Here is a 115343-nt window from a genome sequence, read left to right as displayed (position 1 = left end):
CGACATCTTGACGAAGCTGGCACTCCTCGTGCTTGCGGTGTACGGGGTGGCCTGGGGACTGAACGCCGCCAAACGCAACGGGTTCCGGCTGGGCAATCTCACGCCCACGTCGCAGAACACCCGCCTGCGAGAGTGCGAATGCCTGCGGCTGGGGTCAACAGGATTCCTCTACCTGGTGGAAGTGGACCGGCGCAGCATACTCCTTGCCGGCAATCCGGCGGGCGATCTCAGCCTGGTACTCGACCTGTCTGCTGCAAACAGGCCAAACGAACCGGCGCGGGAGACACGCGAACAGTCACCCGACGAGACGCCGATGGGTCTCGACTCTGACCTTCAGGCCGACCTCGACTGGGCAGAGCGCCGAGACGCACTGATCCGGGCCCTGGCCCAGCAGGGATGAGAACGGTGCGCAACGCTTCGCCGATCCTGAACAGGACAGGGCACGCGCCGGCACCGCGCAGATTACGACTGAGGGCTGTTCTGCCGGCCGTCGTGATACTGCTGTGTTCGTTGGCCGCTGCGCAGATGCCCACGCCGCCGAGGGCCCCGGACCCGCCTTCGGAGTGGTTCAAGCAAGAGCCCGGCAAGGAACTCGCCCTCACTCTGCGCCTGGTCTTCAGCCTGGCGGCTCTCAGCCTTCTTCCGGCCGCGCTGGTGACGATGACCTCCTTCCTGCGCATCATCATCGTCCTGAGCTTCCTGCGCAGCGCTCTGGGCACTCAGCAGACGCCTCCCAATCTCGTGCTGGTAGGCCTGGCCCTGTTTCTCACCCTGTTCATCATGCAACCGGTCTGGCAAGAGGTGGACCGGCGTGCGGTCCAACCCTATCTCAAAGGCGCGCTCACGTACTCCCAGGCGGTGACGAAGGCCGCTGATCCCGTGCGCGGGTTTATGCTCAAGCAGGCCCGGGAGCGCGACATTCTCCTGTTCATCCAGATGGGACGCCTGCCGCGTCCATCCGGTCCGGAGGAAGTGCCGATGCGCGTCTTGCTGCCGGCCTTCGCCATCAGCGAACTCAAGTCCGCCTTCCAGCTTGGATTCGTGATCTACGTCCCCTTCATCGTCATCGACCTCGTGGTCGCCGGTGCACTCATGTCCATGGGTATGATGATGCTGCCCCCGGTGACCATCTCGCTGCCACTGAAAATCCTGCTCTTTGTCATGATCGACGGCTGGCACATTCTCGCCCGTTCCCTGGTGCTGAGCTTCAGCTGACAGGCCCCCGAAAGGATCGCGCCTGATGACCGACACCCTAGTGCTGCACCTCGTGAACCAGATGCTCCTGATGGCGCTGAAGCTGTCCGCGCCGGTGCTGCTTGCCACTCTCGTGGTGGGAGTCGCGGTGAGTATTCTCCAGGCGGCGACTCAGGTGCAGGAGATGACTCTGACATTCGTCCCGAAGATGGTGGTCCTGGCCCTGGTCATGGCCCTTCTCGGCCCGTGGATGCTGCACTCCACTGCAAGCTGGGCTGCCTCTCTTATCGGCCACTTGGAACTGTACGCCCGGTGACGGCCCGGCACGAAAGCGCCGGAACTCTCATGGACAGCACATTGCTGCCGGGACTGCTTGACAACCTGCCGGCCATGCTCATCCCCGCCGCGCGCGCGGTGGGTGTACTGGCATTCATGCCCGGCATGAACGCTCAATCCATCCCCCCTCACCTGCGTCTTCTGCTGGCGGGGGGCATTGCGCTGCTGGTGGGGTCGTCAGTGAATGCCTCGGCGAACCTGCCGTCAGACGCCTCCGCGTACATGCTGGTGCTGCTGTCCGAACTGGGGCTGGGGCTTCTGGTCGGCTGGGCGGTGAGCGTTTTCCTCGAGAGCGTCCGCTGGTCTGGCGAGGTGCTGGACATGCAGATCGGCCTGCGCATGGGTAGTTTCCTGGACCCCACCACCCACCAGGGCAGTTCCACCCTGGGCCAGGCGTATTACCTGGCCGCCTTCACCATCTTCCTGGCGGTGGACGGCCATCACTGGGTCCTGGCCGCGCTGGCACGCAGTTACGAACGGATTCCGCCGGGGTCGGTTGCGTTCTCGGGGAGCACTGTCGATCTCACACTCGGCGCAGCCGGCAGCGCCCTTGACCTCGGCGTGCGCGTCGCCGCCGCGGGTCTGGTCTCCCTGCTCCTTGCCGATGTTGCTCTGGCGCTCATGGCCCGCACCGTGCCCAACATGAACGTGTTTCTCGTGGGGATGCCTGCCAAACTCGGGGTGGGCCTCGCGGTGCTCGCTGTGAGCGCTCCCCTCGCGGCGGGGGCCCTCGGCTCTCTGGTCGAACAGGTGCGCCAGGTCGTCAACCTGCTCCTGGGAGGTGGGTGATGGCCGCTGATTCCCGGACCGAAGCCCCAACCCAGCGCAGGCGCGAGGAGGCCCGTGAAGAGGGTCGCGCGGCCATCAGTCGCGACCTCGCGGCGGGCATCGGCCTCCTGGCCGGCGCGCTCGTTGCACGGGTGTGGTGGCATCAGGCCGTGCGGATTCTCGCGGAAGCCACCCGCTGGACCCTGGGCGCTGCGCCCCACCTGGAGTTGAGTGCGGGCGAGCTCACGGCACTTCAGCGGGCCTGGTGGCTCGTGTGCATGCGCGTCCTTGGGCCGGTGGTTGTTGCGACCATGTGCGCAGGCCTTGCGGCATCACTGGCCCAGACTCGGTTGATGTTCTCGCTCAAACCGCTGCAACCCACCGCGGACAAGCTGAGCCCGGTGAACGGCCTCAAGCGCATGTTCTCCACCCGCGGAATGGTGGAAGCCGGCAAGGGGGTCCTGAAAGTCACGGTCATCCTCGGCGTGGCGGCGTGGTCTCTCTGGTCGCGCCGCGAGGACCTTTACCGTATCGCGGACTGCTCTGCCCTCGCCGCGGTGGATGTGGGCCTGGACCTGGTCTTCCAGATGGTCTTGCGGTGCGGTGGCGTGCTGCTTCTCATCGGCGGCGCGGACTACGGCTACCAGCACTGGGAGTTCGAGCGCTCCCTGCGTATGTCCCGGCAGGAGCTGATTGATGAGATGCGCCGCAGCGAGGGTGATCCGCACATGCGCGCGCGAAGGCGGGCACTGCGCCTTGCCATCATGCGCCAGGGCATTTCGCGGGAGACCCGGCATGCCACCGTTGTGGTGACCAACCCCACACACATCGCGGTGGCGCTCCTTTACAAGCCCGGAATGCTCGCCCCGCGCGTTGTGGCAAAGGGCCGGTTCCTGGTGGCGAAGCGGATTGTGCAGATCGCCGGGCGCCACGGTATCCCGGTGGTCCGCAACATCCAGCTTGCCCGGGCGCTGTTCAAGCATACTTCGCTGGGCGACTTTGTACCCGGCGCTCTGTACGAGGCCGTCGCGCAGGTCATCGCAGCCATCTACCGCCGCAGGATGCACCTGGCCTGAACCGGGGAAAGTGGGAAGCATGCAATTCTTGAGCAAGCTGGCGAAACAGGCTGACGTCCTCATGGCCGTCGGGGTCATCGGGCTGGTGGCGATGATGGTGATCCCATTGCCTCCCGTGCTTCTCGACGTCCTGCTCACCCTCAACATCGGCTCGGCCCTGTGCATCCTGCTGATTTCGATGTACGTCCAAAAACCCCTGGATTTTTCAGTTTTCCCATCTCTTCTACTGGTCGCAACGCTGTTCCGTCTCGCCCTCAACGTCTCCTCTACCCGACTTATCCTGCTCTACGGTTCGGCGGGCAAGGTCATCGAAGCCTTCGGCCAATTCGTGGTCGGCGGCGATGTGGTCGTCGGCCTGATCCTCTTCCTCATTCTCGTCATCATCCAGTTCGTGGTCATCACCAACGGCTCCCAGCGCGTGGCGGAGGTCGCGGCCCGGTTCACTCTGGACGAGATGCCCGGCAAGCAGATGAGCATCGATTCCGATCTGAACGCCGGGATCATCGACCAGCAGGAGGCCAAGGCGCGGCGGCGAGATATCGAGCGCGAGGCCGACTTCTACGGCGCCATGGACGGGGCCAGCAAGTTCGTGCGCGGAGATGCCATCGCGGGCATTGTTATCGTCGCCATCAATGTCGTAGGGGGCTTCATCATCGGCTGCCTGCGGCTGCAGATGCCAGTGGCCGAGGCTCTCCAGCGTTACGCCCTGCTCACCGTCGGCGACGGTCTTGTCAGCCAGATCCCCGCGCTGCTCATTTCCACAGCCACCGGTATGGTGGTCACTCGGGCGGCTTCCGAGGAGAACCTGGGGGCCGAAGTCGGGGGCCAGGTCATCGCCCAACCCAGGGCTCTCATGATCGTCGGCCTCATGCTCCTGGCGTTCAGCGTCGTCCCCGGCCTGCCCACCGGTGTGTTCATCATCGTGGGTTGCGTCACCGCGTTCATCGCCTGGAAACTCCTGCGCAAGCCATCCGCAGCACAGCCATCGGGCGAGAGCAAGCCTCCTGCCGGCACCGAACTGCCGCCTGTCGAAGACATCATGCAGGTCGACCGCGTCAGCGTCCATCTCGGCTACGGCCTACTCTTGCTTACCGACCCGGAACACGGCGACCTCTTGGACCGGATCACCGGTGTACGCCGCCAGATTGCCAGGGAACTGGGTCTCGTCATCCCGCCCGTGCGGGTGCGTGATGACGTCGCCTTGGGGCCCCAGGAGTACCGCATCATCATCAAGGAAGCCGAGGTGGGCCGGGGCAAGCTGAAACCCTCCATGCTCATGGTGCTCAACCCCGCGCCCGAGGCCCCGAAGGTCCCTGGTGAGGACACGGTCGATCCGGCCTTTGGCCTGCCCGCGAAATGGATCGCCCCGGAGAACGCTCCACTCGCCGAGGCGAGGGGTTACACGGTCGTGGATCCGCCAACCGTCCTTGCAACTCACTTGAGCGAAGTCTGCAAGCGCCGGGCGCCCGAGGTGCTCAGCCGCCAGGATGTGCAGGATATGATTGAGGCCCTGCGCGAGCGCGAACCGGCGGCGGTGAACGACGTCATCCCCGACCTTGCGTCTGTGGGCCAGGTACAGCAGGCACTCAAGGAACTTCTCGCCGAAGGAGTACCGATCCGCGATTTCGCTACCATCCTCGAAGCCCTCGCGGACGGCCTGCGTGCCACCCAGAACCTGTCGGACGCGGTGGAAGTCTGCCGACTTGCGCTATCGCGGGTCATCGTCGGGCGCTACGCGGGGCAGGACGGGCAACTTGCGGTGGTCACCGTACATCCGGACCTGGAGCGTCGCTGTCTCGAAGCCACCGTGCAGACCACCCAGGGCATCGTCTGCGGCCTGGACACAGGCACCGCGATGCGTTTTCTCACTCGCCTCAAGGAACTCGCGGAGCAGGCGATGGGTGAGGGGCTGCAGCCCGTCCTTCTGGTCTCCCCGCACGTGCGCCGCGTGATACGGCATTTCACGGAGCGCGATTTCCCCACCATCCCCGTCATCTCCCACGCCGAAGTGCCCTCGGAGTTCGGCATCCGTATCCTCGGCCAGATCGCCCCCGTGCAGACTGCCTCAGCGGCATAGCTCCAGGCGCACCCTATCTGTGGCACGCACATTGCAGATACTTCAGTACTGAGCCGGTACAACGTCATCAGACTGTCACAGGAGACCTTCTCGTGTTGCGCGGACTGTACTACGCGGCAGCATCCATGGCCAACCAGATCACTCACCAGGACATTCACGCGGCAAATCTTGCGAATGTGGACACAACCGGTTTCAAGCGGTCTCTGGCCGACGTCACCGGGAGCCCGGGCGAGACCATAGACACATCCCAGGGCTCCATCCGTCAAACGGGTGCTCCCCTGGACGTGGCGCTGAGCGGCCCGGGGTACTTCGTACTCCAGACCCCCACCGGTCGCGCATACACGCGCAACGGGCACTTCACCCTGGACGCATCAGGCAGGCTGGTGGATGGCCAGGGTCGTGGAGTACTCGGCGAAGGCGGCCAGATTCGCCTGGGCACAGGCACGGTTGAGATCCAGACCAACGGGACGATCATCCAGGACGGTCGCCGGGTTGACCGTCTGCTGATCGTGGACTTCAGCCCGAACGTTGCCCTCACGCGCTCGGAGAATGGCACGATCAATGCTGGGGCTGCGCCAGTCCCCCTCCCATCGCCCAATGTGACCCAGGGTTCCCTGGAAACATCCAATGTGAACGCGGTCACTGAACTCGGAGCCATGCTGCGAGGCTTCCGGGCCTACGAGGCCAACACCAACGCCATCCGCGCAGCCGACCAGACTTTGGGCCGCCTGATCGACTCCACAACCGCCTAGCCTGCGCAAGACAATATCCGCCCCGGACCGCCGGGGTGCGAATCGGAGTGATGAGCCATGATGCGTTCCCTGTGGTCAGCCGCAACCGGCATGATCGCCCAGCAGCTCAATGTGGACACCATCGCCCACAATCTCGCCAACGTGAACACCACCGGCTTCAAGCGCCAGCGCGTGGACTTCCAGGACCTCATGTACCAGACCCTGCGCATGCCCGGAACGCCGTCCACCGAGAGCATTCAGCTGCCCACCGGAATCCAGGTGGGCCTTGGAACCCGGGCGGCGGCCACGGTGAAGAACTTCGAGCAGGGAACCTTCGAGCAGACCGGCAACAAGCTGGACATGGTCATCGAGGGGAACGGGTTCTTCCAGGTGACCTTGCCCTCGGGCGAAACCGCCTACACCCGCGCCGGTGCCTTCAAGATGGACAGCGCCGGCAACGTGGTCACTTCGGATGGCTACCCGTTGGTCCCGCCTCTGACCATCCCCGCCGACGCCACCGACATCTCTATCATGACCGACGGGACCGTCGCCGTTACTCAACCCGGGCAGGCCGCTCCCACCACTGTCGGCCAGATCCAGCTGGCCATGTTCCCCAATCCCATGGGGCTCGCCAACGCCGGCCACAACCTGCTGCTGGCCACCGACGCTTCCGGGACGCCCACCGTCGCGAGTCCGGGCACCGATGGCCTGGGCACCATCAGCCAGGGAGTGCTGGAGTTGTCAAACGTGCAGGTGGTGGAGGAGATGGTGAACATGATTGTGGCCCAGCGGGCTTACGAGGCCAGCTCCCAGGCCATCAAAGTCGCCGACGACATGCTCAAGACCGCCAACAACGTCCAGCGCTGACCGGAACTCTGGCCGAGGTGACCGACCGTGCCGATCCTGATCATTGCCCTGCTCATGGCCGTCGCCGGCGCCTCCGCGGATGAACCTGCGCGCCTGCAACTCAAGCCGCAAGTCACCGTGGAAGCGGATACCGTCTGCCTTCGGGATGTCGTGGAGCCTGTGCAAGCCGCCCCCGATTCGCTCCAGCGCATGCTGTCCACGCCCCTCGCAACCCTCCCGCCAGGCACCACCCGCACCCTTTCCCAGGGACACATCCGCCTGCTTATCCGCCGCGCGGGTCTCGACCCGTCAGGCGTGGCGCTTGCCGGGGCCGACCGGGCCTGCATCACGCGCACAGGTCCTGCGAGATCTCCGAGCACCGCATCCGCTCCTGCAGCCACCCGTCCAGTGTCCAGCTCCCAATCAGGGCCGAGTGTTCCCCGGGGCAGCCGTGTGCGGGTCAGAGTACGCATCGGGTCGCTGTCCGTGGAAGCTGACGGCGAACTGGTCGAGCCCGGACGCATCGGCGAAATCGCCAAGCTCCGCATCCAGGATACCCGCGCCGTGGTCAGGGGACTTCTCGTGGCCTCCAGCGTGGCGGAGGTGGTCCTGTGAACCACAAGATCGCCCTCATCTGCATCCTGTCTGCTGCCGTTGTCACCCACGGCATTGCCGCCGATGGCCTCTTCGTGGGCATGTTCGGCGACAGCCGGGCGCGGCAGGTCGGCGACACGCTTCACCTGCTCATCGTTGAGTCAAGCAGCGCAAGAATGAACAACAGCCAGGACCACAAGCAGAGCACGAGCACCACCGTGGGGCCGGGCCTGGGTGATCTGGCCTCCTTCCCCATGTACGGCATCTCGGGCGGGACCTCCACCTCGGCGAATGGGAGCACAACCCGTTCCGGCGCAGTTACCGCGCGCATGACCATTCAAGTCGTGGAAATCACCCCGACGGGCAACCTGGTGGTCGAGGGCAAGCGCACCGTCCTCGTCAATCGCGACCGTGAGGAGATCACAGTGCGCGGCGAAGTACGGCCCCAGTCCGTACGCCCGGACAACACGGTCTACTCATACGACCTTGCCAATGCTCAGGTGCTCTTTTGCGGTAGTGACCCCCGGCGTCCGCGGCACAAAGTCGGGATCATTACGCGAATCCTCAACTACTTCTTCTGAGGCGGACCCACTCGCATCGTGGAGGGCGCAACGTGTTCACCCTATTCCCGGCTCGCACCGGTCCAAACCGTCTGTCAGGCTCAACCGCGCTGGTCGCCATCGCTCTCTGCGCCGTGGCCTGCGCTGTCCCCAGCACCCCGGTGCGGATCAAGGACATCGCAAGCGTCTCGGGAGCGGTCGGCCAGCCGCTCATGGGCTATGGCCTGGTGGTCGGACTCGAAGGGACCGGCGACTCATCCAAGTCGACGCTCACCGCCCAGGCCCTGGCGAACATGCTCGAACACTTCGACCTGAAGGTCTCGCCTGGGGATCTATGCACCGAAAACGTCGCGGCGGTGATGGTCACCGCGACCCTTCCACACACCGCGGTGCCCGGCGACAGGATCGATGTCACCGTGGCCTCTGTCGGCGACGCCACCAGCCTCTACGGGGCGATCTTGCTGCCCACCGCCCTCAAGGCCAACGACTCCGATGTGTACGCCATAGCCCGCGGTCCGGTATCCATCGGCGGCCTCAGCGCATCCGGAGGCGGTCAGAAAGTGCAGAAAGCCCACCCGGTTGCCGCGCGCATCGTGGACGGTGCAACTGTCCTCAAAGCCGTTCCGCCGCAGTCCAGCCCGGAGAGCGTCTGCTTCTCCCTGCGCCAGGCTGATTTCACCACTGCCATGCGCATCTGCAGTGCCATCAATGAGCACTTCGCGATGCCCATCGCCTCGCCCCTTGCGGCCGAAAGCGTACAGATCAGCATTCCCGCGGACCGCCGCAAGGATGTGGTCGGCTTCATCGCGGAAGTCGAGAGTATCAACGTCGTCGGGGACGCGCCTGCCCGCGTAGTGGTGAATGAACGCACAGGCACCGTCATCATCGGTGGCGATGTCCGCATCCTGCCCGTCGCTATCGCCCACGGCAGCCTGACCATCAGCATATCCAGGCGGTTTGACGTCAGCCAGCCCCCACCTTTCTCGGGCGGAACCACGGTCCTGGGGGGAGATCATCTCGATAAGCCCGGGGCCGGCGAAGATCCTCTGCCGCCAAACACCGAGATACCTTCGAGCCCGGGCGGTCTCCCGGGTGGGCGCACGGTGGTTACGCGGGCGACCGATCTCGACGTGGAAGAGGCCGAGGGCAGCCTGGTGGAGTTTCGGCCCCAGACGCGCCTGAGCGACCTCGTCGAAGCCCTCAACTCCCTTGGCGTGAAGCCGAGAGACCTCATGGCGATCCTGCAGGCCCTCAAGGCCGCCAACGCCCTGCAGGCCGAACTCGTATTCATATAGCCGGGAAGAGGAGGAGATGTGATGAAGGTCCAGACCAAAGTGGTACCGGATTTGCCTCCTGCTCTGCAGGACAGGCTTCGGTCGGGGGAACGCGCTCTCGCCAAAGCGTGCTCGAGTTTCGAATCCACCGTGATCAAGCAACTCATCGACACGGGCGACGCAGGCGAGTTCTACGGCACCGGGTCAGGGTCCAGTTTCGTCCGGCATCTGCACACCACGCACCTGGCCGACGCCGTGGCATCCGGTGGCGGGATCGGCATCGCGACGGCACTCTTCCGTCCTCTCCGGGAAGCCCTCCGGCGGCAGATCGCTTCAGAATCAGCCTGGGAGCAGCAATCATGACCATGCAGAGCACCGAGACTGGCGTCGAAATCGAGATAATCCAGAGCGCATACCGGGACTTCGCCACATGCCTGAGGAACGTCCGAGCCCTTGCGCGCGGCGACGACCTCCTGGGGCTCAGTGAGGAATGCGAGCGTCTGGGCCGGCTCGGCGCAGTGCTCGGGGAGATGCCCGCGGAACCCGAAATCAGCAACGAGGATCGGCGGGTCCTGGAGTGTCTGCGGACGGAAGTCAGGCGCGAGCTTCTCGTGACCCTTGAGTTCCTCGGCGCCCTGAGCAACCATACCCGTAATCTCCTGGGCGCGTTCCCGGTGGCTGAAGCCGGCGTCTACGATGCCCGGGGCCTGCGTCGAGGCCGGGCCGAAACGGTGGTCGCGCGGTGAGCATCAAGGCCCTCCAGATCGCGTCCAGTGCGCTCTCGGCACAGCGCGCCACAATCGAGGTCGTCAGCCACAATATCGCCAACGTCAACACGCCCGGTTTCATTCGCCGCAGCCTTCTCCTGTCACCCGTCCCCGGCGAGCAGAACCTGCTTGGTGTGAGTGCAGGTCGCGGGGTAACGGCATCGGGCATCCGACGCATGTCCGATGCCCTGCTCGAAGCCCAGATCGAGTACGAGACCGGCCGGTGGGGGCGCTCTTCCGTGCTTTGCGAAGACCTCGAACAGGTCGAGCTGCTCGTCGCCGGACCCGATGGGACCGGCCTGCGCGACCAGCTCAACGCGTTCTTTGATGCCTTCGGCGAGATAGCATCAGACCCGGGCGCGGCTGCGCCGCGGCAACTCGCGGTTTCCACTGCCCAGGACCTGTGCGACAGTCTGAGCGAGCGCGTCGCCAGTCTGCACAACGCGATCCAAAGCGGCGACGATGTGCTGGTGTCACAGACAGCGCGCATCAACGAACTGCTGGAACAGATCGCCCAGTTCAACACCCAGATCACTGCAGGCGGCGGCCCGGGGACAGCCGCCGACCTCGAAGACCGGCGCTCGCTGTCGATGCAGGAGCTTGCCCAGTTGTGCGGAGCCACGGGAGCCGTCCGGGACAACGGCACCATGGACGTGTTCATCGGGGGGCACCACGTGGTCAGCTACGGCCGGTCCGAGGACCTTGAGCTCGTGCCCGACCCGACCTGGGGAACACTGCATACCGTGTCCCTCAAAGGTGAAGTGCCGCCGTCCGGTATGGACGGCGCAGTCCTCGGTGCCCTGGAGTCCCGCCACACCATTCTGCGGGCGCTCGCCGATCTGGATGCCTTCGCTGTTCAGCTTGCGGATGCGGTGAACGCGGTCCACCGGACCGGTTACGGCCTGGACAACAGCACGGGACGGGACTTCTTTTCCTGCGATCCGGCCCAACCGGGCGCCACGCTTGCGGTGCACGCCGATATCATGGCCGATCCGTCTCGCATCGCTTCGGCAAGCGCGGCAGACCAGCCCGGGGATGGGTCCGCAGCATCCGCCCTGGAGGCACTTCGCACCAACCCGCCGTCGGGGGGGACATCGAGCCTCACCGAGGTGCATACCCAGTTTCTCTCAAGGCTCGGGCAAGACGTGCAGATCGCGCGCACCCGCATGGAGGCACGCGCGGATCTGGTCGCGGCCCTGCAGACCCGGTACTCGTCCACAGCTGGAGTCTCCCTGGATGAGGAGGCACTGCACCTTGCAATTGCCCAGGACGCCTACCTCGCTGCGCAGAAAGCGGCGCAACTGGCGCTGGAGATCATTGACATGACATTGACCATCGGCGAATAGCCGGGGAAGCCTGCCCGCGGAGGCGTAACATGCGCATTGGGACTCGGGCATTCTACGACAGCGTCGCGCGGGTTCTCGACCAGGGGCAGAAGGATCTGGGGAGCATGACCGTGGCCATGAGCAGCGGTAAGCGCGTCTCCGTGCCGTCCGACGACCCGGCATCCTCCCTGCTTATCAGTCGGGCCCGCACCGAACTCGCCCTGTGTGATTCGAGGCGACGTTCCACCATTTACGGGCAGCAACTCGCGGGCACTACCGAGCAAGGTCTCCAGAAGATCAGCGGCGACCTGGAGGACGCCATCGACGCGGCACGGCGCGCGATCGGTTCCGGGATTACCGATCAGGCGCGGGCGGCATCGGTGGCCGAGGTCCGCTCAGCCATCGAAGCCCTGGTCGCCGCGGGGAACACGAAGTCCGGTGACCGCTTCGTCTTCGGAGGCTTCAAGGACCGCGCCCAGCCCTTCGAGCTGTCGGGCGGCACTGTTACATACTCCGGCGACCGAGGGCAGCTCGCGGTCAATACCGGATATGGAACGCCATGTCCCGTGACCTTCGCAGGCAGCGACGTTTTCAACTTCGACCTCGGCACAGGCAGGTCAGTCCCAGCGGTGGATGCGGACGTGTTCGAGGTCCTGGACCGGCTTGCAACGGCCCTGGATGCGGGCGACAGCCAGACCGCCGCCGAACTCGTGGACGATCTTCAGCTCCTGCGCGACCACGTGGTCAACCTGCGCGGCAGCATCGGGTCATCCGTGCTTCGTCTCGAAGCCGGCCTGGACGCCCTGGAGCGGTCTGAGTTGCGTTGCGAAACACTGCTCGAAGAGCACGAGACGCTGGACATCGCCGACGCTCTCACGCGCTACAGCGCCGCCGAGACCTCATACCAGGCCCTGTTGAGCACCATCACCAGCATTATGCAGCTGCCGAGCCTGTTCGACCGCTTGCAGTAGGCCGCACGGAAGGCGGGGATCGACCCAATGACATGCGACACTGTACGGTTTGGCCCTGTGCAATACGCGCCGGATGACGTCATCCATTTCCCTGAAGGCATCCTGCCTTTCGCCGCGGCCCACCGGTTCCTGCTCATTTCACGCGCGGACGAGGCCCCATTCTCCTGGCTGCAGAGCCTGGATGACCCGGGCCTCGCGCTGGTGGCCGCGCCTATTGAGAAGCTGTTCCCCAACGAGGCGTCGCGGGTAAGCCAACTCATCGCAGACCGGGCGCGCAGTTCCATTCCGGGACCTTTCGTGGTCCTGGTGCTGGTAACTCTCGATGCGGATCCCGAGAGGATCACCGCCAATCTCCTCGCACCCATCGTGCTCGACCCGTACACCATGAAGGCGGAGCAGGTGATCCTCGATGCCCCCCTGGCGACGGCCAGGCAACCCATCACTTGCAGGAGCGAAACAGCGCTGTGAAATCCGCGCCGGCCCACGGAGGGGCCGCAAAATCACCATGGAGGGTGGACCATGCTGGTACTCACAAGAAACGTGGAACAGGACATCCAGATCGGCCGCGACATCCGGATACGCATCCTCTCCGTCAATGGCCGCCAGGTTCAGATCGGCATTGATGCTCCGCGCGAGATCACGATCTATCGAGGGGAGCTTCTCGACGCTGTGCGGGAGCAGAACGCGGCAGCGGCCAGCGCGGCCAGCGCAGATAGTTCCCTGCGCAACGCGGCCGTTCGGGTACGTGGCACGACTTTGCGGACTCTTTACACGGCCGGCGACACGGTCCCGTCAAGCAAGATGCCGCCGGACCCGATAGCAAGTGAGTAGAAGTCGCGGCGCCCGGAGGTGAGTTCGCGGCCGCGACAGACAGGCGAGCCCTAATCCGACGCGGGGGCGCGCAAGGAAAAAGCGACGGCAAGGAAGCCGTCCTTCGCAGGAGCGGCCGGCACAGGCCGAGCCGCCAATTCAAGGAGGACCTTGCAGAATGTCTCTGACGCGCATCAACCAGAACACGATGGCGATGAACGCCCAGCGCAACCTGGACATCAACACTCAGCGGGTTGCGCAGTCCATGGAGCGACTCAGTTCCGGTCTGCGCATCAACCGCGCATCCGACGACCCCGCGGGCCTGGTGCTGTCCGAGTCGTTGCGGGCGGACGTGTCCGGTCTGGACGTAGTCCAGCAGAATGTGACCGAGGGCGTGAATCTCATCAAGACCGCGGAAGCCGCCCTTTCCGAGGTCAACTACCTGCTCCGCCAGATGAAAGACCTTGCCCTGGACGCCGCGTCGGACAGCAACAACACCGCCGACACCCGCTCCGCTTTGCAGTCTCAGGTGGAGTCGGCCATCACCACCATCAACGCTATCGCCGCCAATACCAAGTACGGTGGCATTACCCTTCTCGACGGCAGCGCGGGCACCAGCGCCAACTTGCTCGATACCACGAACATTGCTTCGATGCAACTCACCAGAAGCGCCGGCGCCGGATACGCCGATGTGCAGGTGACCCAGGTGGCGAATAAGGCTCAGGCCGACCTCAGTGAGACCGAGGACTACTCTGCAGCCACTGACACCCTCGTCACCAGCGGCACCATCACCATCAACGGCGTCACCATCGGCACATACGCATCCGGCGTAGACACGGTGCAGGACGTCATCGACGACATCAACGCAGCATCATCGCGGACGGGTGTCACCGCCCGATTCGACACCGATCACATCGAGCTCAACCAGACCAGCTACGGCTCCGACAAAGGCATCGTCTACGTCGAGACTGCCGCAATCTTCAACGACGGCGGCACCGCCGTGGACTGGGGGCAGGACGCCGTCGCCACGGTGACCTGGGGCGACGGAACCACCAGCACCATGAACGCCGGCAAGGGGCTGTCCCTCACAGACAGCGCCGGCAACGTCATCAACCTGACCGAGGCCGGCAACAGCGTCACGACCCACAACGACGTCGGCTACGTGACCCAGGGACAGGTCTCCTTCCAGATCGGCCTCACCGCCAGCGAGACCGCCACCATGTCTATCGGCAGCGTCGCCGCCTCCGCACTGGGAACCACCGGCTCCGTCGCCGCGGTGGACATCTCCACCGTCGCCGGCGCCCAGTCCGCCCTGACCGTCATCGAGGAGGCCATCGATCAGGTCTCGGTCATGCGAGCTGAACTCGGCGCATTCCAGACCTACCAACTGGAGTCCCAGGGCCGGTCACTCGCCGTTGCCCGCGAGAATCTTGCCGCATCCGAGAGCGCAATCCGCGACACAGACTTCGGCGCCGAAATGGCCGAATTCTCCACCGCGCAGATTCTCGTGCAGTCAGCCACGTCCTTCCTCGCGCAGGCGAACAGCCTGCCCCAGAACATCCTGTCGCTGATCCGCGGCTAGACCCGCGTGTGATCGCACGTCCCGCACTGCACGGGCGGGAGCCGGCCTTCGGTTCCCGCCCGCCGACACACCATCCCGGATATCGTGAGTGATCGGCATGGCGCTGGGAACCAGTTACATTCAGGGCCTCGTCTCCGGCCTGGACACCGGCAACATTATCGAGCAACTCGCGGCGATCAAGCGCAAGCCCATCGAGCGCATGCAGACTCACCGCGGCGTTCTCGAGGACAAGCTCGCGATCTACCAGTCCATCAGCGCGTCCATGGCAGCCCTCCAGGTATCCGCACGCGACCTCGCTGACGCATCCGCTTTCATACCTCGCTCGGCGTCCGTCTCTGACGCTGCCCGGCTCGCTGCGTCAGCCCAGGACACCGCCGCTGCGGGGAGCTACGAGGTTGTCATCCATGACCTGGCCCAGGCGCACAAGATTGCTTCGGGCACGGTCGCTGGGGCGTCACAAGCCCTCGGCCACCAGGGCTCGTTTCTCATCAACGGCACTGAGATCACCCTCTCAGCTGACCACACACTCACCCACTTGTGCGACGCAATCAACCAGTCCGGTGCGGGCGTCACCGCAACCGTCCTGCAGGTGGGCGCGAACGACGCCCGCCTAATGCTCACGGCAAACGTCAGCGGGATCGAGAACCAAATCCAGCTGGTGGACACCAACGCAACCGGCATCTTGCGGCAGCTGGGTTTCCTGTCCTCGTCCACCAGTCTGAAACACACTGTCCCCGACGGCTTCCAGTCCGGCGCCTTCACCAACCCGTCCATTAGCTTCGCCGAGGAAACCGGCATCAGCACCGCACCGGCCGGGACCATCCAGGTCAACGGGACCCCTGTAACCATTGATCTCGCAACGGACAGTCTGGAAGATGTCGCCGGACGCATCAACGCCCAGGTCTCAGGAGTCACCGCGGAAGTGATCTCCGAAGCACGAGACGGCAAGACTGTCTTCCGCCTGCAAGTCACGGGGAGCGAGGGCACCCCCACGCTGGTGGATGCCAACAACGTCCTACAGTCTCTGGGCGTCTTGAGCGCGAGCTTCGGCGATGAGCGCCAGGCGGCCCTGGACGCACGGGTAACCATCGACGGCATCGAGATCACACGGCCCACAAACTCTCTGGACGACGTTATCACCGGCGTCAGCATGGAACTCATCCAGGCTGACCCCGACGAGGCCGTGACCCTCACGGTGGGCCTCAACCTGGACTCCGTCGTCACTCGGGTACAGAGCTTCGTCAATTCGTACAACCGGGTCGCGAGCATGATCTCCCAAGCCCAGAGATTCGACTCCGAGGCCGGAACCGGCGGCCTACTCTTCGGCGAAGCCAACATCCTGCGCCTCGAAGAGGGCCTCCACAACGCCATCAACTCCGCCGTCACCTTCGCCGGAGGGTCGCCGGGCCTGCTGTCCAGCGCAGGCATCACAAGCACTGCATCAGGCGGGCTGTCCTTGAACGCATCGAAGCTGCGATCGGCCCTGGAGTCGACCCCCGACGTTGTATCCAAGCTCTTCGGCCTCAGCACAAGTGCGAGCCACTCCGCGGTGAGCGTGGCCGCGACGTCCGGCAGGACCGCCGACAGCGGCTCAGCCGGTTACGCCGTGGCCATCACCCAGGCCGCAACCCGCGCCACCGCTGCTTCCGCAAGCCTCCCTTCAGGCATCTGCTTCGACGAGACACTCACCTTTGATGGCACCCGAAACATCACTCTCACGGCCGGGATGTCTCTGACCGAAGCATGCGAGCATCTCAATGTCTGGTTCGGGACCTACGGCCTGGCTTACGAGGCCACGGTTGACGGCGACCAGTTGCGCATCACCCACGAGGCCTACGGTTCGAGCCACACCATCAATATCAAGTCATCTCTGGACCGGGGGGTGGGCGGCACGGATCTTGCCGGCGAGCATGCGGGGGAATCCGCGACATATGCCGGCCTGGACGTCGCCGGAACCATCAACGGAGAGGAATGCATCGGTCGCGGCCAATACCTGCGGGCGCTGCAGAGCAATCCGACCACGTCCGGCTTGGAACTCAAGATAACCGCAAGCGCCCCGGGTAATCTCGGAACTGTTGTAATCGCCCGCGGGGCTGCCAGCCGCCTCGCCGAGTACATCGGCATGATTACCGACGCCACCGACGGGATGCTCACACGCGGTGTCCAGGGGGTGGAGGCAGACATCGCCGGAGTCGATGCGGAGATCGAGAAGATCGAGGACAGCATCGAGCGCTACACCTCCAGCATGTGGGAGAAGTTCATCACCATGGAGAGCAAGCTCAGCTCCGCCTCGATTCTCGAGCAGTACATCAGCGGACAGATCAAGGCCTTGCAGAACGCCCAGTCCAGAAAGTAGCGCCTTGTCCGGCGCCTGTCTGAACGCGGCAAAGGGAGGAAGATACCCACCGTGCTCGCCCAGAGTGTCCAGGCACAGACCGCCTATCTGCAGGTGAAAACCCAGGCGACCAGTCCCGAAGAGACGCTCGTGCTCCTGTTCGACGGGATGGTGCGCATCCTGCGCCTGGCCCGTGCCGCCATGGATGCCCGGCGATTCGAAGAGCAGTCGGCGCACATTGGCCGCGTCCAGCGCATCCTGACAGAACTGATCTGCGCCCTGCACGAACCTGCCGATCCCGCCTTGGTCGCGGCTCTCCGGGCGACCTACAACCATATGTACAACCGCCTCGTCGAAGCCAATGTGCGCGATGACCTTGCTGCCCTGGATGAGGTCACCGAGCTGGCGGAAAACCTCGGCCGGGCATGGCGCACGGCGCTGAGGAATTTACCCGGAGCTGGTCGTGAGGCCGAGGTGGCGGCCGGATAGGAGCCTGCCAAGCCCTATGAGAGCCCGGTCTATCAGTCCGCCAGTTCTCCTGCCTCTCCTGGCGACCGCAATCCTGGTCGTCACGGTGCTACGTCCGTCCGATATGGAGGCGCGACGCGCGCTGCCTCCCCTTCGCGGCCTCTCGGCGCACCTGCGCACCGGCCATCCGTGCGCTCTCAGCCCGGTCAGGTGCCTGCTCCGGGAGCTCCCGGAGTCTCCCCTGGCCCGGCGGAATCTTGCCATCGCTATGGACCGCCTGAACGGCCTGACCATAGGCCCCGGCGACACGGTCTGTCTCGCCGCCGCAATCGGACCGTGGTGCTCCGGCGAGTACGTCCTCGCTCCCGGCACCGGCCAGCCGGGCTGCATCGCCGCCTTCGGCGCGGGAGCCGAACACGTGGGAGCTCTCGCGTGCCGGGCAGCCGAAGTCGCCGGACTCGAGGTTCACCACCCCGCGACATGTTCGCCCTTTGACGTCGAGCCCATCTCTTCCGAGATCAGAGTGAGAAACCCCACCCGGTCTCCCGCTTCTTTTCGCACCCACTGGGAAGGCAGTCTGCCCTGCGTCGAGTTGCGCCAGGGCACATCCGGCACCTTCGCGCGGCACGGGTTTGCACCACTGAGACCTTCCGGCATTCTCGCGGCCGTGGGTGACATCGCTCTTGACCCGGCTGCTGCACCCTGGCTTGACGGTGGCGGATCGACGATCTCCGAGTCCGATCTCGTCCCGCTCCTCACCGGGGCGGACGTGGCGATCTGCAATCTCGAAACACCGATCACGAACTCGACTGACCGCACCCCACTCAAGTCCCGCCGCGACCTTGCCCGCAGGCGCGAGTTTCTATTCAAGGCCGACCCGGACACCGCATTGCCGGCCCTTCGCGGGCTGGGGATCGATGTAGCCTCCCTGGCCAACAATCATGTCTTCGACTACTCGGATACCGGCATCTCGGAGACACTGCGCACCCTCTCGACAGCCGGCATCGGCGCCTGCGGGCCTGCCGGCAACAGTGATGCCCCAGGTATCGCACTGCGCGAAGTCGCCGGCACTCATCTCTGCTTCCTGTCCTTCGCGACCACGGAGACCCTCCCCAGAGACGCTGCAGCGTCTCTTCCTGCAACCTGGATCATTGACACCACGGACAGCGGCCTCAAGACATCCTGTGACGTGGTTTCCTCCTGCGTCAGCAAGAGCGTCCGCCGCGGCGAGATGCCCGTGGTCAGCTTCCATTGGGGAATCGAGCGCAGCAACGTGCCCACCCGAGCCCAACGGGAACTGGCACGGGCGGCCGCGGAAGCGGGAGCCGGCATCATCATCGGCCATCACCCCCACCGCTTGCAGCCCATAGATGTCATCGGCGGCTGCGTTGTGTCTTACAGCCTGGGAAACTTCGTCTTCGCACCGCATGGTGAGGGCCAGGACGACTCGGCCGTGCTCCTGGTCCGCATTGCCCACGGCCGCCCTATCGCCGCAGGCCTCGTCCCCGTTGGCATCTCCCTGCTTGGCATGCCCAGTCTGGTTGGAGGAGATGACAGCCAGCGTCTCTCCTCGCTCCTCGTCGACCTCGGACTCGAGCCTCCCTCCTCCTGAACTGTTCGCATTCTCCCGTGGAGGCCAACTCCGGCACCACGGCGAAAGCAGGTATATCTACTGCCATCGACGGAGGTTGACTGACATGCAGAACCTGCTGGTTCTCGTGTTACTCGCGCTGAGTTGCTCCACCGTGCTTGCCCAGGAGCCCGGACAGGCTCTCCCCCAGCCCGATCCTCTCCGCCTCGTACTGCCGCCCGACCTGTACGCAGTTCAGGGGCAGGAGTTGTCCCTCTATTTCGACAATGTCATTCTCACGCCCAACTGGCGCAACTTCCTGTATGATGTCGACTGTCGCATCGGCCGGCAGGATGAAGACCGCTGGCGTGTCATCCCACAGGAGACCGAAGTCGGCGATCACCCCCTCACCCTCAAAGTCCTCGACGGCGCGAACCAGATCGTCACCCAGGGCAATACCACCGTCCACGTGGTCCCTGCCGGCGCCGGGGCGGGGAAGGAGTTCACGCTGATGTGCGTGGGCGACAGTCTGACCCATGCCTCGTATTACCCCCTGGAGCTCTTCAACCTCTTCGGCACGGAGGGCAATGCGAAGCTGCGCCTGGTGGGCACGCACTACGTCCGCGACAGTCTGCCCAAAGAGGTCGTGCACGAGGGGTACGGCGGCTGGACCTGGGCTGCGTTCTGCTCCCGCTGGACCGACGGCACTGACGTCCGCGCGAGAAGCCCTTTCATGCGCCTGGTGGACGGCACGCCGACCCTGGACTTCCAGGACTACTGTAATCGCGTGAACAACGGTGTCCCGCCGGACTTCATCACCATACTCCTGGGCTGCAATGACACTTTCAACTCCTCCGATGAAACCATCGACCAGACCATCGACACCATGTTCGGTTGGGCGGACAAGCTCCTGGCAGAGTTCCAGCGTGTGGGGCCGGACACCCAGATTGGAATCCTGCTCCTGGTGCCTCCCGCGGCCAGCCAGGACGCCTTTGGTTCAAACTACAAGTGCGGCCAAACCCGCTGGCAGTACCGCCGCAACCAGCACCGTGTCGTGGAACGCATGATGGAGCGCCTGTCCGGTCGCGAGGAACAGAACATCTGGCTGCTCCCGGCTCATGTGAACCTGGACTGCGCCCGCAACTACCCTGTGTCACGCGAGGCAGCTAATGCCCGCAACCCGCTGGAAGTTCTGCGCCAGAACAACGGCGTGCATCCTTCGGCCGAGGGCTACTACCAGATCGCCGACACCATCTATGCCTGGCTGAAATCCCGGTTGGCCGCGGCGGACTGATCACGGGACCGGTTGCAGTTGAGACAGGAAGGTGCCAACAATGCCCCGACATCTGCTGCTCGCCGCTTTGATGCTGGCATTCGGAAGCGTGGGGCTCCAGGCCCAGCAGCTGGTCTGCGGCCGAACGCCCCTGCCACCTGCAATCGACGGCTCGCATGATGATCCCTGCTGGCGAAGCGCAATGACCGCCGGCGGGTTCTCGGTCCTTGGCAGCGCCGGGACAGAACGTGCTGTGCGCCAGACAACTGCCCGCGCCGCGTGGGACGGCGATGCGCTCTACATCCTCGTCGTCTGCCAGGAGACCGACCCGTCGAGCGTCACCGCCAACGTCACCCAGCGCGACGGACAGGTCTGGCTGGAGGATTGCGTCGAATTGTTCCTCCAGCCCGACCCAACCACCGACCGGACCTTTCATTTCATCGTAAACCCCCTTGGCGTCCTGTTCGACGAGGACGAAGAGGGCGCCGGTTTCAACGCGGATGTCAGGATAGCGGTGGACCGTGCCCAACTGGGCTGGACGGTGGAGATGGCCCTGCCGTGGGATCAGTTGCGCACGACGGTCCCTCAGAATGGCTCAGAGTGGGGCTTCAACGTCGCCCGGGTTCATCGCCCGCAGGAGCCCACGGAATGGACCACCTGGGCCCCTCTGGAACTGGGCCGCAAGCAGTTCGGAGTGCCCTCGCTTTTCGGAAGGCTCCTCTTCTCAACCAATCCGCAGAGCGGTTGGGTCTCCGGGCTGCGCATGCCCGACGGCCTCATCCGCAATCCGGACTTCACAGCTGGAGAAGGTAAGCCCGAAGGCTGGAGCCTCTCCGCCGGCTCCCGGGTCTTCGAGGTCCCCGACGGCAGCGGCATGCGAGCCATCGGTAACGACGTCGACTACGGCATCGCCTCCCAGGCGCTGAACATTCCCGTAAGTGCAGGCGACATCTTTACCATCGAGGCCGTGGTGCGCGCGTCCGAGGATGCCCGGATCGGCATCGCGGCGGTCCAGGAGATGGAAGACGGCCGCCCCGACGACTTGTATCCATTCTGGAAGATCGAGGCCGCCGGCGAGTACCGCAGGTACATCGGCCGCATCGTAGTGGACAAGGGAGCCCGGCGCATCTTCTCCTTCCGTCTATACCGCGCAAACCGCGAGGGCACGGTGGAGTATGCCTACGCCCAGATGTTCCCCGGTCTGCGCGGTGTTCTCGGAATCACTGAAGCCGCCCGATGCGTTCCCCCCGATTGGCGTGCAACCGAAACCTCTCCCTGGCAGAGCCCCTGCGCCCGATTGTTCACGCCGCTGCCTGGAGAGAAAATCCGCGCATTGGTCTTCATTGGTGAGTTCCAGCGCGACGCCGCCGAGCTTGCCCAGCGCCTGGACCTGGACTATGACCTGGTCTACTGCCCCACTTTCCGCGGCTCAGGGAAAGTCGACGAGGTGGTCGCCTTCGACGCCGAGAGGATTCTCAGGCGCCTGTCGCGGGGTGAGTACTCCCTCATCATCCTGGCAGGGCGCCCGTCGGAGCAGTCCATCATCGACAGCATCATCGCATCAGTAGAAGGCGGAACCGGACTCCTTGCCATCGAACCCCTGGCCGGCGGCGGGGCTGCGAAACCGGAGGTCCTCAAGACCCTCCTCGACATCCTCCCCGCTCCCGGCAAGCCCGATCTGTCCGACGCCGCCCACATCCTGGGCGCGGTGACGCCCCAGGCCCTCTCCGCAAGCTCGCCCACGAAGCCCGCACCTTCCTGGCTCTCGTCGAAGGAGCATGGTGCTGGCCGGATCGCTCGAATCTGCTGGCCCGAGAGCGTGACCGGGCTGACGCCTTTCACACCCGGCCTTTGCCTTTACTGGGAGTACCGCTGGGCCGCGCTGTGCAAGGCCGTCCTCTGGGCTGCGAAGCGCGAGCCCCCCTGTCGGATCGAGAGCGTCGCCTGCGACGACCATCTGCGCCTTCGAATGCAGGGCCGGATGGCCGCGCAGCTAAGCGTCATCTGGAGCAGTCCCTTCCAGACTGTCGCTTCCGACACCCGCTCCATCGGCCCAGACGAGACTGCAGTGGCTGTCCCGCTGCCGGATTCCGTGCGCAATGCTCCCGGCCCGGTGATCGCCCTTGTGATGATACGCGATGGCGATGGGAATGCTCTGGACGTGGCCGCTTGCCTCGTCCCGACACACGAACCCCTGGCGCGTCTGTCCAACCTGGTTGCGCCAACCGAAGCAGCGCCGGGCGAGGAATTCCCCGTCTCAGTGGATTGCGAGTTCACCGGCCCCGGCACCGTCTGCATCACAGCGCGCATCACCGATGCCTGGGGCCGGATCGTTGCCGCGGATGAGAGAACAATCGAGGAACCCACCTCCTGTGAGTTCAGCCTGCAGATCGCCGAACCTCTCTCGGTCTACCACCGCATCAGCGTTGAAGCAACATTGCCCCGCGACCCCAGCACTATCGTGGGACGCCTCGACCGTGACCTTTTCCTGCCCGCCGTCGCCGAAACTCACTTGGACGATTTCGCCCTCGCCGCTGGATACGCGGCCATGCCGGTGCGCTGTCCGTCGCACCTTGAGGACGCCATGGTCGCCTTCCTGCGTGCCAACGGTATCCGCTCGTGCACCGTGAACGAGTACATGATTCGCCGCGGCATGAGCGCGTTTGGTGGGGTCAGCGGCGCGGGAATGCGTAACAGGGGAACCGGCAACCGGCGCGCGCCGTGTTTCAGCGACCCGGCGGAAGTCGAGGCCATGGCAAGGCGCGTCTCCGAGCGGATTGCCGCACGCCGTTCCTGGGGCTTCTACGGCTACAACATGGACGACGAGACCCATCTGCACCAGGACGGGTCTGTCGAGCTCTGCACCTGCGATTTCTGTCGCACCGGGTTCGCCGCCTGGGCCCGCGAGCAGTTCGGCACCATCGCTGCCGCCAACGCCGAGTGGGGCACCGACTATGCGTCTTTCGAAGACATTCAGGTCCCACTGCTGGCTGGCATGCAAGGCGCCGATAACCCCGCGCGCTGGGTGGATTTCCGTCTCTACCAGGAGCGCACCTGGGCCAACGCCTACGCTCACACCCACGATGCCGTGCGCGCCCGGATTCCCGACGCCCGCATGAGTTTCACCAATCCGTACCGCTACAACTCCCTTTCCGGCACCGACTTCGCCCTTTGGACACCCCACGAGGAGCTCCTGCTGCGCTACTTCCACCGTCACGTCGCGGACCGCAATCGCTCCTGGACCGATGCGCCCATGGTCTCATGGTTCGGCTATCACTCCAACGCCGCCGAATGTGGTCATTTCGTATGGTGGTTCGCCCTCAACGGCGGACTCATCCCCATCTGGTGGGACCCGGTGGAACCGTGGGCTTACAGTGGCAAGGAAGGTTTCACGCCCTGGTACATGCTGGATCCGCTTTGGCGACCCACGGGCCGGAGCCAGGCTGTGAGCGCCGCTGCCCAACATCTGCAGACCGGTCTGGGCAAAGCTCTTCGCATTGCGAAACGTCCTGAACCCGAGGCCGTCATCATTCACTCGCAGCCATCCATGCACGTCTCGTACGCGGTGCCTGCGCTCAAGCTTGGGCGTCCCACCGATGACGGCTACAACGCGTACCGCGCTTCCGACGACGCCATGGCCGCCGCCCTCAAGCGCCACGGCTTCGCATATGAATACGCTCTCCCCGAACAGCTCGATGCGGCCCGACTCGCAGGCGTTCAGCTCGTCGCCCTGCCTTCCTGCGTCGCACTGCCCGATGCTGCATGCGACGCACTCCGGGCCTTCGTCAACTCCGGCGGGAAACTGATCGCAGACGTGATGCCCGCCACCTTCGACGAGCACGGCAAGCCCCGGGCCGTGTCTCCCATCGCCGATCTGTTCGACGGTGCGCGCGCCGTCCTCCTGCAGGCCGGCGACAGCGATGCAACCACGCGCCTGACTCGGTGCATCGCAGGCCTGAACTGTGCTCCTGCCGTTACCTGGCAGACGTCCACCGGGGAGCTTCCCCGGCAGACCGAGCTTTACCGATTCGCACTGGGGCGCAATCAACTCATCGGGCTCGTCCGGTTACCGGAGAAAGGGGCGGCCGGCGAGGGCCCTGTCACCGTCCACCTGCCCGAGCCCGGCTACGTCTACGACTGCCGGACCGCCGCATACCTTGGACACCTGGAGCGGATCACTCTCGACATTGCCGCGGGCGATGCCGTCTTCCTGGCCGTACTGTCATACCAGCCGTCTGGCCTGGACGTGCAGGCGGAAGTTGCCTCGGGCCGGTTCGTCGTCCGCGCCTCCATCGTCGGTGCCCCTGAAGCAGCTAACCACGTCTTCCGCATCTCTGTCACCCCGCCCGGCGCCGGCGCGCCGGTGGAATGGTACTCGCGCAACGTCGCTGCTCCCGACGGCAAAGCCTCTCTAGAGCTCCCGCTCGCCCGGAACGATCCGGCCGGGGAATGGGTTATCGAGGTTCGTGATGTCCTGACCGGCATCACGAAGACACTGCGCGTCGCGGTTACACACGACGTCCTCAAAGCCAGATCAGGAGACCAGCCATGAAAGCCCTCGCCTGCCTGATTTTCGTGTCACTCACGTTCGTCTGCGCCATCGCCCAGGAGCCCGAGAACCTGCTGAAGAACCCTGGTTTCGAGGAGCTTGCCCCCACCGGCCTGCCTCTCTACTGGACCGGCGGCGAGTTCGGCAAGCCCGGCGAGAATCTTATCGTGGACTCTGCTATTGCCCACTACGGGAGCAACAGCATCCGCCTGGGCATCCGGCCCCAATCTTTCGTCACATGTCAGGCTGCGGCGATTCCAGTGAAGCCTTCCACCACCTACTACGTCGCCTGGTGGTGCAGGACCGAGGGCCTCGACCGCGCCCGAGCCTATCTGTGGCTCCAGAGCAACAAGGCGCAGCGCGTTCTGGCCGACCCCAACCAGTACGGCACCCAGGACTGGACTCTCCACCTTGCCCAGTACACTACCACTGAGGACGAAACTACGCTTGCGCCCGTGGCAACTACCCAAGACACCGACAATGGTCCATGCCACGCCTGGTTCGACGACATCGCCGTTTACGAGGGCAAATTCCCCACGGACCTGCAGGAACGATACGAGGCCATCCAGCGCAGGCGCCTCGGGGTCTGCGAGATGTCCGTCGTCCTGTCTCGCACCCCCGAACTGACCCTCTGGGCGGACAACCTCGCGGCGCGCATTTACCCGAAAGACGGCCTCCCGTCGTGGGCGAAACCCGCGCAGGCCATCAGCCTCTCCGCCGCCCGAAACGAGCAGGTCTACTTCCAGGCGAGCATCCTCCCCACGAAGGAGCTGCAGTCGGTCACGGTGGTCCCAGGCGATCTTTCAGGGCCCTCGACCATCCCCGCTGCCCGCATCGACTGGTGGCCCATAGGCATGGCCAATATCAAGTCCGCCCGGCAGCCGCAGACCCGTCTGGGGCCCACTCCCGACCCACTCCTCGATCCCGCGCCCGTCACGGCCCCGGCTGACACAAACACCGCCTTCTGCATCGGTGTGCGTGTCCCTGACGATGCCCCGGCGGGCGAGTACGCCGGCGACGTCAGCATCCAATCTGCCGACACCCAGATCGCCCGAGTGCCTCTACGCCTCAGGGTCTACGACTTCGCGCTCCCCTCAGATCCGTCATTCCGGACCCTCATCACCTTCAGCGCGTCATCCTTCCGGCCGTGGGACAAGCGCCCCATCACCGAAATCGAGCGTGACATCTGCGAGGTTCTCCACGCCCACGGCGTTCGCGGCTGGGGCTCGACGGTCGAGGTCCCTGCGAAGCTGGAAGAGGGCAAGGTCGTCTGTGACTTCGAAGCCTTCGACGCCCGCATCCAGTGGGCAATCGACGAGCTGGGTTTCAATGCATTCTTCCTCGGCCCAATGTTTGGCGGCGGCACAAGCGAAGGGTGGGAGAAGCACCGCAAGTGGCTTGGGATGGACCCGCTGGAGGGGGACTTCAACCGGCTCTTCGCCGACTACATGCGACAAGTCGGTGCACACCTGCGTGAAAAGGGCTGGCTGGACATGGCCTATCTTTACCTTTGGGACGAACCGGAACACGACTACTTCGACAAAGTGGTTGCACTGCACAAGGTGGCGCTCGAGGGTGACCCGGGCCTCAAGATCTGGGAGACCACAAGCCCGGCATTCCAGGAGTTCTGGGGCACCGTGAAGGCCTGGTCCGTGCCCTTCGGCCGCCCGTACTTCGAGGTCAAGTCCGTGGAGGAACGCAGGAAACAGGGCGAAGAGATCTGGGTGTACAACATTCCGGCGTCATTGGAAGGGCCTCCGCTCCTGCACCGTGTCTGGTTCTGGGGCGCCGCACACTTCGATGCCGTCGGAGCACAACTGTGGCAGACCACTTTCTACCACGGCATCGACCCGTGGGAGACCATCACTCCCGAACCGTACAAGACGGGACGCGGCGGCACCAGCCTGTACCATTACGAAGCCGGCCAGGCGATCCTCCTGTACCCCAACCCCTCACTGCGCGAGGACCCACCGGTGCCGGGCAAGCCTATCCCCTGCCTGCGTCTGAAGCTCCTGCAGAAGGGCATTGACGACTTCGAATACCTGCACATTCTGCGCGGTCTGTATGAGAAACAGGCCCGGAACCAGGGTGCCGACAACCCGCATTCCCTGGCCCTCGAGAGAATACGCGCTTTCAGTTCGCAGCTCGTGCTCGATGTGGCATCGTATGAGACAGACGCCGCGAAACTCGACGCCGCCCGCAATGCAGTGGCAGAGGAGATCGAGAGACTGTCCCGCTGATTGCCCTTACCGTCCCCCTTTGCATTCCGCAGCGGCCACATCAGCAAAGGGCTCCGGAACGGAGCGCCGGACCTATCCGGCCCGGCCGTCGCCTGTCGCCTCTAAGCCCCGCAGGGGCGTCAGCCTCTTGCCGCCAGCGTGAGTGGTGGTCCGCGCCTACCGCCTTCGCCCTTCCCCCTCGTCGGGAGCGAAGCGCCTGCCTGCGGTCGCGGCGAGGGACAAGTGGGTAGGGGGGAGAGGCAGGCCTCTCCCCTATTCATCATCCCACCCCAGCAATCGGACCAATCCCTGGGTCCCATTGTCTCCGTACTCGTCGACAGCATCCGAGAACAGTTTCTCCGTCAGCGCCGTCCCTTCCGGCGCCATGCCAAGCTCTCGCATGGTCTCCAGCGCAATCCGCAGGTCCTTGGCCTGCAACCGGATCGTGAACCCGGGTGCCCAGTCCCCCGCGATTATCTTCGGCCCGAGATTGGTGAGCATCCAGCTTGCCGCCGCGCCACTGGATACCACATCAAATGCGGTCTGGAGATCGAGACCAGCCCGTTTCGCCAGAAGCAAGCCTTCGCTCACCGCGAGGATATTCAGGGCGCAGATCACCTGGTTCACCGCCTTGACCCGTTGACCGTTTCCAGTGGGCCCGCAGTGAACGATGTTTCTGCCCATCGCTTGGAAGTACGGCTTCACTGTCTCAAACACCGCCTCATCGCCGCCGCACATGATGGTCAGCGTGCCGTCGACCGCGCCTTTCTCGCCGCCGGACACTGGGGCGTCCAGCATCGCCACCTCACTGTCAGCCAGCCGTGTGGCGAAATCCACAGTGGCGGCAGGCGAGATCGTGCTCATATCCACCACGATCTGCCCGCAGCGCAGGTCGTTTGCCAGGCCATCAGGGCCAAACAGCACCGCGCCAACATCGGGCGTATCACTCACGCAAATGAAAATGATATCCACGGTCCGCGCAAGCTCTCCCAGGTCCGCCGCAACTGTGGCCCCTGCATCCCTCAGGGGCTCACATCTGACAGCAGTGCGGTTCCAGACGGTTACATCGAATCCGGCCTTGAGCAGGTTGCGGGCCATCGGGGCTCCCATGATTCCCATCCCGATGAATCCAAGTTTCATGTCAAACACCCTCCGAAATCGGCGTGCTCAGCGGCATCTTATCGCGGGTGTCATTCGCCGCCGCACACTCCCGCGCCTTCCAATCGCTCGGGCATCCTGAGGCAGCACCAAGGGGGGACTACCCTCTTCTGTCTCCTACTCGCGGGTTGGGCGACGGTTCCCACCGGTCCATCAGCTTGTTTTCCAGCCGGAAGAATTGCTCGCTACGCGGGCGGTTCGGCCGCTCGAAATCCCGCCAGCTTCCCAGTCCGATCACATTCCGCGCCGTCACCGAAATGTCCAGCAGGCCCAGCCGCGTCAGTGTCCCCTCCACGCACAGCACGGGGCTCGAATACAACGCCGCGCCGCAGCGCTGGTAGCAGTCTTCGAACACCGCCACATCCACCAGTCCAAACTCATCCTCCAGGCTGATAAAAATCGCGGTCTTGCCACTGCGTGTGGGCGGTCTCGCTCGGGCGATCACGATCCCCGCTACTCGCACACGATCTCCGTGCTTATACTCGTAGAGCTTCACACTCGGGGTCACGCCGAGAGCATCCATACGCTCCCGCCAGAAACTGAAGGGATTGCGCGTGGTACTCACCCAGGCGATGTTCAGGTCCAGCGCCACCCGTCCCACTTCACTGATCTTGTCCAACTCAGGCAGCGACGCGAGTATTGTTTCCGGAGTCTCGAACTCGAGCTGCAGCGGGACCGCCACCCCATCTTCTTCCGATTCATCCTGCGCATCATCCGTAATCGCGCCGTCCATCACCTCAGCCTGGGCCTGTTTCCCCTGCCGTTTCGGCGGCGCGATGTGCGCCGGGAGGCTCGCCAGCAGCCAGAGTAATTCCTGCTCCGAATATCCGGTGAACTCGAAGGCGCGCACCAGAATCAGGTTCTCCAGTACAGGCCGCGGCACTCGGGTTCGCTCGCAGAAATCCCGCAACGACTTGAAAGGCCCATCCCGGCGCCGCGCCTCAAGAATCGACTGCATCGCCGCCGCGCTCATCCCTCGCAACAATCGCAGCCCCACACGGATATTGCCGTCCTCCACGGTGAAAATATCTTCGCTGCGGTTTACGCAAGGCGGCAGAATCTTGCACCCCAACCGCGTCGCTTCGGCGGCCACAGTGCGCGGCGCATAGAATCCCATCGGTTGGGCCGAAAGAATCCCCGCCAGAAATTCCGCCGGGTAATGCGTCTTGAGCCATGCCGTCTGGTACGAGATTTTCGCGAAACACGCAGCGTGGGCCTTACAGAATCCGTAAGCCGCAAATCCCGACACGATGCGGAACACTTCCTCTGCCACCTGCCGCGTTACCCCGCGTTCCACAGCGCTGCGGATGAAACTCTCCCCCAGTTCCAGCATCTCATCCATAGACCGGTCCGAGGTCATCAGCCGCCGCAGCTTGTCCGCCTCACCCAGACTGAATCCCGCGATCGCCGCCGCGATCTCCAGCACTTGTTCCTGGTAAATCAGCACCCCGTAAGTGCGCTTCATAATCGGTTCCAGCGCGGGATGCAGATACTTCACCGGCTCCAGCCCGTGCTTGCGCCGCAGGTACGGGCTGATCATATCCGACTGCACAGGCCCGGGGCGGAACAGCGAAATGTTGGCGATCACATCTTCGAATTCTCGCGGCTGCGCGCGCCCCAGAAGGTTCCTCTGCCCGGGGCTCTCCAGCTGGAACAGCCCCACCGTTCGGGTGGACCTCAGCAGTTCGAACGTCGCCTCATCATCAAGCGGGATCCTGTCCAGATCAATCCTGTTCCCGGTGCGTCTCTCGATCAGGTCCAGGCAGTCGCTGATCGCCGTGTGAGTGCGCAGGCCGAGAATGTCCATCTTCACCAGCCCCAGCGCCTCCACGTCATCCTTGTCGAATTCGCAGATCACGATCCCTTTATTCGCCGGCGCCAGCGAAACCACGTCTGTCAGTGGCTGCGCGCCGATGAGCAGTCCTCCCACGTGCACGCTCAGATGTCTGGGGAACCCGCTGATTTGTCGGCACAGCTCCAACAGGAGCGTCTTGTCGCTCAGGTCGATATCCGAGTCTCGCACCTCCGGCAGTGTCTCCGCAGCCGCCTCGATGTCCGTGGCCCGGATGTGCGGCAGCGCCTCGGCGATGCGTCCCAGTTCTTGGTCATTCATCCCCAGCGCCTTGCCCACTTCGCGCACTGCCGACCGCGCCCGAAAAGTATTGACCGTGCACACCGCCGCTACGTAGTCGTTGCCGTAACGCCGGTACACATACGCCGTCACCTCATCCCGCCGCCGCGAATCGAAATCCACGTCAATATCCGGCATCTGTCGCCGGCAGGGATTGAGAAACCGTTCGAACAAGAGCTCATGCTCTAGCGGATCCACTGCGGTGATATGCAACAAATAACTCACAATAGAATCGCCTGCCGAACCCCGGCCGGTGGTTATAATTCCCCGCCGCCGCGCGAACCGGCAAATATCCCACACCACCAGAAAATAGTCGCAGAAGCCCAGGTCGGTGATGATCTTCAACTCGTGCTCGATGCGGTCGCGCACCCGGTTATCGATCTGCCCGTATAACTCCTTCGCCCGGTGGTAACACAGCCGCCGCAAATACTCCCGGGAATCTTCGCCCCTTTTCGGCGCTGGCCAGTGCGGGCTGCCTTTGCCGTTAGGCAGGAACTTCCCCCGGCGGCGCGGCTTGCCGTCTTCATACTCGTCAGCCTCCGGCCCCTCTCCATCCACATGCCCTAAACTCTCCAGATCGAACTTCGGAAAGTGGAAATGCTCCAGATCCAGTTCCCACGAGCAGCGCCGCGCAATCTCCGCCGTATTTTCCAGCGCCTCCGGCAGATCAGCGAACAGGTACGCCATCTCCTCCGGAGATTTCAGGTCATATTCCGCATTGATCTTCCGATCCGGATGGTATTCGTGCACCGTCTGGATCGCCTTCATGCACACGAGAATGTCCTGTGCCCGGGCCATGCGCCGGTCCACGTAATGCACATTATTGGTGGCCACCACCGGGATATCCAGGCGTCCCGCGAAATTGGCCAACCCATATCGCAATCCCGAACGTGGCGGCGGCAACAGGTGATTGTGCAGTTCAACGAAGAAGTTCTCCTCGCCAAACAAACTCCGGTAGTATGCCGCAACTTCCTGCGCCTGCCGCCATTCACCCGCTTCCACCAGCCTCGGGACCTCCCCCTTCTCGCACCCCGACAGGCACACCAGATGCCCTGCATATTCCTCCAGGTGCTCCCGCGACAGCACCGGATTGCGCCGCTCCAGGTGTGCGAATTCCGCGGAGAACGGCCCGGAATGTCTTGCCTTGCCCAGCCGCGCGCAGGTCACCAGACGGCACAGGTTGGAGTAACCCTCATTGTCCAGCGCCAGCAGAAGCAGGTGCGTGTACCGCGAATAATCCGTGGTGGTATCGGCCCGGGCTGAGGGGAAATACGCTGAATCACCGGGCCCCGAACGCGGCAAAGGCGGCAGCGGAGACTGGCTCACCGGCTCCACCGTGAACTCCACACCCACCAGCGGCCGCACGCCCGCATTCCGCGCCGCCTGGAAAAAACGCACCGCTCCCGCCAGGCTGTTGTGATCCGTGACCGCAAGTGCGTCCATTCCCATCTGCGCCGCTCGTTCGCACAGTTCAACCGGCGGCGCGGCGCCGTCCAGCAGTGAGAAATTCGAATGAACGTGAAGGTGAACGAAGTCGGTCATGCGGTTTCGCCCCGGTGAAACCGTGCAATTGCATCGCCTTCAGTCCTGCAGAGCGTGCAGGAACCAAACGCCCGTGCCCGTGTCGTGACAAAGATCCATGGCAAGCCCCTGCGGCGTGATCGCCCGCACATACCGGCGCTCACCCTCCCCCTGCCACCACCTGCCCAGTACCCTCCACTCCCCGCCAATCTGATTCACCCGGTAGTCCTTCCCGCGCCAGGTGAAACGATCCGGAACCATCCGGTGATTGAACAGCGAGAGCTTGCGACTGATCTGAATCGGCTCATTGATGACTTTTCCCATGATATTCGCCTATGGTCTAACGAATATATGTTCTATAATGCGAGAGAAAATAATGCCGGCCTGTGAGCCAGCATTTGAAGTATATCAAATAAATGTTCGATAGTCAATACAATCTATTTCGCCGACCGAGACGGTCGGCCTACGCAAGGACGCCTATTCCCGCCGCGTGGGGCAAATGTCTCGGCACCGTCCGCCTCTGCCGGATGCAGGGCACGCTGTCCGCCCGACAGTGGGGAACCGGCACCCGAACTCGAGCCGTATCCGAATTCGGTGCGTATACCGACTGGCCACCTGGCGTCAGTCGGTCGCCCTTCCCCTACCTCACAAACCACGCCCTGAGCCCAAGCGCCAGAGCCATCCCCCCGCTCGCGCAAGCCGCTGCAATGCACGTCTGTGGAATGCCCAGCACCGGGATCAGCACGGCGCCCAGCGTTGCCGCACCCAGCGCCGCGCCCACAAGATCCGCCGCATACAGAGTAGCTGCTGACCGCGCCTGCCCGTTTTCGGCATCCTCAACCGCGCCACGCGCATCCCGCGCCGTCCGGGTGGCCAGGGGGAACTGGACACCCACCACGAAACCCACGAGACCGGTCAGCCCCGCGAAAACCCCCACTGCGAGAGTGGGCAAGTGGACCGCGAGCGTCTCATTCTCGCCGATGTGCGCCATCACTCCCGGCAGCCCAAGCGCAACTAGGCCCAATGCCAGCTGGCTCCCCGCCAGCCACCACGCCACGGAACGCGCCTCCGGTCGCGCCGCCATCAGACGAGCCGCCAGCACCGCGCCCGATGCGAGGCCCACCATGAACGCCCCGATCACAAGGCCCGCCAGCCGGTACACATAGCCGTGGTACGCCTGGAAAGCGAACAGAATGCACAACTCCAGCGCCATCCCCAGGGCGCCCGTGACAAGTACCGCCGCCGGCACATAAAGCGCTCTGCCTGACCGCCAAACTCCCGCAGCGAGGAGCGCCGCCAGAAGCACCAGACCGGGAGCCAGCAGGTTCGACAGCCGCAGCCCCCCGATTCGCACATACACGTCCTCGGCTCCCGGGAAGTAGAACCCCAGCCACACCGCCTGGTCGTAGAAGTACCCCACCGGCACCTGGTCGCGGTTGGTGCGCACCATGGGCCCCTTGGCCAGTTCTGCCACCACGAAATCCCTGTTCTGGCGCAGCAGGTGATCCGGGGCCATAATGCGGAAATAATCAGCCTGCACCCCGCGCTCTTCCATGCGCTGCGCCATCACCGCGAAGGTCTCGGTCAGCTTGGCCGAATCGTCCCCCTGCACCACTGTCAGCGCGTCCTCGCCCGGCATCATCGCGATCGAGGGGAAACTCGCGGTCGCCGCCTGCATGATGCTGCGGTTCAGCCGGCGCAGCGACTCCCGGAAATGGTGGCGACTCGACGACATTCGCCAGCCCAGCACACCACCCTTGTTCAGCGCTAATGATGCCTCGCGAAACCATTCCTGGGTGTAGAAACGATTGAGCAGAGCAGTCGAGGGGTCAGGCAGGAGATTGATGATCGCGTCGTATTTTTCCCGTACTCCGTGGGCCGCCTGCTTGACCAGAAGCCGGCCATCCACGATCAGCTTCTCTACCCGCGGGTCTCGGAGGGCCGCCGCATCCGGCCCTGTGAGCCACCTCCCGGCCAGTTCGAGCAGCGCCGGATCGATCTCCGCATAGGTCACCCGCTCTGGCTTGTGCTTCAGGACCTCTGCCAGTCCCCCGGTGGCCCCGCCACCGATCAGCAGCACGCGCTGCGGGTCGGGGTGCTGCAGCAGCGTGAAATGCACCACTTCCTCCACCGAGGGCATTGCAGGTGAGGTCCCTGTCGGAGCACCGTTCTGGAAAAACACCAGCCCGCTCGTGCCTTGCCGGGCAACCGCCATATGCCCGTAGATCGAACTGACCTGCCCGAGCAACTCTTGCCCCTGCCACCGAATGCGTGTGGTCACTGCCTGCAGCGGAACGCAGGCGGCCGCCAGGATCAGCACTGCGACGAGGCCACCGATTGCGAGGCGCTTGCTTCCCACTCCCGCTGCCCCCGCGAGCATTCCGCTGGCCGCCCAAAGGACTGACGTCGCCGCAACGCACACCGCGAACGGGTTCAGAACCGTCACAACAGCCGCGCCCAGTAGCACGCCGCCCACGAGATGTCCCACCGCGTCCAGCGCGTATGCCCGCCCGGCTGAATCGCCGGCCCCACAGCGGGTCTGTTCGTAGATCCGCAGGCCCACCGCAAACAGCGCGCCGCAGAGCATCGCCGGTGCCAGCGCGGTTCCGAAGCTGATCAGCCCCAGGTGCACCGGGCCCAGCATCTCCCCGGGCTGTGCGGCCAGATGCACCCGGATGATGCGCGCCAGGAGGGGGATTGACTCCGCAACAAGCGCAATCCAGGTGGGGACGGCGTTCGCCAGCGTCTGGTAGGTCCTCGCGTACACCAGCGATAGCAGTAACCCCGGCGCAAGTGAGGCCGCCAGTTTTGCTGCCCGCAGTACGCTCGCGCTGAGGGCCGGCGGTCCCGATCGCCACCTGCAGGCCAGGGCCACTCCGGCTGCGCCGCATACCAGCCATGCCGACAGCATCAGCCCCAGCGATATCTCATTGCCGAAACAGGACAGGAGCAGTTCGCGGATCAGCAGTACCTGAGCGACGCCCGCCACAAATCCGCTGGTGATCACGAAACACGTGGCCGTTCTTTGCAGTCCAGCGTTCATGCTCCCCGAACCTCAGCGTGGCCGGCCCACGGCGGTGAGGTACACGACGGTCTCCTGCACACCGTCCAGCCCGAACAGGCGGTTCACTGCGTCATCGTAGAACGCCCCGATGTTCACGCTGCCCAAACCCAGTGCTACCGCTGCCAGCTGCAACTGTCCGCCGATATGTCCCGCATCCAGGTAGATGTACCGATAGCAACGGTCGCCATATTTCTGGGCGCTTCTGCTCACAACGGCGCCCCAGGCAAATACAACCTGGGCACTGGCGCAGAAACGCTGCCCGAGGCACGCATCCGCGCACGCCTGTCCTGCTTTCCCCTGGTAGAGCAGGGCCAGCGAGTGTTCCTGAACATCGTAATGCGCGATGCCGGGCTCGAGACCCTCCACGCGGTTGAGCACCAGGTAAGTCTCATTGGGGTACAGTGCCCCTGCCGATCCTGTCGCGCGCAGCTTGAAGCCCGGCACTTCACCGGTGATTCCCTGCGTCGCCCACAGCAACTGGGACAGGTCCCGAAGGCTCATCTCATCCGCAGAGAAACGCCTTTCCGAGCGCCGACTCATGATCGTCTCCCATAGCCCCGGCCCGCCGCTCTTCACTGGCTCCGGCAAACCAATCCGCGCGATGGGGTTTTCATACCGCTTGAACGCCGCTGTGGGCCGAGCCCATTCGCACGCAGGCGGCGGACGGTCGGGAGAGTACTTCGTATCGTACTGGTACCCCGGTCCAATCCCGCGCGGGCGTTCCGATTGTGCGCTCATCCGGTTCACTCCCCTTTTCGCATAAGTGCAAGGCACCCCGGGCAGCCGATGTCGCGCTCGTACACCGACCTGCCTGTGGTCCAGCCTTCCTGAACCCGCAGAATGGCGCTAGGGTCTGCGAAATGCAGTTTTGCGCGCGCCCTCCAAGAGCCGGTGCTCCCCGCGGCAAGTCCAGGGGCGGCTTGCTTGGCGCCGGCGAACACATACAATGTCGCATCTCGATCTTCCGTGACATCCCATTGGCGAAAGCCAGTTCGCCGCGCATACAGACGGGTCCTGCCAGGACAACTGCACCCCAATATCAGGACCGGAAAAGGGAGAAGCCACCGGGCGCGAACCGGTGGCTTCTCGGGATGGTACCAGACCCCTGGATTGATTACCTGCTGAGGTTGGCCAAGTTGTCTTACGGCATTCTACGTCGGCACCTTGAGTCCTCAACTCATGTTTCGTTCAAGAAGCGCGTAATCTTTGCGTCAACCCGCCGCCGGTGCCTCTCGAACACCTCGGACCGTTCCCTGCAGCGGCGCCCTGAGTGCCTCCAACTGCGCCCAGTAACCTGACAGGGCTTCGCTGCCCTTCGGCGTGATACGGTATGTGGTGTGCGGGGTGCTTCCCAGGAATTGCTTGTTGATCGTCACATAACCGGCTTCGGAAAGCTTGGTCATGTGCGAGGACAGGTTTCCACGGCTCAGGCCCAATGCCATGCGCAGATAGTTGAAATCCACTTCCTCCACCTGGCTGAGCGCGGACAGGATCGCCAGACGCGCGGGCTCGTGTATGAGCCGATCCAGGGCTGGGACGCCCGCTTCACTCGTCTTCATCCTTCGTCTCACCCCCAGCTTCGCGGCTGAGTTCGGACAGAAGCCATTTGCTGTATGCGTGCAATGCCAGTGCCGAAACCACCCATCCCACCGTCAACCACATCGTTATACTTAGCGCTGCATAGTCTGCCTCGAGTACCCCGACTAACCAATCCGGCCCATCCACCGCTCCCGGCTTCAGCGCAAGGGACGGCACCGCTGCGACCAGCCCACCACACAGTACCGTGATAGCCCCGATCATCTCTGTCGCCGGCTCGCGAAGTTCGTAGTGTCCCGTGGTATACATATACAGGCCGAAAGCGGTCAAACCGACCACCGTTGCCTGCCACGCATCCAGGACCCCGATCCCCGACGCGCCGAGGGGGGCCATAATGCACAGGGGAGCCACGAACCGGGCCCAGTCCGGCGTCTCACGGGGGCTGGCCGAGGCCGTGCCCACTCGGGCGTAGTAGAACTCCTCGAGCCGTTGCGGCAAGCACTGCAGCGCTGCCCACACCGTGAACAGGAAGAAACTACTGCTGAGAAGGTACAGGACGACCGACCCCACCGGCGGCAGCTTCGGCGAGTAGAGCACTGTGCACAGGAGCGGCCAAGTCCCGGCTGTGAACAGGATGCCCTGACCTAGGAGCGTAAGCCCCTTCGATCGCGCGTAAAGCCTTGTGTTGTCTGCGAGCCGTTTGAGACGCTCAAGCTCACTCAGGTTCGCCATTTCCCCGCCCGCAAATCAGTTTGCGCTACAAACTGATTTGTGAGCATTATACCCCCTCGCATCTCTGTGTCAAGGGTTTTCCTCAGAATCTCGTCCTTTTTTTCGGCACGCTATTCACGGCCCGTCTCATCGCTCAGGCGGGCATATGAAAACCGGTAAACGAAACGGCCAGGAAGCATACAGCCCCCTGGCCGCGTAAGACACTGCCTTCAATTGGCGGCGTCGCTACCCGGACGGAGGCGGAGGAGCTTCCAGCCCGGACACCGCGAAGTCCAGCCAGTCCGAGGTCGTCTGATGATCCCGGTACCACTGCGCCAGTTCGGCCGGGGTCAAAGTTCCCGGCGCAGGCTCGTCAGCGTCCAGCGCTCGAACGCGCATGCTGTACATCTGCGGCGCCTGCACGCCCTGGGCATTGGGCTGGTTGCTGTTGGCAGGGGCCGGATACACGATGCGCCAGGTACCGTCATCCGAAGCGCCGGCTATGAGCGTCCCGGCGATCGGGGCCTCCGGCGCCGCATGCTGCGGGAACACGTCCAGGTAAACATGGCGCACGCCGTCCCCGTCGCTGACCGCCGCAGTTACGGTCACATTTCCACCCGTAGCCGCCACAGGCCGGTCAACGCTGTGCGAAGCGAACACCGAACTGATGTCCGGCGGCCTGGATCCGACGACCGTCAAGGTGGTCTCCGCAACCAGATCCCCCACAGTGCCCCGAATTCGCCCCACGCCGGCTTGGGTAGTCACGAACCTGCCTGGCCGCCCGTTGTATTGGAACGCCCCCACCGGATCGTTCAGCAGCGTCCAGGATGGCTGCACCTGCACGACCTGTGCGCCAAAAGCGACGGTGGCCGTGTACTGCACCGACGCGCCGGCCTCCACGGTCACATTCTCGGGCCCGATCGCCAGCGCGGTCGGTTTGCCCAGGGCAACCGGCAGAACCGAGATTTCAACCTGAGTGACCTGGTTGCGCGTCGTCTGCACATACAGGTGCGCCGAGTCGTATTCACCCGACCGCGGCACCGAGGCGTTGATCAGCAGATTGTTGCTGGCCGGCAGCCCGGTAAGGACGAAGGCACCCGTTGAATCGGTTTCAACGCTGCGCCCTGTCGAGGGCTCTGTGACCACGGCCCGGCTCAGACCCTCAGCGGGCTGAGTCGGATTGGGGTTGTCCGCCTTCACTACGCGTCCTGCGACTGTAGCGTTGTCCGGGTGCGGCGCGTTGCCGTCGTCCTGAGGCACAACGGCGTCGTCACCACCACAACCAGCGAAAACGATGAGCACCAGCAGCACCAGCGGTAGCATCCAGGCTGTTCGTGACATGCCACGAACCCTCCCGAGGTATGTTGGACCTCGTAGACTTCAGACACCTCGGCATACGACTGCCAGCCCGCATCCGGCAGGCGGACGCAGCTGCCGACCTATTTTAGTTGCCAATGCGCATACTGCGCAAGGCTGAAGTGCTCGTTCCGTCGTCAGACTGAGCGGTTATTCGCACAAGATACTGTCCGGCAGGCACCCGCGAGCCCCCATCATTGCGCCCGTTCCACACCACCACGTTAGCTCCGGCGCCCCGCACCTTACCCGTCTCAACTGTTCCAACCCGCCGTCCCGCGATGTTCAGTATTGCCACATCGCATGTCGCTGCGGTGGATAGGGTGAACGCAACCTGGGCGCCGACCGCCGTTGTCTGTGCGGACATCGCCGTGATCTGCACCCCGCCCGAAGTCTGCTGGCTAGCCTTCACCACGAACCGCCGCGTGCCCTCCGCAGACGTTGCATCCACAGAATACGACGTCTGATGTCTCATGCTCAGCGTGCGGCCGGTATCCAGGTCCTCCAGTACCAGCGAGTACTCTCGCGGCACCCGGCTCAAGTCGGGCCATTCCAGCCTCACTGTGCCTTGCGGCTTCTGCCAGCTTACCGTGAACGGCCATTCCATTGCCGGCCGTGCGGCAGTCTCGAAGGCTGTCGCACACTGTGCACTGCTTGAGCCCTTGGCCTGGAAGTTCAGTGTCACCCCGCCGCCGGCGGCGGGAGGAGAGATAATCCCGCTGGGCGCGCTGGACACCCCGCAGTAGTTCGCAGAATCCACGTTGCCCTTGCCGTGCGCGACAATCTGCAGCGGCCACTCGCCGGCAGGGACGGCCTGCTTACTCGCCGCCGCGACACCCGCCGTGCCTGACGGCCGCATCAGCGTCAAGCTGCACTCCTTCTCCGCGAGCACCCAGAACCCGCACCAGGCTTCCACTGCCGTGCTTTGTCCAAGAACAGGATGCAGCAGGACATAGTCGTTCGTGACACGGTCGTATTTCCAGCCATAACTGGCCAAAATCCCAAGGCTGTCTGCACTGTCAAGGTCCATCGTGTTGTTGTTGTAGGTAACCGTGGACGCGCTGAAGTCCAGCCGCCCGAAGTATGGGTTGCCCACCTGCTGCCAGCCCGGTTCGAGAGGGATGGTCAGATTCCCTGCTGGAGCGATCGCGCCGTCTGGAACAAAGGTGGTGCGGCTCGGGAGCTGCAGCCAGAACCCCCGGCCCAGCTCGAGTCTCAGGAACTCGCTGAGGGGCTCGCCCGAGTACACGCTGTAATTGTCCAGTGCGTTGTTGTACCGCGCATAGCGCAGCTGCGCCGTCGGGATCCCCAAAAGAGTGGCCGGATGGCCGTCGTCGGGGATTATCGGCGCACTCATGAAATGCAGGCCCGCCTCGAAGGTCACCGGGCCGTTAGCAAAGCTCTGCACTGGCCCGATGGCGACAACATCGGGCCGGGAGTTGCCCAGCGTGTCATAGCCAACCACCGCGTAGAAGTAGTCAATCCCGTCTGTGGTGGTGGTGTCGGTGAAGGACCGAGCATTGGGGTTGTTGATGCTGAATGCGGGCAGCATGTTCAGCACCGTCGTGAACCCGGTCGAGCTGCGATAGATGCGGAACCCGGCGAGGTCATCCGGCCCAGCATATCCGGCCCAATCCAGCTCAATGGCGCCGCCGCCGTCCACTGGACGGTCGTACGCTCGCAGAGAGTCTACACGCGGGGGCGCAGAATCGTCGAAGGAGTAGATCGGTCCCACGGGGGTTGACTCGCTGCGACTATTCGCGCCCACAGCGGCCACGCGGTAGAAGTACCCCACGCCGTCGATCGTGCTCGCGTCCAGGTACTGGCCCGTCCCCGCGGGCACCTGCGCGATCTCCAACCAGCCCCCGTTCGTGGTGGGCAGGGCATCGCGCGCCCGGCTGATCACATAATGCGTCACGGCATTGCTCCCCCCGCCATCGTCGATCGAGCGGGTCCACAGAAGGGTGATGCTGCCGCCCTGGTCTGCGGGGGTATCATACGCCTGCAGGTTGGTCGGCGCAGCGACGGGCAGGTCTGCACCGACTGCGCGCGCGCAGTTGATCCGCCCCATACCAAGCTTCCCGGCAAATCCGGGGTTCAGGGCGTCGATGTTGTCGCATGAAGAACGTATCAGCGACACAATTTCCGCGTTGGTGCGCGCCGGGTTCTGAGCTTTCAGCAGAGCAGCCAGCCCCGACACAAGCGGGGCAGCGAACGAAGTCCCGCTGTTCGTGGTGAAATACGAGCTAAATTGCGGAATCGACGGGTAGTACACCGCCGGGCCGAAGATGTTCAGCCCAGGGGCGAACACATCCACGAAAGTCTTCGCGCTGCTCCCGTCGTAGTTGCTCCACGAAGCCTTCCTGTCTTGCTGTGTCAGACCACCGACGCCGATCACCATGTTGTCCGTGAGGGGGCTCGGGCCGTTGTTGCAGGTCGGCGAGGTCCAACTGCTGCGGCTGTCTGTGATCTCCCGGCCCTCGTTGCCGCCGGCGCAAACAGTCAGGCCACCCCTGTTCCACATCTCCTGGATGGGCGGCGTAAAGCTGTCCTCATACGGCGCCCCGATACTCAGGTTCATGACGAACGCGCCGTTGCGCGCCGCATAGTACATGGCGTCCACAACGGTTGAGACGAAGGTCGTGCCGTCGTCATCAAAGACCTTGACCGGCATGATTGTGGCCGCCCAGGAAACGCCGACGCAACCGAAATTGTTGTTCCCGGTCGCTGCCGCAAGCCCCGCTGTGAGCGTTCCGTGGTTCACCTGCTCATCGGGCGTGCCGTCGCCATTCTGGTCGATCCCGTCCGGGATTGCCTCAACATTATTGTTCCCCGCCTCGAAATTCCACCCATTCACATCATCGATGTACCCATTCCGGTCGTCATCCCTGCCATTCCCGGGGATTTCACCAGTGTTCACCCAGAGACGCCCTGCCAGGTCCGGGTGGTCCGAGTCGATCCCTGAGTCGATGACGGCGATGATAATCTGTGGACTGCTGGTGATGATGTCCCATGCGGCCGGAGCGGAAATCTTGGGCAGATGCCATTGGCTGGGGTATTCAGCGTCATTGGGGACAAGTTGGGGATACACGACCCGGTCCGGCTCGGCGAACTCAATCCCTGCCTGCTTGGCCAGTCTGGCGGCTGTCGCGAGAATGTCGGCATCATCCGGAATGTCCACCACCAGTATCCTGCCGCCACCCATGGCGTGCACGACTTTACCATCCACCGCACCAACAGACTGCGAGACTGCGGAAGCGGTGGCTACGCCTGGCCTGACGCCCACCAGCAGTCGGCCCCGCGCGGCAAGGTCCGGAGCGGTATGGCCGGCGACACGCATGGTTCCCAGGCTTCCTGGCCCACGCAATTCCACCACGCCGCGTGGACTCGGAAGCGCCAGCGCCGGCATCCAGGATGCGAAAAGGAGGACGGCCAGAGCAACGCCGGCCATCCCCCTGAAATATGTGCATGTACTCGGGCAGCGCAAACGGAACACCGTCTTCCTGATTGCCTGGGAATACGTCAGCGGTTTTCCCGGGGCAGTCTTGGATCATTACAACGGGCATTTATGAGACCGCCGACAGGCCCGCTTTGTTCCCCACACTCGCCTCCCAGCGCTCTAGCGCGCGAGGTTCAGAGTTGTCACCGCAGACGCCGTCTGGCCGTCCCGCGTCGTGGCGGTCACGCGCACCAGATACCGCCCCGCCGGAACAGGAGCGTAGTCGCCGCGGCCATCCCAGCTCAACGTGGTAAGCTCGCCGCCGTTGGCCTCAACCGTGGCCAGTGTCCTGACCCGCCGCCCCGCAATGTTCAGCACCTCCGCCGTCACCGATGCATCCTGGCTCAGCGTGAACACGACCTGCGCACCCGCGCCGGACGGAGCCGCCGCCATGCTGCGAACCACGAGCGCTGCACCGCTGACCGGTGCCAATTCCAGTTCGAAGGACCGCACGCCGCCGGCTTCCGCCTCGAATGCATAGCTGGTAACGGTGCGCAGGTAGGTCCTCTTCCCGCTCCGGGTGTCCACCAGCACGGGCCGGTAGTCTGCCGGCATTCCGCTCAGGTCCGGCCAACGCAGCACCACAGTGCCCGCGCTCTCAGTGCGCACGTTCACCGTGCAGTTGATTGCCCCGCCAGGCTCGGCGAACTTCGCAGCAGGGCGCACCGCGCCGTCACCGTCGAAATACAGGTCTACCCCCTGCGGAGGCGGGCTGGACAGAGTATTGAGGCTTGTTGCCGCACTGCTCACGCCCACGAAATTGTCCACATCCGCGCCGCTCGCGGTTTCGGCGACCAGCCGGATCTTCCAGTCGGCCCCCGCCAGCTTCTCCGCGACAGCACCCGCGGGCGTCGCTGCACCCTGGCGCGGGAGATTGAGGGTTCCCGTTACGAAGGACCGGAAGAATACACCGCGGCCCTTGCTGATAATCGTCGAGGCCCAGTCGATACTGGGGCTCAGAAGCGTGTAACTTCGCAGGAAGGCGTCGTAGGCCCACATGTAGTCCCGAACCCAGCCGCGTTGCGCGGCTTCTCGCAGACTCACGGTGTCACCGTTCGCCGTCACCGTGGCGAATTCGATGTCCGCCGCGGTGGTGAAGGGGTTACCGATCATCTGCCAGCCCGGAACGATCGGGATCGGGAACGGATCGTCGGTGGTCTCTTCCCCCGCAATGCTGCGCAGGAGCGCGGACGGCGCCGACACCCAGAATGCCCGGCCCAGGGCCTGTCGCAGGAACGGGTCTGCGGGATTGTCCGCATACTTGCGGTAAGCGCCCTGCGCCGGGTCGTACCGAGCGGCCTTCAGATCCGCGGCATCAATGCCCAGCAGCTTCGCCAGATCCTTCTCCGGGGTCTCCGCGCCGATGGCCACCATCGAAAGGCCCGCCGGGTAGTTGAAGGTGAAATTCGGGCTCGGCACGACCGGACCGGCTACCTGGACCTGCGCGTTCTCATTGTCCAAGTCGTCCACGACGCCCACTGCATACCAGTACTGCGTCCCATCGATCACGCTCTGGTCCACGTACACCTGCTCCGTGGCCTCGTCGATAGTCGCAATTTCAGTGACGCCATCCTCGCCCAGCGCGGTGAAAGCCTTCTCCGACCGGTATACCCGGTATTCTACGAAGTCGGCGGGACTCTTGTAGCCCGACCAATTGACGGTCACCGAGCCGCCGTCATCACCCAGCGTATCGGCCGCGAACAGGTTGTCGATCGGGGCCGGCGCCAAGTCATCGCGTGGGATCGCGGGCCCGGCAGTCGCTGACTCCGTGACGTTCGCCGCATCGCGCACGCGCACTTTGTACCAGTAACTGGTCAAATCGACCACGTTTGTGTCGATGTAACTCGTGGTGCCCTTGGGCAGGTTTGTCTTGATGGTGGCGAAGCTCCCGTCCTGCCCGGTGGTGGAGCGCATCACGTCGTAACCCACCACGTCATTGAAGCCCTTGCCGTCGTCCGCGGACTTGCTCCAGATCACTGTAACGCTGCCGCCCTCATCGCCCGGGCTGTCGAATGCCGACACTGTCTTGGGGGCGGCTGGTGGCACGTCAATGACCGATTTGTGCAGGTTGACGCGCCCCGTGCCGATTTTGCCCAGGTAGAACGGGTTCTCAGCGTCGATGTTGTCCGCAGACAGCCGAATCTGTTTGATGACATCCGCCGGCGTGGCCTGAGGGAACCGCGCTTTGACCATCGCGGCCACACCCGCAACAACCGGGCACGCCATGGAGGTGCCACTCATCGGACCGTAGAGTTGGCCGAGACCGGCGACAGGATCATTCAGGTATGTACTAATGATATCTACGCCCGGAGCGGAGACATCCACGAAGTTGCGGCTCGAACCGTCATAGTTGGAGAAGTCCGCCTTGATATCGTCTTCATCGGTTGCGGCAACGCCGAGGACGTAGTTGTCGGTGAAGAAGGGCCCATCGTTGCAGACTGGGCTCATCCAGGTTGCCTGGCTGTCGGTGAACTCCCAGTAGTCGTTCCCGGCAGCGGCCACCACAACCACGCCTTTGGCGATGGCTTGCGAAATGGGGTTATTCCACAGCTCCGTATACCCGCCTCTCAGGCTCAGGTTGATCACGTCCGCACCGTTGTCCACAGCGTACGTGAAGCCTTCGAGTATCGCGCTCGTCGACAGGTTGCCACTTTCATCCCCGACTTTGACCGCCATGAGCCGACAGGTCCAGTCAACGCCGGCTACTCCTGCGGCATTGTTGGTGGCAGCGCCGACTATGCCGGCTACATGGGTCCCATGGGTCACCACATTGTACGCGGCGGAGTCGGCCGGGTTGGGCTTCGGATCATTGTCGTTGTTGCCGGTGTCCCAGCCTACGTGGTCATCGACATAGCCATTGCCATCGTCGTCTATGCCGTTGATCGGGTCTGCCGTATTGCGCCAGATGCGCGTCGCCAGGTCTTCGTGATCTATGTCCACTCCGCTGTCTACGACGGCCACGATCACCTGCGCGCTCCCTTGCGTCACGTCCCAGGCATTGGGTGCACTGATGAGTGGGAGATGATACTGCTGCGAATACAGCGGGTCACCGGGCACCGCAGTGAAATGGCAGACCAGGTCAGGGCCCGCAAGCGCAACAATGCTCTCTCCCCCCCACGCCGCCACACCCTGCATCACGCTCATACCGTCCGGCAGGCTCACCAGGTACGTGTTGATGCTGGGGATCGCCTTGAGGACAGTCCCCTGGCGCCGGGCGAGGGCCGCCTGCAACTGGGCATCGGTCGTTCCTGCATGCAACTGGATCAGGACCTGCCCCGAAACAGCCTCTGGCGGAACGACCTTGGTACCGTCGGGAGTCCAGGTGTTTACAGTCTTGCCTGGCACCGGCTCCGTCTTGACCGCCGCGCCCGCGGGGATGCAGATGACCAGCGCCAGCAGGGCCAATGCCACCCATCCGGCAGTGCAGGCTGCGGTCCTCGAGTGCCTCGGTGCGCACACAGATGATGGCAGAACGCGACGCATGAAAATCGGCCTCCTGGTTACCCAGCGCACGCCAGGAATTCGCGGAATGAGCCGCCTAGCATGATACACGACGCCTTGGTGCAAGTCAACGCGACCGCGGGCCCGAGGGCCTGACCATCGGTTTGGTGGAGTACATGCCGGCTGGGGCCGAATTCGTACTCACCGTGCCCTCGCCCTGAGCCCTTGCCCCAAAGCTCGCGGAGCGGATCCGATCATCGGCGCGAGTGTTCTTGCGTATACCCCGGTTCTCACCGGGTCCGGCCGCCCTTCCAGGGCTTCTGGCCCATTCCTGGGACCTCGCTTCCCGCAAGGGATGGACCACAGTCATCTTGGTTTGCCTGGAGTATGCTCAGTCGAGCGATATGAACACCAATAATCCTCAAGTGCCTCCGGGGCTCCCGACCCGCCGACCACCTTATCAATCCGGCACGTGGATCGGGTAGTGCCCATACTTCTCCCGACATTCCTTCATCCGCTCGAGATTCTCCGGCTTCGTCCCAACCGCCAGCGAATGGGTCGCCCCGTAGATGAACCCTCCGCCCGGCGCGCCGTACTTGATAGCGTGCTTCGCATCGTTTTCAATATCCTCGGGGGTGCCCAGGATCAAGTGCTCGTTCCAGATTCCTCCCCAGAGCGTCCAGGCGTCCCCGTACTTCTCCTTGAGTGGTTTCATGTCCATGGTCCCGCTGGCCTGAATGCCCTCGTATCCGTCGTATCCTGCCTCGATCAGCATCGGCAGGGCCTCCCAGACATTCCCGCAGCAGTGCTTGATCATCTTCAGGCCCAGATCATGCCCGGTCTTCACGAACTCTTTCCACCATGGGAGCACCGTATCCCGCAGAATCTTGGGGCTAGCCAGCAGTGCCGTCGAACTGCCCAGGTCTCCCGCGGGCATCACCGAATCGACGCCCTCCTCCGCATACCACTTGAGCTGGTGAATCATTCGCTTCGCGTTGAGTTCGGTGATCGGTTCGTGCAGTTCGGGGTGCAGGATCAGGTTCATATACTGCTCTTCCTCGGTGGGCCCCACCATGGGCCAGCCGAAATCCCCGATGCAGATATTGATCCAGTGGGTATCTTTCCTCTCCTTCACAACGTGCCGCGTCAGTTCCCAGCATGAGTCATCGGGCTTCGCAGGCGGGTTCGCTTCAAATTGCTCGATCTGCTCGCGAATCTGTTCCGGTGTAGGCACCGTGTATTCGGAAGTGGGCGCAACCCGCTTGTAAGGCATCAGCTGTCCAGTCGATGCCGAGACGCGATAAAGGTTGCCCGCCCCGTCTTGATACGTCTCGTCGTCCACCTTCTCATACGGGCTGCCTACGGTTCCAGCAGCGGGGTTCAGATATACGGTGATGATGTCCATCCCCAGCGCGTCGGTGATGTCCAGCGTGTCTCGCTTGTATGACTCCACCACCTCGTCGCGCCGGCCTTCCCACAGGGCGGTGAGCTCCCTGATCTTCGCATGGACCCAGGTCGGCCTGCCCAGCACCATCTCGTGAATGTTCCAGTCGATAAAATGCTCACCCCAGGGAACAAGGTCAGGTTCGCGGTGCTCCAGAGTAAGCGCGACGCGCTCGCGAGGCAGCATTTGAGGGGCTCCTGAGGAATGAGTCGGCCGTAGTAACTGGAGGCAGTTCGCCGTCCGCGCTCTTCTTTCCTGCAGGCCCGAGATGCTCCCCTGTCCTGCCCCAGAAAATGTCATACATTTCTTGTCGGGAACTTATGCACACCAGATATGCTTTTGTGATACCATCTGCCTGGTACCCACGACCCCGGGCAATATTGGAGCCCATTCCGGGAGGAGCGCGCATGAAAAGCACGAAGACGGTGCTGGTTGTCATCTTGTCTGCGGTTCTGGTCGCATCCGCCCTGTTGTCCGTAAGCGAGACGCTCAACCGCAAGGAAGCGGCTGCTGCCGCTGAAAGCGCCGGTGCCTGCGTGCTCAGTACAGGGGGCGGTTGCGGTGGGGGCGGTTGCGGTGGTGGCCCCGAGAACCAGGGCGTCTGCCCGGCCCAGAGCCTGATCGCCGCGAAGGAAGAGGCAGAGAAGGGCTCCTGCTCGGAGGCTTGCGACAAAGAGACCTGTGAGAGTTGCCCCTATGACGACGAGGCTTGTGCGGACAATTGCGATGCCGAAAAATGCGCGGACTGCCCGCACGCAGCCAAATCCGAGCCCTGCGATGGCAACTGCGCCGACTGTGACGAGGGCTGCCGCAAAGAGACCGCCAGTGACACGAAAGATGCCCCGAAGGCCAACGAGAAAACCGCCGAAAAGCCGAAGGATTAGGCTGTCCGCACGATAAGAGGTCTTTCGTCTGTCGCCGCAGCACCGTCCGGCGGCATCACCAGCGACGCCCGGAGCCACATTGGCCCGGGCGTCGGTTGTTCGCGCTCCCCATTTGAGACTTCGAGGAAGGGCCGAGTTCGGGTTCCGGCGAATGTCCACTTGGTCGGTAGGTGTCCGGGCCCAGATCAATCTTTCGCAGGTGGTGTTCCTTGGAACAGTCTGTGCACGACGCCTTGCGCTCCACCAGCCTTTTCAGTGATCTCAGTGAGCGACAGTTGTCCCGGCTTGCAAGCGCATCCACCGTTCGCAGCTACCCGAAGGAGTCCGAGATCTTCACTGGCGGACAGGAGGCGCGGGCCTTCTACCTGATCCTGTCCGGCGCAGTGAAGGTCTACCTGCTGTCGTCGGAAGGCCGTGAGCAGATCCTGCACATTCTCGGCCCGGGCGATCTCGTTGCCGAGGCCGCAGTGTTCGGCGGCGGAATCTACCCCGCATCAGCAATGGCCACCGAAGACTCGCGGCTGCTGGGCATCCAGCGAGACCGGCTCCTGGATCTCATCCGTGAGGACCCCGAGCTTGCCCTGTCCATGATCGGAGGCCTGGTCCAGCGATTGCGGGAGTTTGTAGTGACCATCGAAGACCTGTCCCTGCGCGATGTTGCCGCGCGCCTCGCCCGGTATCTGCTGGAGAACTCCCGCGACGGCGTCTGCGTGCTGCCCGGCACGAAGACGCAACTCGCTGCCCGCCTGGGTACCGTGCTGGAGCCTCTCTCCCGCGCCTTCCGCAGACTGCGCCAGGAGAACTTCATCGAAGACCGTAGCGGGACCGTCCGAATCCTGGACGAGGACGGGCTGCGGGGTCTCGTGGAGGGAATCTGAGCCGCGAACGCCGAAAAAGTTCAGGGGGTTGACTCAAGTCAAAGTGTTGGCGCGGCCGATGGGGTACGGTCAAGGCACGCTGGACGGCCGATACGATACGAAGGAGGGCTGCACATGTCGATGTTCTGTTTTCAGTGCGAGCAAACCGCTGGAGGAACCGGCTGCACCAAGATGGGGGTCTGCGGCAAGGATCCGCGGACCGCAACAATGCAGGACCTTCTGATCCACTCCCTCAAGGGCACTGCCCGGATCATGAAAGCCGCATGGGACTTGGGTGCCCGCAGTGATGAGATCGACGCGTTCGTGGAAGAAGCCATATTCTCCACTCTGACCAACGTGAACTTCGACGAAAAACGCTTCGTGGAATATGTCAAGGAAGCCGAACAGATCAAGCAGAAGGCCAAGGACCTCCTGGCCTCAGCGGGTGGCACTGCTCCCGACTGCCTCAAGCCCTGCATCCCCGCTGACGCCGGGCTGGAGGACCTGCTCGGCATCGGCGCCCAGGTAGGCATTCTCAGCGACCCGAGCCTCGACGAGAACGTCCGCGCCCTGCGCGAGCTCATCGTCTACGGCATCAAGGGCATCGCCGCGTACGCCTTCCATGCCCGAGAACTGGGCAAGACCGATGATTTCGTCGACGGGTTCATCTACGAGGGCCTGGCCGCCACAACCGATGACTCTCTGGGCGTAAACGACCTGGTAGGCCTTGCGCTCAAGGCGGGCGAAGCCAACGTCAAGGCCATGGAGATCCTGGACGCGGGCCACGTCGAACTTCTCGGCACCCCCGAACCGCACCCGGTCTTCCTTGGCACGAAGAAGGGCCCGGCCATTCTCGTCAGCGGTCACGACATGCCCGACTTGCTGGAGCTCCTCAAGCAGACCGAAGGCACTGGGGTCAATGTCTACACCCATGGAGAGATGCTGCCGGCCTTCATGTACCCGGAACTCAACAAGTACCCGCACCTGGTGGGGAACTACGGTGGCGCGTGGCAGAATCAGCGGGAAGAGTTTGACGCCTTCCCCGGCCCCATCGTCATGACCACCAACTGCATCCAGAAGCCGAAGGAGAGCTACCAGGACCGGATCTTCACCCTCGGCCCGGTGGGCTGGCCCGGCGTGAAGCACCTGGGCACCAGCCGCGACTTCTCCGAAGTCATCGAGATGGCCAAGGCCATGCCCGGCTTCGAAGACACCGAGGGCAAGACCATCCTCACCGGCTTCCACCACATTCCAGTGCTGGGCATCGCCGATAAGGTGATTGAGGCCGTCAAGTCCGGCGCAGTAAAGCATTTCTTCCTCATCGGCGGTTGCGACGGCGCAAAGCCCGGCCGGAACTACTTCACCGAGTTCGCGCAGAAGGTGCCGGATGACTGCGTCATTCTCACCCTGGCCTGCGGCAAGTACAGGTTCAACAAGCTGGACTTCGGCGAGATCGGCGGCATTCCGCGGTTGCTGGACGTGGGCCAGTGCAACAACGCCTACTCCGCCGTGCAGATTGCATCTGCCCTCGCGAACGCCTTCGGCGTGGGCGTGAACGAACTGCCGCTGTCCTTGATCGTCAGCTGGTATGAGCAGAAGGCGGTCGCGATCCTGCTCAGCCTCCTGCACCTGGGCATCAAGAACATCCGCCTGGGACCGTCCCTGCCCGCTTTCGTCACCCCGGCTATCCTGGACGTCCTGGTGGAGAACTTCAACATCATGCCCATCGGCGACCCCGACGAGGACCTCGCCGCCTGCCTTGCCTGATCCCGGAGAACCGCGAACGGCCCCGCGCGATAACCCGCGGGGCCGTTCGTTCAACTCTCCCAAGCTTTCCCCACTCCCGCAGATACCCAGGAGGGCCCATCATGCCTGAGATCAGCCTTGTCGACTTGCACCTGACCGACGCCGGCGATCGGATGTGCGCCTACGAGACCGAGGATGTCCAGATCATGCGAGTTCGTCTTGCAGCCGGGGAAGCCCTGCCTCACCACAACAGCAACTCGAACGTGCTCCTCATGCCCCTGACCGGTTCCGTCACCCTGGCTACGGGCGGCGAATCCTGGACGGCCGAACCCGGCAGTGCGATCTCCGTCCCCTTCGACACACCCATGGACGTTTCCGCGGGCGATGCTCCGGTGACTTTCCTGGTTATCAAGACTCCGCACCCGAAGAACATGCAGTGACGCGCGCCCCGGCGTCTATCGTGCGCTCTCTGTCGGTTGCAGGGCGCGTACCCGTGGCGCGCCGGCCGTCGTTTCCTGCCATCTCCCTTTGATCCGAAGAAGCCTCACCGCGACGGACAGTTGGGAGCAGGTCGGTCACGACGCTGGGGGTGAGGCCGGCTTCACACCTCACCCCGTCACTTCCCCTGTCGCCGCCCATTCCGAGCCTCGGATCGTGCTCTGTACGAACCCCGGGTTTTCCAGCGCGATGTAACTCGCGCCCTTGTACTCCCCCTCTGGGTCGCCCTGCCAGATGTGCCCGAGCACCTGGTGAAAGACCCGGCCTTCGCCGTACTGCGTCACCACCATCACCGGCTCATCTCTACCGGTTCCACCGCGTTCCTCCGACGAAAACCCCGTCGCAAGCACGTGGTAAGGCACCCCGTGCATGTGCACCAGCCGATGGTAAAGTTCATCCATGATCCTGAAATCGGCCACGCCCGCGGTGATGGGATGCTCACGGTCCACAATCGTCACCGGGAACTCGTGGAACTCCCCGTGGCCTGTGCCGTCGCGCCACAGGAGCCCCACCATCTTCTCGTACTCCACCCAGCCCCGGAAGGCATTGTCGGCGGCGTGCAAGATCACAAGCCCCGTTCCGCCGCGCACCGCCGCCTCGAAGTTCGCCTTCGCAGTATCGCTCCATTCCGGGCCGTTGTAGTCCGAGAAGAGAAGTGGGTACTCCTCCAGGGCGGCGGCATCCTCGAGAACCGACGACGGGTCCTCGGTCACCGTGACCTCAAACTTCCCCGATTCCTCGAGTATCTTCTTGATGTACGGCGTCGAGCGCTGCCAGTCATGATTATTCGCACCCGAAAGAAGAAGGGTCTTGATCTTGGGCATTCGTGCCTCCGGGGATCTCTTCGGCCAGTGAGTGTGTATTCGCTCAGGCGACCAGCACTTCCGTCAGAGGGCGACGCATCGAATACGGCAGCGGCGACGCATAGCCCAGCCGAATCAGAAGCAACGGCTGGACGGCGTCCAGACTGAGATGTTCGGCCAGCTTGCGGCGCACGGGAAGCACCTCGCAGGGCATGTTCACGTGGGCGTGACTGATCCCCAGACGTGTGGCCGTCAGTGCCAGGCGCTCGAAAGACCGGCCCACATTCACCCACGCGGCACGGTCGTTGCCCTCGGCGGCGATCAGCACGAGCGCCGACGAACTGCGCACCAGTTTTTCGCAGCGCGCGGCCTCACTGTTAGGCGTGGTGAGTACTCGCATGAACAGACTGCCGAGCCACCTTGGCACCGCGGGGACACCCATGCACCGGCTCCAGAGGCCGTCCTGCGTGGCCCTTGCTTCGGCGTCGGTGAACCTCACCCAGGAGATAAGCTCGTCGACAAACCCGCGGTCTGCGAACTGGGAGCGGTTCCCCTCCGCGATGAACGGCAGAAGCTCTCTGAACTCATCCTGCCCGACGAACGGCAGAACACGGACGCCCTCGCGCACCGCGGCCTCCAGTAGCATCTTCAGATGATCTTCGGGGATCGGCCTGCCATCATACGGGCCACGGTTCGACTGCCTCTCCGAGATAGCCTCGTACAGATCATCCCTCTGCCCATCAGTGGATTCCATGAGCCGGACGAAGATGCTGCCGTCCGCCTCAATACTCACCGCCGCGTCCATGCCAACGTGTCTTGCGGCGATGAACATGTTTTCAACACAACAGCCAAGGCTGATGAACAGCGCATGGTCATCAGGGTCCACCACCGGCAGGCGCCGCGTCAGGTCCGGCAGCACGCGGATAGTGTCGCCATCGACATCGAATCTCCACGGCTGGGTATTGTGCCCCGAAGGTGCCCGGATGCCGCTTTCCAGGATGAGCCGGATGTCAGGTGTCAGTCGATGTTGGGCTGGGTCCGTCTCGCCGCGCCTATCCTCCATATCAATCCACCTCGAACTCAATCTTCGCATCCCTGGGCAATGCCAGCCCGGCCGCGGTCTGCGCGGTCTTCGACACGGAAGCCGGCACAATGCAGTTGGTGCAGCCCCCGTACATGCACCGGGACATGGCGCGGTATACGGCGGTGTCCAGATCGCGCCCCAGTTCCCCAAACACATCGATCTCTTCCACCATCGGCGCGAACTTCCCAACCTTCTCGCAACGGCTCTCGATGCTCACCCTGGCGTTTCGCCCGTCCTCGCACGTCGCAGTGATGACCGCGATCATCTGGCAGATGCCGGGGTCAACGGTGGTCTTGACGGTTGCCATCTGCTTACCAATGTCCTCCGGTTCAGTACATGAAGCTCTTCTCTTGATCTGTGGCCTGGCCGGTTCGAATGTGCAGTGTGTTCGTCTCCGGGACCCACTGCGTTCCATGCCCAAGCATCCCCAGCACCGGGATAGCGGGAATGTAGAGCCTGTCCGCGCCGTGGTCGGGCAGGATCATCGGCGCGATTGGCATGCGCCGCTCAACCCACCCGCCGCCTCCGGGGGTCGCAATCTCGCGGATCACCAGGTTGCTGCCCACCTTGAATGCGTAGTCGTTGAGCTTGAACACACCCCACCGTTGGAGCAGATAGGTCTCCGTGTCTGGCCGCAGTGTTCCCATCAGGAACCGCATGGCCACCATCGGCTTGCCATCCACCACGACCCCCGCCGTGATGTCGGAGTCCACCACGGACGAATGATACTCCACGGCCTTCCCGTCCAGTGTCACCGTGATCGGCTTGTGCGCCGGCCTGTCAGCCCAGGCAGCCATCGAGATTGCAGTCGCACACAAGAGCAGAGCGAAACGTACCACCGAGACCACTCCTCACCGGTTTCGTTTAGTCCTTCTGGTAGAACCAGTCAGTCTTGATCCTCGCCACGTGCAGGCCATCGCGCGCATGGTAGCTGATGATCGCCATGTCGTCCACGAAGGTCACGCTCTGGTAGCCGTAGTCATCCTCGGGGTCCGCGCCGATGTGTCGCGGGTTCTCCCAGGTCTGGCCCTCATCCCTCGAGATCATCGCAGTCAGCGGCGCCCGGCGCTTGCCGTCGCAGCTTCCAGTGATCCGGATCAGCAGCAGGTCGCCCGTGGACGGAATTCTGTCCACCGACACCGCGCCCGAACGCGGCAGGCTCAGGTCTTCGCGGGCTTCCGGCTGGGACCAGGAGACGCCGCCGTCGGGCGAGAACGCCTGCCCCATCCAGCCGCTATAGGTGCGAAACATCATCATGACCGTGCCGTTTTTCAGTTCCACCACGTGGGCTTCCTGGGCCTCGTGGGGGTTGAAATCCACGTCATTATTCCCTCGGAACCACGAGTACCCATTGTCGTCCGAGTAGAACACCTCGGCCACGTACCCACCGTGGTCATTGCTGTCCGGCCAGCGCTTCTTGTACTCGGTCGGCGCCAGAATCCTGCCCGACGACAGCACCCGCATCTTGTCATTGTGCATGATCACATAGCCGGGCATGGGCGTGCAGATGAACTGGTCGCCCCAGGTCTTGCCCTCATCCCGGGAACGCCTGTAGTAGTTATGCCCGTAATACGGAAGCGACTCTGAGCCGTAGATATAGGACAGGAGGATGTCGCCATTGGCAAGTCGCGCGAAACTGGGGTGGCAGTAGTACCCGCGCTCCATGGACGGTCCGGGATTGGGTACCAGCGGGAACTGCTCGCTCCAGGTCCTCCCCTTGTCCGTGGAGCTTCGCCCCACGATGCCTCCGGCGGTGTAGCACATGAGCAGCGAGCCATCCTTCAGCTCGATGATGTCTCCGGGCATCCCTCGGGGGCCGTACTGCCCCTTCTCCATCTTGACCACGTGCACGTCTTCGAAGAGAGCGTCCTGTCCCATCGCAGCGGTCACCAGCAGAGCAACGCCAAGCATAAGGCACATTGTGAGCATCATCAGATTCTCCCCCAATTCCTCCAGCCGGGTTTGTTCGGCATAGCGCCTGTTCGGGACTCCTTCTACGGAACCGCTTCCCCCGCCTCCTGTCCTTCCGGTTCGCACTCGTCGTCGTCGCACTCGCACTCATCATCCTCGAAGATGGTTTCATAGCCTTCTCGAAACAGAAAGCCGGCGACGATCAGTCCCGCCGCCGGGTCGGCCCACCAGAGTCCGAATAGCGTGTTCAGCCCCAATCCCACCAGCAGGGCCGCGGACAACCAGGCGCAGGCAAAGGTCTCCTTGGCGTCTGCCATCAAGCTGCGGCTGCCTATGGCCTCGCCGACCCGGCGTTTAGTCACGGCCAGCCAGGGCATGACAATGAGCGAGACGACGGCGATGATGATACCGATCGGGCTCGGATCTGGGGCCTGGCGTTGCAGCAAGCTCTCCGCGGATTCATACAGCACGTACAGGCCCAGGATGAAGAACGTGATCCCAACCAGCCGCGCCGCCTTCCGCTCAACCTGCTCCTCGCGCTCGGCTGAGACGCGCCCGTGCAGTCGGAAGCGCCAGATCATGACGCCGCCCGACAGTGATTCAACCGCGCTGTCCAGTCCAAACCCGATGAGCGCAATGCTCCCGGCCATCACGCCGGCCAGGATCGAGACCATACCCTCTACCACGTTGTAGGTGACGGTGACGTATGAGAGCAGCAACGCCCGACCGTGGAGTTGAGAGCCTCCATGGTCGGGCGCGCGGTCATCTTTCGATTCAGTTCTCTGCGCCGTCAGTCCTGCGCCAGAGCTTCGTGGGTTTCCTTCAGCTGTTGGATGATCGGGATGTTCTGCGGACATTTCTCTTCGCACTTCCCGCATTCAACGCACGCGTCCGCCTGAAGCAGCCCTTCGCGGTGATTGGGCCCGAGCCTGCGGTACATGTGCTTCGCGTGGTCGGTGAGACCCCACACCCTGTGCATATTCATCGCCGCGAAAGCCTGCGGGATGCCCACCTTCTGCGGACACGGCATGCAATAATTGCAGCCGGTGCAGTACAACTCCGCCAGCCGCTGGTTCTCCCGCAGCGCCTGCTCGATGGACTCAAGCTCCTCCGCACTCAACGCATCCTCGCGCGAAGCGGTGGCGCAGTTCTCTTCCACCTGATCCATATTGCTCATACCACTGAAGGCGATGGACACGTTCGGATTTGCCAGCACGAACCTGAGCGCAAGTTCCGGCGTGCTCTTGACGCCGGGCGCGAGGCTCTCCAACTTCTCCGAACTCATCCCCAACCTGCCACCACCCACTGGTCCCATGACTTCCACACCCATGCCCATTTCTGCGGCATGGGCGATGACATCCTCGTTCCGGCGGTCCAGCAGGTTGTACTGCACCAAAATGCCCTCGAAGAACCCCGTGTCGATCAGCTTCATCATGTTTTCGGGGCTATCGTGGCAGGAGAATACCGTGTGGCGGAACAAGCCCTGATCTTTCGCCTCGATGATCGCCTCGATCATCCCGCCCGGTTTGTTGATGCGCTCCCAGGCTTCCCACGACAGCGCGTGCACGACCTTCAGGAAGTCGATATAGCTGGTGTTCAGGTAATCCAGTGACCGCTCAAGCCGCTTCCACCAGCCGTCCTTGGTGTCGTCGTGCATCGGGTTCTTCGTGGCGATGAAGACCTTGTCGCGACCGAAGCGTCTCGCAGCCTTGCCCACCATCTTCTCGCTCCAGCCGTCATTGTACCCGTAGGCGGTGTCGATGTAGTTGATGCCCAACTCCATCCCTCGAACCATGCACGAGATCGCTTCCTCATCGTCCTTGGGCAAGCGCATGGCCCCGTACCCCAGCGCTGACACCTTGATCCCTGTCTTGCCATATTCGCGATACTGCATGGGTGTGGTACCTCCTCAACTCGGTTCTCGTGTTCGCTTTGCGGCGCCTATTTCACCTGGGAAAGCGCGCGGAGCAGTTCCCGGTTCTGCGCGTGTCCCGTCCTGTAGCCGTGGATCTCGCCGATCACCGGACGCCCCAGCAGGTATAGATCGCCCAGCATGTCCAGCACCTTGTGCCGCGCAAGCTCATCGGGCAGTGTGGCCGGCTCGGAGACGCGGTCCTGGTAGATGATGCGGCAGTTCTCTTCCGTCCCGGCCTTCAGTTCACCCGCCGCCACTGCCGCGTCCAATTCCTCTTTGAGCGCAAAAGTCCGGGCCGGCGCAAGCATCCGCGCGAAGCCATCCGCATCCATGCTGAATCGTGCTATCTCGCACCTGATCATCGGGTGGTCGTACTGCAGATCGAAGCAGAAAGTCGCCGCATCAGCCGGCCGCGCTTCAATCCAGCGGTCACCTTCCCCGAGGCGCACGTTTTCCGAAACCACCACCGGCTCCACACTGCCCTCCAGCTCTCGCGTGCCTGCCTGGCGCACCAACGCATTCCAGGGGGCTGCACTTCCGTCCAGCAGTGGTATCTCCGGCCCGTCCAGCTCCAGAACCAGATCCGTGATCCGGTGCACGTGCAGCACCGCCATAAGGTGCTCCACGAACAGCGTGGCGTCTTGCGGGCTTGTACCCACCGCCGTACAGGTCGGCAGGTTCAGCGCATTGTCCAGGTGAAGTGGGTACTCGACACCCAGGTCACTTCGCCGGATTGCCAGGCCCTGCCCGGAATTAGCAGGGCGCAGCGTAACGGTGATATTCCGTCCACTCCGCACACCAACGCCACGGACGGGTCCTGCCGGCGCCGCAAGAGTGCAGCGTGGGATAGATCGCTTGCTCATCGCAACTCCCAGACAAGCTCAATAAACCTGCGTACGAATCCGGGTATGAGTGGGTCACGCAGTGCTTCCGCGAACTCTCTGACCGTCGAGTACTCGCCGCCGACAGCGTAGTAGCCCATTGCGCTGCCGCCGATGGCAACATACCCCAGGGCGAAACCGCCAACAGCCAGGCCGCCAATGGCAAGCCCCCCGAATGCCATGCCCCCGATGGCTACTCCCCCGAATGCCGCCAACAGGCCGATAGAAACGCCCGACAGCGCGATCAACCCCAGACTGACCCCACCGATGCACACTCCACCTGCAGCCAATCCCCCCATGGCCAAGATGCCGATGGCCACGTCCCCGATAGCGATGACTCCCCTGGCGACACCGGGCCTCCCGGTCTCCGGGTCCGCACCCTGACAGATATGCACCAGTGGTAGTCCCATCCAGGTGATGTTCGACTTGTACTCATGCCGACGCGCCTGGTAGCTCCGGCCGGTCCCAACCTGCGCCCGCAGGCTCTCGACTTCCGCCTGCAGCTTGTCCACCTGCTCCTGCAGTTCCCTCTCGCGCCGGCTTTCCATCCCGCCCTCCCGCAGTCGGTGTATTCCATAGTGCAGTATATCCCGTCGCTCGCGAGGCGGTCAAACGGCCCCGTGGCATTGGAGGGTGCTCCCCGCAAGGGGGACGATTCGGTCGAAGTGGGGCGTCGTCGCCTTCCTTCGCTCTGCCCGCCAACGAAGAGCGACCTTCTCGTTGCCTCACAGCCTGCGCAGCGGGCCGCAATCCCTGAACGGAGCGGCACAACCGCCCGGCGGGCTCATGATTTCTGTCGCCCCCCTCGGGGGCTCAGGCGATGCAAAGCCCACCGATTCCACGGGTCTCGTTCCGCTTCGCTCCACTCCACCCGTGGCTACAAGCTGTCGCCCGCTTCTCGGGCTGTGAGGCAAAAGGACCGCCCGTGAGATGCCAACACGCCATCAACTCGCTCGGTCAGTGGAACTCGTGCCAAACACGTAGGGCGGACGATTTCCCTGGGTTCAGACACGCCCGGGAAAGCGATGGACGGCGCGCAGGTGTCTGCAAAACCGAAACGTACCCGCATTGTCCTCCTGCAGGAAAGCACGCCCTGCGTGTCGAAGGAATTCTGAAGTGGGGGTGCGGTCCTGCCAAGACAGGAGATGAGCACCCATGGTCTGCAGGTCCTTCACACTCCTGTCCTTTCTCTGCATTATCGCACTCGCCTGCGGGTGCCAGCAGAGGACGGGCATCCCCGGCAATCAACGCTTTGTCGCTTCCCAGCCCAAAAACGCCGGATTGGTTGAGAAGCCGTCGAAAGAAGCGGCCCCGGAAGACCCCGAAGAAAACAGCCCTCCGGCCGTCAGCCCCCAAGACGCGAAAGAGGCCGAACGCCTCGTGGTCAAGGGGCAGGAAGCCCTGGACAATGGCGAATGGCTGGATGCCAACGAGGCCTTCAATCGCGCGGTTGAGCTGGACCGAGGAAACATCGACGCCTGGATGGGGCGCGGACGAGTGCTCACCGGTCTTGCGCAGCCCGAAGAAGGGCTGGTCGACGCGGAGGTCATTGACGATGCGGTCACCAGCTTCACCAAAGCCATCGAGATCCGGAGAGATCTCCCAGATGCCTGGTTGGGCCGTGCACAGGCCAAGTCCATCCTCGGCCGCGCCTACTTCATCGAAGCGGGTTCGCTGCGTGAACAAGGCCTGCAGGCCCTGAAGAACGCCATCGATGACTTCAACCAAACCCTGGCCCTTGACGCAAAGAATGCCGAGGCCCTCCTCGGGCGGGGCGAAGTCCACGAGGCTTTGGGCGACTATGCCGCCGCTATCGCGGACTTCAAAGGGGTGCTTGTGCAGATCCCCGGCAATACCACCGCGCAGATGGGTATCGAGCGCTGCCGGGAGAAAATGTAGTGGCGCTCTGCGTGACGGGGCTGTGAACAGCCGGCCGAGTGCGCTTCAGTCTTGTGGGCATCTGCGTCATCTATCGCTGGCCCGAGGGTCTTGCAGTCCCGCTGGTGCACATCTTGCCTCACAGCCCGCGAAGCCGACGGCAGCCTGGAGCCACGGGTGGAATGGAGCGAAGCGGAACGGAACCCGTGTTCAGCGGCCGAGTTGCATTTCTCGAGCCCCCAAAGGGGGCGACACACATGAGGAGAACGCCGGGCAGTTGTGTTGCCCTTCCAGGGGCCCCTAGTGATCTCCGCGCGCCGGTGTTCGGGGCTGTCGCCCGTAGCGCGCGCCTTGAGGTATCGGCGGCGTATCTTTTCGTTGTCGGGTACGCCCGAGGAACGAGATGAGGTCCCGGCTCGAGCGGACTCACCTGATCTCAGGAAACGCACGCCGGCTGGCCCCCAAGCCTTGACGCGCCGGCCCTGCATCTGCCACTATATACAGCGGTGCGCGGGCTATGACGCCCGCGTTACCTGTCTTTCACCTGGTGGATTTGTGTGCGGGAGATGCAATGGCATTACCTATCGTCGCAATCGTCGGGCGCGTGAATGTCGGGAAATCCACTCTCTTCAACCGCTTCGTCGGCAAGAAGCTCGCCGTGGTGGAGGACTTCCCGGGTGTCACTCGTGACCGGCTCTACGCACAGGGCGAAGTCAATACCCGCAAGATCATTGCCGTAGACACCGGCGGTCTCGTGGGTGGCGAAGGCGATGTTTTCGCCGAGAAGGTCAAGGAGCAGGCCATCGAGGCCCTGGGCGAGGCCGACCTGCTTGTGGTGCTCATGGACGGCCGTGAGGGCGTGACCGCCGGCGACCACGAAATCGCCGATATTGTTCGCCGCAGCGGCAAGCCTTATGTGCTGGCGGTCAACAAAATGGAGAAGCCCTCGGCGGAGAGTTCCGAGTTCTACGAACTTCGCCTTGGGGAACCTATCGACATTTCCGCGGAACAGGGCCACGGTATCGTCTACCTCGAGGACGCCATCATCGACCTGCTCCCGCGCCCCGAGGAAGAGCCACTGCGCGGCGACGAGATGGCAATTGCGGTGGTCGGCCGCCCGAACGCCGGGAAATCCGCGCTCATCAACGCCATTCTCGGACAGGAACGCCTCATCGTCAGCGACGTTCCCGGGACCACTCGGGACGCAGTGGATACCTGGGCCGAGTTCGATGGAAAACCGGTGCGTCTCGTGGACACCGCCGGCCTGCGCCGTAAGGGTAAGCGCAGCCAGGGCACGGAGTTCTACAGCGCCCTGCGCACTCTGCGCGCAGTCCAGGAAGCCGATATAGGCGTTATCGTCGTGGATGCCCTGGACGGGATCACCGCCCAGGATGCCCGAGTCGCCCTGGAAGTCCACGAGATGGGTCGCGCCGCCATCGTGGTCGCGAACAAGTGGGACACCATCGTGGAAAGCGCTCTAGGAAGCGCCGATGAGCTCGATGCCAAAAGCCGCGCACACCAGATGAAGACTGTCTGGTCCGACTTCCAGCGCCTTGCCGAACACGAGCTGCCTTTCCTCAGCTACGCGCCGATTTTGCCCACCTGCGCGCTCACCGGCGAGGGAGTGGCCGACCTGCTTCCTCTTTGCAAGCGCGTCCATGAACAGTTCACACGCCGTATCGACACCGGGCCACTCAACCGCTGCATTCGCCGCGCTGTGGCAAAACACAGCCCGCCCAGCAAAGGCGGGAGACCTCTGCGCATCCTGTATGCGACCCAGGTGCAGACCCGCCCACCCACCATCGCTCTGTTCGTCAACGACCCGAAGCTTATGCATTTCAGCTACGAACGGTACCTGATGAATGCCCTTCGCGCGGAGTTCGGCTTCGAGGGCACACCGGTCAAACTGCTGATCCGCGCGAGACGCAAAGAAGACCGTTTTCCCGAAGACTGATGCCCACACCCGCATCATCTCTCACCGCATTCCAGCGCAAGGCAGGCACACGCTCCCGATGATCATCGTTGCCCTGGTATTCGGCTATTTCTTCGCGGGCATCCCCGTCGGTCTCCTGGTCGGGCGGATGTATGGCATCCCTGATATCCGTCAGCATGGGAGCGGAAACATCGGCGCAACGAATATCCTGCGAGTCATCGGCTGGAAAGCAGGTCTGGCGGTGTGGGTGATCGATCTGCTAAAAGGCCTGATCCCCGTTCTCGTTGCCCGGCATTTCCTTGGCCTTGAGGGTTGGGGCGTCGGGGCGGCCGGGCTTGCAGCGGCGATGGGCCACTGTTTCTCGCCGTTTCTGGGCTTCACCGGCGGGCGCGGGGTATCCACCAGTCTCGGCGTGGTCCTCGGCTTCTTCTGGCCTGTCGGGCTCCTGGCCTTTCTCGTGTTCCTGCTGGTGGTGAAATACTCTCGATATGTCTCCCTGGGCAGCATGGTGGGGGCCGCCAGCAGCATCGTGTGGGTGCTACTCTTGTCGCCCATGATCGCGCCCTACACGCTACCGTATGCAGTTATGGCGTCACTGTGTGCGGCGGTGATCATCTACAGACACGGCCCCAATATTCGTAGGCTCATGAACGGAACAGAACGCAAGATCGGCGAGAAAGCCGAACCCGGATCGGGTACCCCTAATGACCAGGACTGATCCGGCAGTCTTCCACCAGACCGCAGTGATCGGCGCCGGAGCCTGGGGCACCACCCTTGCGTGGCTCATCGGAAGCCAGGGCCGGTCCGTGAATCTCTGGGCCCGCCGGGGATCCCTCGCCCAAGCCATGTGCCAGCAGCGCGAGAATGCGGACCGCCTCCCTGGGGTAATCTTGCCCGACAGCGTCCAGCCAACAGCAGACCTTGCGCAGGCCCTCGCCGGCTCTGATCTGGTCATTTGCGCGGTGCCTTCCGAACACCTGCGCGAAGTCATGGCCCAAGCACGGGCGCACCTCAATCCGGGGGCTATCATCGTCAGCGCAACCAAGGGTCTGGAGCTTTCTTCAGGCAAGCGGATGAGCCAGGTCATCGCCGAGGCGACCGGTTTCGGCTCCGACCGCATCCTCGCGCTCTCGGGGCCCAACCTGTCTGCGGAGATCATCGCCGGCATGCCTGCGACAAGTGTGGTGGCGGGAACTGTGGAGGAGACGGTGCTGGATTGCCAGGCCTTTTTGTCCACGCCCCTCTTCCGCATCTACGCCAACTATGATATACTCGGCGTGGAAATATGCGGGGCCCTGAAGAATGTCCTGGCCATCGCGGCGGGCGTCAGCGACGGGATGGGCTTCGGGGCGAACGCAAAGGCGGCGCTCCTGACCAGAGGTCTAGCGGAGATCGGGCGCCTGGGAACGAAACTGGGAGCGTCGCGAGCCACCTTCTGGGGGGTTGCGGGCGTCGGTGATATTCTCGCCACCTGCAACAGCTGCTTGAGCCGCAATTACCAGGTCGGGTTCCGCCTGGGACGCGGCGAGCGGGTCGCACAGATACTTGACACCCAGGGGGCAGTGGCCGAGGGCGTACCCACCACAGCTGCCGTTCGTGGCCTCGCCGCCCATCTTTCCGTCGAACTGCCCATCGCAACAGTCCTGCACCAGATTCTCTTCGAGGACCGGGAACCATCCGACGCCGTTGCGGAACTGATGCGCCGTCAATGGCGTGCGGAAGCGGAAGCGTGGCAGTAATTCCAGAGCGTCTCAGGACGCCACACAAATCCAAGGGAGGGACGAGCGTGGCACGCAGCTGGAATAAAGCAGATCTCGTCGAGGCCGTAGCGAACAAGACCGGGCTCAGCAAGAAAGATGCCGGAGCCGCTCTCGATGCGGCGGTGGAGACCATCACCAACGCACTCAAGAACGGCGATAAGGTCACTCTCGTGGGGTTTGGCACCTTCGAATCCCGCAAGCGCGGCGAGCGCAAGGCCAAGAATCCGCGCACCGGCGAAGAAATCATCGTCGCCGCGAGCAATGTTCCTGCATTTAAGGCTGGTAAAGCGCTCAAAGATGCTGTAAAATAGCGTGGTTGGTTTCGGTCGGGGCGTGGCGCAGTTTGGTTAGCGCGTTAGACTGGGGGTCTAAAGGTCGCCGGTTCGAGTCCGGCCGCCCCGACCAATCACTGCTTCAAACAGCACACTTCGCAGCCTGTGAGATCGGGCCGCCCGCACTGTTCATAGCGGCGGCCCGTTTTGCTGATTCGGTCCCGTGCCCGCAATCCCCGGTTCCCCATGGAGGGCTCCGCCTTGTCTGACACCGCAGCCGATATCACCAGCCGGACCATCGCCCGTTACGAGAAGTTCGTCAATCCAGGCATGGTTCAGCTTCTCAAGTTCATGGGCCTGGAATCCGTGGAAGAGGAGGCCGAGGGCTGCTTCGTCACAGCCGCCGATGGCCAGCGCTACCTCGACTGCCTCGGCGGACCGGGGGTCTTCACTGCTGGTCACCGTCACCCGCGCATCATTGCCGCGCTCAAAGCCCAGGCCGACAAGATGCCCCTGAGCAGCCACATCCTCATGGACCCGGTCATGGCCGAACTCGCCGAGCGCATCGCCCAGATAACGCCGGGCGATCTGCAGTACAGCTTCTTCTGCAACTCCGGCGCGGAAGCAATCGAGGGCGCACTCAAAGCCGCACGCATGCACACAGGGCGGCCTGGGTTCGTCGCGTGCCACGGGGCATTCCATGGAAAGACTTTCGGCGCATTGAGCGCGTCGGGGCGCGATGTCTACAAGACGCCCTTCCTCCCTCTCCTTCCCGGATTCACCCACGTGCCCTTCGATGACCTGGATGCCCTGGGTGCTGCTGTCGACGAGACTACCGCCGCGGTGATTCTCGAACCGATCCAGTGCGAGGGGGGGATCCGGGTCCCGACCGATGGGTACCTTGCTGCCGCGCGCGAGATCTGCGACCGTGCAGGCGCCCTGCTCATCATCGACGAGATCCAGACCGGCCTGGGCCGCACCGGGAAGATGTGGGCCTGTGACTGGGACGGCGTCGCTCCGGATATAATGACACTCGGCAAAGCCATCGGCGGCGGAGTCATGCCCATGGGAGCCTTCGTGGCCCGCCCCGAGATCTGGGACATCTTCGCCGAGAATCCCTATGTCCACACTTCCACTTTCGGGGGCAATCCGCTGGCCTGCGCCGTGGCTCTGGAAGCCCTGAACGTTCTCGAGGAAGAGAATCTCACCGCCCGCTGCGCCGAGCGTGGAGAGCAACTGCTGGCAGGTGCGAAGGAACTGGGCCGCGAATTCCCAGATTTGGTGACTGACGTGCGCGGACGGGGCCTGCTGGTGGGCATCGAGTTCCCGGACAGCGACATCGGCGGCCTGGTCATCTCGGGCCTGGTCCAGCATAAGATCCTGTCCGCGTTCAGCATGAACAATCCCGAAGTGCTGCGGCTGGAGCCTCCCGCGGTCATCACCGAAGAGCAGATCAACACGGTGATCGCAGCGTTGAGAGAGGCCCTCGGGCACACCCGCGAACTGCTGGCCATGCTCAACGGCTGACCCCGGCCCGGATTTCGGGGCTGATTCCGCGCCGCGAGCGATTGTCTGGCCGCCGCCCGAATCGCCAGTTCCCGGCCACGGGTATTCTTGATGGATCCTGTGAACGACGTCCAGATCAGCACAGCCTCACCCATCGCCAATCGCAGGCGGCGCATCGCCCAACAACAGTCCCGTTGCTGCGGCTGCGCCCTTGCGCTCGCGTGCGTTGTTCTGGGCGCCATCGCCCTCTGGACGCCCCTCAAGAACTGGCGGGCAAACCGGCTCGAGATCCAGCAGGCCCGGGAGCGCAATGCATCACAGTTTCCGCTGGATGTCGAGACCGATGCCCGCGTCTACCGCCATCATTCCCTGGTGAAGATAACGCTGCGCCTGACCGATAAGTCCGGCTACCCGGTATACACGAAGACCCCTCCTCAGCTTCTTGTGTGCCGGGGAGATGAACCCGTGGAGACGATCGGCGGCCTGGAGCAGCTCATCCCCCAACCCGGGGCGACTCCCGGCGAGTACATACTTTCTTGGCCCGTTCCCTGGAATGCACCCCCGGGAGAGTACACGGTTTCCGCGCGCGTGCGCATCCCGGTTGCTCAGGACTGGCCCTGGATGACCGCCGAGGAGGAGCTCGTCGCCCGACGCAAAGCGGAGCGGGAAGGCACGGAACTGCCCGGCGTCGGCGGCGATGCCTTCTGCGTGGCCTCTGCCTCGTTCCAGGTCGAGACCCGCAGGCCGCCGCCAATCACGAAGGGCATGTGCGCGGCCACCTGGGAGGAGGACCTCCCCTGGCCCGGCATGACCCTCAATCGGCCCATGGGCAAGTCGGCCGACTGGCGCGCCATTTTCGACTGGTGCGAGTTTATCGGCGCCGACTCGCTCTGGGTCCGAGGCGCACTCACTCGCGCATCCAGCCCCGCGGCCACTCTTGAGAAGCCTTTCGTGACATCGAACCTCGCCAAGATCCCGCAACTCGCGGCGGAGGCCCACCGTCACGGACTGAAATTCGGCGTCTGGGCCATGGCCTTCAACTCACTGCCGGAGACCAGCAACTCAGGCAAGCCGCCATACCAGTACGCCAGCGATATCTCCCGATCCACCGGTCGGATCTCCCATAGTAGTTTCATCTCGTTCCGCGACCAGCGCCGTCACGATCATCTGGCCACGTTCCTCAAAGCCATGCAGGATGAGCAGCATGTGGACCACGTCGGCCTGGACTACATGCGCACCGAACCGGGTTACGAGCTTGCCGACGCTTTCGCCCGCGAGATGCCCGTCCCGTTACCGAAGAACTGGAGCGACATGAGCCGAGAGCAGCGCTGGACGTACGTGGCCCGCCGCACCGAACCGCCGGGCTGTTATGAGCACCCGGAGTTCTATGAGGCCTGGAATTGGTACCGGGCCCACCGCGGGGCGCAGATCATCGAGACCATCATCGAGAAATCCCAGCTCAAGAAGCCCCTCTGGGTATTCACCCTTAGCTGGAAGCACGGGGTGCAGCACGGACAGGACCCCATCATGTTCTCCGACGCCGGAGCATGGATGATCGCGCCCATGCTCTACCAGGTGGGCAGTCGGGAGCATTACGAGTTCATCCTCAAGGACTGGAACGGCTATATCCGGCCCAACCAGGTGAACCTCGTCTGCGGGGACCAGGTGGACAACTACTGGCACCAGAACCAGGGCCCGCCCGAACTGTACAGGCGCATGGTGGAGGCCCACCAGCGGTTCATCAACGGCGGCCGCACCATGGGCGCCTTCTGGCACGACATTAGCCGCGCCGCCCTGGTGGGAAATCTCGGACCGTTTTCCGCCACGGAATGGGGACTTGCCGGAGGCGCCGCATTCAGTCGCCTGCGCGACACCTGGCGTTGCTACCCGCTCACAGCGGCTCTTGAGGCGCCCTCCACTGCGGGTGTAAGCTCAACATTTGAAGCCCGAGTCAAGCTGGAGAATCTCTCCGAGCGTTCCGTCCGGCAGATTCGCATCCAGCCCGTACCCACACCGGGCGTCAAGTACACGGACGCATCGACGCGCACCATCCAGGAACTGGGTGCGAAGCAGACCCTGACAGTGCCCTTCCGTGCCCAGATCACCGGGACCAACGCTGAGCGCAAGAATCGGTTCATGCTGGGCTTGCGCATTACCTGGCCCGAGGCACAATACGGTCAGGAGTACAGGAACGACCTGCCCAGGGTCATCATTCTCATCACGGACCAGTACATCACAGTGAAGTAGGCTCCTGAACGATGCTTGGAAAGCTCTTCCAGAAGAAGCCTCCCGCCTTCGAAGGTCCGGACCTGTCCGACCTGCGGCCCGGACGCGGCGAGTTCGAGGGCGTCGCGCCTTACTACGACCACCTCATGCGCGCGGTGCCGTATAGCCAATGGGTGGACTACATCCAGTCCCTCTTGCGCCACCACGACGCGCGCCCGAAGCGGGTCCTGGACCTGTGTTGCGGCACGGGAAGGGCCGGAGAGGAATTTGTACGAAGGGGCTACGACACGGTGGGCGCCGATCTGTCCGAGCCCATGGTGCGGGAATGTGCCGGGCGCTCGCCGGCCCTGCCGGCGATTGTCTCCGATGCATCGTGGCTCGCGATTCGAGATGAAAGCTTCGACCTTACCATCTCGGTCTATGACAGCCTCAACTATATCCTCGATCCGGGGAGCCTCGCCCGTTGTTTCCGCGAAGTATTCAGGACCCTGCGTCCCGGTGCGCTTTTCATATTCGACGTGAATACCCCGCGCGCCCTGAGCTCCGGCCTGTTCACCCAGGACAACATGGACTCCCAGGACCCGCTCCTGTACCGCTGGAAGGCGAACTGGGACGCGGCTTCGCGCATCTGCAGGGTGGACATGTGGTTTCAGTGGCGGGGGCAGTCGGGTGCCCCGGTGGAGTTCCGCGAGACCCACTGCCAGTTCGCGTACAACAACGCCGAGATCATTGAGATGCTCGAGGCCGCTGGTTTCGCGCGCGTGCATGCGTACCAGGCCTACACCTTCCGCCCCCTCACCCGGTGGAGCGACCGAGCATATTACGTGGCTCGCAAGGAGTCTTGACCGATGCCAAATCGTCTCATGTCCACACTCGCGGCGCTGGCCCTCTGCGGCTCCTTCGCATTGCTTGCGGGTTGCGGGAGCAAGGGTCTTGCAGGAACCAGCGCGAAAGCCACGGCCGAGGGCTTCGCCGCCGCCCTGGCAAAGCAGGACTTCGCCCTCGCTGCCACCGCCTTCGATTACACCACCAGCGCGCGCCGGCAAAACGAGAACTGGGACGAGATCCCCAAAGGCCAGCGCGATCTTATCATCAGCAAGCTGCAGGAAGAGCGCGCCGCGGCGCTCTCGGTCTATGCGTCCAGGCTGGGGGGCAATGCGAAGGTGGAATCCGAACAGGGGGATACCGTTGTGCTCAAGGGTGACGCCGGCTCCCTCAGCCTCCAGATGATGCAGAGCGATGGCAAGTACTACATCGTTCAGGTCTGGTAATCCAGGGCGCCGCGGTCCCTTTCCTCTCAGGACCTATGTCGGCGCGGTGGCCAAACGTATCACCCGGTAGCCGCCCTTGATGTCTGCGGTCTCGACGGTCTCGAACAGCCCCGACAGGTCCCTGGTGAGGGTCTTGATTCCCTGCTTGGTCCGCCCAACGATCCACAGGCTGCCACCGGCCGAGAGCCTCGCGGCCGCGTCGGTGAGCATGGGCATGAAGACCTTCTTGCCGGCGGCATAGGGCGGATTGCACATCACGAGGTCGAAGATACGGTCGCCAAGGACCGCCGGAGCATCACCGGTCAGGAACTCGGTGTCCCGCAGGCCCAGACGCTCGGCGTTGAGCTTCGCCAGGCCCACCGCCCGCTGGTTGGTGTCGACGAAAGTGACCCTTGCATCCGGGCACTCCAGAGCGGCGACTATTCCGAGCAGGCCATAGCCGCAACCCAGATCGAGAACACGTCTCGCCTCACCGAACTGGACCTTTGCCGCAAGAAGCAAGGTACCCTTGTCCGCTTCGGCGTGTGAGAAAACCCCGCGGTCGCTGGTGAGCGTCAGGGTGTGCTTTCGGACCTGCACCACCAGTTCGTGGGGTTCGGAGCGACTGGTGGGCTCTTCGGTGAAGTAGTGCTCGTTCTTGGACATACAGCTAGGTTAGTGAATCGTCCTCGCTTAGGCAATACCTATCCTGGGAAGCGGCCGCTGCGGGGAGGGCGAAGCACTGCAGGCGTCGAATAGCAGTCCAGCATCGTTCGTCTGAGGTGGCTCTATGCTGGTCACGCTGTGGGGAACGCGGGGCTCAGTGCCGGCTCCTGGTCCCGCGACGGTGAGATATGGCGGCAACACCCCCTGCGTCGAGGTCCAACTCTCCGACGGGACCGAACTGATCCTCGACGCCGGGACAGGTATCCGCGCGCTGGGGCATAAACTGGTTGCCGAAGGGCCTCCAGCTTCCGTTTTCGTTCTCATGAGTCACGCGCACTGGGACCATGTGCACGGCTTCCCCTTCTTCGAGCCCGCCTACCGCGAGGGCTGGCAGGTCCACGTCGCCGGTTGGTCACACTCGATCAAGGCCATCAAAGATCTCCTTTACACCCAGATGGACGGGCTCAGCTTTCCCGTTGAGTTCGGGCAACTGCGAGCCGACATAGACTTCATGGACCTGGGCGACAGCGTGACCCGCATCCAGTCCGCGACCCTGCAACTTGGCATGTGCAGTCATCCCGGCGGATGCTGCGGCTTTCGAATCAGTGACGATACAACGGGAACCCTCATGCACGTCACGGATAACGAACTGCGAGCCGGGGGGCGCGATGGGGAGGCGCGCCGCCTTGCACTGACGCGAATGTGCGAGGGAGTGGACGTCCTCATTCACGACGCCCAGTTCCTGCCAGAGGAACTCCCCTCACACCTGGGCTGGGGCCATTCCTCATATCCCGATGTTATCGACATGGCGGCCGCCGCCGGGGTCAAGCGCGTCATCCTTTTCCACCACCACCCCGACCGGACCGACGAACAGATCGATGAGGTCGCGTGGCGCGCCCAAGACTACATCAGGCGCTACGGTTACGACATTCAGTGCGACGCCGGCCGCGAAGGCATGCAGCTTTCGGTGTGATCCTTCCCCTGTCGCCCAGCCTTCTTGGACCGGCACGCTCACCCTCCGCGCCACTCTCCACTACCCCCACGAACCCGACCCTGCAGGGCAGCGAGGAAAAAGGAAACCAAGCAGTGCCCGTTCCAGTTTCGTGAGACCCATCGTACAGGGCAACTCATCTATGCCGCACAACCCAAACAGCGCTTTTACAAACTGCGACTGACTCAGCTCCACGGTGACGGTCGCATCCCGCGGGTCGCACGCACGCAGTTCGCCTTTGGCCACCCGCAGTGCACAGCTCTCATTGGGCAGTTTGAACCCCACAACACCGTCCCACTCGGGCAGCAGGGACTCCTGCAGGCGCGCCTCCAGTTCAGGGGCAATGGCGTCGAAGATCGCGCCCAAATTCAGCACCTGGATCATGTTGGAGCCGACAGCCTGATGCATCTCAATCCGCTCGAACCCAATCCCGTTCTCATGCAGGTCGCAAGCCAGTTTCTCATCGAAGGGGAGCCGCGAGGTAATCCGCACCGGCGCCAATGGGGCGAGACGCGAGAAGAGGAGTTTCAGCAGGATGGCCGCCGTGTCGGGACAGTCGGGCTCGTAGGCAAATGTGCCGATGGAGAAGCAGCGCTCGGTCTCCGTGGATTCCAGCGGGTTGTCATGCGCGAACAGCACGCCGCGTATCTGACCCGATACCTCGTGCACGAACTTCAGCCCGGTCGGGTCAGGAGGAGCCGGGTGCGCCGGCGGAGTCAGAGGCCGATGGACCACATCCGCACCGGACCTGCCCGCCATGAACCGGTGGATGACTCCCCCGACACCCCGCCAGTCGCTGGCCTCGTCGAAGGGCCGCAGGTCGCCTGCATATCCACTGGGCGGCGGGTACGCCTCCACTGCGGGAACCGGCTCTCTCTGCCCCTGGACAGGCTTCACGCGGAATTCCACGAATCTCCGCGGGAAAGGCTCGTACCCAAACCGTTTGTAGAAATGGACCAGCCCTCCGAGCCGGGACAGGTGATATCCCGACGTTTTCAGGTCGGCCAGCGCCTGATTCATGAGCATACTGCCCAGACCGCGTGCCTGTTGCGCTGGATCCACGGCGACATGCCCGATGTCACCCTTGAGCACCGCACATTGCCCCACTTGAATCCAGCTGTCTCCTATGTGCAGAGACGCCAGGACCTGGCCACCTTGCTCCAGCACCCGGTAGCGGTGCGGGGCAGACTCAAGCTCCCTGCGCAGGGCGGGGTAACGCGGGCTGTCCTCCTTGAAGCGGAAGGCCGCGAGCGTGACGCGCAGGATCGCCTCCACGTCCTCGGCAGTGGCCACTCGGTAGCGAATCTCCATCCGAATCCCTCCATGCAGACCCACGCGGAGCGCCGGGAGCATAGCATTCTCCAGGGCTCGAGGGGGTCAAAGCCTGCGTTGCGCTTGGACACCTTTGTGGTATACTTCGCACAACGAACCGCAAATCCTGCGAATAGGTGTTTCCCCGGCCCGGCGGGCTCTTCCGTTCATGACCATCACCCCTATTGAAAACCAGAAGCGCCGCCTGTTAGAGGCCGTGGCCTTCGGCTTCATCTTTCTGATGGTCATCGTCGCGGCGTTCGACTTGGCGCTGTGGCTGTCGCTTCCGGTTGGCGGCGCCATTTTCGGCATCGACCTGGCATTGTCCCTGGTGATGGCTGGAACGGTCTTCAGCGTGCGCTACCTGGCGCGGAACGAGCAGTACGAAGCCGCCTCGTGGGTGCTCATCTGCGTCCTGGCAGCGCGCACGGTCATCACCGTCGGCGTCATCGTACCCGAACAGATTGAGTTCCTCGCACCGGGCTACCTCATTGTGATCGTTCTGGCCCAGGTGCTCATCGGTTCGCGGGGTGGACTGATCGCCGGGATCGCCTCCCTGCCCATGTTCGGCCTGGCCTATCTCAACGGAGACATCCACGAGCAGGCCACACTGCCCTCCGTCGCCGCGTCCAGCCTCCTGATCTACGTTACCGTCGGCGGCGTGGTGCAATTGGCGCTCCGGGCCATGCAACAGGCCATGCTCCGCCAGAACGTTCTCCTCATGGAGATGGAGCGTGCACGACGGGACCTGCAGGACAGCGAGAAGCAGTTCCGGGCGATTACCGAAAGCTCCCCCACCGGCATCATTATCCAGCAGGACGGCCACGTGGTCTACGCCAACCCGCGCCTCGCGGAAATGGCCCGATGCGTGCAGAATGAGGTCTACGGGCTGTCACTGTGGGATTTCTTCTCACCCGAAGATGCCGACAAGCTCAGGGCCCAACTCCAGCGGCGCCAGAGCGACCCCAGCGCCGACATCCACTCTGAGCAGGTGGTATTCAAGCCCCGCAAAGGGCCGAGCCTGTGGTGCGAAGTTGCCATCGTGGACGCCACCTACAGAGATCGTGAGGCCGTCGTCGCCACGCTTCTCGACGTATCTGAACGCCTGCGCGCCCAGCACGAAATACAGCGCGAGCGCGACTTCACCAGCAATATCATCAACGCCGCCGACGCCATCATCATGGCCCTGGACCCCCGGGGCAATGTGTTGCGGTTCAACCCCGCCGGTGAGCGCATCACCGGCTATTCCGAGGAGACTCTCCGCGGAAAGCCCTTCTGGGAGTATCTCTATGCCCCCGAAGCCCACGACCAGGCCCGAATGCTCATCCGCGGCATCTGCGAGGGCAATACCCGCGGGCACCTGGAAGACACGGTCCTCACAAGCTCAGGCGAGGAAAGAATCATCTCCTGGCGCTACGTGGCGCAACTGGACACATCCGGCAACGTCGTCGCCATCATCACGGTCGGTATCGACGTCACCCAGCAGCGCATGCTGGAGCGCCAGTCCGTGGCGGCTGAACGCCTGCGCGCCCTGGGACAGATGGCCGGTGGAGTGGCGCATGACTTGAACAATACCCTCGCGGGAATCATGGGTCCGGCGGAGTTGCTTCTTCTCGACGAGACAGACCCCGAGCGTCGGCACGAACTCAGCGCGATTGTCGCCGCTGCTCGACGCGGCTCAGAGACGGTGAAACGCATCCAGCGCTTCTCGCAAGCCCGAACAGACATGGACCGTCAAGTCTTCAATCTGCGCGAACTCGCGGACGACGTCATCCACACCCTGCGTCCCCGCTGGCGAGACCAGGCTCAGCGCGAAGGCGTCCGCATCGCGGTGAAGAACGAGATCACCGAGGACTTGATGGTCGTGGGAAGCTCCGGAGAAATCGGCAATGTCCTGACGAACCTCATCGTGAACGCGTGCGAGGCCATGCCGAAAGGCGGCTCGATCACCGTGTCCGGACACCAGGAGGGCGACATGACCGTCTTCTCGGTGCGCGACACAGGCACGGGCATCCCCGAGGAGATGATTGACGACATCTTCCAGCCCTTCTACAGCACCAAGGGCGCGGACAACTCCGGCCTGGGTCTTGCGGTCATCCGCGGGATTATCTTGCGCCACGGCGGCAATATCAGCGTCGAATCCGAGTTGGGCAAAGGCACCTGCTTCACAGTCTCCTTGCCCGCCGCCCAGCGGGTAGAGGACCACGAGGAAGCAGCGGCGTCCAGGCCCGAGGAACGGGGCCCTCTGCACATCCTGGTGGTAGACGACACCCGCCCAATCGCAGATTTCGCCGCCACTGCTCTGCGCCGTATGGGACACAAAGCGGACACCGTGTATGATGGGAACGCGGCTCTCGCAAAGCTCAAGGAGAACGCCTTCGACTTGCTCCTCACGGACTATGGAATGGAAGGCCTGTCTGGCGTGAGTCTTGCGCGGGAAGCCCGGCGAATCCACCCGAACATTACAACGGTCATTATGACGGGCTGGGACCTGGCCGCGGGAGAATTCGAAGGGATTGATGCAGCCCTGGCGAAACCCTTCACGATCGGCCAGCTCAGGGAGTTGATCGAACAAAGGTTACGAGCCTGACCCCCCGGAGAGGATGAACCACGTGCATCGCCAGATCGCGTCTGCCGTGCTCCTGCTGTTCTCCCTGCACGTCGCCTGCGCCGTCACCATCGTTGTGTCACCGGGGCCGTTCCAGGCGCCAGAAGAAGCCGGTCTGGCAGATGACCGCGTTTCCTGGCATGACCCTGATCCCGCCGATGACATTGCTTGCACCCAATGCTTCGCGGCCCTCGAACTCCAGGCCTATCTGCGAAAGATGACGGGCCGCGATGGAGACTTCTTGCTCGCTGGAGATGCAACCGACCCCGGCGGGGATCTCATCCTCGTGGGCAGCCCCGACACAAACCGAATTACCCGAGCGTTGGCCGACTCTCTGCGACTTACCAGCGCCGAACTGGCCGAACTGGGTCCGGAAGGCTATCTCCTGCGTTCAGCCGATCAGAACGGCCGGCGCGTGCTGGCAATTGTGGGTGGCGGGCGAGTGGGCACCCTCTACGGCGCGTACGACCTCCTGCACCGCCTGGGCGTTCGCTGGTACGCTCCGGGAGAGGTGAATCAGGAAGTCCCTTCCCTCAAGCTCACGAGCCTGCCGGAGCTTAGTGTCACCGAGACGCCGGCCTTCTATACCCGCGGATTTCACGCATGGGAAGACCGCGGGGATGACGAGTTCATCCTCTGGATGGCCCGCAATCGCTTGAATTACTGGTGCGTGGAGCAGAGCAACAAGCCCCTTTTGCACAAGCTCGGGATCATGCTTGTGGGCGGCGGCCATGTCCTCACCAGCTACTACCTCAACCCTCACGACGCCTACCCGTACAACCATACCCGCTTCACCGGCGACGAGAACAAGCCTGCCGATCCGTACCCGGTCGAGACTGCCTTTCTTGGAGACGCCAACGGCGACGGAAAGCTCACCTATTTCGAGGCCCACCCGGAGTGGTATGCCCTTATCGACGGCAAACGCAGTGACAAGATCCACGGCGATGGCGGCGATAACTTCTGCACGTCGAACCCGCACGCGATGACCGAGTGGATGAAGCACGCGGTGGACGACCTCGCAACCGGCCGGTACAAGGACGCGGGGATCATGAACGCATGGATGCTGGATGGCGGCCGCTGGTGCCAGTGCGACAGGTGCAAGGCCCTGGGCACTCCCACTGACCGAAACCTCCTCTTCGTCCACGAGTACGACCGGGCTATCAAGCGCGCCCAGGCGGAGCGTCGCATCAACCGCACCGTGCGCCTGCTCTTTCTGGCGTACGCCGACGTCCTTCAGCCGCCAACCAGACCCCTTCCCCCGGACTTTGACTATGAGACCTGCATCGCCACGTACTTCCCAATTGCCCGATGTTATGTGCACGAGTTCACCGATCCTGCATGCGGGCGGAATGCCTCGTACAATCGGCATCTGCAGGGCTGGGCGGTGAAGCCCGACCGCCATTACCGGGGGCAGATCTGCATCGGCGAGTACTACAATGTCTCCGGGTACAAGTGCCTGCCCGTCTGCTTCATGCGCACCATGATGTCGGACATCCCGTACTACTACTCTGTGGGCGCCCGGCATTTCCACTACATGCACTGCACGACCCGGAACTGGGGGAACAAGGCCCTCACCAACTGGCAGATGGCCCGGCAACTTTGGGACCCGGAAGTGGATTGCGGGGCGGTGTGGAACGATTATTTCGCCGGTCGCTACGGGCCGGCATACTCACGCATGCGCGACTTCTACGCAAACCTCGAGTGGATGCTGTGCAATGTAACCGAATTGAAGTATGGGCTAGCGCAGCGCCTGGAGAACGGGACAGCGAACCTCTTCCCCGCGTCGCATCTGCAACGCGAGTCACTCACACCGCCGGTCGATGCACAGGAAAGCCCGGGGGTGACACTCTACGAGAAAGACGCCGGCCCGGGGCTCGACGACTCTCTGCGCTTTGCCAACAACTGCCGGGCAATTCTGGATGAAGTCCTGGCCATGGACCTGCCCGAACGTGTTCGTGCCCGGGTGGAAGAGGATGAGCGGCTGTTCACTTACGGCCAGCGAACGCTCCAGTTCTACGAGGCTCTGGTGCGCACCTATGACCTGCTGCGTGCCGGGGAGGGCAAGAGGGCTTTCACCGCATATGATGAGGCGAAGAGCATCGCGAAGTTGCTCGAGGCCGACAAGACCTCGACTGCCTACTCATCAAGCCACGCCAGCGCTCCCAATGCACTGGTCGCCAGCTATGCCGCAGGTGCGCTGCCCAACCTGCAGATCCTCCTTGGTCCCGCGGACCCGGACCGCCTGAAGGCCGTCTCGGCGGGCAGACCTCTGATGCTCTACGGGGAAGAGTTCGTGGGTGGCGGTGCACCCTACTTCGGCGTGGGGCTCAACTCATTCCCGGGACGCATCCATGTCTCGGATCATGGGAACTACCTGTACGCTCGCGGTGGCAGACCGGCGGACCGCATGACAGTGCACTTCCGGATCGACGGATCCATCCCCGGGCCTTTGAGCCTCACTCTGCACGGTCTCCTGACGCCGGTCCTCGATGTTGGCACCATCTCAGGGCAGGTTCTTCTCAACGACAGGCCGGTGTTTGAAGGCAACATGCCCTTCGACCAGCGCAAGCTCACGCCGCTGAAGATAACCGTTCCACAGGACGCACTGAAGGCGGGCGTGAACTTTCTGGAGATCCGCAATACCGAGACCGAAGGTTCTCGCGGGGGCAGACCCTGGTTCGGCGTGGAGCGGGTGGAACTAAGCTTCTGAGACGCCGACTGCCATCACCGTCTGTAGGGCGCGGACCTCTGACGCGCCGGCCGTTCGCCTTTTGCCCGGGTAGGGGGGCGTCTCGCCCCCCAGGCGTCGCTCTCGCCGTCGCTGTCCGCACTGCATTGGCGAACCGGCATCCGGCGCCAAGCCCCATGGGGATGCGGTGCCCGTACCTGCCCCATGCGTCCTTGCCCACGGTTCCGCTCAATCCACCTCCATCACCCACAACACGTCGTCCGGCGGACGTTCATCCGTGCGCGCGATGAACGCCACCTGTCTGCCGTCCGGGCTGAATACCGGGCAGCGCGGCTCATTCAGGTCCTCGGTGAGCCAGCGTACATGCGTCTCGCCGACCCGCAGTAAGCCGACCCTCCCCCGCTTCTCGGCGTGCATCGTGGTGAAGGCGATCAGGTCACCCCTTGGTGACCACGCCGGCCAGCCACATTCGACCTCAAGCGCGGTCAGTTTCACGTCTGCATCAGGCTTGCCATCGGTCAGTTCACGCAGCCACACCTGGCCTTCGCGAATGAAAAGAAGCCTTCGCCCATCGCCGGTCAACGCAGGCTGACTCATGTCATTGCCCGGAATCGACGTGAACTTCCCCGTTGCCGGGTCCACCGTCCCAATGCGCTTCGAGCGCCCGGCCCACCGGTAGCACAGGATCAGCGAGCCGTCCGCGGAGGTCGCCGGCGGCAATCCGACGAAGGGGTCTCTGCGCACGCACACCGGCTCGCCGCCGGTGAAGTCATGCACCCACAACCCGCCTTCAGTGCTGCCCCTGCGGACGAACAACATCTTCGTCCCGAAGCTCACAGGATTCATGCCCCACGTCACGAAGGGGCGCTGGTTCAGCCAGAGGGTCTCGCCTTTCCGCTCCTCGCGTTCCGCGAAAGTCACCAGGCGGATCTCGCGGTTGGTATCGCCCTTGCCGGACACCAGAATACCGGTGCCGTCAGACAGGAAGGAGCAACCGGTGAGCAGTTCCGCCCGCACCATCTCCACCGCACCCGGAGGCGACGCGTGGCTGAACGATGTCAGGTAGAGTGCAAGACACACAGCAGCAGTCGGGAGAGTGGCGAAGGTCGGGACGCGCATGGACTGCCCCCCTGCAGGTAGACGCTTCAGGCATCCAACGATTCCGCGTGGCCGCGCCAACTCCTCCCGCATCATTCGAACTTGACGAAGGAACACCGCATCCTGTGGCGAACAAGTCGCTGGTGCTAACCTTGGTCTTATGAAACCCCTGGAGGGATGATCACTGATGGGTGGTTTTGTCTTTCTCATTATCATCGTGGGCCTCTACATTCTGTCCAGCCTCAAGGTCATCCAGGAATACGAACGCGGCATCAAGTTCACCTTCGGCAAGTACGTGGGCGTGATGAACCCGGGCCTGCGTGTGGTTCTCCCCATTGTGCAGGGATACCAGAAGGTTGATCTGCGCGTGAAGACCGTGGATGTCCCCGGCCAGGAGTGCGTCACCCGGGACAACATCTCGGTCCATGTCAATGCCGTTCTTTTCTACCGCATCGCTGCCGCGGAAAAAGCGGTTCTTGACGTGGAAAGCTACGCTTACGCCACCAGCCAGCTTGCCCAGACCACCATGCGGAACATCGTCGGCGAAGTGGAGCTCGACGAGCTTCTGGCCAACCGCGAGCACATCTCCGAACGCATCCGGGAGATCGTGGACAAGCAGACTGACCCCTGGGGGGTCAAAGTTGAGACCGTGGAACTCAAGGATGTCATCATCCCTGAGGACATGAAGCGCACCATCGCAAAGCAGGCTGAGGCCGAGCGCGAGCGCCGCGCGGTCATCATCAAGGCGGAGGGTGAGCGCATCGCGGCGGACAATCTCGTCGCCGCGGCGAAGCTTCTCTCTGGAGCCGATGGCGCCCTGCACCTGCGCACCCTGCACTCGCTCAATGACCTGAGTTCCGACCAGAGCAATACCGTGGTCTTCGCGATCCCGATCGAGGTTCTCAAGGCGGTCGCGAGCCTCGGCGACCATGATCCAAGCAAGAGCAAAGGCCTCACGATGTAGCCGCTCATACTCGATGAAGGGACCGGGAGCGCAGGCCCACTGCCGGGCGGCCGCGCTCCCTTGGCTTTCCCCGATGGCAACCAGCAACCAACTGCCCTATGTCTGCTCCTGGAGTGGCGGCAAAGACTCCTGCCTGGCTCTGCACCGCGCGATGGTCGAACATGGCCCGGCGACCGCACTCCTCAATATGCTCTCCGAAGATGGAGAACATTCCCGGTCCCACGGGCTCACCCGCGCGATACTCCAGGCCCAGGCCGACGCCATCGGAGTACCCATTCTTTTCGGAAGCGCCACCTGGGAAGACTACGAGACCGCTTTCGTCGACCTGCTGAGATCGTCCGCGAGCCGGGGAGCCAAGGCTTGCGCCTTCGGCGATATCAACCTCGACGCCCACCGCGAGTGGGAGGAGCGTGTGTGCGCAAGCGCCGGCCTGCGCGCCCTGCTGCCGATCTGGGAAGAGGACCATGGCGCGCTCGTGCGCGAGTTCCTGGATGCCGGATTCCGCGCCATCATCGTGACGCTGGACACCGAGCGCGTGCCCGAGGACTGCCTCGGGCGAGAACTCGATGCTGCGCTGCTGGCCGAATTCGCGGACCAGGACATCGACGTCTGTGGCGAGGCCGGTGAGTTCCACACCCTGGTTATCGATGGGCCCATCTTCCGCGCGCCTGTCACAATTGGGCAGGGCAAGCATATTCGCATGGGCAAGTACGCGGTGCTGGATCTCGGGTAAGGGAACAGGCAATGAACCTGAACGCTCTGCGGGCTCTTTTCGACGACTACCACGTGGTTCTCGAGCCCGATCGCGATGTCCCGGAGTGGTGGGCCGGCGCGCCATCGGTCTGTCGCGATTCCGAAGGCGTCTTCTGGATGGCCTGCCGCATGCGCGAAGGTGATTCGCCCCGCGGCCTTCGCGGTTACGAGATCCGCATCCTGCGCAGCGAGGACGGTCTCGATTTCGAGCACGTTCACAGCATCCCCCGCGAACAGGTGCCGATCCCGGGCTTCGAGCGTCCCGCGATGGTCCACAACCGCAACGCCGGCAGCTTCAGTCTCTTCGGCTGCGGCCCGTGGGACGGCGGCCCCTGGTCGATCTTGCGGTTCGACGACGCTCCGGACCCCACGCGCTTTGTCCCGGGCAGCTGCAGGCCGGTGATCCAGCCCACTCCGCCGCCCGAAGACCCTCGCGCCAACCACGTGACCGGGTTCAAAGACCCCTTCATTTTCGTGTCCGCCGGGGTCTGGCACTGCCTGACCATCGGCGTCTTCCGCGCGGAACGCACATATCACCTGACCTCGCCTGACGGCTGGAACTGGGCCATGACAAGGCCCGATCCGGTCTTCGATCTCGGCGGGTGGCATTCATTCTGCACGCGCCCGGCAGCCGTGCTTCCCATGGGCGTCGGCTACCTGATGATCTACGAGGGTGCGAACTCCAGCTGGTATGACCCGGTCTACAACATCGCCACCGGGCTGGCCTGGACCGCCGACTTCGCTTGCTTCACCGACCTCACGCCCCACGAGCCGCTCCTCACCAGCACCACTCCCGGCGCATACATGACCTGGCGCTACTCCCACTGGATGTGGGCCGATGGCGCGCTCTTCGTCTACGCGGAGGTGGCCCGGCCCAACGCGACCAATGAGATACGTGGCTGGCGCCTGCCACTCCAGTTCTGAACTGCACGGGAGGGGAGCAATGTCCGACGAACGCCCGAACCTGATCGTGGTAGTGTCCGACACCCTGCGCACTGCGTACCTGGGCTGTTACGGGAACCCCAATATTCGCACACCAAACCTCGACGCCTTCGCCGCCGAGAGCGCGGTTTTCGATTCCGCCTACCCCGAGTCGCTGCCCACCATCCCGGTCCGCCGCGCATTGCATACGGGCCGGCGTGCGTATCCGTTCCGCGACTATCGCCCTATCCCGTGGGACATCGTCTATCTGCCGGGCTGGCAGCCGATGGCGGATGACGAGAGCACTCTCGCCGAAGACCTCGCCCGTGCGGGATACCACACGGGCTTCGCCACCGACACTCTTCCCTATTTTCAGCCGGGGCTCAATTTCACCCGTGGATTCTGGCAGTGGGAGTACCTGCGCGGGCAGCAGCAGGACCGCTGGAAGTCTCCTGCTATCGTCTCGGATCAGCGTCTCTCCCGGTTCGGTGACCCGGCGGCGCTCCGCAAGCAGGGGCCTTACAACACCGTCACCCGCCACGCCGCCAACACCGCACACGTGCGCGACGCGAAGGACACCAGCACCTGGCGCACTTTCGACTGGGGCATTCAGTTCATTCAGGAGAACGTCTCCCTGCAGCCCTTCTACCTGATGCTGGACTGTTTCGATCCACACGAGCCCTGGGAGGCCCCGGCTGCGTACTATGGGATCTATGCCGATCTGGACTTCAGCGACAAGACCATCATCCATACCCACTACGGCCCTGCCAAAGGCCGCTACTCAGATGCCCAGGTACGCGATATCGTGGCCCACTACTGCGGTCTCGTCACCCTGGTGGACACCTGCTTCGGCCGGCTCATGACGGCCCTGGACGAAGCCGGGCTGCGCGAGAACACCTGCGTAGCGTTCATCAGCGACCACGGCACGAACTTCGTCTCGGACAACCCCGAGGGCATCATCGGCAAGCCCTCGTATGCCCTGTACCCGGGGGTCATGCACCTGCCTTTCATGGTCCGCTTTCCCGACGGAGCAGGGCGCGGCCGCAGGTTCGATCAACTCGTCTACAACCTGGACCTCGTGGGCACGCTCTACGGCATGGCGGGTGTCGAGCCCAGCCAGCCCATTGACGGGCAGGATCTGCGCACTCTCGTTTCGGGTCGGGATTGGCGCCCGCGCCACTACCTGACATCTCGTTACGGCGACACCTGCTGGTACCGCGACGAGACACACTGGGCCATCATCGATGTCCATGGTACTCCCCGGGCGATCTTCGACCTGCGCACTGATCCGGGCTGTATGAACAACATTGCGGAGTCGGCTCCCGAAGTCGCCGAACGCGCCTGGGCCCGGGTCCTGGCCGACGGTGACGGGGAAATGCCGGTCTACGTGGACGGCAAGCGCACCGACGCCATCGGGGGTAAGGAGTAGTCTGATTGGGGTCGCGAATGAGCTTGACACTTCGCCGCGGAGGGTCTAAGATTGCGTTCCTTCAACCAAATGGGCGGGTAGCTCAGCTGGGAGAGCGCTTCCCTCGCACGGAAGAGGCCGTGAGTTCGAATCTCATCCCGTCCACCATGTGAACCAAAGGCCGCCAGGCAATTGCCCGGCGGCCTTCTCGCTTCGCCAGTGCCCTCACATGTGCCTTACTGCACTTGCCACACCACCGCCCAGTCGTGATCGTTGGTGCCCAGGTCCAACTCACCGTCGCCTGGAACGGTAAACTCCCGGCGCAGCCCCGTGTCCAGGTCCGTTGCGGTCACCCGGACGGTCCCCGCTCCCAACCCGAGCCGTATCCGCAGCGGCGCCGCTTTGCGCTGCCGCATGTACAGATTCGGGCCCCGCGCCACGCTGCTCATATCCCAATGCTTTACGCCGCCGAAGTTCCGCACGTATGCGAGCCCCTGCTGCAGGTCATCACGCGCATTGACCCGTGTCTGCCATCCGGCGCCAGGGGTCAGCAGACTCTCCCCAACCGGTGGTGTGAATTCCGCGAGCCCCGCGCTCCTGCTGTACGCTTCGGGGTCGAAGGTGAAGTCGAAGTCCACTCCCGCGCTCAGGTAATGCTGCACATATCGCCCCATCATCGCATAGTCGCGGTTGCCCTGACGAGTGCGGTAGTACTTGTCATCGTCCCACGGATGTGAGACGTCGACCCCAACTGCGGGTTTGCGCCGCACCCAACCTTCCCAGTCGATGCCCTCCGCGATTTCCTTTGCCAGCCGGAACTGCTCCACCTCGAAGCCCCGGGCATTCCAGAAGTAGCACCCCGGGTTCCCGTTCACCAGGCTGAACCAGATGATGTCCCGCATGACATATCGCCGGTCATCATCACCCTCGCGCGGGTAGCGGCTCCATTCGTCTCCCGCAGATTCGCCCAGCATGCAGACGCCGGCCATGCGCCCGTAGCAGGTCAGCAGGTCCACCGCCGCGCCGTAATCCAGTTCCGGCAGCGTGGTGGACGTGTTCGGGTAGATGTGGTAGGTGTAGAAGTCGATATCCGTCTTCTTCGTCCACCACAGCGGGTCCGCCGTGGCGATGCCTCCTCCGCCGTGACTTGCGCAGATCGGCGTCACCGGGTCCACACTGCGAATCACCGCCGCCGCATGGTTCGCCCAGCTCTGCGGGCAGTCCACCATCTCGTTCTCGAACTCCCACGCAAAGAGCTGTGGATTGTCCTTGAGCAGCCCGATCAAGTCCCGCGCGTACTGGTCCTGGCAGGCCATCACATCCGGGTCTGTGTACTTCAGGTCGATACTGGAAATGGTGTTCCGGTCACGGATGAACCGCCGCTGGTGTGGCGGCAGCGCGTCCAGATCCTCCCCCGCGAAGGCCGGGATGCAGAAGGTCTCCAGCGCCTGCCGGTTGTAGTACGCGGGCTTCGTGTAATCCTCGTGGATCGTGAGCATGAACCGGATGTCATGCTTCCGCGCCAGGTCCATGTACCGCAGCACTTTCGCAAACAGCGGCATGTTCACCCGGCCGATCACGTCCATCGGCTCCATGCCTCGCGACGTGTGGGCCCGGAGCATGAAGCGCAGCGAGGTCACGCCCTGGTTCGCCAGGAACTCCAGCCAATGCTGGATCTGTTCCTCGGTGGCGTCCACGAAAGACAGGAGTCGCCGGCCCTCTTCCCCATCCTGCTCCAGGCCCACCCAGTTGGCGTAGAACCCGCCCAGCGGAAACCACGTCGGCCCGCCAACGCCCTTGTGGAAGCGCCCGTCCTCACCCAGCACCACGGGGTCTTTGCGCGGCTCCGAAGGCAGCAGGCAGATCGCCGCGGATTCTCCTGCCAATCCACTGTCATCCTTCACCCGCACGGTGTACACCCAGCGCTGCGCCTCATCCCCTGTCCACTGCGCCGAGGCGACTCCCTCCGCACTGAGCTCCTCTTCGGCCTGGGCCAGACTGCCCGGCGCATCGGTCTCCCACGCGATGGTTCGTCTCTCGGCCACCGGGTTGTCGAATTGATCCACCAGTTGCGCGGTCAATTTCAGCGGCAGGTCCGCCTCGCGCAAAGCCGCCACTTTCACTGGCGACACCCGGTAATGGTGGGCGGGTCCGGGTATGGTGTCCACGGTCTTACGGTCCACGGCCGGTGCTGCGAACTCCAGGCGCGCAACCACCGTGTCCGCATGTTCCTTCGCCTCCCGGCTCGCTACGTATGCCACGCGCAGCCTGCCTTTGCCATCGGTGATCCCCCGTCGCGCTGTGGTCGACAGACCCAGTGAGCTCTGCCCCTGCGCCGACTGCAGTTCGCCACCGGATCCAGCCGCCAGTTCCACGATCAGCGGCTGCCCGGACACCGGTTTGCCCTCGGCATCTTCAACCAGCGCCGCGATCTCCTGCCTCGCTCCCGCTCGCACCCGCGCCTGCGGCACGCTCAGGGCGATCCGCGCCGGCTCGGACGACGGCTCCCCGAGTGCTTCCGCGGGGTCATGGTTCGCCACGGTCACCGCACTCAGGCGCACCCAGTCTATCTCCACGTGAGCCTTCGTCTCCGTGGTTGGGTCGATCCGCAGCGCCGACAGCACCGCGTGCCAGCCGGCGTCTTTCTGCAGATTGATCCGTATCCGCTGCCAGCCGGTGCCTCGCACCGGGAACTTGTAGGTGAGCAGCCGCTCGCTGGTTCCCGGGCGCCCGTAAAGCTCCCAGGTGGCCTCATTCACGCTCTGGCGGACGCGCATTTCCAGGATCGGGAAGCGGTCCAGGTCGATGTTCACCTTGCGGTTCGTCTCCGGCACCTGTCCCCACATGTCGCCCCAGATGAACCATGGGTCCTGCTCCACATCCATGCTCAGGATGCCGTCTTCCACCTTGCGATTTCGGATGAACTCCGGCTTGTTGCCCCACTGGTCGATGCCCGAGAAGCTCCCGTCCTCGAAATCCCAGGGCTTGCCGTAGGCCAGCGTGGCGTAATCCGGCACAGGCGGGAGTTCGGGACTGGGTTCCGTGGGTCCCTCTTCGCGCTTTGCCTGAAGTGGCGCGAACACCATGTAGCGCAGAACCTGGGCGTAGACTTCAAACTCCCGCGCTGCGCCTGCAGGGGTGACCCCGGGAGCCTGCCATTCCAGCAGCCCGCCGTCGATGCGTGAGGGCAGGACAGTGCCGGCTTCGTCCACAACCCGGATCGAACCCGGCGCCACCGATGCCGGCAGTCCCATGGCCGCGATATCCGCGCCGATGTGCAGCGGGCATTGCACGAACAGGCCCTCGCGGTCAACGTTCGCCGGGCCAACCGTCACCTTCGCCCGGTATGGCCAGTTGGTGTTCCACCAGCCCTCGAGCACCCGCGCGGGACCCACCCGCCGGCGTCGCTCGGCCGGGCTCAGTGGCGAAACGCCCCCTGTGGTCCGCCAGGTATACCCCGCAGCAATCTCCTCCCCAGTCAGCGCCCGGCCGTACACGAACAGCTCATCCACATCCGCCTGCGCGTAGTCGGGAGAAGCATCCTGATCGCGCCCGATGGCCATCGCGTCGTGAGTCGGGCCCACATCAATGCGCTTCCCCGAAAGCTGCGCGGCGAGGTTTCCGTCAATGTACAGCCGCATCTCCGCATCGGCCTGCCCGCTGTTCACATTGCTCCACGTGATGGCCACCTGGTGCCACATGCCTTCAATCCAGTCGCGAATCGGCGCCGAAATGTGCAGCGCCGCGCCGGGCTTTTCGGGGTAGATGCTGAAGGTGCAGTTGCCCCCGGCGCACACCAGGTTCCAGCGGTTCCGCGCCCAGGATTCCTCCAGATCGCGCCGTCCGTACAGGCAGAAGAGTTGGTGCGGACCCGCAGCGTTTCCGTCCCAGTGTGGGCGGATCCAGAGCGCCGCCGTGCCCTCTTCGCGCCGGAAGTTCCCCGGAACTCGGAACTCGCAGTCACGGTCAAGGATCAGCGCGCCTTTCGCCAGGGACTGCTCCGTATGCAGATTGCGCGGGTCTCCCACGGCAATCGCCGCGTCCCCTGAATCATCGAAGGGCGCGTACAAGAGCAGCTCGTCATCCTGCGTCCAGGCTGCGAGAGCAAGGAGCATCAGCGCGAAAGCCGTAAGGCGAACCATCTGCGTCACTCCTGGAACTGCAGCGAGTACACGTCCGCATCCATCATCACGAACCGCAGGCGCACGGGCTGCCCCGCAAGCGCCCCCAGATCCGGCTTGCCAGTCCACTTCACGACACCCGCGGTCTCGTCCCCGAACAACGGCTCGCAATCCGCCAGTGCAAATCCGGGGATCACATTCCCCGCGGCGTCCTGCACTTCCACCTTCACGCTGCCCGCCGCCGAAGTGGCGTAGTTCAGCACGAGCCTGTTCCCGGCGAACACCAGTGGCTTCGTCAGTATCTCGCCTGCCGGGTAGCCTGCTGTCGCGGACACGAACCCATCCAGGCGCAGCGTGAACCTGCGGATGCGGTTCCCAGGCATGTAGTACGACTCGCTGGAGTATAGCGACAGTTCCGGCGGCAGGCCCTCTTCAGCCGGAGGGGTCTCGAGGATGCCCCAGGCGGTCATGTTGTTGCGGTTCACCCAGCGCTCTCTCTGAAGGCCCGGACGGATGAACGCTCCCGTCCAGCGCTTGAAGTTGACCCCGTCGCGGCTGGACATGAAGACCCCGTCGGATACACCCGGATACGGGTGCTCCACCGCAACCCGCTCGGGCACGAACCGTTTCGGGAACCCCACGAGGAGATGGGGCGCGCGGTGATACTGGGTAATGGCATTGGTGTACAGGTGTTCCGGCGGCGCGTCGCCGTAGTCCAGGTACACGGGCTCGGTCCAGTGGATGAAGTCCTGCGAGGTGCAGGTCATGATGTCCCGCACGCCGTTTCGTCCCCTGCGGTGGTAGTCCACGTAGCACTTGCGCTCCGTGTCCCAGAAAGCCAGGTTCTGGGAATCAAAGTCCCCCAGTGTGATCACCGGCGTCTCCTGCATCAGCTCCCAGTGGATACCGTCTGGAGACTTGATGGGCAGCAGGCCACCTTCGCCGCCCACGAACCCCTTGTACTTTGCGTCCGGTGCACAGTCCGGGTTCGCGTCCTTGAAAGGCGTGAAGTTGTGCGAGCCCACGCCGGTCCACACGATATTGTTGTCTTTCGACCCGCCGAACTCGAACAGCCCGAGATTGGGCCGGGTCCACGTGATCCCGTCCCGGCTCTCGGCATAGCAGGCCACCTCCGGATGGGTGGCTTTTTGCGTCGGGATGTCGTAGTCTGAACCTCGGTAGTACATGCGGAACAGGTCGTCGTCCTTGAAGACCGTCACATAGCAGCAGGTGCTGCCTTCCCACGGCTTGTCGAACACCAGCGCGATTTCCTGCGGCACAGGGTGGTTCAGCTCCAACCTTACCCCATCCATGCGCTCGATCAGCCAGTCGTCCACCATCAACTCAAGCCGGGAACCGATCTCTCGTGGGCCGTCCTCCTGGCCCTGCGCCAAGCTAAGAGCGAGAATGCAGCCAAGACACGCAACGATCAGCCAGTCAACCGCAAGCATGGTTCATCACCCGGTCCATTGGTTCGTGCCGCAGGCGTCAGTTCCCCTGTTCGTGACTGGACTCCTCCCGAACCAGCAAGGGCGGCAACCACCGGCTGGACGTGCAGGTCCATCGCCCACGACAGGCGAATACGCGGCCACGACTCGACACCAGCGGAGGCCAAAGCCATGCCAAGCCTGGATTCCCTGAAGCGTCTCGCCGCCGAGGAACTAGTTCAGCTCAAGGAGGAAGGCTGTGACGTAGACGCGCTCAAAGCCATCTACGAACAGTCAATCAACCTTCCCGCAGCAAAGAGCAGGGCCCAACTGGAGCGCTTCTTCGCCCTTGCGGCGAAATGCGAGCCCGCGCCCGACTTCCCGTATGTCGAGCCGTCAGACCTCGACGGAATCCGGGCTGCTCGCCGAAAGGGACCGCGCCGGATGGCCATCGACGACGACGCCATCGCCGACCGCATCGAGGGCGCATGGCTGGGACGCTGCGCGGGGTGCATGCTGGGCAAGCCCGTCGAAGGCTGGACGAAGCAGGATATTCGGGCGCTCCTGGAGTTCGCCGGCGACTACCCCCTCGCCGACTACTTCCCCCAGCTCAAGAACCCGCCCGAGGGCATGCGGGCGTATCACTCCAAAGGCAACCCGTGCCTGCGCGGAAACATCCGCTACAGCGTCCGCGACGACGACACCGACTACACTCTTCTCGGCCTGCACATCATGGAAATGTACGGCCCGGACTTCACCCCCGCGAACGTGGCTGCCGAATGGTTGGGCCGCCTGCCTTTCCACCGGGTCTACACCGCCGAGCGCGCCGCCTACCGCAACCTGGTGGATGATATCATGCCGCCGGACTCCGCGCTGGTGCTCAACCCTTATCGCGAATGGATCGGCGCCCAGATCCGTTGCGACGGCTTCGCCTATTGCGCCCCAGGTTGGCCGGAAAAAGCCGCGGAGTTCGCCTTCCGTGACGCCGTGGTATCCCACGTGAAGAACGGTATCTACGGGGAGATGTTCTTCGCCGCCCTCATCGCCGCATGCATGGCGACGGATGACCTTCTGCAGGCCATCAAGGTCGCCCGGGCCGAGATACCCAACAGGTCCCGCCTGGCGCAGGCCATTGATGACACCGTGCGCTGGTGCGCCAGGGATGCTGACTGGGAGACCACCTGGGACCGCATGAATGCAAAGTACGGGCATTACCACCCGGTGCATACCATCAACAATGCGGTCATCGTGCTCATCGGCTGCCTGCATGCGAAAGGCGACCTGGAGAAGGCGATCTGCATCAGCGTCATGGGCGGGCTGGACACCGACTGCAATGGCGCCACCGCGGGGTCGGTCATGGGCGCGCTTCTGGGTGCTTCCGCGGTCCCGTCCAAGTGGACCGCCCCTCTGCGGAACACGCTGCATAGTTCCCTGGAGGGCATGAACGTGAGCAAGATCAGCGACCTCACCGCGCGAACTGTGAAGGTCGCCCGCAAAGTACTTGCACTATCCTGACCGTGCGGTGCACGCCGGAGGGGCAGGCCTCCGGGTGCGAGCCTGCCGGCAGCATGGCTGAGCGTTCTTCCGCGTGGGGCGGGCGTCGCGCCCGCCGGCGGTCCGCTATCGTCGCAATCCTCAAGGGAGCCCTCACCAATGACCAAACGCGAACGCCTCCTCGCGACACTCGCCGGCCGCATTCCCGACTGTGTCCCAGTGATGCCCGACATTTCCAACATGGTTCCCGCGAAACTTACCGGCAAGCCATTCTGGGACCTTTACCTGTACAACGACCCGCCCATCTGGGAAGCGTACATCGCAGCCGCCCGGTACTTCGACCTGGACTCCCTCATGGACGGCTACGCGCCGCTGGTTTTCCCCGAGGAAGTCAATCCGGATGCCCCGCAATGGGAGCAGTTCATCGTCCATCGCACCGAAGACCGCATCGTCACTCAGAACTCCCGGGTGGAGAAGGGTGAGCGGATCTGGGCCGGACACGTCAACGTGTACCGCATCGCCGACCCGCCGGTCTGGGGGATCGCGCCGGAGAAAGTCGGCCTGCCGCCCATCCCGGAGCGTTGGGAGCCGGTGGAGGGTGTGAAGCCCGTGGACTACGGCCCCGCGAACATCGGTCGCCTGAAGCGCATGATGGGCGACAACGGCCTGGTAGGCGCATTCGTCATCAGCAGTTGCGCCATCGGCAGCGAAGAGGCCCTCTACCACTACTACGATAACCCGGACAAGCACGAGGAGTGGGCGCAGCAGCGCGTCGAAGCCGGTGAAGCGCGCTTCCACCGGATCATGGCCCTCGATGAAGAGAACCGCCCGGACTTCCTGGCGGTCGGCGGCTCGGGGACACTCATCTGGCAGACCCCCGCGATCTTCCGGCAGCTCGCCCTGCCCGCGCTGAAGCGCGTCATCAGCCTCGCGGCGGAAGCGGGAATCCCGACCCACATTCACTCCTGCGGGCCAGAGCGGGAACTGGTGAAGATCATGGCTCTCGAGACCGAGCTGACCATCATTGACCCGCTGGAACGCCCGCCTATGGGAGACTGCGATCTCGCGGAACTCAAGCGCCTCTACGGGGACAAAATCTGCCTCAAGGGGAACCTGCACACGACGGATACCATGTTGCGGGGCACGGTAGAGGATGTGGTCGCGGCGGCGAAGCAGGCCATTGACGATGCTGCCGAGGGCGGGCGTTTTGTCCTGTCGACAGGCGACCAGTGCGGCCGGGACACGCCCTTCGAGAATCTGCACGCGATGGTTGAGGTTGCGAGGACTTACGGAAGATACTGAGGGGGCGAAATGGCGGGTACCCGCGCCTGTCACAGGCCCAATAGGATCCTGAGTGAGTCCTCCACTGCGCTCATGGCGTTCTCGGGTGCGGATCCCATCCTGCGGACCAGCCGCTCTGCGGCGACTGACCGCACGTCTTCGCACTTCGCGAAACTTGCCTGACGCAGGCCGCTGTCGCCCGGGTCCAGGCGCACGTGGAACGGGATTCCGCGTTCCCGCGTGGTAATCGGAACCAGGATCACCAGCCCCGCGGGACCGTGGTTGAACCCGTCCACCGAAACCACCAGCCCCGGTCGCCTGCCGGCCTGCTCGTGTCCACGCACGGGGTTGGGATCCACCAGCCAGATGTCGCCGCGAGAGGGCTTCGAGTGCGTCATTCCGGCGGGTTCCCATCCCCATCGAGTTCATCCGCCAGCGTCCCCGCCCAAGCCTGCCGCTCCTCGGTCTCTTCCCGCCAGGCCTGTGGGTCCTTGCGAAGCGCTGCATAGGCGCAGTTGGCCTGCTCGAGTATGCGCTGGCGGCGATAGCACTCTATCGCCTTCTCAAGCACCGCGCCCATCGTCTCCCCGCTCTGCTCCGCAAGCGCCTTGAGCGCCATACGCGCGCTGTCATTCACCCGCACCATTGAACTCGCCATCATCCTCAACCTCCTGTATACATTTCAGTATACAGGGATGCAATCACACCTGCAACCGCTACTCGACGCCTTCCCCTTCCACCGGCTCCGGCGGTGCGCAGCAGACCCTCTTCACGAAGTCGTGAATCGCTCTCACAGCCTGGCCAAGCTGCTCCTGCTGCCAGAAGAAATGGTCGGCGCCCGCAAGTTCGGTCACGGTGCATCGCTCACCCGCCTCGTGCCGGGCGATAATGCGGCGGATCGCCCCCAAGTCGCTGATCGGGTCGGCGGTCCCGGTCACGAATAGCGCCGGGAACTTGATCTCGCGGAAGTACGGGTGCCGCTCGGGGTCCTCGCCCTCGGGCACGGGGAAGGCCAGGCATGCGCAGCCACGCACTTTCCTGTCCACCACGCAGGCTCTCAGGCCTACCCACGAGCCGAAGGAGTACCCCGCCAGAGCGATGCACCTTGGGTCCACGCCTTGCACCTTGCGCAGGAAGTCCAAGGCGCCCAGGCAGTCGCGCATCTCCCCTTCACCATTGTCGAACTTTCCGGTTGATGCCCCCACGCCTCGCAGGTTGAACCGCAGCGTGGCAAACCCCGATGCTTCGAAGGCCTCCTGCAGGCCTACGGTCACGGCAACATCCATGCTCCCGCCGAAACGCGGGTCAGGGTGGACAAGCACCACACCCGGGCATCCTGTCGCGCCAGCAGGCACGTGCAAACGCCCGGAGAGAATGACGCCGTCCTCGCCCCTGCTGGGGAAGCTGACCTCGCGCTCGACGGCCCCAGCGCCCGCGATGCTCCACGTGAATGTGAGCAGGGCGGTCAGATAAAGACGCAGCATTGCCATGCCCCTTCCCGTGCCCCGTCACGAATCTTTTCGCCGGATCCGGCGCGAATCCCTGCGCAGGCGTGGAGTGAGGCGACCTCCGGACGTTCCTTGACGGCCCCGCGCGGCGGTGGCTATACTGGTTATGGAGGCGTGGCCGAGTGGTCGATGGCGGCGGTCTTGAAAACCGTTGGGCGCAAGCCTCGGGGGTTCGAATCCCTCCGCCTCCGCCAGTTGTCCTCTGAGCCCGCAGCGATGCGGGCTTCTCATTTTCCCTGGTCGCTCCCGATGCCGTGCGGCGGCACCGCGGTCACCGCTACCTTTCACCACCACCCCGGATTGGGCCGCACTCGGCAGCTCCACGAGAAAGGCCGGCATTCTATGCGCCTTGCCCATCTCAGCCACCCATTCCAGGTTAGCCGTCCGCCCCTTTGCAGTCTGGCTCTTTCTTGTCGGCTGTCTTCACTCCACTTCAGGCTGCCTGACCGGCGGATAGGGCCGGGCGCAAAGCAGTCTGATCGCCGCGGCTGCCGGCAATACAGGTTGGGGCAGGCCGTGCGATCTGCCCCCATGCTTCATGGCTGCGCGTCACCCTTGGTGGCTGTGAGAAGCAATTCGGCCAGCCAGAGAGCATCCACCGGCCAGAAAGCCTGCGGACGCGATTTGTTGCCCCCGGACAGACCTTCCAGGGGCCGGCAGGTCAGAATGCGGTCGACCCATTGCGATGGGATGGCGTCCCTGCCGTGAACTGCACCAAGAAGCGCACCGGCGATGGCGGCGTTCGTGTCCGTGTCGCCCCCACGCATGATGCTGTCCACCACGCCTGCCTCCAGATCCGGCGCGTGCAATAGCTGGAAGAACGCGTTCTGCAGAGCGATCAGGACCCAGCCCTGCTGCTTCGAGTAGTCCGCTGGGGCCGCGCTCGCAGCCAGAGCCAAGGTCTCCCGGACGCTCGTCTCGGCACCAATCTCGGCGGCGGTCGCGCAGGCGTGCTCGTAGGTCTCAGCGGGACTCGCGCCAACGCGGATTGCGAAGGCAATGGCCTCGGCGAACACCGCGTTGGCGCTCTGGCACACGGGATGGGGGTGAGTCAACTCCGCGTCGGCTCTGGCCCACTGGATCACGGTGTCAGGCGAACGGCTTGCACCGGCGACCCCGATGGGGCACACCCGCATCATGGCGCCGTTTGCCTGGCTTGTGGTGCTCGCTGCCGCCCGGGCCGCGTCGGCGGCCGATTGCCCGTGCCCGAACGATCTTGCGGCAGGTATGAGAGCCTGTCTCGTGGTGTCGCCCTTGTCGAAGGGGCCGGAATTATACCACCAAGCGTAGGCTCGCGCCGCCGCCTCGGGATCATAGCCTCCCGCGGCCACGATCGACCGCGCCAGGCACAGCGCCAGCTCTGAGTCGTCGGTGGGTTGTCCCGCGATGGTTCCCCATGCCCCGCCATCGGCCAGCAGCCTCACGCCCTGCGGATAATGCGAGGCGATGTAATCGGCTCCCTCGAACTCCACGAGGCCGCCCAGGGAGTCACCGGCAAACTGGCCCAGCAGGCACCCTTGACCGCGGGACAAGACACCCGCGACGGGAACAGTCCGCCCGCGCACCGGCCAGGACAGCTGCAGGTAGCCTTCTTCAGGATGACCGTGGTGCAGCGCACTGCTCCAGTCGCGGCCCACCATTTCGGCAACCAGCGCCGATGGCCCCCCAAAGCAGGCCCCTCCGCAACTGCTGCGGCCGTCGGGACCATAGGTGACAGGATGGCCCTCAGCGTCAAACAGGTCCGCGCCGGCTCCCAGCAGCAGAGCATGTCCCCCGGCGTAGTCCCAGGCGCATGGTCCGTTGAGTGAGACGGCCAGTTCACCCTCACCCGCAGCAACCAGCGCCAGCCGATACGCAATGCCTGTCACCGCACGAAACCTCATCGGGTGCGCTGCGAGTGCATTGGCCCGGGGGCTCTTGTCCGCGCTCTGTGACACCAGCGCTGTACACTCCGGACCCGCAGTGACAGGCCACTTGCGGGGGACCGCGCGGCCATTGCGCTGGACGGGGCCCGAACCTTCGGCCCACGAGAAGAGGTCGCCCCCGTCGTCCGGAGCGCAGTGAGCGTAGACTACGCCAAGCACCGGTCTGCCGTCCCGCAGCAGCGCGATAGACACTGCTGCGCCGCGGAATCCTTTCAGGTAAGCGCTGGTTCCGTCATTCGGGTCGACCACCCAGACGTGGCAGGGCGAAGATCCCGACCCCGGCCTGTAGCCGGTCTCTTCGCCCAGGTAGGCATACTCGGGGAAGGCTTCGATCAGGGCGCCCCTGATCAGGGCTTCGGCTTCTCCGTCTGCGACGGCATGGTGCCCCGATCCGCGCGGGCCGCCGGGACGGTGGAAGTCCTCGCGCAGAATGCGCCCGGCATCGAGTGCGGCTTGGATGGCGACCGCCAACTCGCGAGTGTACCGACCTTCACTGGCGGTCATCGTTTCACTCTCGCTCCCATCGCTACGGATGTACAAGACGAAACGATGTTCACCGTTCGCTCTCGGCTGACCTCGTTGCAGGTCCCTGGTGCGTTAGTCCCCGGCAAGTACAGCGAAGCTGTGGGACGCCGTGTTGTTGCTCTCGTCGGTCTCCGCAATTTCGCCGTCCGGGTCCAGGACGACATTGATCGTCACCGGGCCCACGGTGCCGTCCGGAACGCTCCAGTAGAGTTTCGTCGTGTAATCGTCCCCCGCAGTGATCGAGGAGATGGTCTTCTCGCCTATCTGCTGGCCGCCTCGCAGGAACCGCACCTTCACTCCGCTCGCCTTCACGTTCCCGCCGTTGTGCACAATTACGCTTATCGTGGCCGTATGTCCCGCTTCGGGTTCCGGCGGAGTGTGGGTGATGTCCGCGGCGGCGATGTACAGGTCGATCTGCCGGGGCGTGACCAGCACCAGGTGCGGAGCGGCGTTATTGGCCTCGTTGCTCTCGGGGATAGAGTTCGCCGGGTCCAGTACGACCCCGAGTTTTTCCGAATCCCCGGCTGTGTCCGGTATGTCCCATGTGAAATACCGAGTGGTGCTGCTCCCGGCGCTCAGAGAGCTGATGGTCTGCTCGGACAAGACGTCGGTGCCGCGCATGATTCGCAGGGGGATGTTATAGGCCTTGGAGCCGCCGAGGTTGCGGACCTTGATGCTAAGGCGGACGTCCTCACCTGCGATGGGTGCTGCGGGGGTGCTGGTTATCTCGGCGGCGTCCACGGAGAGATCCGGCAGAGCGGGCACGACGGTGTGCTCGGCCTGGTTGTTGGTCTTGTCCAGCTCATCGATGTTGTTTGAGGGGTCCAAGACTACTCGGAATGCAACCGGGTCGTAGGTGGCCGCGGGCACGGTCCAGCTCATGGACGCTTGGTAGTGCTCTCCCGGATTGAGCCTCGATCGGGAGCGGGTGGCCACGGTCTCATCGCCGCGCTTCAGGGCCACCTCAAGGTTCTCAGCCGCCAGGCCGCCCATGTTCTTCACGGTGGCGCGGATGGTGACAGTCTGACCACACCCGGGTGACTCCGGTGTGTGCGTGATGTCCGCGGCGAGGATGGAGACGTCTGGCTTCAGGGGGACAATGGTCAGCGATCGGGTGGCCACATTGTTGCTCGCATCGGCCTCCACGATGCCGGCATCCGGTTCCACCACCGCGGACAGATCGCCCTTGGTCGGCCCATCGGCAGGGACGAGCCAGGAGTACGTGAGGCGTCGGGAGGCCCCGGGGTTGAGGGTCGCGATGACAGACTGACTGATCTGCGCGCCATTCCAAAGGAAGCGTACCCGGACCGTCCGGGCCTCGATGTTGCCCGAGTTGACTACGGTGCAGGCGACGGTGGCGCGCTGGCCTGCGATGGGTGATTCCGGCGAAATGTTGAGAGAGTCATGGGTGACCGACAGGTCGAGACGGGCTTTCTCGAGGCTAAAATCCTGCCGAACTTTCCCGCCCGGGCCGGGGACGGTGACATTGAGCGTCTGCGGCACGAACCCCGACAGAGAAACAGTCACGGTATGTGTCCCCACGGCCACGTCGTCGAGGGCGTAGTAGCCATCCGCCGGTCTGTCAGGCTTAGCGAAGTATCCGTTGGCGGTCTGGGTGGTCCGGTTGCCGGCGGCGATGCGCACGGTTGCGCCATTGAGGCCGATCATGCGCGGCCTGGGCCGCCCGCCAGCATCCCCAGTAACCGGGGTCTGCACATACCCGTAGACCGTGCCCACGGGGACGAGAGCGAAGTTGCGCGTCACGGTCTGGGTGCGGCGAACCGTTACCTGGGCAGTGGCGGTACGCCACCCGGATGCGGCAAAACGAAGGCTGCGGGTTCCGGTGGGTACGCCGGCGATGGTGTACACCCCATTGCCGTCGCAGGTGGCGGACAGACCGGTGCTCCCCAGCACGGTCACGGTGGCCCCTGCCAGAGGCGCCCCGGTATCCTGGCGGGTCACGGTGCCCGTAACCGTGCCCACATCCGGCGGGTCGGTCTGGAAACTACCGGAGTGCGTGGCCGTATTGCCGGCTGCGTCGGTCGCCTTCACAAGATAGTGGTACTGGCGACCTGGTTGCAGCTGCGAAAGGGCGATGCTATGAGCGGTGCGCGTGCCCTGGAGGGTTGCAACAAGACCGTAAGCCGGTGTGGTCCCGTATTCGACGCAGGAAACGGTGGGCTCGTCGGTGCGCCAGACGACGGACGCGGAGGTCTGGGTGATGGCGGTCACAGCTGGAGCGATAATCGTCGGCGCCTGCGTGTCGGGAGTCGGAGAGGTGGTGAAACTCGACTGAGGCGAGATGCCCTCGTTGCCCGCCGCGTCGGAGCCTTTCACCCAGAATACATACGTGGTGTTGGGCAGGAGGCCGTCTACAGTGACCGAGTGGTTTGTCACGAAGTCCGCCAAACCGGTCCAGGTCGCAGTTGATGGCGCGCGACCGTAATAGAGCTTCGAGTTGGCGGGCTCGCTGGTATTCCAGGTTACGGTTGCTGAGTTGTGGGTGACGGCCGCCTGCACATTGGTGATGACCGGGGCAGTCCGGTCGGGCACGGCTTTGGTGGTGAAGGTATGGTCGGGTGAAGCGGCGGCATTCCCTGCGGCGTCCGCGGCGACGATGCGAAAGTGGTAGGTAGTGTCGGGCGCGAGACCCGTCAGCGAGGCGGCCCTGGGGTCATCGAAACCCCGAGAGATCGAAGTCTGTCCGTAGTTGCTGGTCGTTCCATATTCCACGCGCCATTGCACGTCCTCGCTGGCGTCGAAATGGACGATAGCCGCCTCGTGGGAGACAGGGCCGGCCGCCACATTCTCCAGGATCGGCGGGGTTGTGTCGGGAGGCGGAGGTGGTGGAGGCTCGACGATCCCGCCGCCATCTCCCCCCACCGGAACGATGCGGAAGACCGGACCATTGCGGGACTCATGGGCGAACTCAACGCAGGACTTATGCAGTGTGCTGGACAGCCCCAGCCAGGTGGATTCCTCCCACTCGTTATTCGCAACGCGGATCGTCTCGCCACCCGCCAGCTCGCCGGTCCACAGGTCGACCCAGGCGAAATCCGTGCCGGGCACCGAAGGCTCAGCTTTCACGCTCCCGTTGACCTTCACCTGCAGTCTGCCCTCCTCGCCCTGCTTCCTGCGGCAGTAAGCCTGGAGGGTGCACTGCCCCGACTGCCCGGCGGTGAACTCGATGTAGTCGGTGGCGCGCTCGTGCTCAAGAGTCACATTGTCAAAGTTGTCCTGGGCGTCGCCGGGGTGGAAGTCCATGCCCTGCCAGTTCGCCGCCCAGTTCCCGTAGGCGAAACCTATCGATACAACCCTGAAGCGTGCGTTGCTGTCGCCGATGGACACATTGGCGACCGACCCGTCCTCGCGGATCACTTCTTTCGTGCCACAGTGCTCTCGCAGGCGGAAATGGACACCGGCGGCAGGGAAGGGCAGGGCGACGTCCTCAACATCGTCAATGCTTGCGAAGGCGCGGGTGAGGGTGCGCCAGTCGTCCTCGAACTCGCTCGGAGTGAGCTCGAAGATCACGCTGGATTCGTCGTCGTTGGCGAAGTAGGTCTTGAGCTCCAGATAGGCCTTTGGGGTGAGGGCCCGATACTCGATCTGGGCGCTGAAAGTATTGGAGGTGACGTGGCAGAACTCATCGCCATCATGCTCGAACTGCCCCCAGGCGAAGGCTATCGGCGCGCCAGAACCGACCGGCCATCGGAACATCTTGTGGAAATCACCGAAGGAGTCGGCTCCTCGTATCTCGCAGTCATTGAGCCGAATGTCTTCGGCAGGGGCGGGAAGTGTCCCCAGGTACGCCAGGATAGCAATCACGACAGGGAAGACCCACCGGTTGCTCGTCATCATTGCACCTCCGTCTCGAACCAACGCCCTGGGACTGGCGTGTTCTTCGATACCTCCAACAACTGGTGAGGCGGCGCAGACTACCTCAGCAAACCGCCTTTCCAGTAATCGGATTCGCACTGCGGCTGTCAAGTCCTCCTTCATCTGACGCGGGTACCTTGAGCCCGGGCCGTACGCCTTCTGCAACACCGGCGTCTGGACGAGACCACACGCCAACGCCATCTCGATTCGTAGCCCTGCCAGTGGCACTCACAACTCGCGCTTCAGAGCATCCCCGCGGACGCTGGACTCAGTGCCCGAATCTCGCCAGTCGGGGCCGAGATCCGCTTGCAGCAACATTTCCCCGCCGATTCATCGGTCCACTCGAACACCCCAGCGTGCTCCCACATATCCGTGACGACCCACAACTGCGAGGCTTCCGGGGCCGCCATCGAACCGAACCGGTCGCGCGCAAGCAGCCAACTCATCAGAATCCGAACTCGGCCTGCAGGAAGAACCGGGGGGCGAAGCCGAAGGGGGTGGTCCAGAGAATCCCCACCGGCAGCCCCGTGGTCGCAACGGTGTGTTCGAAAGCCGGCTGCCCATTGATGTAGACCCACGCCTGTTCGTCCACCGCGCCGAAGAAGAGCCGCAGGCTTTCCAGCTACAGAGACTGGCGGCCGCGGAAGGGGAGAATGGGCAGGGCGGGGAACGCCCAGGGCGAGGCCTTTGAGAGAGACAATCGCGGAGTGTGACAAAGCATGGATCAGATCGGCTGGTGTGCATCCGGAACCGGGGGTGCGGTCGCTGCCGGGGCGGCGGAATCGGTGGCTGCGGGAGTCCGGTTGCTCTCGGAGGGAGGCAATGCCGCCGACGCTGCTGTCGCGACGATCCTGGCCCTGGCGGTCACCGACTACGGGCTGTTCGCCATCGGCGGCGAGGTCCCGTTCATGATCTACGACGCGGCGCAGGAACGCGTGCGGGTGCTGTCCGGCATCGGCCGGGCACCGCTCAGCCCCGAGGCCATCGAGTGGTACTACGCCAACGGGATTCCGGACGAGGGCAGCTACCTCGCCATGCCCGTCCCCGGCGCGCTTCACCTGTGCATCACGGCGCTGGAACTGTTCGGAACGCGCAGCTTCGCGCAGGCCGTCGCCCCGACGCTGGAACTTCTCGACGCAGGCAGGGATGAGTGGCACCCACAACTGGCGGCGACGCTGCGCAAGATGGTGCAGGCGGAAACGCAAGCCGTCGGCAGCCGAGAGAAGAGACTGCGCGCCGCCCGCGACCGCTTCTACACCGGGGACATCGCCGATGACCTCGTGGCATGGTACCGGAGCAAGGGTTCATTCTTGGACAGGGAGGATCTTGCCGCCCACGAGACGACAGTCGAAGACCCGGTGTCGGTCGGCTACCGCGGTTACGAGGTATGCAAGTGCAACACCTGGACCCAGGGACCAGTCCTGTGCCAGACGCTGCGTCTCCTCGAAGGGTGGGAGTTGAGGGGCCTCGGCCATCTGTCAGCCGACTACATCCACACGGTCACTGAAGCGATGAAGCTTGCATACGCCGACCGCGACACTTACTATGCTGACCCGGATTTCGCGGACGTGCCCTTGCAGCAGTTGCTGTCCGACGAATACACCGCGTTACGGGCGGACCTCATCACCGGAGCTGCGTCGATGGAGCGGCGTCCGGGTGATCCAGTCCGGATGCGGGCGATTCTGTGCGAAGGAGACGCACCGGAGAACCCGGTCCGCACGCCGATTTCCGACACGACCACCTGCGTGGTCGCCGACCGGTGGGGGAATGTGGTGGCGGCCACGCCCAGCTGCAATCTGGCCGGGAATGAACCCGACCCTGTCACGGGCGTGTCCCAGGGCAATCGCCTGCGCTGCCTGAACACGAACCCGAGGCACCCGAACCGCATCCAGCCGGGCAAGCGTCCACGGGTCACCCTGACCCCCACCCTCGTATTGCGGGAGGGCAGGCCGGTCGTGGCAATCAGCGTCGCAGGCGGGGACCTGCAGGATCAGACTTCCCTGAATGTACTGCTCAACCACATCGAGTTTGGCATGCCCCCGGGCCAAGCGGTGACTGCGCCGCGTTTCAGCACCAACCACATGGAAAACTCATTCAGCTCCCGACCGGACCGGGACGCGGCATTCCTGGCCCCAGGGAGTCTCAACCTTCACGAGGGCGTGGCGGAGCAGGTCCGTTCCGAGCTCGCTGCGCGCGGACACAGGGTGACGGTGACCAGTGAGCCCATCGCCCATCCGGTCATGCTGTGCATTGATCCAGAGACTCAAGTCGTGCATGCTGCGGGGGATCCAGCCGCCGGAAAGCACGCGGCCGCACTCAACGACACCGCGTGAGAGAGCAGCCACACCGGGCACTTCGGCGCTATCGAAAGCGCGGCTCAGGCGCACCTGCACTGGACGCGAGGCACGACCGCAGCAGGCCGTAACCACCGACACCGTCATCCAAGGGGCACGACTGAATGTCTTGCTCCCGTCACCTAACCGGCGGCTTCACGTTCTTCGCGAACCACCCAAGCACCACTTGCATCCGGTCCGACGGCTCCGCGGTGCGCGAGTGGTCATTGGGGTCGGGACCGTGCTCCAGGCTCCAGCCATCCCACTCCCGGTACGCGTGATACGACCAGTCCCAGCCATACTCCTCGAAAATCTCGATGCAATCCGACAGATACTGAGCGGCTCCCGGGGCCCATCGCGCCGCGCTGAACTCGCCGACGTAGATATGCACATTGAAGGCCAGCTGGAAATCGCGCACTGGCTGCAGGTGCCGGCGCAATGCTTCCTTGTCAACCATCATCCCACCGATGACTCCCGGGTACTTGACCCCCACCGGGTTCGAGTGCACGCCCTGGTGCGTAAACCCGCCCGGCCAGTACATGTGGACCTGGTAGATGACATTCGGCACATCCACCGGCTCCAGGTAGCGGAACCCAGGGGCTGAGTCCCACTGGTCCACCTCGAAAATGATCGGCACATCCGGGTCGATGGCACGAATTGCCCTTGCCGCGCGCACCTGTGCCCCGAGGTAGTCCGGGACGCCCTCCACCGGCGCATCCGCCTGCACCGGCTCGTTCACCAGGTCGTATCCCCAGACGGCGGGGTTGCCCTTGAACCGCGTGGCGATCCGCTCCCAGACCTTCACGAAATGATCTTGGTACTTAGGCTCGTAGAACATGGCCACGTCGCTGTTCTCGTAACGCCCGCCCGGCGGCGAGTGAAGGTCGACGACCACCTTGATCCCGTATCGGTTGCAGGCTTCCAGGGCCTTCTCCAGATCGTCGAGTTCCGAGGCAATCCACTGGTCATACTCATCCAGGTCCCGGTCGGTATTGGGTACGCCCCACCGCCGCGTCATCTGCCAGCGGATCAGGTTCGCGTTCCACTCCTGCCCAAGTACCCGCATGTCCTCGTCCACGAAAGCGTTCGGGGACATCACTCCCCTCAGCCGCGGCAAATCATGTCCCCTGTAGACAGGACCTGCATTCGCGGCAGCCTCCGGACGCGCCGGTGGAGGCGGCCAGGCCACCGTCACCTTGATCTCATCGAACCACGCTACCCCGCTGCTCGCCTGCAATCCCAGCGCCAGCTGGCCACCTGTGGCATCAGCTGCAATCGGCGCCACGAACCGCAGCTTCTTCCAGTCGAAGGTGCCGAAGACGTTGTTCTGGTTGCTCCAGAATGGTCCGCTAGTCTCGGACCTGTAGTGCAACATGCACTTCACGCCCAGGTACGGCTGCGGCGGCTTGCTGACCCCTTCGGCCTTGGCCATGCACTCCACTGCCAGCCTGCAGCCCCGGTACCGCGTCAGGTCGATGGGCAGGACGATCATCCGGCTCTCCGCCGCGTCTTCGGCCGGCACCGTCACGCGGAGCGAAGTCGTCCCTTCGTAGCCCGGCACCCACTCGGCCCACGGCGCGGTCGACCAACCCTGGCGGTCCTCTGCGGTGTCGAAGCTCGTCTGGAACGCCACGTCACCGCGCTTGGGTGCTGAGTCTTCCTGTGCCATCGCGATTGTCCCCCAGAGCATCGTGATCAGAGCGGCAAGCATCATCGGTATTGTGCGCCGACCACACCTGAGTGCATACCTGGTCACTGGATTCTGCCTCCATAGGGACGGGAGTGGGCCGGCTTCGTCTTGGTAGCCGGTGTTGACGGTGTCGCAGTGCAGGCGGTACCCTTGGAGCCATGCGCGACTGGATAGCCCCCGCACTCAAGGCGCGCCGCGTCGTGCGCACCTGTACCGAGTACGAAAAATCGCCCGGCGCATACCATCGCGCCCGTCGGGCACTGTTCACCGAACTGGATCGCCTTACAAAGCCCTCGTCAGGTTGATCAGCGCCACTTCCGGCCTGCAGCGGAAGCGGATCGCGGGGATGATCGTGCCGACGCCGCGAGACACGAACACCTGCTTCCAATCATCCCGCACCAGGCCGACGGCGTACTTGCGCCCGTATCTCAGGGGCAGGATCGGCGGCCCGAACAGCGGTAGATTCACCTGCCCGCCGTGGGTATGCCCCGACAGCATGAGGCCGACCCGGCGGTCAGTGAGAAGGTGCGCATAGTCGGGATTGTGGGACAGGAGAAACACGGGGGCATTGGCGGGGGAGCCTGCGAGGGCGTAGTCCAGACGCTGAGTGTCTTCCCACAGATCGCCCACGCCAGCCACCCACAGCCGGTCGTTTCCGCGCTGAATGGCCATTGCGGCATTGGTCAGGTCGGCGATCCCCACCCGCGCCATCCACTCCCGGGTCAGGGACGCGCCATGCCAGTGGTCGTGGTTGCCCAGGACCGCGAATACCCCCAGAGGCGCCCGCAGTCCGCCAAGGACCCGGATGCAAGGAGGAATGTACTCGGTGCCGCGGTAGACGTAGTCGCCGGTAAGCGCGACAAGGTCCGGCTCGAGCCCGTTCGCCATATCGACGGCGCGCTGCACAAAGTCAAGGGGCACGGTTGGCCCGTGGTGCAAATCGGTAAGCTGGGCGATGCGCAGGCCCTCGAACCCTGGTGGCAGGTTGTGGAAGGGAACGCTCACCCGGGTGACCCGCAACTGGTCGGGCTCGCGCAGGCTGTCGATGACACTCCCGCCGAGAAGAAGCCCAGTGGCGGCGCAACCCAGCCGGCGCAGAAAGGACCGCCTGCTCAAGCCATTGCGCTTTCCTGAATCGATGCTGCTTCGCCTCCGCGCATCGGGCGCTTCCGCGGCCGTTCTTCCGGCGCTGTGCACACCCGTTCGTGCCCCTCTATTCCTTCACCAGTCGGATCTCATCAATGGCTATGCGAGCATTCGCGTGCCCGCACGGGTCGAACCGGAAGCTGGTGATCCCTGTCTTCCAGCGGTTGTTTTCGCCCACCGGAATCAGGTAGTCGTGGTACTCCCCGTCCCCAACCAGCTTGAACTTCGCGCTGTTGGCCTCACTTATGCCGGTGGTAGTTGTTGACCAGAAGAGCTGGGCCTCCTCACCCGGCTGCTGAAGGCTGTCGATCTTCATCCGCACCAGTACGTGGGTCCAGTCCGACGCCCGGATGCCCTTGAGCGAGGTACCGATGGCTGGGTCCTGGGAACTGGTGACGAACTCCAGCGCTCCGTCCTTCACCGCGAAGGCGCCGATGCCCATGAAGGGGCCCCAACCCTGGGCACCGTCAGAGAAGTCCCAGGCGTCTCGCTTGAGCGCCTCTGCTTCTGGCAGGTCGTACGGACCCAGGCCCACGTCCGAGGGGATCAGGTTGGGCGGCCAGCCTTCCGCGGGTTTCTTGCAGAAAACGTCCCGCACCGCGTCGTACATCTCGAATCCGAACTCCTTACACGGCTCGGCGTAGGAGCCCTCCCCCCACTCATTGAGCGGCGCCAGGGTCATCCGGGTTACGCCGGTCTCGTCCGCGAACCGCTTTGCGTCCTGGCAGATGCGTCGGAACAGCTCCGGGGTCCGACCGTAGATCACTGTAGACTTGTCCCCGTGCCAGGGCCGGGAGTCCCATCCTGTCGACAGATTGGGCAGGAAGGGGATGATGTTGGCCTCATGCCAGGACTTCCAGTGGTCGTAGCTCGAATCCGCCACCAGTTCAAAGGGGAAATGCTGCGGGTCCTCGGCCTTCCCGCCGTGGTGCATGTAGTGGTAGATGCTGGTCATGTCGAAGCCCTTGTCGGCCAGGTCTTTGATGATCGCCGGGTCGGTGGATGCCTCGGGCCACTTCATGGCGATGAAGTAGATGCCTTTGTAGCCCGCCTCGATAGCCATCTCCCGGCTGATTTCAAGCAGCCGCGCGGCGCCGCCCTTGCCCTCCATATCCCGGTCCATGCCGGCGACGCTCCAGATCATCACCACGGGCTTGTCGTCGATGCGCATGTATTCGGGCATGTTGAAGCAGTTGTCCAGCCAATACTGAGTGACCGCCCGCTGGTCCTCTTCCGAGTGCGAACCCGCCGGGTTGTGGTTCGCCCACATCATCGCCCACTTCAGGTAGCGGCGGTACCGCGCTTTCTCGAAAGCCTTCACCCAGTGTTCCAGGTGCCGACCTCCGGCGCTCCAGTACCAGTCCACCAGGAAGAATTTGATTCCGTGCTCCACCGCCCACTTGATCTGCCAGTCCACGCACTCCGGGTTGCCCTCGTCATACCACCCCAGTACCGGCTTGCGCTCCGGCGACACCCGTCGGATCGGGTCCCAGCGGTCCATGGTCGGGAACCCGGGGAAGTACAAAGCGCCGATCTCGTAATCAGATTCCACCGGGCGCGGTTCCGGCACATAATCCGCCTTCGCCACATTCAGCGGCTCGGTAAAGGCCACTTCCCCGGTCACGGGTTCATCCGGCGCGCCGGCGCCCGAAAGCTTCACCGACGCCGTTCCTTTGACCGCTCCCGTCGCGGTCACGCTGACCTTGTGGGTCGCCGGCTCGAAGGGCGCCAACTCCTCAATCTGTCGCCAGTCTCCCCTACTCGCGACTTGCACGCCTTCAGGCAGGCTCAGCGAATCAATGACAAGCCCGCGCGCCGTCTCGCCACCGCGGTTCATGAGGTTGATGAGCAAATTCGCGGGTCGTCCAGCCCGGTTGATGGCGTCTTCCAGGCCCACGTAGGTGACCTCGACTTCAGGCGTCCCCTCCGGTTCCTCCGTCAAGGCAATCCGCCGGATCACCGCTGTAGCCCCGGCGGTATTGGTGGGCTGCAGGCTCAGCAGCAGGATATCACCCGACCATTCCCGATTCCCGCCCATGTCCACATTGTAGCTATGGAACTTCCCATCGCCTTTGACCGGGAACTTTCGCAAGTGAATGTTCCCGAAGTCCGAGGAAACCCATCGGATGTAGCCGGCGGTGCCCTTGTCCAGCTTCATGTCAATGTGCACCCAGAGGCGGTCGTCCAGCGTACAGCGCAGGGCCGGGCTAAGCATGTACGATCCGGGGTTGTCTCCCGACGAAAACCGCAGACCATCTTGCGTGGCAACTACCGTCGCACCTTCCGCCGGCTCCCAGTTCAGCGTGGTCCCACCGAACTTCCAGTCGGGTTCGGTGGCCAGTTCATCAGGCGAGCCGAGGTCGACGATCCGGATGTAGTCCACCTCAAAGGTCTTTTTCCCATAGTCGGCTTCAGCGGGACGCGCGAAATCCAGGCGCAGCAGAATGATCTTTTTTTCGGTGTGCCAGAACGGGTAGACCTGATACGTATGCCACTGCCCGTCCCCGTTGATCCGGAACGGCGTCTCCTTGCCCGGCGAGAACCCTCCGTACTGGCTCTGGGTGGTGTTGGTCCAGAAGAACTCGCCGCCACCATCGCAATCCGTCCTCATGCGCACTTCAATGCGCTGCCACGGCGTGGCGGGAATGTCAAACTGGGGCCCGGTCACGAAGGGGTCCCAGTTCGCAATGGTGCCCTTGAGCGCTCCACCCTCCACCCGAAGCCCGGTGATGTGATTGGCCGCCTTCCAGCCCTCGAAATCGCCGTCCGTATCGAAGTTCCACTCCAGTAACGTCCGCGGTTGGGCGCAAGCCCAGGTCGCCGCGAGGGTCAGCAAGATTGACAGAAGTATGCGCATCTTGGGGTCTCCCGGTTGCATTGCGGCTGGGCAGGCCCGAAGTGGCGACCTGCCCGGCCGAATCCTCTCCCGTCTCGCGGACGCGACTGTCCGCTGCGGGGTTCACGGTTGGGGCACACGGAACTGCTTACAGACCAGTTCGCCCCGCTGACGCCGGCTACCTCCCGGCAGGACATGAGTCGCCCGGCGTCGAAATCATCCGCCATAACCGCGGGAGGCGATCCTCGTGAACTACCGTCGCATACTGGTTTTCGGTGCACACCCCGATGACGAAATGACCATGGCGGCCACCATGCGCAAGCTGTCCGATCTGGGCGTCGAGGTCCACGTCTGCATCTCCACCGACGGCTGCGAGGGCTACCCGCATCCGGAATGGAAGGACACCATCGTCCGGATGCGCATCAAGGAACAGGCCGAGGCCGACCGTGTCATGGGGGTCTCCCGGCGACACCACATCGGAGCGCCTGACATGGGCCTGGAGAACAATAAGGAGACTTTCCTCAAGTTTATCCAGGTCATCCGCGAAGTGCGCCCCGACGCCGCTTTCACCCATGGCCCGTATGATCGCCACCGCGACCACCTGCGCACAGGAGAGATTTCCCTGGAGGCCCTTTGGCAGGCGGGACAGCCTGTTTCGGCTTCCCTGGGAGAACCCTGGGCCACTCCACACGTTTACTATTACAAAGGGGTATTCGGAACCCCTCCGCACATTCGCCTGGACTGCCGGGGATACGGCCATATCGGGCTGCTCGCCCGGGCGACCCAGGAGTCGCAGATGGTCTTGTTCGGCAGAACGCGGGAAGAGATGGAGGCCGAGGCAGAGCGCATCCGCCAAGAAAACCCGCCACATACCGAGGGCTTCTGGCTCACGGACCGAATGACGTTGGTCGATTTCCCGCCGATCGCGCGCTGAGGCGGTCGAGCCAGGGCACTGAAACCGTGGGAACCGTCACCGGCCTCTCTTGACCCAAGGCGCTGTGCTGCATACGATTCGCTGGAGCATACAATACTCGGGGAGCTGAATGACGGTGAGCCCTGACAGAACATGCCCTTTGAACGAGCGGCGAGCCCTGGTGCTGGGCGCGATCGTCCAGGAGCATGTGGAGACCGCTGCGCCCGTGGGTTCCCGCGTGGTCCGCGAGCACTACGGTGTTGAGGCAAGCACCGCGACGATCCGCAATGACATGTGCGCCCTGGAGCGCGAGGGGTATATTCACCAGCCCCACACCTCCGCCGGGCGGGTTCCACGTGACAAGGGCTACCGGGTCTACGTGGACAGTCTCATGCCCCCTGCCAGCGTCAGGCCCGAAGAGGAGACGTGGGTGCGCAGCGAATGCCGCGCTTGCGCCGGCGATGCGCAACTCCTTTACCGCACTGCCGCCCGAATGCTCTCCCAGCTTACCTGCGCCCCCGCGCTGCTCATGGCGCCGCCGGACAGACAGGCGCATCTACTGGAGATCCGCCTGTCTCCCGTAAGCGCCTCTGTCGTGCGCCTTGTCTACGAGACCGATCAGGGAGGGCGCAATGAGTGCATTCTTCAGTCGGCCGAACCTCTGAGCGCCGACCAGGTAGCGAACATCAGCCGAATTCTCAGCGAGCGGTTCACCTCGCGGGACGTCACGGCGATCACCCTGAGCTCACCCGCCACGCTCGTGGATGATTCAGGCGCCAGCGCCGTGCCGGCCGAACTGCTGGACCAGATCAAGAACGCTATCGAGGGCGAACAGCCGCAGCAGGTGTTTGTGGACGGCGCCGCCTACGCTCTCGACTACCCTGAATACCAGGCGCTAGAGAAATTGAAGCCCTTGGTCCGGGCGCTGGATGACGACGGCACTGTGCGCCGCCTGCTCCGGCCAGCGTCGCGCACCGCCGAAGTGTCGGTCACCATCGGCCACGAGCACCATCTCGCCTCGCTCCAGAGCTGTTCGCTCGTGGCTCGGCACTATTCCGCGGCCGAGGTGGGTATCGGCGCCCTGGGCATCATGGGACCAACGCGCCTGGATTATCTGCGTGCGGTGGCCGCTGTGCGCTGCATAGCTCAGCACTTGTCCCGAGCCCTGGCCGGCCGCTGAGTCCCTGTTCAAAGACGCCTCCGCATCTACCGGGGACCCGGATGCCCCGTCGAGTCGGCCTTCCCAGTCTCCGCTTACCCGCCCAATACCTTTGACGCGGGGCCGGGCTGTGCTACAATCTACAAGCTTACCTTGGACTTGCGGTCACACAGGTGAGCTGGGGCATCTCGTGGCGCGACCGCAGTTCCCGCTGCACCGACGCGCTCCTGTTACTCTCTCGATCCGGGGAACTGTATGCGATTGCCGTGGGGCGAGGAAATCGCCATTGATCTAGGCTCGGCCAACACCCACATCTGCGTCAAGGACGCGGGGGTGGTTGTGCGCGAAGCCTCCTACATTGCCTTCGATGCCGGCGGGCGGCACCCTGTCGCCGTTGGCCTGGAAGCCCGGCGCATGATCGAGCGAGACGTCGCCGGCGTCCAGGTCATCCGTCCAATACGCGGCGGAGTCATTGCCGACTTCGATGCCGCCGTGACTATGCTGCGCCTGTTCGTGCACCAGGCCCTGGGAAAGCGCCCGATCATCAGCCCGATGATGATCACTTCCCACCCCGACGAGGCCAGTCAGGTCGAGCGCCGTGCACTCATCGACGCCTTGCGATCCGCGGGCGGCGGCAGAGTGCTCAGCGTACAGCGTGCCCTGGCCTGCGCAATCGGCGCAGGCATCCCCGTGGGCGGCGATTCGAGCCGCATGGTCATCGACCTCGGCGCGGGGGTCACCGATATCGGCATCATCGCCATGGGCATGGCCACCACCGGCGTCACCATCCGCTACGGCGGCGACGACCTCAATGAGATCATTCGCCGCGCCGTCAAACGCTCCCAGGGATTCAGCATCAACGCCGCAACCGCAGAGCAGATCAAGCTCCACGTGGGGACGCTGCTCGAAGAGTCCAATGGCAACTCGATGCGGGTTGAGGCATCGATCGACAATGGCGGGACGCCCCTGAGCACCGATATCGACCTGTCCGAGGTCCCTGCGCTCCTCGCACACGGCCTGAACCGCATCATCGCCGACATCATCTGGCTGCTGGACGAACTCACCCCCACGCAGCAGAACGAGATCGCAGCGAACGGGGCGGTCCTTACCGGAGGCGGGGCGCTGCTCGTGGGTATCGACGCCTATTTTGCCCAGAAGCTGGGCATACCGGTGCGCGTTGCCACCGACCCGCTCTCCTCAACCATCCTCGGCCTGGAGTCCGTCCTCAATGACCCTCAGGCAGTATCCCTGCAGGGGCGGCGTTTCAAGGCAACCAGCCCGTAACCCACGCAATCGCTCGCGCGACAATCGCGGAGTCGGCCCCGTTTGCGGGGGCTTCAACGAATCACACGGAGGATTTTCGCATGGCCGCTATCAAGCTGTCCGCTTGCATTGAGATGATCTACAATCAAGTCCCGGAGTTCCCGGAGCGCATCGTGAAGGTGGCCGACTGCGGCCTACCGGCCTTCGAGTTCTGGGGCTGGAAGAATAAGGACCTCGACGCAATCTGCGCAAAGGCGAAAGAAACCGGCATGACCCTCGCCGGGTTCTCCTGTGAGAGCGTGGGCGCACTCGTAGATCCGACCAACACCCGCACCTGGATTGAGGGTGCCAAGGAGTCCATCCTGAAGGCGAAGGAAGTCGGCGTGCCGACCCTCATCGTCACCACCGGGAACGCGATCCCCGACGTTTCCATGTGGGCCCAGCATGACAGCATCGTCTCCGGCCTACGAGGCATCGCACCCTTCGCCGAAGAGCAGGGCATCACCCTCGTTCTCGAGCCCCTGAACATCGCCGTGGACCACAAGGGGTACTTCCTTTCCAGTTCCGCCGAGGGTTTCGATATTCTGCGCGCGGTGAACAGCCCCAATGTCAAGCTGCTGTATGACATCTATCACCAGCAGATTACCGAGGGCAACCTCATCGCCACCATCACCGCGAACATCGATCTGATCGGCCACTTCCACGTTGCCGACGTCCCCGGCCGGCATGAGCCCGGCTCCGGGGAAATCAACTACACCAACGTCTTCAGGGCCATCAGCGAGACCAGCTACGATCGCTATGTGGGCCTGGAGTTCAAGCCCACCGGCTGCCATCGCGAAGCCCTCGAAGCCGTTAAGAAGTTTGCGGGAGTGGCCTGACCGCGTCCGTATTCTGCAAGCCGTGACTGTCGAAACACACAGGCGCCACCCTCTCCCGGGTGGCGCCTGTGTTTGCAGCTGTCGTGCCGTGCACGATTGGGTGAGTCAGTCCACTACCCCACCGGACCCCCGGTCGAACGAAGAACGGCCGGCATGCCGGGGCACGAGTACGCGCGCTTGCCCCACAGGAAGCTGTTCGGGTCCAGGGTGGCCTCGAGCTTGAGCCACTTGGCGTGGCCATCGGCGAAGTTGTAGTTAGTCCCACCATTGTGCGCTGCCGGGTTGATGTAGCAGATGTGATGCTTACCCATCGCGCTGCTGGCCTCCGCCGCGGAGATGGCCGCACGGGCTTCGGCCGCGGTAAGAGCGATGACCGGTGCGCCTGCATACGCCTCGCCATCGAACACCGCTCCACCCATGCTGACGCCGTTGGTCGGGCGGTGCGACTTGATCGCGTCGCCGCCGGTCGGAGATGTGTCCAGCAGGCACTGGATATAATCAGTGTACTCGGCCAGCATGATTGTCTCCGCAGGGTAATCACACATCGACAGATTCACGCACTGCTGAGGTACCGTGGCATATTTCTTCCGCGGGATGACCAGTTCGTTCGCCACGTAGCTCAGGCGTGGAGCCTGGATGTCGTTGCTGGCATTGAGCGGTGTCTGGCCGGGGGGAGGCTCAACCGGCGGTGTCGAGAAACAGGTCGGCGCCCAGCCCTTGACCTTGTGCTGCGGGCAGATGAAGATGCCCCAATTCTTCACGTACGGAGCAATCAGGCCGCTCCACTGGACGTAACCATTGCTGCTGTTCGCGCCGTTGACGTAGTAGTAGGACATCGGGAGTGTCTCGTCGTAGTCCTGCGCGTACATCATCATTCCGAGGCCCAGCTGTTTCATATTGCTCAGACAACTGGCTTGCCGGGCCTTCTCCCGGGCCTGTGCGAAGACCGGGAAGAGAATTGCTGCCAGGATCGCGATGATTGCGATCACAACCAGCAGCTCGATGAGCGTGAAACCGCGCTTCATAGGGAGATTCCTCCTTCGCATTGTCGGAGGCTCTCGGCCTCCGTGTCTGGACATGACTGTATTCCCGGACCATTAGGGCGCCGCTAAGAGCCTATTAGGAGTCGGTTGCCACTGTGCCAAGCCTTGAAGGTCTCCCCGCCAGGAGTGCAGAATGGTCCCCCCGCAGCCTGTCGGCTTCACACCGACTCGCCGGCTTGCCCGGCGTTCATCGACCCTTCGGAGGGAGACGGGAGCTTTGGCCAAGAAGAAACAGATCAACTGCGCGATGATCGGCTATGGCGGCGCCTTCAATATGGGGCGCGCCCATGCGAACATGATCAATGCCGTCGAGGGGATGCAGACCGTCGCCGTCTGCGACGTGGATAAGACCCGCACCGCACAGGCCGCCGAGGACTTCCCCGGCATCCGCACTTACAATGATGTCAAGGATCTCCTCAAGGACGATGACGTGGACCTGTGTGTGGTGATCCTTCCGCACAACATCCACGCCGAAGTCGCCATCCAGTGCTCCAAGGCCGGTAAGCACGTGATCGTCGAGAAGCCCATGTGCATCACGATCAAGCAGGCGACTCAGATGATCGAAGCTGCACAGAAGTCCGGCACCATGCTCACCGTCTACCACAACAGGCGGCGCGACGGGGATTTCAAGGCCATATTGCACACGGTCGAAAGCGGGGTCATCGGCGAGGTTTTCCACGTGGAAATGTGGATGGGTGGCTACAATCCTCCACGAGACTGGTGGCGCGCGGACAAGGAGATCAGCGGCGGCGCGTTCTACGACTGGGGCGCCCACTTCCTCGACTGGCTCCTTCAAGTCATGCCCGGGAAGATCGATACGGTCACAGGCTTCTATCACAAGCGCGTCTGGCACACCATGACCAACGAAGATCACGTGGAAGCCTGCATCCGCTTCGACAATGGCGCAGTCGCAAATGTCCAGCAGTCAAGCATCGCTGCGGTGGGCAAGCCCCGCTGGCGTATACTCGGCACCGAAGGAGCCCTGGTCCACGCTGGTGACCACCTGGATCTGCATGTCTTCAAGAACGGAATCCCGGTGCATGGCACGATCCCCTTCGAGGACACCGACTACCAGACGTGGTACAACAACATCGGCGACCATCTTCTGCGCGGCGCCGACCTTATGGTCAAGCCCGAGCAGGCCCGGCGCGTCATCGGGATCATCGAGTGCGCCGAAAAGTCGTCGCAGTCCGGCAAGGCCATGAAGGTCCCGTATGAGGACTGATTCTCCCAACGCCGATGCCCTAAGGCGGTTGACCGGAGGCACCGCACGATGAAGACCGGTCTCATGGTCGCCTCGCCACTCACGGAGTTCCAGGGCAGGTCACTGGACCTGCCCTCTCATCTTGCGCTCCTGAAGTCCTGGGGTGTCCAGACGCTGGATATCTTCCCATCTTTCCTCGGTGGGCGGTCCGCAGCAGAGGTGCGCAAGTACCTGGACGATGCCGGTATGCCCTGCGCGTGTTACTATATCGGCGTCGATCTGAACGCGACCGATGCGGCCACGATCGCCGCAGTGGACGACCTCTTCCGCCAGGGAATCGACGATGCCTGCACCCTGGGTGCGCCCATCGTTTTCACCCATGGGACCCAGCATTCCCATTCCGGCGACGATATGCGCCGGCGCTATGCCGACCGCCTGTCCGAGAAGCTCCCGGCGATCAAGGCCGCCGGCTTGACACTGGTGGTGGAGAACGCGGGCACCCTCATGCACACCCCGGGCCAGTGCCGGTGGTTGATGGAGGAACTCGGACCCGAGGGCCTGCGATTCTGCTCGGACACCGGCAATTTCTTCCTCTGGGGTGAAGATGAAGTCGAGAGCGTTCGTGAGCTGCTGCCCTGGACGATCCACTGCCACGTGAAGGACTACACCCACCAGATCTGGCATGAGCCCGGAGTCCGGCCCGATGCCACCAATGTCACCGTGGGCACGGGCACTGTGAGGAATGCGGATTGCATCGCGCTTCTGGCAGACCGCTGCGCCGTTGCGGCTCTCGAGCCCCACACCATCGCGGCCACCGAACCCGGAACAGCGGCCCTTGCCGGTTGGATCGCGAACCTGTAAGCCGCCCCAACCGGCGGCGTGTCGTGGAGGGTGAACATGGATGATCTCTGTGCCCGTCTTTCCAAGGCGGGCGCTGTCCTTTTGGCGGGCAATGACACCTGGCGCGAGGGCTGCGCGGCCACGCTCCTCGAAGCACCGCGAGCCATCATTGAAACCTGGGAGCCCGGTGAAGTCTCCAGCGCTCTCGCTCGGGTGGACGAAGCACTGCGAGATGGCCTCACCGTGGCTGGGTTCGTCGCCTTTGAGGCCGGTCGGGCATTCGGCCTGTCCCACCACGACCCGTGGTCACGCACGCCGCTGGTATGGATGGCTTGCTACGAGCCGGACCATGTACAGACGCTTGAGCCGGACCAGTTAGCCACTCCTGCCGACTTCCCCGTGCCCGATGTGACCGTGGCCCTGAACATCAGCCGGCAGGACTACTGCGCCGCCATCGCCGCCATCAAGGAGTACATCGCCGCCGGCGACACGTACCAGGTGAACTACACCTGCCACGCGCGGTTCGAGATGCCCGGCGACCCGGCCCTGTATTTCCTGGCCATGCTGGGCTCTCACCCCGTCCCCTACGCTGCGTGGCTGAATCTCGGCGATGCCCAGGTGCTGAGCCTGTCGCCCGAGCTGCTCCTGCGCAAGCGCGGGCGACTCATCGCTACCAAGCCAATGAAAGGCACACGCCCTCGTGGCCGCACTCACCGGGAGGACGCAGACCTCGCGCGGGACCTGGTGACTTCCGTGAAAGACCGCGCCGAGAACCTGATGATCGTCGACATGATGCGCAATGATCTTGGGCGCTTCTGCGAACTGGGTTCCGTGCGCACCCCCGTGCTGTTCGAGGCCGAGAAATACGGAACCGTGTGGCAGATGACCTCGACGGTCGTGGGCACGGTCCCCCAGGGATCCGGAGTCGCCGATGTATTCGCGGCCACCTTTCCAGGCGCATCCGTCACCGGTGCGCCGAAAAAGCGCACGCTGGAGATCATCCGCGAGCTGGAGCCGGAACCGCGAGGCGTCTACTGCGGGGCAATCGGCCTGTTCATGCCCGGCGGAGACTTCACCTGCAACCTGCCCATCCGCACCCTGGTCCACCGCCAGGGGCAGTATGACCTGGGTATCGGCGCTGGAATAGTGTGGGACTCTGACGAGCAGGCGGAGTACGATGAGACGCTCCTCAAGTCCACTTTCGCTTTCCGGGTCCAGCCCGCGATGGAACTCTTCGAGACACTGCTGCTCAATGCCGAACGGGAGTACGCGCACCTGCAGGCCCACGTCGCCCGACTCCTCGCAAGCGCTGACTATTGGGACTTCGCGGCGGATGAGCAGGCCATCCGAGACCGCCTCGCGCAGGTCGCGAGGGAAGCGCACGAAGCGCCTCTCGTGGTTCGCATCTCCCTGAACCGCGCCGGCAAAATGACCGTCTCCACTCGCCCGGCGCCCCAGCCGCCTGCCGGTCCTGTAGCCGTGCGCCTGTCTTCTGAGCGCGTGGACTCGGGCGACCGCCTGCTGTACCACAAGACCAACCGCCGCGATCTGTATGACCGCGAGCGCCAGGCTGCCATCGACGAGGGGCTCTTCGAGGTCATCTTCGCCAATGAGCGCGACTGCCTCACCGAAGGCGCCATCACCAGTCTCTTCCTGCGCATCGGCGGTCATTGGGTAACGCCGCCCATCACCGAGGGCCTGCTGCCCGGCGTCTGGCGACAGGCGTTCATCGACCGCACCGGCTCCCGCCAGGAACCGCTTCCGATTGAGGCCCTGTCCCGTGCGGAGGAGGTACTCATCGGCAACTCCGTCCGCGGTGCCATCCAGGTGGGGCGCGTCCTTTCGGGCGATCAGACACTCTTTTCTCACACCTGAATCCGGTTCT

87 protein-coding genes, 3 tRNA genes and 1 pseudogene (1 of these 91 cut by a window edge) are annotated in these 115343 nt (G+C 63.7%); 57 read left to right on the top strand and 34 right to left on the bottom strand.

All coding sequences use genetic code 11. The annotated features are described in order from the left end of the window. The 24 genes from HPY44_02545 to HPY44_02430 form a co-directional block, all read left to right on the top strand. On the top strand, positions 1–400 hold the 3' portion of the coding sequence (locus tag HPY44_02545) for a hypothetical protein (GenBank protein NSW54867.1). Its footprint begins 194 nt before the window's first position; 400 of the gene's 594 nt are visible here — the last part of the coding sequence; its start codon lies off the left edge, out of view; the stop codon is at positions 398–400. Positions 401–525: 125 nt separating this feature from the next. Further along, entirely contained in the window at positions 526–1215 is a 690-nt protein-coding gene (gene fliP, locus HPY44_02540; protein NSW54866.1) for a flagellar type III secretion system pore protein FliP, read from the top strand. A gap of 25 nt (positions 1216–1240) precedes the next feature. Continuing rightward, positions 1241–1510, top strand: coding sequence for a flagellar biosynthesis protein FliQ (gene fliQ / locus HPY44_02535; protein NSW54865.1), 270 nt, complete (start codon positions 1241–1243; stop codon positions 1508–1510). A gap of 29 nt (positions 1511–1539) precedes the next feature. After that, positions 1540–2319: a flagellar biosynthetic protein FliR gene (gene fliR / locus HPY44_02530; GenBank protein NSW54864.1), complete on the top strand. Its 780-nt coding sequence runs from the start codon at positions 1540–1542 to the stop codon at positions 2317–2319. Continuing rightward, complete coding sequence (locus tag HPY44_02525) at positions 2319–3374, top strand: EscU/YscU/HrcU family type III secretion system export apparatus switch protein (protein NSW54863.1); 1056 nt, start codon at positions 2319–2321, stop codon at positions 3372–3374. The genes fliR and HPY44_02525 overlap by 1 nt, the downstream gene beginning before the upstream one ends. A gap of 19 nt (positions 3375–3393) precedes the next feature. Further along, positions 3394–5451, top strand: a complete 2058-nt coding sequence (flhA, locus tag HPY44_02520) for a flagellar biosynthesis protein FlhA (GenBank protein ID NSW54862.1) — start codon at positions 3394–3396, stop codon at positions 5449–5451. A gap of 92 nt (positions 5452–5543) precedes the next feature. After that, on the top strand, positions 5544–6203 hold the full coding sequence (locus tag HPY44_02515) for a flagellar hook-basal body protein (GenBank protein NSW54861.1): 660 nt from the start codon (positions 5544–5546) through the stop codon (positions 6201–6203). A 57-nt stretch (positions 6204–6260) separates the two neighbouring features. Continuing rightward, entirely contained in the window at positions 6261–7049 is a 789-nt protein-coding gene (gene flgG / locus HPY44_02510) for a flagellar basal-body rod protein FlgG (protein NSW54860.1), read from the top strand. Positions 7050–7076: 27 nt separating this feature from the next. Continuing rightward, positions 7077–7643, top strand: a complete 567-nt coding sequence (locus HPY44_02505) for a hypothetical protein (GenBank protein ID NSW54859.1) — start codon at positions 7077–7079, stop codon at positions 7641–7643. Further along, positions 7640–8203, top strand: a complete 564-nt coding sequence (locus HPY44_02500) for a flagellar basal body L-ring protein FlgH (GenBank protein ID NSW54858.1) — start codon at positions 7640–7642, stop codon at positions 8201–8203. The genes HPY44_02505 and HPY44_02500 overlap by 4 nt, the downstream gene beginning before the upstream one ends. Before the next feature lie 32 nt (positions 8204–8235). Continuing rightward, positions 8236–9477: a flagellar basal body P-ring protein FlgI gene (locus tag HPY44_02495; GenBank protein NSW54857.1), complete on the top strand. Its 1242-nt coding sequence runs from the start codon at positions 8236–8238 to the stop codon at positions 9475–9477. Positions 9478–9498: 21 nt separating this feature from the next. Next, positions 9499–9819 (top strand): hypothetical protein, encoded by a 321-nt coding sequence (locus HPY44_02490; protein ID NSW54856.1) that lies wholly within the window; start codon positions 9499–9501, stop codon positions 9817–9819. Then, entirely contained in the window at positions 9816–10202 is a 387-nt protein-coding gene (locus HPY44_02485; protein NSW54855.1) for a hypothetical protein, read from the top strand. The genes HPY44_02490 and HPY44_02485 overlap by 4 nt, the downstream gene beginning before the upstream one ends. Then, positions 10199–11569, top strand: coding sequence for a flagellar hook-associated protein FlgK (gene flgK / locus HPY44_02480; GenBank protein NSW54854.1), 1371 nt, complete (start codon positions 10199–10201; stop codon positions 11567–11569). The genes HPY44_02485 and flgK overlap by 4 nt, the downstream gene beginning before the upstream one ends. A gap of 29 nt (positions 11570–11598) precedes the next feature. After that, a complete protein-coding gene (locus HPY44_02475) occupies positions 11599–12519 on the top strand; it encodes a hypothetical protein (protein ID NSW54853.1) in 921 nt (306 codons plus the stop codon). A gap of 27 nt (positions 12520–12546) precedes the next feature. After that, positions 12547–12987, top strand: a complete 441-nt coding sequence (gene fliW, locus HPY44_02470; protein NSW54852.1) for a flagellar assembly protein FliW — start codon at positions 12547–12549, stop codon at positions 12985–12987. Between the two features lie 51 nt (positions 12988–13038). Next, on the top strand, positions 13039–13350 hold the full coding sequence (locus HPY44_02465) for a carbon storage regulator (protein NSW54851.1): 312 nt from the start codon (positions 13039–13041) through the stop codon (positions 13348–13350). Between the two features lie 157 nt (positions 13351–13507). Beyond that, positions 13508–14911 (top strand): hypothetical protein, encoded by a 1404-nt coding sequence (locus HPY44_02460; protein ID NSW54850.1) that lies wholly within the window; start codon positions 13508–13510, stop codon positions 14909–14911. A 97-nt stretch (positions 14912–15008) separates the two neighbouring features. Next, positions 15009–17267 (top strand): flagellar filament capping protein FliD, encoded by a 2259-nt coding sequence (fliD, locus tag HPY44_02455; protein NSW54849.1) that lies wholly within the window; start codon positions 15009–15011, stop codon positions 17265–17267. 51 nt (positions 17268–17318) lie between these two features. Further along, on the top strand, positions 17319–17735 hold the full coding sequence (gene fliS, locus HPY44_02450; protein NSW54848.1) for a flagellar export chaperone FliS: 417 nt from the start codon (positions 17319–17321) through the stop codon (positions 17733–17735). 247 nt (positions 17736–17982) lie between these two features. Continuing rightward, positions 17983–19326, top strand: a complete 1344-nt coding sequence (locus HPY44_02445; GenBank protein ID NSW54847.1) for a CapA family protein — start codon at positions 17983–17985, stop codon at positions 19324–19326. 85 nt (positions 19327–19411) lie between these two features. Beyond that, complete coding sequence (locus HPY44_02440; protein NSW54846.1) at positions 19412–20578, top strand: SGNH/GDSL hydrolase family protein; 1167 nt, start codon at positions 19412–19414, stop codon at positions 20576–20578. 40 nt (positions 20579–20618) lie between these two features. Next, the gene (locus HPY44_02435) at positions 20619–25109 is read left to right on the top strand and encodes a beta-galactosidase (GenBank protein NSW54845.1); all 4491 of its coding nucleotides are present in this window, start codon (positions 20619–20621) and stop codon (positions 25107–25109) included. Next, the gene (locus HPY44_02430) at positions 25106–27346 is read left to right on the top strand and encodes a DUF4091 domain-containing protein (protein ID NSW54844.1); all 2241 of its coding nucleotides are present in this window, start codon (positions 25106–25108) and stop codon (positions 27344–27346) included. The genes HPY44_02435 and HPY44_02430 overlap by 4 nt, the downstream gene beginning before the upstream one ends. Positions 27347–27598: 252 nt before the next feature. Here HPY44_02430 and HPY44_02425 read toward each other — a convergent pair whose 3' ends face one another. The 11 genes from HPY44_02425 to HPY44_02375 all read right to left on the bottom strand — a co-directional run bounded on the left by HPY44_02425 (position 27599) and on the right by HPY44_02375 (position 47369). Continuing rightward, entirely contained in the window at positions 27599–28465 is an 867-nt protein-coding gene (locus HPY44_02425) for an NAD(P)-dependent oxidoreductase (GenBank protein NSW54843.1), read from the bottom strand. A gap of 118 nt (positions 28466–28583) precedes the next feature. Beyond that, positions 28584–32156 carry a DNA polymerase III subunit alpha gene (locus HPY44_02420; protein ID NSW54842.1) on the bottom strand — a complete coding sequence of 1191 codons (3573 nt, stop codon included), beginning with the start codon at positions 32154–32156 and terminating at the stop codon, positions 28584–28586. Between the two features lie 39 nt (positions 32157–32195). Further along, positions 32196–32459 carry a hypothetical protein gene (locus HPY44_02415; protein NSW54841.1) on the bottom strand — a complete coding sequence of 88 codons (264 nt, stop codon included), beginning with the start codon at positions 32457–32459 and terminating at the stop codon, positions 32196–32198. Between the two features lie 316 nt (positions 32460–32775). Continuing rightward, positions 32776–35178 carry a hypothetical protein gene (locus tag HPY44_02410; GenBank protein NSW54840.1) on the bottom strand — a complete coding sequence of 801 codons (2403 nt, stop codon included), beginning with the start codon at positions 35176–35178 and terminating at the stop codon, positions 32776–32778. 12 nt (positions 35179–35190) lie between these two features. Then, positions 35191–35937, bottom strand: a complete 747-nt coding sequence (locus HPY44_02405; GenBank protein NSW54839.1) for a SagB/ThcOx family dehydrogenase — start codon at positions 35935–35937, stop codon at positions 35191–35193. 473 nt (positions 35938–36410) lie between these two features. Continuing rightward, the gene (locus HPY44_02400) at positions 36411–36758 is read right to left on the bottom strand and encodes a transcriptional regulator (GenBank protein NSW54838.1); all 348 of its coding nucleotides are present in this window, start codon (positions 36756–36758) and stop codon (positions 36411–36413) included. Then, a complete protein-coding gene (locus HPY44_02395) occupies positions 36745–37467 on the bottom strand; it encodes a hypothetical protein (protein ID NSW54837.1) in 723 nt (240 codons plus the stop codon). The genes HPY44_02400 and HPY44_02395 overlap by 14 nt, the downstream gene beginning before the upstream one ends. A 225-nt stretch (positions 37468–37692) precedes the next feature. Beyond that, the gene (locus HPY44_02390; protein NSW54836.1) at positions 37693–38787 is read right to left on the bottom strand and encodes a hypothetical protein; all 1095 of its coding nucleotides are present in this window, start codon (positions 38785–38787) and stop codon (positions 37693–37695) included. Positions 38788–38890: 103 nt separating this feature from the next. Continuing rightward, positions 38891–42139: a S8 family serine peptidase gene (locus HPY44_02385; GenBank protein ID NSW54835.1), complete on the bottom strand. Its 3249-nt coding sequence runs from the start codon at positions 42137–42139 to the stop codon at positions 38891–38893. A 279-nt stretch (positions 42140–42418) separates the two neighbouring features. Further along, complete coding sequence (locus tag HPY44_02380; protein ID NSW54834.1) at positions 42419–45781, bottom strand: S8 family serine peptidase; 3363 nt, start codon at positions 45779–45781, stop codon at positions 42419–42421. Positions 45782–46199: 418 nt separating this feature from the next. Further along, on the bottom strand, positions 46200–47369 hold the full coding sequence (locus HPY44_02375; protein NSW54833.1) for a hypothetical protein: 1170 nt from the start codon (positions 47367–47369) through the stop codon (positions 46200–46202). A 221-nt stretch (positions 47370–47590) separates the two neighbouring features. Between HPY44_02375 and HPY44_02370 the strand changes: the two genes are divergently transcribed. From HPY44_02370 to HPY44_02355, 4 genes are all read left to right on the top strand, one after another. Further along, complete coding sequence (locus HPY44_02370) at positions 47591–48067, top strand: hypothetical protein (protein ID NSW54832.1); 477 nt, start codon at positions 47591–47593, stop codon at positions 48065–48067. Positions 48068–48276: 209 nt separating this feature from the next. Beyond that, positions 48277–48945, top strand: a complete 669-nt coding sequence (locus HPY44_02365) for a Crp/Fnr family transcriptional regulator (GenBank protein ID NSW54831.1) — start codon at positions 48277–48279, stop codon at positions 48943–48945. A gap of 120 nt (positions 48946–49065) precedes the next feature. Beyond that, entirely contained in the window at positions 49066–50691 is a 1626-nt protein-coding gene (gene hcp, locus HPY44_02360; protein ID NSW54830.1) for a hydroxylamine reductase, read from the top strand. A 101-nt stretch (positions 50692–50792) separates the two neighbouring features. Beyond that, entirely contained in the window at positions 50793–51110 is a 318-nt protein-coding gene (locus tag HPY44_02355; protein NSW54829.1) for a hypothetical protein, read from the top strand. A 168-nt stretch (positions 51111–51278) separates the two neighbouring features. Here HPY44_02355 and HPY44_02350 read toward each other — a convergent pair whose 3' ends face one another. The 9 genes from HPY44_02350 to HPY44_02310 form a co-directional block, all read right to left on the bottom strand. Further along, entirely contained in the window at positions 51279–51992 is a 714-nt protein-coding gene (locus tag HPY44_02350; protein NSW54828.1) for a ThuA domain-containing protein, read from the bottom strand. 43 nt (positions 51993–52035) lie between these two features. After that, entirely contained in the window at positions 52036–53034 is a 999-nt protein-coding gene (locus HPY44_02345) for a nitroreductase family protein (protein ID NSW54827.1), read from the bottom strand. Between the two features lies 1 nt (position 53035). Further along, complete coding sequence (locus tag HPY44_02340; protein NSW54826.1) at positions 53036–53362, bottom strand: hypothetical protein; 327 nt, start codon at positions 53360–53362, stop codon at positions 53036–53038. Positions 53363–53384: 22 nt separating this feature from the next. Further along, complete coding sequence (locus tag HPY44_02335; protein NSW54825.1) at positions 53385–53894, bottom strand: hypothetical protein; 510 nt, start codon at positions 53892–53894, stop codon at positions 53385–53387. A gap of 25 nt (positions 53895–53919) precedes the next feature. Further along, positions 53920–54933, bottom strand: coding sequence for an exo-alpha-sialidase (locus HPY44_02330; protein ID NSW54824.1), 1014 nt, complete (start codon positions 54931–54933; stop codon positions 53920–53922). Positions 54934–55049: 116 nt separating this feature from the next. Next, on the bottom strand, positions 55050–55823 hold the full coding sequence (locus HPY44_02325; GenBank protein NSW54823.1) for a cation transporter: 774 nt from the start codon (positions 55821–55823) through the stop codon (positions 55050–55052). Next, positions 55757–56860, bottom strand: a complete 1104-nt coding sequence (locus HPY44_02320; GenBank protein ID NSW54822.1) for an aldo/keto reductase — start codon at positions 56858–56860, stop codon at positions 55757–55759. The genes HPY44_02325 and HPY44_02320 overlap by 67 nt, the downstream gene beginning before the upstream one ends. Before the next feature lie 47 nt (positions 56861–56907). Continuing rightward, positions 56908–57744: a UDP-3-O-[3-hydroxymyristoyl] N-acetylglucosamine deacetylase gene (gene lpxC / locus HPY44_02315; GenBank protein NSW54821.1), complete on the bottom strand. Its 837-nt coding sequence runs from the start codon at positions 57742–57744 to the stop codon at positions 56908–56910. Continuing rightward, the gene (locus HPY44_02310; GenBank protein ID NSW54820.1) at positions 57741–58310 is read right to left on the bottom strand and encodes a hypothetical protein; all 570 of its coding nucleotides are present in this window, start codon (positions 58308–58310) and stop codon (positions 57741–57743) included. Before HPY44_02310 ends, lpxC begins: the two co-directional genes overlap by 4 nt. A 607-nt stretch (positions 58311–58917) precedes the next feature. Here HPY44_02310 and HPY44_02305 point away from each other — a divergent pair. The 10 genes from HPY44_02305 to HPY44_02260 all read left to right on the top strand — a co-directional run bounded on the left by HPY44_02305 (position 58918) and on the right by HPY44_02260 (position 68608). Beyond that, positions 58918–59661 (top strand): tetratricopeptide repeat protein, encoded by a 744-nt coding sequence (locus HPY44_02305; protein ID NSW54819.1) that lies wholly within the window; start codon positions 58918–58920, stop codon positions 59659–59661. A gap of 550 nt (positions 59662–60211) precedes the next feature. After that, positions 60212–61594 carry a ribosome biogenesis GTPase Der gene (gene der / locus HPY44_02300; protein ID NSW54818.1) on the top strand — a complete coding sequence of 461 codons (1383 nt, stop codon included), beginning with the start codon at positions 60212–60214 and terminating at the stop codon, positions 61592–61594. A 58-nt stretch (positions 61595–61652) separates the two neighbouring features. Beyond that, the gene (gene plsY, locus HPY44_02295; GenBank protein NSW54817.1) at positions 61653–62291 is read left to right on the top strand and encodes a glycerol-3-phosphate 1-O-acyltransferase PlsY; all 639 of its coding nucleotides are present in this window, start codon (positions 61653–61655) and stop codon (positions 62289–62291) included. Next, the gene (locus tag HPY44_02290) at positions 62278–63312 is read left to right on the top strand and encodes an NAD(P)-dependent glycerol-3-phosphate dehydrogenase (GenBank protein NSW54816.1); all 1035 of its coding nucleotides are present in this window, start codon (positions 62278–62280) and stop codon (positions 63310–63312) included. Before plsY ends, HPY44_02290 begins: the two co-directional genes overlap by 14 nt. Then, positions 63282–63644 (top strand): HU family DNA-binding protein, encoded by a 363-nt coding sequence (locus tag HPY44_02285; GenBank protein NSW54815.1) that lies wholly within the window; start codon positions 63282–63284, stop codon positions 63642–63644. Before HPY44_02290 ends, HPY44_02285 begins: the two co-directional genes overlap by 31 nt. Positions 63645–63660: 16 nt before the next feature. After that, positions 63661–63738, top strand: a tRNA-Pro gene (locus HPY44_02280). A 113-nt stretch (positions 63739–63851) separates the two neighbouring features. Continuing rightward, positions 63852–65132, top strand: a complete 1281-nt coding sequence (locus HPY44_02275; GenBank protein NSW54814.1) for an aminotransferase class III-fold pyridoxal phosphate-dependent enzyme — start codon at positions 63852–63854, stop codon at positions 65130–65132. A gap of 90 nt (positions 65133–65222) precedes the next feature. Beyond that, the gene (locus HPY44_02270; protein ID NSW54813.1) at positions 65223–67358 is read left to right on the top strand and encodes a hypothetical protein; all 2136 of its coding nucleotides are present in this window, start codon (positions 65223–65225) and stop codon (positions 67356–67358) included. Positions 67359–67369: 11 nt separating this feature from the next. Next, positions 67370–68182, top strand: coding sequence for a class I SAM-dependent methyltransferase (locus HPY44_02265; protein NSW54812.1), 813 nt, complete (start codon positions 67370–67372; stop codon positions 68180–68182). 3 nt (positions 68183–68185) lie between these two features. Then, positions 68186–68608: a hypothetical protein gene (locus HPY44_02260; protein NSW54811.1), complete on the top strand. Its 423-nt coding sequence runs from the start codon at positions 68186–68188 to the stop codon at positions 68606–68608. Positions 68609–68641: 33 nt separating this feature from the next. Here HPY44_02260 and HPY44_02255 read toward each other — a convergent pair whose 3' ends face one another. Next, positions 68642–69253 (bottom strand): class I SAM-dependent methyltransferase, encoded by a 612-nt coding sequence (locus HPY44_02255; protein NSW54810.1) that lies wholly within the window; start codon positions 69251–69253, stop codon positions 68642–68644. A gap of 124 nt (positions 69254–69377) precedes the next feature. Between HPY44_02255 and HPY44_02250 the strand changes: the two genes are divergently transcribed. After that, positions 69378–70226 carry an MBL fold metallo-hydrolase gene (locus tag HPY44_02250; protein NSW54809.1) on the top strand — a complete coding sequence of 283 codons (849 nt, stop codon included), beginning with the start codon at positions 69378–69380 and terminating at the stop codon, positions 70224–70226. Positions 70227–70286: 60 nt separating this feature from the next. Here HPY44_02250 and HPY44_02245 read toward each other — a convergent pair whose 3' ends face one another. Then, positions 70287–71555 carry a GNAT family N-acetyltransferase gene (locus tag HPY44_02245; protein NSW54808.1) on the bottom strand — a complete coding sequence of 423 codons (1269 nt, stop codon included), beginning with the start codon at positions 71553–71555 and terminating at the stop codon, positions 70287–70289. 169 nt (positions 71556–71724) lie between these two features. Here HPY44_02245 and HPY44_02240 point away from each other — a divergent pair, with 169 nt between their 5' ends. Both HPY44_02240 and HPY44_02235 read left to right on the top strand, forming a co-directional pair. Further along, positions 71725–74145, top strand: a complete 2421-nt coding sequence (locus HPY44_02240; protein ID NSW54807.1) for a PAS domain S-box protein — start codon at positions 71725–71727, stop codon at positions 74143–74145. Positions 74146–74167: 22 nt separating this feature from the next. Continuing rightward, positions 74168–76873 carry a DUF4838 domain-containing protein gene (locus tag HPY44_02235; GenBank protein ID NSW54806.1) on the top strand — a complete coding sequence of 902 codons (2706 nt, stop codon included), beginning with the start codon at positions 74168–74170 and terminating at the stop codon, positions 76871–76873. A gap of 207 nt (positions 76874–77080) precedes the next feature. Here HPY44_02235 and HPY44_02230 read toward each other — a convergent pair whose 3' ends face one another. Next, positions 77081–77971 carry a PD40 domain-containing protein gene (locus HPY44_02230; GenBank protein NSW54805.1) on the bottom strand — a complete coding sequence of 297 codons (891 nt, stop codon included), beginning with the start codon at positions 77969–77971 and terminating at the stop codon, positions 77081–77083. 163 nt (positions 77972–78134) lie between these two features. Here HPY44_02230 and HPY44_02225 point away from each other — a divergent pair, with 163 nt between their 5' ends. The 5 genes from HPY44_02225 to HPY44_02205 all read left to right on the top strand — a co-directional run bounded on the left by HPY44_02225 (position 78135) and on the right by HPY44_02205 (position 82164). After that, positions 78135–78914, top strand: coding sequence for a slipin family protein (locus HPY44_02225; protein NSW54804.1), 780 nt, complete (start codon positions 78135–78137; stop codon positions 78912–78914). Between the two features lie 73 nt (positions 78915–78987). Continuing rightward, a complete protein-coding gene (locus HPY44_02220; protein NSW54803.1) occupies positions 78988–79647 on the top strand; it encodes a diphthine--ammonia ligase in 660 nt (219 codons plus the stop codon). Between the two features lie 11 nt (positions 79648–79658). Next, a complete protein-coding gene (locus HPY44_02215) occupies positions 79659–80591 on the top strand; it encodes a hypothetical protein (GenBank protein ID NSW54802.1) in 933 nt (310 codons plus the stop codon). 19 nt (positions 80592–80610) lie between these two features. Then, positions 80611–82017: a sulfatase gene (locus tag HPY44_02210; protein ID NSW54801.1), complete on the top strand. Its 1407-nt coding sequence runs from the start codon at positions 80611–80613 to the stop codon at positions 82015–82017. Between the two features lie 71 nt (positions 82018–82088). Beyond that, positions 82089–82164, top strand: a tRNA-Ala gene (locus HPY44_02205). A gap of 68 nt (positions 82165–82232) precedes the next feature. Here the strand turns inward: HPY44_02205 and HPY44_02200 are convergent. Both HPY44_02200 and HPY44_02195 read right to left on the bottom strand, forming a co-directional pair. Continuing rightward, the gene (locus HPY44_02200) at positions 82233–86138 is read right to left on the bottom strand and encodes a hypothetical protein (GenBank protein ID NSW54800.1); all 3906 of its coding nucleotides are present in this window, start codon (positions 86136–86138) and stop codon (positions 82233–82235) included. Positions 86139–86143: 5 nt separating this feature from the next. Next, positions 86144–87457, bottom strand: a complete 1314-nt coding sequence (locus HPY44_02195) for a hypothetical protein (protein NSW54799.1) — start codon at positions 87455–87457, stop codon at positions 86144–86146. A 279-nt stretch (positions 87458–87736) separates the two neighbouring features. On the opposite strand from HPY44_02195, the gene HPY44_02190 reads away from it, so the two are divergent. Both HPY44_02190 and HPY44_02185 read left to right on the top strand, forming a co-directional pair. After that, a complete protein-coding gene (locus HPY44_02190; GenBank protein ID NSW54798.1) occupies positions 87737–89059 on the top strand; it encodes an ADP-ribosylglycohydrolase family protein in 1323 nt (440 codons plus the stop codon). A 783-nt stretch (positions 89060–89842) separates the two neighbouring features. Then, on the top strand, positions 89843–90340 hold the full coding sequence (locus tag HPY44_02185; protein ID NSW54797.1) for a hypothetical protein: 498 nt from the start codon (positions 89843–89845) through the stop codon (positions 90338–90340). Between the two features lie 29 nt (positions 90341–90369). Here the strand turns inward: HPY44_02185 and HPY44_02180 are convergent, their stop codons facing one another. The 3 genes from HPY44_02180 to HPY44_02170 are packed head-to-tail and all read right to left on the bottom strand — an operon-like array spanning position 90370 to position 91809. After that, the gene (locus tag HPY44_02180) at positions 90370–90717 is read right to left on the bottom strand and encodes a type II toxin-antitoxin system PemK/MazF family toxin (protein ID NSW54796.1); all 348 of its coding nucleotides are present in this window, start codon (positions 90715–90717) and stop codon (positions 90370–90372) included. Then, entirely contained in the window at positions 90714–90980 is a 267-nt protein-coding gene (locus tag HPY44_02175; GenBank protein NSW54795.1) for a toxin-antitoxin system protein, read from the bottom strand. Before HPY44_02175 ends, HPY44_02180 begins: the two co-directional genes overlap by 4 nt. Before the next feature lie 55 nt (positions 90981–91035). Further along, positions 91036–91809 (bottom strand): alpha/beta fold hydrolase, encoded by a 774-nt coding sequence (locus HPY44_02170; GenBank protein ID NSW54794.1) that lies wholly within the window; start codon positions 91807–91809, stop codon positions 91036–91038. A gap of 126 nt (positions 91810–91935) precedes the next feature. Between HPY44_02170 and HPY44_02165 the strand changes: the two genes are divergently transcribed. Continuing rightward, positions 91936–92021 (top strand) — tRNA-Ser (locus tag HPY44_02165). Between the two features lie 342 nt (positions 92022–92363). Here HPY44_02165 and HPY44_02160 read toward each other — a convergent pair. Continuing rightward, positions 92364–94256, bottom strand: coding sequence for an ADP-ribosylglycohydrolase family protein (locus HPY44_02160; protein ID NSW54793.1), 1893 nt, complete (start codon positions 94254–94256; stop codon positions 92364–92366). Between the two features lie 93 nt (positions 94257–94349). Continuing rightward, on the bottom strand, positions 94350–98135 hold the full coding sequence (locus tag HPY44_02155) for a fibronectin type III domain-containing protein (protein NSW54792.1): 3786 nt from the start codon (positions 98133–98135) through the stop codon (positions 94350–94352). 737 nt (positions 98136–98872) lie between these two features. Here HPY44_02155 and HPY44_02150 point away from each other — a divergent pair. After that, positions 98873–100486 carry a gamma-glutamyltransferase gene (locus tag HPY44_02150; protein NSW54791.1) on the top strand — a complete coding sequence of 538 codons (1614 nt, stop codon included), beginning with the start codon at positions 98873–98875 and terminating at the stop codon, positions 100484–100486. Positions 100487–100625: 139 nt separating this feature from the next. On the opposite strand, the gene HPY44_02145 is transcribed toward HPY44_02150, so the two are convergent. From HPY44_02145 to HPY44_02135, 3 genes and pseudogenes are all read right to left on the bottom strand, one after another. After that, complete coding sequence (locus tag HPY44_02145; protein ID NSW54790.1) at positions 100626–102242, bottom strand: cellulase family glycosylhydrolase; 1617 nt, start codon at positions 102240–102242, stop codon at positions 100626–100628. Between the two features lie 987 nt (positions 102243–103229). Next, positions 103230–103373, bottom strand: a pseudogene (locus HPY44_02140) (twin-arginine translocation signal domain-containing protein). A 16-nt stretch (positions 103374–103389) separates the two neighbouring features. Then, positions 103390–106179: a glycoside hydrolase family 99-like domain-containing protein gene (locus HPY44_02135; GenBank protein NSW54789.1), complete on the bottom strand. Its 2790-nt coding sequence runs from the start codon at positions 106177–106179 to the stop codon at positions 103390–103392. Positions 106180–106405: 226 nt separating this feature from the next. Between HPY44_02135 and HPY44_02130 the strand changes: the two genes are divergently transcribed. The 4 genes from HPY44_02130 (at position 106406) to HPY44_02115 (ending at position 110371) form a co-directional block, all read left to right on the top strand. Next, entirely contained in the window at positions 106406–107092 is a 687-nt protein-coding gene (locus HPY44_02130; GenBank protein NSW54788.1) for a PIG-L family deacetylase, read from the top strand. 115 nt (positions 107093–107207) lie between these two features. After that, positions 107208–108251 (top strand): heat-inducible transcription repressor HrcA, encoded by a 1044-nt coding sequence (gene hrcA / locus HPY44_02125; GenBank protein NSW54787.1) that lies wholly within the window; start codon positions 107208–107210, stop codon positions 108249–108251. Positions 108252–108485: 234 nt separating this feature from the next. After that, positions 108486–109514 carry a rod shape-determining protein gene (locus tag HPY44_02120; GenBank protein ID NSW54786.1) on the top strand — a complete coding sequence of 343 codons (1029 nt, stop codon included), beginning with the start codon at positions 108486–108488 and terminating at the stop codon, positions 109512–109514. An 80-nt stretch (positions 109515–109594) separates the two neighbouring features. Next, positions 109595–110371 (top strand): TIM barrel protein, encoded by a 777-nt coding sequence (locus HPY44_02115; GenBank protein NSW54785.1) that lies wholly within the window; start codon positions 109595–109597, stop codon positions 110369–110371. A gap of 113 nt (positions 110372–110484) precedes the next feature. Here the strand turns inward: HPY44_02115 and HPY44_02110 are convergent, their stop codons facing one another. After that, positions 110485–111396 carry a DUF1559 domain-containing protein gene (locus tag HPY44_02110; protein ID NSW54784.1) on the bottom strand — a complete coding sequence of 304 codons (912 nt, stop codon included), beginning with the start codon at positions 111394–111396 and terminating at the stop codon, positions 110485–110487. A gap of 151 nt (positions 111397–111547) precedes the next feature. On the opposite strand from HPY44_02110, the gene HPY44_02105 reads away from it, so the two are divergent. Genes HPY44_02105 through pabB form a run of 3 tightly spaced genes read left to right on the top strand, consistent with a single transcriptional unit; the run spans position 111548 to position 115333 of the window. After that, positions 111548–112639, top strand: a complete 1092-nt coding sequence (locus HPY44_02105; GenBank protein NSW54783.1) for a Gfo/Idh/MocA family oxidoreductase — start codon at positions 111548–111550, stop codon at positions 112637–112639. A gap of 48 nt (positions 112640–112687) precedes the next feature. After that, positions 112688–113479, top strand: a complete 792-nt coding sequence (locus HPY44_02100) for a sugar phosphate isomerase/epimerase (protein NSW54782.1) — start codon at positions 112688–112690, stop codon at positions 113477–113479. A gap of 36 nt (positions 113480–113515) precedes the next feature. Beyond that, complete coding sequence (gene pabB / locus HPY44_02095) at positions 113516–115333, top strand: aminodeoxychorismate synthase component I (protein ID NSW54781.1); 1818 nt, start codon at positions 113516–113518, stop codon at positions 115331–115333. Positions 115334–115343: the final 10 nt, after the last annotated feature.

Source organism: Armatimonadota bacterium, assembly GCA_013314775.1.
In the GTDB taxonomy this organism is placed as follows: domain Bacteria; phylum Armatimonadota; class Zipacnadia; order Zipacnadales; family JABUFB01; genus JABUFB01.
Note: the sequence above shows the minus strand (reverse complement) of the source record. Positions and strands in the feature narration are given on the sequence as shown.

Bases quoted from the DNA above. Each gene is read 5' to 3' on its own strand.
- HPY44_02355 (NSW54829.1), top strand. From the start codon at position 50,793: ATGCCTGAGATCAGCCTTGTCGACTTGCACCTGACCGACGCCGGCGAT.
- HPY44_02275 (NSW54814.1), top strand. From the start codon at position 63,852: ATGGAGGGCTCCGCCTTGTCTGACACCGCAGCCGATATCACCAGCCGG.
- HPY44_02270 (NSW54813.1), top strand. From the start codon at position 65,223: ATGGATCCTGTGAACGACGTCCAGATCAGCACAGCCTCACCCATCGCC.
- HPY44_02340 (NSW54826.1), bottom strand. From the start codon at position 53,362: ATGGCAACCGTCAAGACCACCGTTGACCCCGGCATCTGCCAGATGATC.
- HPY44_02240 (NSW54807.1), top strand. From the start codon at position 71,725: ATGACCATCACCCCTATTGAAAACCAGAAGCGCCGCCTGTTAGAGGCC.
- HPY44_02380 (NSW54834.1), bottom strand. From the start codon at position 45,781: ATGCGTCGCGTTCTGCCATCATCTGTGTGCGCACCGAGGCACTCGAGG.
- fliQ (NSW54865.1), top strand. From the start codon at position 1,241: ATGACCGACACCCTAGTGCTGCACCTCGTGAACCAGATGCTCCTGATG.
- HPY44_02430 (NSW54844.1), top strand. From the start codon at position 25,106: ATGAAAGCCCTCGCCTGCCTGATTTTCGTGTCACTCACGTTCGTCTGC.
- HPY44_02350 (NSW54828.1), bottom strand. From the start codon at position 51,992: ATGCCCAAGATCAAGACCCTTCTTCTTTCGGGTGCGAATAATCATGAC.
- HPY44_02220 (NSW54803.1), top strand. From the start codon at position 78,988: ATGGCAACCAGCAACCAACTGCCCTATGTCTGCTCCTGGAGTGGCGGC.
- HPY44_02230 (NSW54805.1), bottom strand. From the start codon at position 77,971: ATGCGCGTCCCGACCTTCGCCACTCTCCCGACTGCTGCTGTGTGTCTT.
- flhA (NSW54862.1), top strand. From the start codon at position 3,394: ATGCAATTCTTGAGCAAGCTGGCGAAACAGGCTGACGTCCTCATGGCC.
- HPY44_02385 (NSW54835.1), bottom strand. From the start codon at position 42,139: ATGCGTGTCGCCGGCCATACCGCTCCGGACCTTGCCGCGCGGGGCCGA.
- HPY44_02105 (NSW54783.1), top strand. From the start codon at position 111,548: ATGGTCCCCCCGCAGCCTGTCGGCTTCACACCGACTCGCCGGCTTGCC.
- plsY (NSW54817.1), top strand. From the start codon at position 61,653: ATGATCATCGTTGCCCTGGTATTCGGCTATTTCTTCGCGGGCATCCCC.
- HPY44_02100 (NSW54782.1), top strand. From the start codon at position 112,688: ATGAAGACCGGTCTCATGGTCGCCTCGCCACTCACGGAGTTCCAGGGC.
- HPY44_02375 (NSW54833.1), bottom strand. From the start codon at position 47,369: ATGCTGCCTCGCGAGCGCGTCGCGCTTACTCTGGAGCACCGCGAACCT.
- HPY44_02390 (NSW54836.1), bottom strand. From the start codon at position 38,787: ATGTCACGAACAGCCTGGATGCTACCGCTGGTGCTGCTGGTGCTCATC.
- HPY44_02290 (NSW54816.1), top strand. From the start codon at position 62,278: ATGACCAGGACTGATCCGGCAGTCTTCCACCAGACCGCAGTGATCGGC.
- HPY44_02265 (NSW54812.1), top strand. From the start codon at position 67,370: ATGCTTGGAAAGCTCTTCCAGAAGAAGCCTCCCGCCTTCGAAGGTCCG.
- HPY44_02185 (NSW54797.1), top strand. From the start codon at position 89,843: ATGGCCCTCGATGAAGAGAACCGCCCGGACTTCCTGGCGGTCGGCGGC.
- HPY44_02250 (NSW54809.1), top strand. From the start codon at position 69,378: ATGCTGGTCACGCTGTGGGGAACGCGGGGCTCAGTGCCGGCTCCTGGT.
- HPY44_02475 (NSW54853.1), top strand. From the start codon at position 11,599: ATGCGCATTGGGACTCGGGCATTCTACGACAGCGTCGCGCGGGTTCTC.
- HPY44_02435 (NSW54845.1), top strand. From the start codon at position 20,619: ATGCCCCGACATCTGCTGCTCGCCGCTTTGATGCTGGCATTCGGAAGC.
- HPY44_02485 (NSW54855.1), top strand. From the start codon at position 9,816: ATGACCATGCAGAGCACCGAGACTGGCGTCGAAATCGAGATAATCCAG.
- HPY44_02405 (NSW54839.1), bottom strand. From the start codon at position 35,937: ATGAGCGCACAATCGGAACGCCCGCGCGGGATTGGACCGGGGTACCAG.
- HPY44_02190 (NSW54798.1), top strand. From the start codon at position 87,737: ATGCCAAGCCTGGATTCCCTGAAGCGTCTCGCCGCCGAGGAACTAGTT.
- HPY44_02465 (NSW54851.1), top strand. From the start codon at position 13,039: ATGCTGGTACTCACAAGAAACGTGGAACAGGACATCCAGATCGGCCGC.
- HPY44_02195 (NSW54799.1), bottom strand. From the start codon at position 87,457: ATGGTGGACGACTGGCTGATCGAGCGCATGGATGGGGTAAGGTTGGAG.
- HPY44_02180 (NSW54796.1), bottom strand. From the start codon at position 90,717: ATGACGCACTCGAAGCCCTCTCGCGGCGACATCTGGCTGGTGGATCCC.
- HPY44_02215 (NSW54802.1), top strand. From the start codon at position 79,659: ATGAACCTGAACGCTCTGCGGGCTCTTTTCGACGACTACCACGTGGTT.
- HPY44_02420 (NSW54842.1), bottom strand. From the start codon at position 32,156: ATGACCGACTTCGTTCACCTTCACGTTCATTCGAATTTCTCACTGCTG.
- HPY44_02445 (NSW54847.1), top strand. From the start codon at position 17,983: ATGGACCGCCTGAACGGCCTGACCATAGGCCCCGGCGACACGGTCTGT.
- fliP (NSW54866.1), top strand. From the start codon at position 526: ATGCCCACGCCGCCGAGGGCCCCGGACCCGCCTTCGGAGTGGTTCAAG.
- HPY44_02175 (NSW54795.1), bottom strand. From the start codon at position 90,980: ATGATGGCGAGTTCAATGGTGCGGGTGAATGACAGCGCGCGTATGGCG.
- HPY44_02150 (NSW54791.1), top strand. From the start codon at position 98,873: ATGGATCAGATCGGCTGGTGTGCATCCGGAACCGGGGGTGCGGTCGCT.
- HPY44_02245 (NSW54808.1), bottom strand. From the start codon at position 71,555: ATGGAGATTCGCTACCGAGTGGCCACTGCCGAGGACGTGGAGGCGATC.
- HPY44_02210 (NSW54801.1), top strand. From the start codon at position 80,611: ATGTCCGACGAACGCCCGAACCTGATCGTGGTAGTGTCCGACACCCTG.
- HPY44_02440 (NSW54846.1), top strand. From the start codon at position 19,412: ATGCAGAACCTGCTGGTTCTCGTGTTACTCGCGCTGAGTTGCTCCACC.
- HPY44_02155 (NSW54792.1), bottom strand. From the start codon at position 98,135: ATGATGACGAGCAACCGGTGGGTCTTCCCTGTCGTGATTGCTATCCTG.
- HPY44_02160 (NSW54793.1), bottom strand. From the start codon at position 94,256: ATGACCGCCAGTGAAGGTCGGTACACTCGCGAGTTGGCGGTCGCCATC.
- flgG (NSW54860.1), top strand. From the start codon at position 6,261: ATGATGCGTTCCCTGTGGTCAGCCGCAACCGGCATGATCGCCCAGCAG.
- HPY44_02370 (NSW54832.1), top strand. From the start codon at position 47,591: ATGAAAAGCACGAAGACGGTGCTGGTTGTCATCTTGTCTGCGGTTCTG.
- HPY44_02120 (NSW54786.1), top strand. From the start codon at position 108,486: ATGCGATTGCCGTGGGGCGAGGAAATCGCCATTGATCTAGGCTCGGCC.
- HPY44_02310 (NSW54820.1), bottom strand. From the start codon at position 58,310: ATGGAAAGCCGGCGCGAGAGGGAACTGCAGGAGCAGGTGGACAAGCTG.
- pabB (NSW54781.1), top strand. From the start codon at position 113,516: ATGGATGATCTCTGTGCCCGTCTTTCCAAGGCGGGCGCTGTCCTTTTG.
- hcp (NSW54830.1), top strand. From the start codon at position 49,066: ATGTTCTGTTTTCAGTGCGAGCAAACCGCTGGAGGAACCGGCTGCACC.
- HPY44_02460 (NSW54850.1), top strand. From the start codon at position 13,508: ATGTCTCTGACGCGCATCAACCAGAACACGATGGCGATGAACGCCCAG.
- HPY44_02490 (NSW54856.1), top strand. From the start codon at position 9,499: ATGAAGGTCCAGACCAAAGTGGTACCGGATTTGCCTCCTGCTCTGCAG.
- HPY44_02320 (NSW54822.1), bottom strand. From the start codon at position 56,860: ATGCAGTATCGCGAATATGGCAAGACAGGGATCAAGGTGTCAGCGCTG.
- HPY44_02525 (NSW54863.1), top strand. From the start codon at position 2,319: ATGGCCGCTGATTCCCGGACCGAAGCCCCAACCCAGCGCAGGCGCGAG.
- HPY44_02400 (NSW54838.1), bottom strand. From the start codon at position 36,758: ATGAAGACGAGTGAAGCGGGCGTCCCAGCCCTGGATCGGCTCATACAC.
- HPY44_02115 (NSW54785.1), top strand. From the start codon at position 109,595: ATGGCCGCTATCAAGCTGTCCGCTTGCATTGAGATGATCTACAATCAA.
- HPY44_02110 (NSW54784.1), bottom strand. From the start codon at position 111,396: ATGAAGCGCGGTTTCACGCTCATCGAGCTGCTGGTTGTGATCGCAATC.
- HPY44_02395 (NSW54837.1), bottom strand. From the start codon at position 37,467: ATGGCGAACCTGAGTGAGCTTGAGCGTCTCAAACGGCTCGCAGACAAC.
- HPY44_02325 (NSW54823.1), bottom strand. From the start codon at position 55,823: ATGTCCGCAGAACATCCCGATCATCCAACAGCTGAAGGAAACCCACGA.
- HPY44_02410 (NSW54840.1), bottom strand. From the start codon at position 35,178: ATGAACGCTGGACTGCAAAGAACGGCCACGTGTTTCGTGATCACCAGC.
- HPY44_02415 (NSW54841.1), bottom strand. From the start codon at position 32,459: ATGGGAAAAGTCATCAATGAGCCGATTCAGATCAGTCGCAAGCTCTCG.
- HPY44_02200 (NSW54800.1), bottom strand. From the start codon at position 86,138: ATGGTTCGCCTTACGGCTTTCGCGCTGATGCTCCTTGCTCTCGCAGCC.
- HPY44_02170 (NSW54794.1), bottom strand. From the start codon at position 91,809: ATGGCAATGCTGCGTCTTTATCTGACCGCCCTGCTCACATTCACGTGG.
- HPY44_02305 (NSW54819.1), top strand. From the start codon at position 58,918: ATGGTCTGCAGGTCCTTCACACTCCTGTCCTTTCTCTGCATTATCGCA.
- fliW (NSW54852.1), top strand. From the start codon at position 12,547: ATGACATGCGACACTGTACGGTTTGGCCCTGTGCAATACGCGCCGGAT.
- lpxC (NSW54821.1), bottom strand. From the start codon at position 57,744: ATGAGCAAGCGATCTATCCCACGCTGCACTCTTGCGGCGCCGGCAGGA.
- HPY44_02330 (NSW54824.1), bottom strand. From the start codon at position 54,933: ATGGGACAGGACGCTCTCTTCGAAGACGTGCACGTGGTCAAGATGGAG.
- HPY44_02425 (NSW54843.1), bottom strand. From the start codon at position 28,465: ATGAAACTTGGATTCATCGGGATGGGAATCATGGGAGCCCCGATGGCC.
- HPY44_02260 (NSW54811.1), top strand. From the start codon at position 68,186: ATGCCAAATCGTCTCATGTCCACACTCGCGGCGCTGGCCCTCTGCGGC.
- HPY44_02345 (NSW54827.1), bottom strand. From the start codon at position 53,034: ATGGAGGATAGGCGCGGCGAGACGGACCCAGCCCAACATCGACTGACA.
- fliR (NSW54864.1), top strand. From the start codon at position 1,540: ATGGACAGCACATTGCTGCCGGGACTGCTTGACAACCTGCCGGCCATG.
- fliD (NSW54849.1), top strand. From the start codon at position 15,009: ATGGCGCTGGGAACCAGTTACATTCAGGGCCTCGTCTCCGGCCTGGAC.
- HPY44_02255 (NSW54810.1), bottom strand. From the start codon at position 69,253: ATGTCCAAGAACGAGCACTACTTCACCGAAGAGCCCACCAGTCGCTCC.
- HPY44_02135 (NSW54789.1), bottom strand. From the start codon at position 106,179: ATGCGCATACTTCTGTCAATCTTGCTGACCCTCGCGGCGACCTGGGCT.
- HPY44_02285 (NSW54815.1), top strand. From the start codon at position 63,282: ATGGCGTGCGGAAGCGGAAGCGTGGCAGTAATTCCAGAGCGTCTCAGG.
- der (NSW54818.1), top strand. From the start codon at position 60,212: ATGGCATTACCTATCGTCGCAATCGTCGGGCGCGTGAATGTCGGGAAA.